The sequence below is a fragment of the Microbacterium sp. NPDC089189 genome (genome assembly GCF_040685095.1).
Lineage (GTDB): Bacteria > Actinomycetota > Actinomycetes > Actinomycetales > Microbacteriaceae > Microbacterium.
The window spans coordinates 1-107,671 of sequence record NZ_JBFBHG010000008.1 but is presented as its reverse complement, the minus strand read 5'-3'; the positions used below and the strand labels follow the sequence as shown (position 1 = coordinate 107,671).

At 69.6% G+C, this 107,671-nt stretch carries 109 protein-coding genes and 3 tRNA genes; 47 read left to right on the top strand and 65 right to left on the bottom strand.

What is annotated here, in order from left to right; genetic code table 11:
* Positions 1 to 981 (top strand): chaplin family protein (locus AB0N73_RS06660; RefSeq protein ID WP_363561635.1); only part of this gene is annotated, 981 nt, incomplete at its 5' end.
* A 141-nt stretch (positions 982 to 1,122) separates the two neighbouring features.
* Here AB0N73_RS06660 and rplI read toward each other — a convergent pair.
* Genes rplI through rpsF form a run of 4 tightly spaced genes read right to left on the bottom strand, consistent with a single transcriptional unit; the run spans position 1,123 to position 2,794 of the window.
* The gene (gene rplI, locus AB0N73_RS06655; protein ID WP_363561633.1) at positions 1,123 to 1,575 is read right to left on the bottom strand and encodes a 50S ribosomal protein L9; all 453 of its coding nucleotides are present in this window, start codon (positions 1,573 to 1,575) and stop codon (positions 1,123 to 1,125) included.
* Between the two features lie 11 nt (positions 1,576 to 1,586).
* On the bottom strand, positions 1,587 to 1,841 hold the full coding sequence (gene rpsR / locus AB0N73_RS06650; RefSeq protein WP_137418536.1) for a 30S ribosomal protein S18: 255 nt from the start codon (positions 1,839 to 1,841) through the stop codon (positions 1,587 to 1,589).
* Between the two features lie 60 nt (positions 1,842 to 1,901).
* Entirely contained in the window at positions 1,902 to 2,432 is a 531-nt protein-coding gene (locus AB0N73_RS06645) for a single-stranded DNA-binding protein (RefSeq protein WP_363561631.1), read from the bottom strand.
* 5 nt (positions 2,433 to 2,437) lie between these two features.
* Complete coding sequence (rpsF, locus tag AB0N73_RS06640; protein WP_363561692.1) at positions 2,438 to 2,794, bottom strand: 30S ribosomal protein S6; 357 nt, start codon at positions 2,792 to 2,794, stop codon at positions 2,438 to 2,440.
* Positions 2,795 to 3,005: 211 nt separating this feature from the next.
* Here rpsF and AB0N73_RS06635 point away from each other — a divergent pair, with 211 nt between their 5' ends.
* The 5 genes from AB0N73_RS06635 to AB0N73_RS06615 all read left to right on the top strand — a co-directional run bounded on the left by AB0N73_RS06635 (position 3,006) and on the right by AB0N73_RS06615 (position 7,255).
* A complete protein-coding gene (locus AB0N73_RS06635; RefSeq protein WP_363561629.1) occupies positions 3,006 to 4,007 on the top strand; it encodes a hypothetical protein in 1,002 nt (333 codons plus the stop codon).
* Entirely contained in the window at positions 4,004 to 5,152 is a 1,149-nt protein-coding gene (locus tag AB0N73_RS06630) for a hypothetical protein (RefSeq protein WP_363561627.1), read from the top strand. Before AB0N73_RS06635 ends, AB0N73_RS06630 begins: the two co-directional genes overlap by 4 nt.
* A gap of 124 nt (positions 5,153 to 5,276) precedes the next feature.
* Complete coding sequence (locus AB0N73_RS06625; protein ID WP_363561625.1) at positions 5,277 to 5,735, top strand: hypothetical protein; 459 nt, start codon at positions 5,277 to 5,279, stop codon at positions 5,733 to 5,735.
* Positions 5,736 to 5,931: 196 nt separating this feature from the next.
* Complete coding sequence (locus AB0N73_RS06620; RefSeq protein WP_363561623.1) at positions 5,932 to 6,543, top strand: hypothetical protein; 612 nt, start codon at positions 5,932 to 5,934, stop codon at positions 6,541 to 6,543.
* 85 nt (positions 6,544 to 6,628) lie between these two features.
* Complete coding sequence (locus tag AB0N73_RS06615) at positions 6,629 to 7,255, top strand: DUF4190 domain-containing protein (protein WP_363561621.1); 627 nt, start codon at positions 6,629 to 6,631, stop codon at positions 7,253 to 7,255.
* On the opposite strand, the gene AB0N73_RS06610 is transcribed toward AB0N73_RS06615, so the two are convergent.
* From AB0N73_RS06610 to AB0N73_RS06600, 3 genes are all read right to left on the bottom strand, one after another.
* Positions 7,248 to 7,658, bottom strand: a complete 411-nt coding sequence (locus tag AB0N73_RS06610; RefSeq protein ID WP_363561619.1) for a DUF779 domain-containing protein — start codon at positions 7,656 to 7,658, stop codon at positions 7,248 to 7,250. The genes AB0N73_RS06615 and AB0N73_RS06610 overlap by 8 nt on opposite strands.
* A gap of 1 nt (position 7,659) precedes the next feature.
* Entirely contained in the window at positions 7,660 to 9,207 is a 1,548-nt protein-coding gene (locus AB0N73_RS06605) for an aldehyde dehydrogenase family protein (RefSeq protein ID WP_363561617.1), read from the bottom strand.
* 106 nt (positions 9,208 to 9,313) lie between these two features.
* Complete coding sequence (locus AB0N73_RS06600) at positions 9,314 to 10,633, bottom strand: GAF domain-containing protein (RefSeq protein WP_363561615.1); 1,320 nt, start codon at positions 10,631 to 10,633, stop codon at positions 9,314 to 9,316.
* Positions 10,634 to 10,780: 147 nt separating this feature from the next.
* On the opposite strand from AB0N73_RS06600, the gene AB0N73_RS06595 reads away from it, so the two are divergent.
* Genes AB0N73_RS06595 through AB0N73_RS06585 form a run of 3 tightly spaced genes read left to right on the top strand, consistent with a single transcriptional unit; the run spans position 10,781 to position 12,395 of the window.
* Complete coding sequence (locus AB0N73_RS06595; protein WP_363561613.1) at positions 10,781 to 11,137, top strand: PadR family transcriptional regulator; 357 nt, start codon at positions 10,781 to 10,783, stop codon at positions 11,135 to 11,137.
* Entirely contained in the window at positions 11,134 to 12,255 is a 1,122-nt protein-coding gene (locus AB0N73_RS06590) for a hypothetical protein (RefSeq protein ID WP_363561611.1), read from the top strand. Before AB0N73_RS06595 ends, AB0N73_RS06590 begins: the two co-directional genes overlap by 4 nt.
* Positions 12,252 to 12,395: a hypothetical protein gene (locus AB0N73_RS06585; RefSeq protein ID WP_363561609.1), complete on the top strand. Its 144-nt coding sequence runs from the start codon at positions 12,252 to 12,254 to the stop codon at positions 12,393 to 12,395. Before AB0N73_RS06590 ends, AB0N73_RS06585 begins: the two co-directional genes overlap by 4 nt.
* Before the next feature lie 397 nt (positions 12,396 to 12,792).
* On the opposite strand, the gene AB0N73_RS06580 is transcribed toward AB0N73_RS06585, so the two are convergent.
* Positions 12,793 to 14,220 carry a CCA tRNA nucleotidyltransferase gene (locus AB0N73_RS06580; protein ID WP_363561607.1) on the bottom strand — a complete coding sequence of 476 codons (1,428 nt, stop codon included), beginning with the start codon at positions 14,218 to 14,220 and terminating at the stop codon, positions 12,793 to 12,795.
* A gap of 10 nt (positions 14,221 to 14,230) precedes the next feature.
* Entirely contained in the window at positions 14,231 to 15,724 is a 1,494-nt protein-coding gene (locus tag AB0N73_RS06575) for a methyltransferase (RefSeq protein WP_363561605.1), read from the bottom strand.
* Positions 15,725 to 15,825: 101 nt separating this feature from the next.
* Here AB0N73_RS06575 and AB0N73_RS06570 point away from each other — a divergent pair, with 101 nt between their 5' ends.
* The 4 genes from AB0N73_RS06570 (at position 15,826) to trxA (ending at position 20,981) form a co-directional block, all read left to right on the top strand.
* Positions 15,826 to 17,943 carry a DUF6049 family protein gene (locus tag AB0N73_RS06570; RefSeq protein WP_363561603.1) on the top strand — a complete coding sequence of 706 codons (2,118 nt, stop codon included), beginning with the start codon at positions 15,826 to 15,828 and terminating at the stop codon, positions 17,941 to 17,943.
* Positions 17,940 to 19,541, top strand: a complete 1,602-nt coding sequence (gene murJ, locus AB0N73_RS06565) for a murein biosynthesis integral membrane protein MurJ (RefSeq protein ID WP_363561601.1) — start codon at positions 17,940 to 17,942, stop codon at positions 19,539 to 19,541. Before AB0N73_RS06570 ends, murJ begins: the two co-directional genes overlap by 4 nt.
* A gap of 74 nt (positions 19,542 to 19,615) precedes the next feature.
* Entirely contained in the window at positions 19,616 to 20,593 is a 978-nt protein-coding gene (gene trxB / locus AB0N73_RS06560; protein WP_363561599.1) for a thioredoxin-disulfide reductase, read from the top strand.
* Positions 20,594 to 20,657: 64 nt separating this feature from the next.
* A complete protein-coding gene (gene trxA / locus AB0N73_RS06555) occupies positions 20,658 to 20,981 on the top strand; it encodes a thioredoxin (RefSeq protein ID WP_047544065.1) in 324 nt (107 codons plus the stop codon).
* A 71-nt stretch (positions 20,982 to 21,052) separates the two neighbouring features.
* Here trxA and AB0N73_RS06550 read toward each other — a convergent pair whose 3' ends face one another.
* The 9 genes from AB0N73_RS06550 to rpmH form a co-directional block, all read right to left on the bottom strand.
* Entirely contained in the window at positions 21,053 to 21,394 is a 342-nt protein-coding gene (locus AB0N73_RS06550; RefSeq protein ID WP_363561597.1) for a tryptophan synthase subunit alpha, read from the bottom strand.
* A 67-nt stretch (positions 21,395 to 21,461) separates the two neighbouring features.
* Positions 21,462 to 22,418 (bottom strand): ParB/RepB/Spo0J family partition protein, encoded by a 957-nt coding sequence (locus tag AB0N73_RS06545; protein WP_363561595.1) that lies wholly within the window; start codon positions 22,416 to 22,418, stop codon positions 21,462 to 21,464.
* Entirely contained in the window at positions 22,418 to 23,371 is a 954-nt protein-coding gene (locus AB0N73_RS06540; RefSeq protein WP_363561593.1) for a ParA family protein, read from the bottom strand. The genes AB0N73_RS06545 and AB0N73_RS06540 overlap by 1 nt, the downstream gene beginning before the upstream one ends.
* 90 nt (positions 23,372 to 23,461) lie before the next feature.
* Complete coding sequence (rsmG, locus tag AB0N73_RS06535) at positions 23,462 to 24,094, bottom strand: 16S rRNA (guanine(527)-N(7))-methyltransferase RsmG (RefSeq protein WP_363561591.1); 633 nt, start codon at positions 24,092 to 24,094, stop codon at positions 23,462 to 23,464.
* A 20-nt stretch (positions 24,095 to 24,114) separates the two neighbouring features.
* A complete protein-coding gene (locus AB0N73_RS06530; RefSeq protein ID WP_363561589.1) occupies positions 24,115 to 24,609 on the bottom strand; it encodes a R3H domain-containing nucleic acid-binding protein in 495 nt (164 codons plus the stop codon).
* 19 nt (positions 24,610 to 24,628) lie between these two features.
* Entirely contained in the window at positions 24,629 to 25,735 is a 1,107-nt protein-coding gene (gene yidC, locus AB0N73_RS06525; RefSeq protein ID WP_363561587.1) for a membrane protein insertase YidC, read from the bottom strand.
* Positions 25,736 to 25,740: 5 nt separating this feature from the next.
* The gene (gene yidD, locus AB0N73_RS06520; protein ID WP_363561690.1) at positions 25,741 to 26,076 is read right to left on the bottom strand and encodes a membrane protein insertion efficiency factor YidD; all 336 of its coding nucleotides are present in this window, start codon (positions 26,074 to 26,076) and stop codon (positions 25,741 to 25,743) included.
* Between the two features lie 17 nt (positions 26,077 to 26,093).
* Positions 26,094 to 26,366 (bottom strand): ribonuclease P protein component, encoded by a 273-nt coding sequence (gene rnpA, locus AB0N73_RS06515; protein WP_363561688.1) that lies wholly within the window; start codon positions 26,364 to 26,366, stop codon positions 26,094 to 26,096.
* A gap of 72 nt (positions 26,367 to 26,438) precedes the next feature.
* On the bottom strand, positions 26,439 to 26,576 hold the full coding sequence (rpmH, locus tag AB0N73_RS06510) for a 50S ribosomal protein L34 (RefSeq protein ID WP_036304730.1): 138 nt from the start codon (positions 26,574 to 26,576) through the stop codon (positions 26,439 to 26,441).
* A 300-nt stretch (positions 26,577 to 26,876) separates the two neighbouring features.
* Here rpmH and dnaA point away from each other — a divergent pair, with 300 nt between their 5' ends.
* The 9 genes from dnaA (at position 26,877) to AB0N73_RS06465 (ending at position 36,925) form a co-directional block, all read left to right on the top strand.
* Positions 26,877 to 28,292: a chromosomal replication initiator protein DnaA gene (gene dnaA, locus AB0N73_RS06505; RefSeq protein ID WP_363561584.1), complete on the top strand. Its 1,416-nt coding sequence runs from the start codon at positions 26,877 to 26,879 to the stop codon at positions 28,290 to 28,292.
* A 431-nt stretch (positions 28,293 to 28,723) separates the two neighbouring features.
* A complete protein-coding gene (gene dnaN / locus AB0N73_RS06500) occupies positions 28,724 to 29,869 on the top strand; it encodes a DNA polymerase III subunit beta (RefSeq protein ID WP_363561582.1) in 1,146 nt (381 codons plus the stop codon).
* A 40-nt stretch (positions 29,870 to 29,909) separates the two neighbouring features.
* Entirely contained in the window at positions 29,910 to 31,061 is a 1,152-nt protein-coding gene (recF, locus tag AB0N73_RS06495) for a DNA replication/repair protein RecF (protein WP_363561580.1), read from the top strand.
* The gene (locus AB0N73_RS06490) at positions 31,054 to 31,545 is read left to right on the top strand and encodes a DciA family protein (protein ID WP_363561578.1); all 492 of its coding nucleotides are present in this window, start codon (positions 31,054 to 31,056) and stop codon (positions 31,543 to 31,545) included. Before recF ends, AB0N73_RS06490 begins: the two co-directional genes overlap by 8 nt.
* 122 nt (positions 31,546 to 31,667) lie before the next feature.
* The gene (gyrB, locus tag AB0N73_RS06485; RefSeq protein WP_363561576.1) at positions 31,668 to 33,704 is read left to right on the top strand and encodes a DNA topoisomerase (ATP-hydrolyzing) subunit B; all 2,037 of its coding nucleotides are present in this window, start codon (positions 31,668 to 31,670) and stop codon (positions 33,702 to 33,704) included.
* A 38-nt stretch (positions 33,705 to 33,742) separates the two neighbouring features.
* Positions 33,743 to 36,295 (top strand): DNA gyrase subunit A, encoded by a 2,553-nt coding sequence (gene gyrA / locus AB0N73_RS06480; protein ID WP_363561574.1) that lies wholly within the window; start codon positions 33,743 to 33,745, stop codon positions 36,293 to 36,295.
* Positions 36,292 to 36,696 carry a DUF3566 domain-containing protein gene (locus AB0N73_RS06475; RefSeq protein ID WP_363561572.1) on the top strand — a complete coding sequence of 135 codons (405 nt, stop codon included), beginning with the start codon at positions 36,292 to 36,294 and terminating at the stop codon, positions 36,694 to 36,696. Before gyrA ends, AB0N73_RS06475 begins: the two co-directional genes overlap by 4 nt.
* A 71-nt stretch (positions 36,697 to 36,767) precedes the next feature.
* Positions 36,768 to 36,844, top strand: a tRNA-Ile gene (locus AB0N73_RS06470).
* A gap of 8 nt (positions 36,845 to 36,852) precedes the next feature.
* Positions 36,853 to 36,925 (top strand) — tRNA-Ala (locus AB0N73_RS06465).
* A 60-nt stretch (positions 36,926 to 36,985) separates the two neighbouring features.
* On the opposite strand, the gene AB0N73_RS06460 is transcribed toward AB0N73_RS06465, so the two are convergent.
* The 4 genes from AB0N73_RS06460 to AB0N73_RS06445 all read right to left on the bottom strand — a co-directional run bounded on the left by AB0N73_RS06460 (position 36,986) and on the right by AB0N73_RS06445 (position 40,041).
* Complete coding sequence (locus AB0N73_RS06460) at positions 36,986 to 37,930, bottom strand: alpha/beta hydrolase (RefSeq protein WP_363561570.1); 945 nt, start codon at positions 37,928 to 37,930, stop codon at positions 36,986 to 36,988.
* A gap of 145 nt (positions 37,931 to 38,075) precedes the next feature.
* Positions 38,076 to 39,350 carry a hypothetical protein gene (locus tag AB0N73_RS06455; RefSeq protein ID WP_363561568.1) on the bottom strand — a complete coding sequence of 425 codons (1,275 nt, stop codon included), beginning with the start codon at positions 39,348 to 39,350 and terminating at the stop codon, positions 38,076 to 38,078.
* Positions 39,350 to 39,670 carry a type VII secretion target gene (locus tag AB0N73_RS06450; protein ID WP_363561566.1) on the bottom strand — a complete coding sequence of 107 codons (321 nt, stop codon included), beginning with the start codon at positions 39,668 to 39,670 and terminating at the stop codon, positions 39,350 to 39,352. The genes AB0N73_RS06455 and AB0N73_RS06450 overlap by 1 nt, the downstream gene beginning before the upstream one ends.
* Positions 39,671 to 39,687: 17 nt before the next feature.
* Positions 39,688 to 40,041 (bottom strand): YbaB/EbfC family nucleoid-associated protein, encoded by a 354-nt coding sequence (locus tag AB0N73_RS06445; protein WP_363561564.1) that lies wholly within the window; start codon positions 40,039 to 40,041, stop codon positions 39,688 to 39,690.
* A gap of 64 nt (positions 40,042 to 40,105) precedes the next feature.
* Between AB0N73_RS06445 and AB0N73_RS06440 the strand changes: the two genes are divergently transcribed.
* Positions 40,106 to 40,531: an NUDIX hydrolase gene (locus AB0N73_RS06440; RefSeq protein WP_363561562.1), complete on the top strand. Its 426-nt coding sequence runs from the start codon at positions 40,106 to 40,108 to the stop codon at positions 40,529 to 40,531.
* Here AB0N73_RS06440 and AB0N73_RS06435 read toward each other — a convergent pair.
* Together AB0N73_RS06435 and AB0N73_RS06430 are read right to left on the bottom strand one after the other, a co-directional pair.
* Positions 40,528 to 41,007 carry a YbaK/EbsC family protein gene (locus AB0N73_RS06435; protein WP_363561560.1) on the bottom strand — a complete coding sequence of 160 codons (480 nt, stop codon included), beginning with the start codon at positions 41,005 to 41,007 and terminating at the stop codon, positions 40,528 to 40,530. The genes AB0N73_RS06440 and AB0N73_RS06435 overlap by 4 nt on opposite strands.
* Positions 41,004 to 41,585: a DNA helicase gene (locus AB0N73_RS06430; protein WP_363561558.1), complete on the bottom strand. Its 582-nt coding sequence runs from the start codon at positions 41,583 to 41,585 to the stop codon at positions 41,004 to 41,006. Before AB0N73_RS06430 ends, AB0N73_RS06435 begins: the two co-directional genes overlap by 4 nt.
* Before the next feature lie 98 nt (positions 41,586 to 41,683).
* On the opposite strand from AB0N73_RS06430, the gene AB0N73_RS06425 reads away from it, so the two are divergent.
* Both AB0N73_RS06425 and AB0N73_RS06420 read left to right on the top strand, forming a co-directional pair.
* Entirely contained in the window at positions 41,684 to 42,241 is a 558-nt protein-coding gene (locus AB0N73_RS06425) for a peptidylprolyl isomerase (RefSeq protein WP_363561556.1), read from the top strand.
* 13 nt (positions 42,242 to 42,254) lie between these two features.
* Positions 42,255 to 43,127, top strand: coding sequence for a rhomboid family intramembrane serine protease (locus tag AB0N73_RS06420; RefSeq protein ID WP_363561554.1), 873 nt, complete (start codon positions 42,255 to 42,257; stop codon positions 43,125 to 43,127).
* Positions 43,128 to 43,193: 66 nt separating this feature from the next.
* Here AB0N73_RS06420 and AB0N73_RS06415 read toward each other — a convergent pair whose 3' ends face one another.
* Positions 43,194 to 43,430 carry a cell division protein CrgA gene (locus AB0N73_RS06415; protein WP_363561552.1) on the bottom strand — a complete coding sequence of 79 codons (237 nt, stop codon included), beginning with the start codon at positions 43,428 to 43,430 and terminating at the stop codon, positions 43,194 to 43,196.
* Between the two features lie 54 nt (positions 43,431 to 43,484).
* Here AB0N73_RS06415 and AB0N73_RS06410 point away from each other — a divergent pair, with 54 nt between their 5' ends.
* From AB0N73_RS06410 to AB0N73_RS06400, 3 genes are read left to right on the top strand one after another with little or no spacing between them, the layout of a single operon-like run.
* Positions 43,485 to 44,276, top strand: a complete 792-nt coding sequence (locus AB0N73_RS06410) for a class E sortase (protein ID WP_363561550.1) — start codon at positions 43,485 to 43,487, stop codon at positions 44,274 to 44,276.
* On the top strand, positions 44,276 to 44,431 hold the full coding sequence (locus AB0N73_RS06405; RefSeq protein WP_363561548.1) for a hypothetical protein: 156 nt from the start codon (positions 44,276 to 44,278) through the stop codon (positions 44,429 to 44,431). Before AB0N73_RS06410 ends, AB0N73_RS06405 begins: the two co-directional genes overlap by 1 nt.
* Positions 44,428 to 45,096 (top strand): gamma-glutamyl-gamma-aminobutyrate hydrolase family protein, encoded by a 669-nt coding sequence (locus AB0N73_RS06400; protein ID WP_363561546.1) that lies wholly within the window; start codon positions 44,428 to 44,430, stop codon positions 45,094 to 45,096. The genes AB0N73_RS06405 and AB0N73_RS06400 overlap by 4 nt, the downstream gene beginning before the upstream one ends.
* Here the strand turns inward: AB0N73_RS06400 and pknB are convergent.
* The 7 genes from pknB to AB0N73_RS06365 form a co-directional block, all read right to left on the bottom strand.
* Entirely contained in the window at positions 45,081 to 46,787 is a 1,707-nt protein-coding gene (gene pknB, locus AB0N73_RS06395) for a Stk1 family PASTA domain-containing Ser/Thr kinase (RefSeq protein WP_363561544.1), read from the bottom strand. The genes AB0N73_RS06400 and pknB overlap by 16 nt on opposite strands.
* 84 nt (positions 46,788 to 46,871) lie before the next feature.
* A complete protein-coding gene (locus AB0N73_RS06390) occupies positions 46,872 to 48,626 on the bottom strand; it encodes a serine/threonine protein kinase (RefSeq protein ID WP_363561542.1) in 1,755 nt (584 codons plus the stop codon).
* The gene (locus AB0N73_RS06385) at positions 48,623 to 50,080 is read right to left on the bottom strand and encodes a penicillin-binding transpeptidase domain-containing protein (protein WP_363561540.1); all 1,458 of its coding nucleotides are present in this window, start codon (positions 50,078 to 50,080) and stop codon (positions 48,623 to 48,625) included. The genes AB0N73_RS06390 and AB0N73_RS06385 overlap by 4 nt, the downstream gene beginning before the upstream one ends.
* Positions 50,080 to 51,465 carry an FtsW/RodA/SpoVE family cell cycle protein gene (locus AB0N73_RS06380; protein ID WP_363561538.1) on the bottom strand — a complete coding sequence of 462 codons (1,386 nt, stop codon included), beginning with the start codon at positions 51,463 to 51,465 and terminating at the stop codon, positions 50,080 to 50,082. The genes AB0N73_RS06385 and AB0N73_RS06380 overlap by 1 nt, the downstream gene beginning before the upstream one ends.
* The gene (locus tag AB0N73_RS06375; protein ID WP_363561536.1) at positions 51,465 to 52,697 is read right to left on the bottom strand and encodes a PP2C family serine/threonine-protein phosphatase; all 1,233 of its coding nucleotides are present in this window, start codon (positions 52,695 to 52,697) and stop codon (positions 51,465 to 51,467) included. Before AB0N73_RS06375 ends, AB0N73_RS06380 begins: the two co-directional genes overlap by 1 nt.
* A gap of 9 nt (positions 52,698 to 52,706) precedes the next feature.
* Positions 52,707 to 53,234: an FHA domain-containing protein gene (locus AB0N73_RS06370; RefSeq protein WP_363561534.1), complete on the bottom strand. Its 528-nt coding sequence runs from the start codon at positions 53,232 to 53,234 to the stop codon at positions 52,707 to 52,709.
* The gene (locus AB0N73_RS06365) at positions 53,231 to 53,983 is read right to left on the bottom strand and encodes a DUF3662 and FHA domain-containing protein (protein ID WP_363561532.1); all 753 of its coding nucleotides are present in this window, start codon (positions 53,981 to 53,983) and stop codon (positions 53,231 to 53,233) included. Before AB0N73_RS06365 ends, AB0N73_RS06370 begins: the two co-directional genes overlap by 4 nt.
* A 174-nt stretch (positions 53,984 to 54,157) precedes the next feature.
* On the opposite strand from AB0N73_RS06365, the gene AB0N73_RS06360 reads away from it, so the two are divergent.
* Positions 54,158 to 54,241, top strand: a tRNA-Leu gene (locus tag AB0N73_RS06360).
* Between the two features lie 141 nt (positions 54,242 to 54,382).
* Here the strand turns inward: AB0N73_RS06360 and AB0N73_RS06355 are convergent.
* On the bottom strand, positions 54,383 to 54,808 hold the full coding sequence (locus tag AB0N73_RS06355) for a nuclear transport factor 2 family protein (protein ID WP_363561530.1): 426 nt from the start codon (positions 54,806 to 54,808) through the stop codon (positions 54,383 to 54,385).
* A gap of 293 nt (positions 54,809 to 55,101) precedes the next feature.
* Positions 55,102 to 55,698: a GntR family transcriptional regulator gene (locus tag AB0N73_RS06350; RefSeq protein ID WP_363561528.1), complete on the bottom strand. Its 597-nt coding sequence runs from the start codon at positions 55,696 to 55,698 to the stop codon at positions 55,102 to 55,104.
* 361 nt (positions 55,699 to 56,059) lie between these two features.
* Here AB0N73_RS06350 and AB0N73_RS06345 point away from each other — a divergent pair, with 361 nt between their 5' ends.
* Positions 56,060 to 56,266: a cold-shock protein gene (locus AB0N73_RS06345; RefSeq protein ID WP_363561526.1), complete on the top strand. Its 207-nt coding sequence runs from the start codon at positions 56,060 to 56,062 to the stop codon at positions 56,264 to 56,266.
* Between the two features lie 69 nt (positions 56,267 to 56,335).
* On the opposite strand, the gene AB0N73_RS06340 is transcribed toward AB0N73_RS06345, so the two are convergent.
* From AB0N73_RS06340 to AB0N73_RS06315, 6 genes are all read right to left on the bottom strand, one after another.
* Positions 56,336 to 58,414, bottom strand: a complete 2,079-nt coding sequence (locus AB0N73_RS06340) for a DUF2156 domain-containing protein (RefSeq protein WP_363561524.1) — start codon at positions 58,412 to 58,414, stop codon at positions 56,336 to 56,338.
* Positions 58,415 to 58,446: 32 nt separating this feature from the next.
* Positions 58,447 to 59,130: an HAD hydrolase-like protein gene (locus AB0N73_RS06335; protein WP_363561522.1), complete on the bottom strand. Its 684-nt coding sequence runs from the start codon at positions 59,128 to 59,130 to the stop codon at positions 58,447 to 58,449.
* 37 nt (positions 59,131 to 59,167) lie between these two features.
* On the bottom strand, positions 59,168 to 59,860 hold the full coding sequence (gene nucS, locus AB0N73_RS06330) for an endonuclease NucS (RefSeq protein WP_363561520.1): 693 nt from the start codon (positions 59,858 to 59,860) through the stop codon (positions 59,168 to 59,170).
* A 60-nt stretch (positions 59,861 to 59,920) separates the two neighbouring features.
* Positions 59,921 to 60,757: an SDR family oxidoreductase gene (locus AB0N73_RS06325; RefSeq protein WP_363561518.1), complete on the bottom strand. Its 837-nt coding sequence runs from the start codon at positions 60,755 to 60,757 to the stop codon at positions 59,921 to 59,923.
* A 126-nt stretch (positions 60,758 to 60,883) separates the two neighbouring features.
* Complete coding sequence (locus AB0N73_RS06320; protein ID WP_363561516.1) at positions 60,884 to 62,065, bottom strand: MFS transporter; 1,182 nt, start codon at positions 62,063 to 62,065, stop codon at positions 60,884 to 60,886.
* 233 nt (positions 62,066 to 62,298) lie between these two features.
* The gene (locus AB0N73_RS06315) at positions 62,299 to 62,910 is read right to left on the bottom strand and encodes a TetR/AcrR family transcriptional regulator (RefSeq protein ID WP_363561514.1); all 612 of its coding nucleotides are present in this window, start codon (positions 62,908 to 62,910) and stop codon (positions 62,299 to 62,301) included.
* Between the two features lie 150 nt (positions 62,911 to 63,060).
* On the opposite strand from AB0N73_RS06315, the gene AB0N73_RS06310 reads away from it, so the two are divergent.
* Genes AB0N73_RS06310 through AB0N73_RS06300 form a run of 3 tightly spaced genes read left to right on the top strand, consistent with a single transcriptional unit; the run spans position 63,061 to position 66,902 of the window.
* Entirely contained in the window at positions 63,061 to 64,755 is a 1,695-nt protein-coding gene (locus AB0N73_RS06310) for a glycoside hydrolase family 13 protein (protein WP_363561512.1), read from the top strand.
* 24 nt (positions 64,756 to 64,779) lie between these two features.
* Positions 64,780 to 66,150, top strand: coding sequence for an NAD(P)-binding domain-containing protein (locus AB0N73_RS06305; RefSeq protein ID WP_363561510.1), 1,371 nt, complete (start codon positions 64,780 to 64,782; stop codon positions 66,148 to 66,150).
* Positions 66,147 to 66,902, top strand: a complete 756-nt coding sequence (locus AB0N73_RS06300; RefSeq protein ID WP_363561508.1) for a GAP family protein — start codon at positions 66,147 to 66,149, stop codon at positions 66,900 to 66,902. Before AB0N73_RS06305 ends, AB0N73_RS06300 begins: the two co-directional genes overlap by 4 nt.
* Positions 66,903 to 66,923: 21 nt before the next feature.
* Here the strand turns inward: AB0N73_RS06300 and AB0N73_RS06295 are convergent, their stop codons facing one another.
* A complete protein-coding gene (locus tag AB0N73_RS06295) occupies positions 66,924 to 68,153 on the bottom strand; it encodes an MFS transporter (protein WP_363561506.1) in 1,230 nt (409 codons plus the stop codon).
* Between the two features lie 61 nt (positions 68,154 to 68,214).
* On the opposite strand from AB0N73_RS06295, the gene AB0N73_RS06290 reads away from it, so the two are divergent.
* The 7 genes from AB0N73_RS06290 (at position 68,215) to mnhG (ending at position 75,737) form a co-directional block, all read left to right on the top strand.
* Positions 68,215 to 69,294, top strand: a complete 1,080-nt coding sequence (locus AB0N73_RS06290) for a substrate-binding domain-containing protein (protein ID WP_363561504.1) — start codon at positions 68,215 to 68,217, stop codon at positions 69,292 to 69,294.
* A gap of 73 nt (positions 69,295 to 69,367) precedes the next feature.
* Complete coding sequence (locus AB0N73_RS06285; protein WP_363561502.1) at positions 69,368 to 72,271, top strand: Na+/H+ antiporter subunit A; 2,904 nt, start codon at positions 69,368 to 69,370, stop codon at positions 72,269 to 72,271.
* Positions 72,268 to 72,822 (top strand): Na(+)/H(+) antiporter subunit C, encoded by a 555-nt coding sequence (locus AB0N73_RS06280; RefSeq protein ID WP_363561500.1) that lies wholly within the window; start codon positions 72,268 to 72,270, stop codon positions 72,820 to 72,822. The genes AB0N73_RS06285 and AB0N73_RS06280 overlap by 4 nt, the downstream gene beginning before the upstream one ends.
* Positions 72,819 to 74,390: a Na+/H+ antiporter subunit D gene (locus AB0N73_RS06275; protein WP_363561498.1), complete on the top strand. Its 1,572-nt coding sequence runs from the start codon at positions 72,819 to 72,821 to the stop codon at positions 74,388 to 74,390. Before AB0N73_RS06280 ends, AB0N73_RS06275 begins: the two co-directional genes overlap by 4 nt.
* Positions 74,387 to 75,091 carry a Na+/H+ antiporter subunit E gene (locus tag AB0N73_RS06270; RefSeq protein ID WP_363561496.1) on the top strand — a complete coding sequence of 235 codons (705 nt, stop codon included), beginning with the start codon at positions 74,387 to 74,389 and terminating at the stop codon, positions 75,089 to 75,091. The genes AB0N73_RS06275 and AB0N73_RS06270 overlap by 4 nt, the downstream gene beginning before the upstream one ends.
* On the top strand, positions 75,088 to 75,354 hold the full coding sequence (locus AB0N73_RS06265) for a monovalent cation/H+ antiporter complex subunit F (protein ID WP_363561494.1): 267 nt from the start codon (positions 75,088 to 75,090) through the stop codon (positions 75,352 to 75,354). Before AB0N73_RS06270 ends, AB0N73_RS06265 begins: the two co-directional genes overlap by 4 nt.
* Positions 75,351 to 75,737 carry a monovalent cation/H(+) antiporter subunit G gene (gene mnhG / locus AB0N73_RS06260; RefSeq protein ID WP_363561492.1) on the top strand — a complete coding sequence of 129 codons (387 nt, stop codon included), beginning with the start codon at positions 75,351 to 75,353 and terminating at the stop codon, positions 75,735 to 75,737. Before AB0N73_RS06265 ends, mnhG begins: the two co-directional genes overlap by 4 nt.
* A gap of 69 nt (positions 75,738 to 75,806) precedes the next feature.
* On the opposite strand, the gene AB0N73_RS06255 is transcribed toward mnhG, so the two are convergent.
* Positions 75,807 to 76,193 (bottom strand): helix-turn-helix domain-containing protein, encoded by a 387-nt coding sequence (locus tag AB0N73_RS06255; protein ID WP_363561686.1) that lies wholly within the window; start codon positions 76,191 to 76,193, stop codon positions 75,807 to 75,809.
* Positions 76,194 to 76,290: 97 nt separating this feature from the next.
* On the opposite strand from AB0N73_RS06255, the gene AB0N73_RS06250 reads away from it, so the two are divergent.
* A complete protein-coding gene (locus AB0N73_RS06250) occupies positions 76,291 to 77,145 on the top strand; it encodes an NAD(P)H-binding protein (RefSeq protein ID WP_363561490.1) in 855 nt (284 codons plus the stop codon).
* Between the two features lie 186 nt (positions 77,146 to 77,331).
* On the opposite strand, the gene AB0N73_RS06245 is transcribed toward AB0N73_RS06250, so the two are convergent.
* The 14 genes from AB0N73_RS06245 to AB0N73_RS06180 all read right to left on the bottom strand — a co-directional run bounded on the left by AB0N73_RS06245 (position 77,332) and on the right by AB0N73_RS06180 (position 92,084).
* Complete coding sequence (locus AB0N73_RS06245; protein ID WP_363561488.1) at positions 77,332 to 78,051, bottom strand: hypothetical protein; 720 nt, start codon at positions 78,049 to 78,051, stop codon at positions 77,332 to 77,334.
* A gap of 418 nt (positions 78,052 to 78,469) precedes the next feature.
* Entirely contained in the window at positions 78,470 to 80,338 is a 1,869-nt protein-coding gene (locus AB0N73_RS06240) for a YhgE/Pip family protein (RefSeq protein WP_363561486.1), read from the bottom strand.
* On the bottom strand, positions 80,335 to 80,955 hold the full coding sequence (locus AB0N73_RS06235; protein WP_363561484.1) for a hypothetical protein: 621 nt from the start codon (positions 80,953 to 80,955) through the stop codon (positions 80,335 to 80,337). Before AB0N73_RS06235 ends, AB0N73_RS06240 begins: the two co-directional genes overlap by 4 nt.
* A gap of 71 nt (positions 80,956 to 81,026) precedes the next feature.
* A complete protein-coding gene (locus AB0N73_RS06230) occupies positions 81,027 to 81,641 on the bottom strand; it encodes a TetR family transcriptional regulator (protein WP_363561482.1) in 615 nt (204 codons plus the stop codon).
* A gap of 362 nt (positions 81,642 to 82,003) precedes the next feature.
* The gene (argG, locus tag AB0N73_RS06225) at positions 82,004 to 83,446 is read right to left on the bottom strand and encodes an argininosuccinate synthase (protein WP_363561480.1); all 1,443 of its coding nucleotides are present in this window, start codon (positions 83,444 to 83,446) and stop codon (positions 82,004 to 82,006) included.
* A 165-nt stretch (positions 83,447 to 83,611) separates the two neighbouring features.
* Complete coding sequence (gene aqpZ / locus AB0N73_RS06220; protein WP_363561478.1) at positions 83,612 to 84,412, bottom strand: aquaporin Z; 801 nt, start codon at positions 84,410 to 84,412, stop codon at positions 83,612 to 83,614.
* A 339-nt stretch (positions 84,413 to 84,751) separates the two neighbouring features.
* Positions 84,752 to 85,420: a peptidylprolyl isomerase gene (locus AB0N73_RS06215; protein ID WP_363561476.1), complete on the bottom strand. Its 669-nt coding sequence runs from the start codon at positions 85,418 to 85,420 to the stop codon at positions 84,752 to 84,754.
* 44 nt (positions 85,421 to 85,464) lie between these two features.
* Entirely contained in the window at positions 85,465 to 86,130 is a 666-nt protein-coding gene (locus AB0N73_RS06210; protein ID WP_363561474.1) for an SDR family oxidoreductase, read from the bottom strand.
* 221 nt (positions 86,131 to 86,351) lie between these two features.
* Complete coding sequence (locus AB0N73_RS06205; protein ID WP_363561472.1) at positions 86,352 to 87,107, bottom strand: ATP-binding cassette domain-containing protein; 756 nt, start codon at positions 87,105 to 87,107, stop codon at positions 86,352 to 86,354.
* Complete coding sequence (locus AB0N73_RS06200; RefSeq protein ID WP_363561470.1) at positions 87,104 to 87,970, bottom strand: ABC transporter ATP-binding protein; 867 nt, start codon at positions 87,968 to 87,970, stop codon at positions 87,104 to 87,106. The genes AB0N73_RS06205 and AB0N73_RS06200 overlap by 4 nt, the downstream gene beginning before the upstream one ends.
* The gene (locus AB0N73_RS06195) at positions 87,967 to 88,830 is read right to left on the bottom strand and encodes an ABC transporter permease (RefSeq protein WP_363561468.1); all 864 of its coding nucleotides are present in this window, start codon (positions 88,828 to 88,830) and stop codon (positions 87,967 to 87,969) included. Before AB0N73_RS06195 ends, AB0N73_RS06200 begins: the two co-directional genes overlap by 4 nt.
* The gene (locus tag AB0N73_RS06190; RefSeq protein WP_363561466.1) at positions 88,827 to 89,789 is read right to left on the bottom strand and encodes an ABC transporter permease; all 963 of its coding nucleotides are present in this window, start codon (positions 89,787 to 89,789) and stop codon (positions 88,827 to 88,829) included. The genes AB0N73_RS06195 and AB0N73_RS06190 overlap by 4 nt, the downstream gene beginning before the upstream one ends.
* A 66-nt stretch (positions 89,790 to 89,855) precedes the next feature.
* Positions 89,856 to 91,355 (bottom strand): ABC transporter substrate-binding protein, encoded by a 1,500-nt coding sequence (locus AB0N73_RS06185; RefSeq protein ID WP_363561464.1) that lies wholly within the window; start codon positions 91,353 to 91,355, stop codon positions 89,856 to 89,858.
* A gap of 30 nt (positions 91,356 to 91,385) precedes the next feature.
* Entirely contained in the window at positions 91,386 to 92,084 is a 699-nt protein-coding gene (locus AB0N73_RS06180; RefSeq protein ID WP_363561462.1) for a DUF1684 domain-containing protein, read from the bottom strand.
* 210 nt (positions 92,085 to 92,294) lie between these two features.
* Here AB0N73_RS06180 and AB0N73_RS06175 point away from each other — a divergent pair, with 210 nt between their 5' ends.
* Both AB0N73_RS06175 and AB0N73_RS06170 read left to right on the top strand, forming a co-directional pair.
* Complete coding sequence (locus AB0N73_RS06175) at positions 92,295 to 93,581, top strand: adenylosuccinate synthase (RefSeq protein WP_363561460.1); 1,287 nt, start codon at positions 92,295 to 92,297, stop codon at positions 93,579 to 93,581.
* Between the two features lies 1 nt (position 93,582).
* Positions 93,583 to 94,782: a beta-propeller fold lactonase family protein gene (locus tag AB0N73_RS06170; RefSeq protein WP_363561458.1), complete on the top strand. Its 1,200-nt coding sequence runs from the start codon at positions 93,583 to 93,585 to the stop codon at positions 94,780 to 94,782.
* A gap of 13 nt (positions 94,783 to 94,795) precedes the next feature.
* Here the strand turns inward: AB0N73_RS06170 and AB0N73_RS06165 are convergent, their stop codons facing one another.
* On the bottom strand, positions 94,796 to 95,926 hold the full coding sequence (locus AB0N73_RS06165) for an AI-2E family transporter (RefSeq protein WP_363561456.1): 1,131 nt from the start codon (positions 95,924 to 95,926) through the stop codon (positions 94,796 to 94,798).
* A 54-nt stretch (positions 95,927 to 95,980) separates the two neighbouring features.
* Between AB0N73_RS06165 and AB0N73_RS06160 the strand changes: the two genes are divergently transcribed.
* Positions 95,981 to 96,283 carry a chorismate mutase gene (locus AB0N73_RS06160; RefSeq protein ID WP_363561454.1) on the top strand — a complete coding sequence of 101 codons (303 nt, stop codon included), beginning with the start codon at positions 95,981 to 95,983 and terminating at the stop codon, positions 96,281 to 96,283.
* Positions 96,284 to 96,404: 121 nt separating this feature from the next.
* On the opposite strand, the gene AB0N73_RS06155 is transcribed toward AB0N73_RS06160, so the two are convergent.
* From AB0N73_RS06155 to AB0N73_RS06145, 3 genes are read right to left on the bottom strand one after another with little or no spacing between them, the layout of a single operon-like run.
* Positions 96,405 to 97,103, bottom strand: coding sequence for a hypothetical protein (locus AB0N73_RS06155; RefSeq protein ID WP_363561452.1), 699 nt, complete (start codon positions 97,101 to 97,103; stop codon positions 96,405 to 96,407).
* The gene (locus tag AB0N73_RS06150) at positions 97,100 to 98,017 is read right to left on the bottom strand and encodes an ABC transporter ATP-binding protein (protein ID WP_363561450.1); all 918 of its coding nucleotides are present in this window, start codon (positions 98,015 to 98,017) and stop codon (positions 97,100 to 97,102) included. Before AB0N73_RS06150 ends, AB0N73_RS06155 begins: the two co-directional genes overlap by 4 nt.
* The gene (locus AB0N73_RS06145) at positions 98,014 to 98,406 is read right to left on the bottom strand and encodes a GntR family transcriptional regulator (protein WP_363561448.1); all 393 of its coding nucleotides are present in this window, start codon (positions 98,404 to 98,406) and stop codon (positions 98,014 to 98,016) included. Before AB0N73_RS06145 ends, AB0N73_RS06150 begins: the two co-directional genes overlap by 4 nt.
* A gap of 425 nt (positions 98,407 to 98,831) precedes the next feature.
* Between AB0N73_RS06145 and AB0N73_RS06140 the strand changes: the two genes are divergently transcribed.
* The 3 genes from AB0N73_RS06140 to AB0N73_RS06130 all read left to right on the top strand — a co-directional run bounded on the left by AB0N73_RS06140 (position 98,832) and on the right by AB0N73_RS06130 (position 102,086).
* Positions 98,832 to 100,130, top strand: coding sequence for a glycine betaine/L-proline ABC transporter ATP-binding protein (locus tag AB0N73_RS06140; protein ID WP_363561446.1), 1,299 nt, complete (start codon positions 98,832 to 98,834; stop codon positions 100,128 to 100,130).
* Positions 100,130 to 101,101, top strand: coding sequence for an ABC transporter permease subunit (locus AB0N73_RS06135; RefSeq protein ID WP_363561444.1), 972 nt, complete (start codon positions 100,130 to 100,132; stop codon positions 101,099 to 101,101). Before AB0N73_RS06140 ends, AB0N73_RS06135 begins: the two co-directional genes overlap by 1 nt.
* Before the next feature lie 88 nt (positions 101,102 to 101,189).
* The gene (locus AB0N73_RS06130; RefSeq protein ID WP_363561442.1) at positions 101,190 to 102,086 is read left to right on the top strand and encodes a glycine betaine ABC transporter substrate-binding protein; all 897 of its coding nucleotides are present in this window, start codon (positions 101,190 to 101,192) and stop codon (positions 102,084 to 102,086) included.
* Between the two features lie 109 nt (positions 102,087 to 102,195).
* Here AB0N73_RS06130 and AB0N73_RS06125 read toward each other — a convergent pair whose 3' ends face one another.
* From AB0N73_RS06125 to purL, 5 genes are all read right to left on the bottom strand, one after another.
* On the bottom strand, positions 102,196 to 102,828 hold the full coding sequence (locus AB0N73_RS06125) for a TetR family transcriptional regulator (RefSeq protein ID WP_363561440.1): 633 nt from the start codon (positions 102,826 to 102,828) through the stop codon (positions 102,196 to 102,198).
* A gap of 269 nt (positions 102,829 to 103,097) precedes the next feature.
* Positions 103,098 to 103,817, bottom strand: coding sequence for a hypothetical protein (locus tag AB0N73_RS06120; RefSeq protein ID WP_363561439.1), 720 nt, complete (start codon positions 103,815 to 103,817; stop codon positions 103,098 to 103,100).
* A gap of 40 nt (positions 103,818 to 103,857) precedes the next feature.
* Positions 103,858 to 104,850 carry a hypothetical protein gene (locus AB0N73_RS06115; RefSeq protein ID WP_363561437.1) on the bottom strand — a complete coding sequence of 331 codons (993 nt, stop codon included), beginning with the start codon at positions 104,848 to 104,850 and terminating at the stop codon, positions 103,858 to 103,860.
* Positions 104,851 to 104,981: 131 nt separating this feature from the next.
* Positions 104,982 to 105,116, bottom strand: coding sequence for a hypothetical protein (locus tag AB0N73_RS06110; protein ID WP_363561435.1), 135 nt, complete (start codon positions 105,114 to 105,116; stop codon positions 104,982 to 104,984).
* Positions 105,116 to 107,458: a phosphoribosylformylglycinamidine synthase subunit PurL gene (gene purL, locus AB0N73_RS06105; RefSeq protein WP_363561433.1), complete on the bottom strand. Its 2,343-nt coding sequence runs from the start codon at positions 107,456 to 107,458 to the stop codon at positions 105,116 to 105,118. Before purL ends, AB0N73_RS06110 begins: the two co-directional genes overlap by 1 nt.
* Positions 107,459 to 107,671: the final 213 nt, after the last annotated feature.

Genomic DNA, 107,671 nt, shown 5'->3' with positions numbered 1-107,671 from the left:
GGCACCGGCACCGGGACCACCGAGGGCGCCACGACCGACGGAACCGACGGCATCGCCAGCGGCACCCAGGTCACCGCACCCATCGGCATCCCCGTAACAGTCGGCGGCAACGCCATCTCCCTCACCGGAGACAGCACCACCACCGACACCGCCACCACCGCACCGAGCGGCACCGGCACCGGGACCACCGAGGGCGCCACGACCGACGGAACCGACGGCATCGCCAGCGGCACCCAGGTCACCGCACCCATCGGCATCCCCGTCACGATCGGCGGCAACGCCATCTCCCTCACCGGAGACAGCACCACCACCGACACCGCCACCACCGCACCGAGCGGCACCGGCACCGGCACCGGGACCACCGAGGGCGCCACGACCGACGGAACCGACGGCATCGCCAGCGGCACCCAGGTCACCGCACCCATCGGCATCCCCGTGACGATCGGCGGGAACGCCATCTCCCTCACCGGAGACAGCACCACCACCGACACCGCCACCACCGCACCGAGCGGCACCGGCACCCCGGTCTCGACCGGCGGGGAGGACGGCATCCTCGGCGGCACCCAGCTGGCACTGCCGGTCGCCGTGCCGATCACCATCGGGGGGAACGCGATCTCGGTCACGGGTGACACGACGACGGAGGGATCGGTGACCGAGCCGATCCCCACGACGCCGGTCATTCCGACCATCCCGGTCGACCCCACCGAGCCGGTGAACCCCACCAATCCGGTCGACCCCTCGTTCCCGGTGGACCCGGGCACACCGGTCACCCCCGGAACGCCGTCTGACGGCGGTGCGGTCATCACGCCGGGCGCACCCGCTGTGGCTAACGCCGGCTCGGCGACCGTCGCAGACGCGACGTCGGCCCTCGCCGCCACGGGCGGCACGGATCCGGGCGGCCTCGCTGCCGTCGCCGTGCTGCTGAGCCTGGCCGGTCTGCTGCTGCTGACCGGTCGGCGGCGGAGCGCCAGCCGAGTCTGACGCACGCGCCCGGATGGCGCGGAGCCCCTGCGGCTTCGCGCCATCCGGCGTGCCCGCGCGCAGCAACGACGACGCGGGATGTCACGGACCCGAAGGCCCGCGGCATCCCGCGTCGATCGAGCTCCCGGAGGAGCCGAGGAATTACTTGGCAGCAACCACCTGGAGGGTGATCACGGCGGTCACGTCGTCGCGCAGACGAACCGTGGCCTCGTGCAGGCCCACCGACTTGATCGGCGAGGTGAACTGCACCTTGCGCTTGTCGATCTCGCCGATGCCGGCGGTCTTGACAGCGTTGGCGACGTCCTCGGTCTTGACCGAGCCGAAGAGGCGTCCCTCGGCTCCGGCCTTGACCGTGAGCTTGACCTTGTCGGCCTCGAGAGCGTTCTTCAGCGCCACAGCGTCTTCGTGGGCGTGGATCGCGCGCGCCTCGCGAGCGGCACGGATCGAAGCAACCTGCTTCTCGCCACCGCGCGTCCACGCGACAGCGAAGCCCTGGGGGATGAGGTAGTTGCGGGCGTACCCGTTCTTGACCTCGATCACGTCACCGGCGCTACCGAGCCCGGTGACCTCATTCGTGAGAATCAGCTTTGCCATGGTGTATCCCCTTACCGGCCTGCGCCAGCGTAGGGCAGGAGCGCCATTTCGCGAGCGTTCTTGATCGCACGTGCGATCAGGCGCTGCTCCTGCACCGAGACACCGGTGATACGACGGGCGCGGATCTTCCCGCGCTCCGAGATGAACTTGCGAAGCGTGGCGACGTCCTTGTAATCAATGACGCCAACGCGGATCGCCTTCGCGGGAGCGGCGTTCTTCGCGCCCTTCCGCGGCTTGCGGCGGTCGCCGCTCGACTTTCCAGCCATGTTGTTTCCTTAAACGGGTGTGTGTCGGATGCAGCGGCCCGCCGCATCCGCAATCTCAGATCAGAAGGGAGTGTCGTCGCCGTAGGTGCCAGGAGCACCCCAGGCGTCGGCACCGCCGCTGTTGCCGCCAGCGTTCGGGGTGCTGTTCGCAGAACCGGGGGTCGCCCACGGCTCTTCGGCAGCGACCTGCTGCGGGCGCGACTGGCCCCCGCCACCACCGCTGCCACCTGCTGCGCGCGTCACCTGTGCGGTGGCGTAACGCAGGCTCGGGCCGATTTCGTCGACTTCGAGCTCGATGGAGGTGCGGTTGGCGCCTTCGCGGTCCTGGTAGGAACGCTGCTTCAGGCGACCGGTGGCGATGACGCGGCTTCCCTTGGTGAGGGATCCGGCGACATGTTCGGCGAACTCCCGCCACACCGAGGCGCGGAGGAACAGCGCGTCGCCGTCCTTCCACTCACCCGACGCGCGATCGAAATTGCGCGGCGTCGATGCGATGGTGAAGTTCGCGACGGGAAGCCCGTTCTGCGTGTACCGCAGTTCGGGGTCGGCCGTGAGGTTTCCCACGACGGTGATGACAGTTTCGCCGGCCATGAGCCTTACGCCTTTGCGACCTTCGCGGGAGCGGCAGCCTTGCGAGCAGCCTTCTCCTCGGAACGCTTCGCCTCGGCGGCGACCAGCGCGATGGCCTCTTCGGCACGGAGGACCTTGGTACGCAGGATCGACTCGTTCAGCTTGAGCTGACGGTCGAGCTCCTGCGTGGCCTCGCTCGTGGCGGTGAAGTTGACGACGGCGTAGAGGCCCTCGGTCTTCTTCTGAATCTCGTACGCGAACCGGCGACGACCCCAAACATCGACCTTCTCGATCGAGCCACCATCATTCGTGATGACCTTCAAGAACTTGTCGAGGTTCGGCGCGACCTGGCGCTCGTCGATCTCGGGGTCGAAAATGACCATGAGTTCGTACTGGTGCGAGTGCGTCACTAACCCACCTCCTTCGGACTAGAACGGCTACCGGGCATTTCCCGGCAGCAGGAGGGTGCAATGCACGTTGTCCGGACTGATACCGACATGGCGGTGGCCAGACAACCTCGACAGTCTAGCGGATGCAGCATGGTGCCGCATCCGCCGCCTTCGCGGCGTCATCGGGGCCCGGTAGCGTGGCCGCATGGAGTGGACGGCGGACGTCTCGGTCGGAGAATGGCTGCGCGAGCGGATCGACCCGTGGCGCGGAACGATGCACGACGTGGTGCCGCGCGGGTTCGCCGCGTACGCCCGGGTGCTGCATCCGACCACACGGTCGCGGCCCGTCGGGCGCGACTGGCCGCCCATCCCTCAGGACAGGCACCGCCGGGAGTGGGAGCGCTTCGCCGACGACGGGGTGCAGATCGAGACGGAGCCCGCACTGTGGCGTGATGCCGCGGCGTCGTTCGGCACGACCCTGCATCCCCTCGCGCAGTGGGGCGCCCTGGTGAAATCGCGCGGCGACGAGTGGTCGCCGTCCGACTGGCAGCAGGCGCAGTCCGCGGACGGCTGGCAGTACGACGCCCCCCGGGAGGGCGAGCTGGATGCGGCCGTGACCGCCGCCCTCGCCCAGCACCTGGTCGCGCGGGCGGGAGCCCAGGCGGGGTACGCCGCCGTCTGGTCGGGATGGGGCGGGTTGCTCGGTCACATGGGCGTCACCCCGTCACGCGGGTTCCTCACCCTCACCGCCGGCGAGGACGACGACGCCGACCTCGCCCGCCACCGCGAGATGCTGGCGCTGAGCCGGTCGGATCCGTTCAACCGCCCCTACGCCACCGAGACCTGGCAGCGCGGGATCCTGGCGGACGACGTGTCGCGGGGGCCGCTGCTGGAGTTGCCCGGCCGCGAGCACGTGCTCTTCGCCGGGGCGCTCGAGGTCTTCGCCGACCCGCTGTGGCAGCGCCGCGTGCCGTGGCACGACGTCGAGCTCGAGAACGCGGGCTTCGCGAGCACGGCGGCGTCGCCGAGTCTGCTCTGGCCGGACGACAGGTCGTGGGTGCTCACCACCGACGTGGACTGGGACTCGACGATCGTCGGCGGGGATGCGGATCTCATCGCCGCCATCTGCGCCGACCCGGCGCTGGAGGCACTGCCCATCGCCGCGGACTCGTCGTTGCAGTGGGACGCGGACGAGGTCAACCGATGACGCCGCGGTTCGACCCGTCGGCCCTCACCGCTCCGGTCGACCGGCAGGAGGTCCGCGCCTTCCGACGCTCGCGGAAGACGGCCGGCTCGACCAGCGCCGCCAGCGTCGCCATCGCGATCGTCGTCTCGATCATCGGCGCGCTCGTTCTCATCCCCACCTTCGTGGGCACCCTGATCTCGGTGTTCGCGGCGTTCGGCACGGGCGGTCTTTCCCTGATCGCCCTGGTGCCGCTGCTGGCTCTGATCGCTGTCGTCGGCCTCGGGGTGTTCTTCGGCATCCGGGCCTTCCTCGGCGCCGGGGTGCGCGCATACCGGCTCTCGCGCTTCGCGCAGGCCAACGGCATGGCCTACGTGGGTTCCATCAACAACCCGCCCCTGCCGGGCATGATCTTCTCGCACGGGTCGAGTCGCGCCGCGAACGACGCCGTGCGCGGCGAGAAGCCGCGCTTCGTCGAGTTCGCGAACTACCGCTACACGACGGGGTCCGGCAAGAACCGCACCACCCACCGGTGGGGATACGTGGCCATCAAGCTCGACGTGCCGCTGCCGCACATCGTGCTCGACGCACTCGGCAACAACGGCCTGTTCGGGGCGTCCAACCTGCCGATGGCGTTCCGCACCGAGCAGCGGCTCAGCCTCGAGGGGGACTTCGACCGGTACTTCTCGCTCTACTGCCCCGAGGGGTACGAACGCGATGCGCTCTATCTGTTCACCCCCGACGTGATGGCGCGCTTCATCGACAACGCCGCCGCGCTGGACGTCGAGATCGTCGACGACTGGCTCTTCCTCTATACGAAGCGCGATGTCAGCACTCTCGACCCGGCGACGTGGGCCTGGCTGTTCGGCACCGTCGGCGCGATCCTCGACAAGCTCGCGCAGTGGTCGCGGTGGCGCGACGACCGCCTGGCGGCGGAGGCGTCCGGGGCCGCACCGGCCCCGATCGCCGGAGCACCCGTCGCCGACCCGGCCGATCCGGTGCCGTTCGCCCCGCCCGCGGGCATGCTCAGGCCGCCTCCCGGTGTCGCCGCGGGCGGCCGCCGTCTCCGTGGGCGCGTGCCGTGGGCGGCGTTGATCGTGGTCGGAGCGTTCGTGTTGCTCTGGATCGTCTCGCAGATGGGAATCCTGGGCGCGTTGTTCCTGCACTGACCGGGTCGGTCATTGTGGCGTGAGAACAATCTCATGTCCAGAGGTGCGGTGGTCGCTGTGCTGCGCCTCTAGCGTGGAAGCGGGCGCAGCTGCGTCCCCACACAGCACACGAAGGAACCCGCCCATGCGCAAGCTCGCTCCCCTCGCCCTCTCCGCGATCGCCCTGCTCGCCCTTGCCGGCTGTGCCGGCGGCGGCTCGAACGCGGGCGGTGGCGACAGCAACCAGTCCGTCGCCGACGCCTGCGCCATCGCCGAAGACAAGCTCACCGCCGCCCAGAGCGAGCTGAACGAGTCGATGTCGGCCGCCACGTCGGGCGACTACAGCGCCGCCTCCGACGTCATCAGCTCCTTCTCCGCCAGCTTCGACGAGGCGCTGGACGAGATCTCGAACCCCGAGGTCGAGGCCGCGCTCAGCGGCGTCGCCGCCGACTACGAGAAGATCGGCGCCGCCCTCGAGCAGCTCTCCGACATCGGCACCGACCCGGAGAAGGTCGACGAGATGACGGCACTGTCGAACGAGATGACCGAGGTCTCCTCGAGCCTGCAGACCAGCGCCACCGAGCTCGCCGAGCTCTGCAGCTGAGATCAGCACGAGAAAGGGCCGGCCGCATCGCGGTCGGCCCTTTCTCGTGCTCTCCGGCGACCGTTCATGCGGGAGAACCGACAGATTCCACGATCCCGGCCGGGCCGACGCGGTCGGAGTGATGGACTCGTCCGGGCTTCGCCGCGGCGCCCCTGAGGATGCACGTCGCGGCGGAGTCCCTCGAGAAGGAGACCCGATGGTGACACGAATCCGCCAGCGCTGGGCGCTGTTCGCCGCGACCAGGCCGACGCTCGCGCAGCTCGTCGTGTTCGTCGTGCTGAACGTGGGCGTCACGGTGCTGCAGCTCGTGCTGATGCCCGTGTCGAAGGCCCTGTTCGGGCTCACTCCGCTCGTGGACACCGGCTTCCAGGCGCTGCCCATCGGCTCGTTCTTCATCTTCGACTACGCGGCCGGCCCGCTTCCCGAGGGCGGCGGCGGACTCGCCTACTTCCTCGCCGTGCAACTGACCCTCGCGATCGCGCAGGTCGTCAACTTCTTCGCCCAGCGCAACATCACCTTCAAGTCCAACACCAACGTGTGGTGGGCCGCTCTCTGGTACGCGGTGGCGTACGTGGTGATCACGTTCGGCGCCGCGGCCCTCCAGAGCGTCTACAAGGGCCCCGTGTACGACCTGTTCATCACCGTGTGGGGCATGGGGGCGACGGGCGAGACGATCGCCGACGTCATCACGATGCTCATCAACGCGTTGATCTCGTGCGCGGTGTTCTTCCCGATCTTCAAGATCATCTTCCGGCGCGAGCCCGAGGACGAGACGGTGCCCGAGGACCGGGTGCCCGTCGGCGCCTGATCCCCGCTAAGAGGAAGGCCCCGCCGCAGTCGACAGCGGCACCCACTTCTCCCTACGATGAGCGCACGACCTGGGGGGTATGGCGATGTCTACGGTTCACGAGGATCCATCGAGACGAACGACAGAGCGCGCGGATGCGACCGGGCTCGACATCACGGCCATCATCTGCGCCTTTGTCGTCGCCCCCGTCGGAATCATCTTGGGAGCGGTGTCCCGGGCCCAGGCCACGAAACGAGGTGTGGGCGCGAACACACTCTCGACGCTAGCGATCGTGCTCGGCTCCGTTTTCACCGCGTTGGGGATTCTTGCTGTTGTCGTGCCGATCGTCGTCTTCGGGACGATGGCCGGGAACGCTGTCTCGGAAAGGGACCGTCAAGAGGCCTGCGCCGACCTGTCCCCCCACGTCGCTGCGCTTACGACGTACGGCCTCCTCACCCCGATCACCGGAGAAACACCACCGGACGACGCTGCGGAGTTCGAGGCACAGACACGAGCCGTCAACGAGATTGCTGAGATCGTGCTCGCCCGCCCACGGGAGGACACCATCGCGGAGTCTGCGGAAAGCGTTCGGAGCTATTCACTCGACGTCCTCAATGGGTTCGGCTTCGACGGTCCGACCCAACTCGCTCGGGCGGCCCTGTCGGCGGAGGCGTCTGTCGGCTCCGCACGCGGACTCGCGAGCGCGATCGAGGGCTACTGCGGGGTCAACTAGGCAGCGAGCCGTCCCCCGCGGCGGGTGCCAGGTCGAAGGCCACGAGCTCGTCGTCGGTCAGCATGCGCGACCGGATGAGGAACCGCATGCCCGTCGGTCCCTCGACGCTGAAGCCCGCCCCGCGGCCCGGCACGACGTCGATCGTCAGGTGCGTGTACTTCCAGTACTCGAACTGCGAGACCGACATGTACACCTCGATCGGGTCGTCCACGCCCGCATCGATCGCGCCCAACAGCACGTCACCGGGACCGGTGAGGAACATCCCCACCGGGTAGCACATGGGCGAGCTGCCGTCGCAGCATCCCCCCGACTGATGGAACATGAGCGGGCCGTGCTGGATCGTGAGATCCCGCAACAGCGCCGCGGCCGCATCCGTCACGGCCACCCGGTGGTAGGCGTCCATGTCAGAAGAAGCCCATCGGGCCCTCGGCGTAGGACACCAGCAGGTTCTTCGTCTGCTGGTAGTGATCGAGCATCTTGAGGTGGTTCTCGCGTCCGATGCCGGACTGCTTGTAGCCGCCGAAGGCCGCGTGCGCCGGGTACTGGTGGTACGTGTTCGTCCACACCCGGCCCGCCTCGATGCCGCGCCCCGCCCGGTACGCGGTGTCGCCCGACCGGCTCCACACGCCGGCACCCAGGCCGTACAGGGTGTCGTTGGCGATGCTGATCGCGTCGTCGAAGTCGCTGAACGCGGTGACCGAGACGACCGGACCGAAGATCTCCTCCTGGAAGATGCGCATGTCGTTCGTCCCCTCGAACACGGTCGGCGCCACGTAGTAGCCCCCGCTCAGTTCGCCGCCGAGGTCGACGCGCTCCCCACCGGTGAGCAGCTTGGCGCCGCCCTCCTTGCCGATGTCGATGTAGGACAGGATCTTCTCGAGCTGATCGTTGGACGCCTGCGCACCGATCATCGTGGCGGGATCCAGCGGGTTGCCCTGCACGATCCTGCCCACGCGATCGAGCCCGTCGCCCAGGAACTCGTCGTAGATCGAGCGCTGGATAAGCGCCCGCGACGGGCACGTGCAGACCTCGCCCTGATTGAGCGCGAAGAACGTGAAACCTTCGAGAGCCTTGTCGTAGTAGTCGTCGCGCTGGCGCGCCACATCCTCGAAGAAGACGTTGGCGCTCTTCCCGCCCAGCTCCAGCGTCACGGGGATGAGGTTCTGCGACGCGTACTGCATGATGAGCCGGCCCGTGGTGGTCTCGCCGGTGAAGGCGACCTTGCGGATGCGGCGATGCTGCGCCAGGGGTGCGCCCGCCTCGATCCCGAACCCGTTGACGATGTTGACCACGCCCGGCGGCAGCAGATCGCCGATGAGATCGAACAGCAGCAGGATCGACGCCGGGGTCTGCTCGGCGGGCTTCAGCACGACGCAGTTGCCGGCGGCGAGCGCCGGAGCGAGCTTCCACGTCGCCATGAGGATGGGGAAGTTCCACGGGATGATCTGACCCACCACACCGAGCGGCTCGTGGAAGTGGTAGGCCACGGTGTCTTCGTCGATCTGGCTGAGCGAGCCCTCCTGCGCACGCAGCACGCCCGCGAAGTAGCGGAAGTGATCGACGACCAGCGGGATGTCGGCACCCAGCGTCTCGCGGACGGGCTTGCCGTTCTCCCACGTCTCGGCGACGGCGATCATCTCGAGGTTCTGCTCGACGCGGTCGGCGATCTTGTTGAGGATGTTGGCCCGTTCTGCGGGGGTCGTCTTCTTCCACGAGGCGAATGCCTGCCATGCCACATCCACGGCGCGGTCGATGTCTTCGCTAGTGCCGCGACCGACCTCGCAGAACGGCTTGCCGGTGATCGGGGTGATGTTCTCGAAGTACTGGCCCTTGACCGGCTCGACGAACTCGCCGCCGATGTAGTGGCCGTAGCGGGAGCGGTACTGGGCGATGGATCCCTTCGTGCCCGGGGCGGCGTAGACGCTCGACACGCCTTCTTCGACGATCGTCATGGTGTCTCCTTCGACGGTGATGACGACGCGACCTCGTCGTCGCGTTCCCTCGGAGGCTACGGCGGGCGAGGTTGCATCCGGTTGCGCCGCAGGCGACCGGGCGCGGTCAGTCGTCCAGGGACTCCAGCCGCGCGACGAGTCCCGCGCGCTTGGGGGATCTCGCCGGGAGCATCTCGAGGCAGAGCCGGAGGATCTCGGAGTCGGTGGCGGCCGCATCCGTCTCGGCGAAGGCGAGGAGCACGTCGAGCGACGCCTCGGCGAGCAGCGCTTCGCGCAGGGCCAGCCGCACCGACGCGCGGAACTGCTCGACGCCGGGAGCGACCGACTCGGGGAGGACGTCGCCGCGGTAGGCGGCGAGCGCCACCCGGTGCGCGCCGCGGTCGAGCAGCGACAGCACGCGGTGCGCATCGGTCTCGACGTCCGTGTCCACCCGGTACGGACGCGACTCCAGCGTCATCGCCGGCGCGATGCGGGCGAGCACCTTGCGCAGCCGCACGATCTCGGCCCGCAGGGTGACCGCGGTGTCGCCATCGCCGTAGACGAGCTCGCCCAGGCGCTCCGCCGAGAGTCCCTGCCGGTGCGTCGCGAGCATCAGGAGGATCTCGGCGTGCCGTGCGCTCACCTCCGCGATCCGTGCGTCCTGGTCGCCGGTGACCTCGAGCTGGGCGCGGTCGCGACCCAGCACCCGCAGGGCGACCTGCACGTGCTGGGGCTCCCGGGAGCGCCGCACGGGGGCGCGGCGGCGTCCGCTCTCCGCCCGCATCCGGCTGAGCAGCAGCTCGCCCTCGACCGCGCGTGCGGTCGCGTCGACGAGGAGCCGGGCCTGCGAGGTCACGACCTGCTCGCCGCCGGTGATGTCGATGACCCCCAGCACCTCGCGCGTCTGCGGATCATGGACGGGAGCCGCCGTGCACGACCACGGTTGCACCAGCCTGTTGAAGTGCTCCGCTCCGCGGATCTGCACCGAGCGGCCCAGTGCGAGCGCCGTCCCCGGCGCTGAGGTGCCGACGGCCTCCTCCGACCAGTTCGCGCCTGGGACGAAGCCCATGTCGGCGGTCAGCAGTCGCACGCGCCGGTCGCCCTCGACCCACAGCAGGCGCCCGGCCGCATCCCCCACCGCGATCGCGACGCCGGAGTCGTCGGGGTCGCCCGGGATCAGCAGTTCGCGGATCATGTCCATGACCCCGGCCAGCGGATGCGCGGTGCGATGCCGCAGCAGAAGGTCGGCGCTCAGCGCGAGCGGCGGCAGCGCCTCGACCCCGACGAGGCCGTCGATCGAACGACGCCAGCTGTCGCGAACGACCCCGCGCACGTCGCGCAGCCGCGCGTCATCCGCATTGCCGCTGACGAATTCGTCGTGGGCGCGCTCGATGATCGAACGCGACGCGTCCGCGGTGGGACGCGGGGGCGACCACGGCGAGGACATCCGGGACCTCCGATCGACGGTGACGGCGGTGGCCCCAGTGTAGGTCGGTCGCCGCCGGCGCGGCAGGGCCACATCCGACATGCACTAACGCGCTGATCGCACTACTGTGCATCGCGTGGTACTGTCCATCACGGAAGGGGAGGTCGCATGGACACCACGCAACTGTTAAAGGGGGTGCTGGACGCCGCCGTGCTCGCCGTCGTGCAGCACGAGGACGCCTACGGGTACGACATCGTGCGCCGGCTGCGGGACGCCGGGCTCGGCGACGTCGGCGACGCATCCGTCTACGGCACGCTGCGCCGGCTCTACAGCGCGGGCGCGCTCTCGAGCTACGTCGTGCCGTCGGATGGCGGCCCGCACCGCAAGTACTACGCGATCAACCCGCAGGGGCGGGAGACGCTCGACGCCCAGCGCCGTGACTGGGCGTCGTTCTCGCGCGCGATGACCGACCTGCTCGACACCAGCCGCACTCCCTCCCTGCGCACGATCGGAGAAGCACGATGACCCTCACCGTGACCACGCCGCACGACATCGCGGCCTTCGCGCGCGCCGTGCGCACGCACCTCGACGATCTGCCCGCCGACGAGGTCGACGACCTGCTCGACGGCCTCGAGGCGGATCTGGCGGAGCAGGCGTCCGACAGCGGTGCTGAGTTCACCCTCCCCGACGCCGCGGCGTACGCCACCGAGCTGCGCACCGCCGCGGGACTGCCCGACCGCGCCGAAGGACCGGCGCCGCGGGTGCCGCTGCGCGAACGTGCGGAACGTCTCCGAGCGGATGCCGCCCGCCGCATCCGCTCGTCGCGCACCGGCGATGCCGTGCTCGATCTGCTGGTCTCGCTGCGCCCGCTGTGGTGGGTCGTCCGCGGTGTCGCCCTGTACGTGACGCTGACGCTGCTGACCGTGCCGCTGCTCGGTCGCGTCGACATCGTTCCCGGCGACGCGCTCGCGTGGGCGGTGCTGTTCGGGTCTCTCGTGCTGAGCGTGCAGTGGGGACGCGGGATGTGGCTTCCGACGCGCTGGCTGCGGGTCGTGCGGGTCGGCGTCAACGCGGTGACGAGCGTCGTCGCGGTCATCATGCTGCTCGCGGCCCCCACCGTCCTGCCGCAGATCTTCGCTCCGCAGGCCGCGATGTCGTACGAGTACATCGACAACAGCCAGCCGGGTCTCGTGCTCGACGGTCAGCGCGTGCGCAACGTCTTCGCCTACGACGCGGAGGGCCGGCCCCTCACCGACGTGCAGCTGTTCACCGAGCAGGGTGAACCGCTGACGACGATCGGCACCGGAGGCACGTCCGAGAACTGGTTGTGGGACCAGTACTTCGCCGGGGGCGGCGGGCCGGTGCCCTCGCCCGTCGCCGGCACCGGCACCGCGGCGCTGTGGAACGTGTTCCCGCTGCGCGAGACGCTCGATGCCGACGAGTACGGCAACCCGGCCGTGGACTCGGCGACCACGCCGGCGCCGCCCCGTGCGTCCGTACCGGCCATCGTGCCCCTGGTCCCGCCCGCGGGTGCGACGCCCGCCGCGACCCCGCTCCCCGAGGCCACATCGGCGCCCGGGTCGACACCGTCGGCCGATCCTTCTGCCGCACCGACCGCCGAGCCGATGACGGTGACGCCGTGAGCGGGGCCGTCGCCACCGGTCTGCCGGCCGACGGCACGCCGCAGCCCCCGCCCGCGCCCCCGGCATCCGCCCCGCGGATCGTCAGCGTCGATCTGACCCACCTGGTGCGCGCGGCCCTGGACGCCGACCCCACCGACTGACCCCCCGGGTGAGGCGATCCCGGGGCCAGGGGTGGGGGGTGGCCCCGGGGCCAGGGGTGGGGGGTAGTCCCGGGACCGGGGTGGGGATGCCCCTGCCTCGCGCCGACGGCATCCCCATCCGAGGACGATCGGTTGAGCCGAGGACTCCTGCGCCCCGAACATCCTCGCCTCGGCCGATCCTCCTCGGCCCGCCCGCGCCCCGCCACGCTCAGCCCTCACGCTCGGCCCGACCCCACTCCGCCCAGCCCCACAAAACCCGCACGCGCGTGAGCGGAGGAGATCGAGCGAAGGGAGGAGCGGATGCGGCGGATCGGTCCTCCGCTCGGTGGATCTCCTCCGCCGGCGGGCGAACAACGCGAACAACGGGAGCAACGAGCACCGCGCCGCACCCGTGAGGTCAGCCGCGCTCGGCCCACCAGGCGAGGAGGCGCCGCTCGGTCTCGTCGGGGCCCAGCACGCCCTCGTCGAGGCGCAGGTTGAGCAGGAAGCGGTAGGCCTCGCCCACCTCGCGACCCGGTCCGATGCCGAGCAGTCGCTGGATGTCGTTGCCGTCGAGCTCGGGGCGGATCGCGTCGAGCTCCTCCTGCTCGCGCAGGGCGGCGATGCGGTCCTCGATGTCGTCGTACGCGGTGCGCAGGCGCGCGGCCTTGCGCTTGTTGCGCGTGGTGACGTCGGCGCGGGTGAGGATGTGGAGACGTTCGAGCTCGGGGCCGGCGTCGCGCACGTAGCGGCGCACCGCGGCGTCGGTCCAGGCGCCCTCGGCGTACCCGAAGAAACGCAGGTGCAGCTCGACCAGCAGAGCGACGCTGTCGATCGTCGCGGCATCGAAGCGCAGGTCGCGCAGGCGCTTGCGCGCCATCCGCGCACCCTTGATGTCGTGGTGGTGGAACGTGACACCGCCCCCGGGCTCCAGGCGTCGGGTCGCCGGCTTGCCGATGTCGTGCAGAAGGGCCGCGAGCCGCAGCGGCACATCCGGTGGGCTGCCCGGATGACGCGCCTTCTCGAGATCGATGGCCTGGCGCAGCACCGTCAGCGAGTGCTCGTAGACGTCCTTGTGGTGGTGGTGCTCGTCGACCTCGAGCTGCAGGGCGGGCACCTCGGGCAGGAACTCGCCGATGAGCCCGGTCTCGACCAGCAGCCGGATGCCGCGCACCGGGTCGTCGCTCTGCAACAGCCGCACGAGCTCGGCCTGGATGCGCTCGGGGCTGACGATCGCGATCGTGTCGCGCAGCTGCTCGATCGCCGCGAGGGTATCGGCCTCGACCTCGAACGACAGCTGCGCGCTGAAGCGCGCGGCGCGCAGCATCCGCAACGGGTCGTCTCCGAAGCTCACCCGCGGATCCGCAGGCGTGCGCAGGACCCCGCGCACCAGGTCCTCGACACCACCGTTCGGATCGACGAGCGACGGACCCGGCACCCGCAGCGCCATCGCGTTGACCGTGAAGTCCCGACGCACGAGATCGTCGGCGAGGGTGTCGCCGAACGCCACCTCGGGCTTGCGCGTCACCCCGTCGTAGCTGTCGGCGCGGTAGGTGGTGATCTCGACCTGCTCGCCCCGCACGCGGGCACCGATCGTGCCGAAGGCGCGGCCGATGTCCCACTGCGCGGTCGAGATGGGGGTGACGATGCGCAGGATGTCGTCGGGCCGGGCGTTCGTGGTGAAGTCGAGGTCGTGCGTGGGACGCCCCAGCAGGGCGTCACGGACGGGACCGCCCACGACCGCCAGCTCGAAGCCGGCGGCATCGAAGGCACGGGCGAGCTCCGCGACCACGGGTGAGTCGGCCAGCTCGCCCAGGCGCGCGAGACCGTCGGCCATGTTCAGCATGTTGTCGAGCCTATCCGCGCGGCCCGTCCGCGATCGCGAGCTGCCCGGTGAACAGCAGCTCGCGCACACGCGGGCGCAGGTCGTCGGAGAGAGCGTCCGCATCCACCTCCAGGAGTCCCGCGATGGCGCCGATCAGCACGCCCACCGGCAGGTCGCCGTCCGAGGCGCCGACGAGCGCCGCCAGCGCGGGATCGACCTCGAGCACCCGGGCGAGCCCGCCGCCCTGGCGCAGCTCGATGACGCTCGGCGACTCGGCACCGGGAAGGTGGTGGCGCGCCTCAGTGACGTCGGCCGCGACCTGCATCACGGCCGCGTCGAGGGCGTCGTCGTCGAGGCCGGCCAGCACACGGTCGGTCTCCCACGCGGCGTCGAGGTGCGCGGCGAGCGGCCCGTGGTCGACGGCCTGCGCGACCCGCTCGAACCGCGCCAGCGCAGAGCCCTCCGTCAGCTGCACCCACCCCATCCCGATGCCCGTCACGCCGCGCGCCTCGAAGTCGTCGAGCCACGCCGTCAGCAGGGCGTCGTGCGCCGGGGTGCCCGGCCGCATCCCGCCGTCGCGCACCCAGAGCTCGGCGTACCGCACGGGGTCGAGGTGCTCGCGCTCGATGACCCAGGCTCCGATGCCCTGGGTCCAGGACCGCACCCGGTCGAGGCCGGCGAGGCCGTCGCGGTCCTCCCAGTTGCCCAGCAGCGCCGCGCGGCCGCCGGACTCGAGGTGCGCTCGGAGGGAGGTGACGACGTCGGCCATCAGCGCGTCGCCCGCACGCCCGCCGTCGCGGTACTCGTAGGCCGGCACATCGGCGCTCCGCGGCGTGATGACGAAGGGCGGGTTCGACGCGATGAACGCGAACCGCTCGTCGTGCACAGGGGCGAAGAGGTCGCCCACCCGCACGTCGATGCGGTCGAGGCCGTTCAGCTCCGCGCCCAGCCGCGTGAAGGCCGCTGCTCGCTCCGAGATGTCGGTGGCAACGACCGAGAACCCCCGGCGTCGCAGCTCGAACGCGATGAGTCCGCACCCGCATCCCAGATCCAGCGCCGCGCCCGTCCCGCTCTCGGGCAGCATGGCCACGAGCGTGCGCCCTGCCCCGCCCACCCCGAGCACATGGTCCGGCCGCAGCGGGAACACGCCCGCGAGCTCGTCGAGGTCGCTCACGATCCACCCGTCCGCGCCGTCCGAGAACACGTGCGGGCGGATGGCGAGAGCTGCCCGCACCGTCTCGCCGTCACGGACGAGCACCCCGGCCCGCTCGGCCCCCTCGAGGCCCGTGCTCGAGAGGGCTGCGGCGACGGATGCGGCCGGCACCGCATCACCGCAGACGAAGAGCCGAGCCAGAACCGCCACCGGATCGTCGCCCCGGCGCTCCAGCATCCGCCGCGCGGGTACGGCGTCGGCGCGAGTGAGCGCCGCGAACGCGGCATCGCCGCAACGGGCCTTCAGTGCGGCGTCGGTGAAGGGGGCCGCGGCGAGATCCGTCGCCAGGGCGCGGGCGGGGGTGAGATCCATGAGTCCATTCAAGCGGGCGCGGGTGCCGGGGTTTACACCGACACCACCCGTAGAATCATGTGCGACCACGCGGGACGTGTCCGCGCAGGAGCCCCTTCCGAATGATCCCGATTCCGGCCCACGCGGGCAGCACCGCGACGCAACGGCGCTCGCGCCTTCTCTCGGTGATCCTCGCGGTGATCGTGCTGCTGGGCCTGTCGACACCCGCGCACGCCTCGACCCCGACGCCCTCACCGACGCTCAGCGGCGACGCGGAGCTCTCGCTCGCCGCCGCCGACAACGGCCTGATGACGCCCGGCGACCCCCTCTCGGTGCTGGTCTCGCTCGCCAACGGCACGCCCGCGCGCATCCCCGGCACCGCCGCCACGGTCTACATCGGCGACGAGCCGATCCCCGATCGCGCCGGCCTCACCGCATGGTCGTCGGCCTCCGACGTCCCGTCCGGGCGCGCCATCGGCGCGCTCACGATCGACGAGACCGCCTCCGGCCAGACCACGACGGCCAGCATCGTTCTTCCGGGTGACGACGAAGCGATCGCCACGCGCGCCGCCGGCATCTACCCCCTCTGGGTGGATGCGGGCGCCTTCTCGGCGCGGTCGACGATCGCCGTGGGCGTGCAGGGCGCAGGAAGCGTCGGCGTGATCGTGCCGATCGTCGCCGGGACGAGCGAACGGGGCCTGCTCACCGCGGCGCGCCTGGAGTCGCTGACCGCACCGGACGGGGCCCTGACGGCCCGACTCGATGCGGTCGAGGGGACCTCCGCCATCCTCGCCATCGACCCCGCGGTCGTCGCCGCGGTGCGCGTGCTCGGCTCGTCGGCGCCCGAGAGCGCGCGCGAGTGGCTCACCCGGCTCACCGCCCTTCCCAACCAGCGCTTCGCCCTGCAGTTCGGCGACGCCGATGTCGCCGCGCAGATCGCCGCCGGGCTCGCCGCTCCCCTCCAGCCGACGGCACTGACCGCCTACCTCGACGACTCGGCCGCTGTCGCGCCGACGCCGAGCCCCAGTGCCACCGCCGCGCCGGCCGAGCCGGTCGCGCCATCGCTGGACGAGCTTCTCGATGTCGGCGCGACGATCGAGCCGCCGGTGTACTGGCCGCTCCAGGGAACGGCCGGCCCGCAGCTGGCCTCTGCGCTGCACACCGCCACCCCCGGCGCGCTCACCCTCGTCTCCTCCCTCGATACGACGGCCCCCGAGGGCAGCACGGTCGTCGCTCGCGGTGCGGTCGGCGACGCCGGCGTGCTGGTGACCGACAGCATCGCGTCCGACGCGCTGCGCACCGCGGCGAGCAGCGGCGACGCCGTCGCGCGCGATGCCGCGCTGGCATCCGCATCCGCCCAGCTCGTTCTGGCCTCGATCGAGGCCGGCGGCGCTCCCCTGCTCGTCACGGTGGGACGCGAGTCGTCGGTCGACGCCGCCGGTCTCCGTGCCGCTGTCACCGCCGTCGCGGGGCTCCCTGGGGTGTCCCCGGTGGCGCTGACGGGTGTCGCGGCCTCCCCGGCGAGTCCCGTCGGTCTGGCCGAGGGCACGGTGGATGCGGCCCGCTCCGACGCCGTCACGTCGCTCCTCGCGGGAGCCGAGCAGATCGAGCTCTTCGCCACGGTGCTCGACGATCCGTCGCTGCTGACCGGCACCGAGCGGGCATCGAGCCTTCAGATGCTCGGAGCGGCATGGGTCGTCGACGGCGCGGACTGGACCACGGCGATGGCCGATCACCGGATCGCCACGACAGCCACTCTGAACTCCGTCGACATCGTTCCCTCGAGCTCGCTCAACCTGCTGACGGCCGGCACGAACCTGCGCTTCTGGATCCGGAACGACCTCCCCTACCCCGTCAACGTGGTGCTGATCGCCGCCCCCGACGACCTGCGCGTCGACATCGATCGCGAGACGGCCGTGACCGCCGGCCCCGCCGCGAACACCGCCGTCGAGGTGCCCGTGCACGCCCGCATCGGCAACGGCGACGTGCGCATCGATCTGAGCCTTCGCAGCCCCGCCATGGTCCCGGTGGGATCCACCCAGACGGTCGACGTCAACGTGCGGGCCGACTGGGAGGGCATCGGGCTCGTGACACTCGGCGTCCTGGCCGCGGGCTTCCTGATCATCGGGGTGATCCGCACGGTGCGTCGCCGCCGCCGTCTCGCCGCCCGCGGTGAACGAGGCGACGACACGGACGACACCGGATCCCCCACCGACACCGAACGGAACGACCTGTCATGAGCGGTCTCGGACGCGCCAGCGTGCTGCTGGGCGCGGGAACCATGGTGTCCCGCGTCACGGGGCTCGTCCGGACGATCGTGCTGGTCGCCGTCCTCGGCTCGGTGGCGTCGCGCGCGGGCGACGCGTTCGCCCTGGCCAACCAGCTCCCGAACAACGTCTACGCGATCATCTCCGCCGGAGTGCTCACCGCGGTCATCGTGCCGCAGATCGTGCGCGAGAGCGCCAAGAAGGACGGCGGGCAGCGGTTCATCTCGGCCCTGTTCACGGCGGGCATCGTGCTCCTGCTGGCGGTGACGGCGGTGGTGACCCTGCTCGCCCCGCTGCTGATCACCCTCTACGCACCCAACTACACGCCCGAGCAGCACGCCCTGGCGACGGCCTTCGCGTACTGGTGCCTGCCGCAGATCTTCTTCTACGGTCTGTACTCGCTGCTCGGCGAGACCCTCAACGCGCGCCGTGTGTTCGGTCCGTTCACGTGGGCACCCGTGCTTAACAACGTCATCTCCATCGCCGGCTTCCTCGTGCTCATGGCGCTGTTCGGCTCCGATCTGACCGCCGTCTCGGACTGGACGCCCGCGATGATCGCCGCCCTCGGTGGCACGGCCACGTTCGGCATCGCGGTGCAGGCGATCGTCCTGCTCGCCTTCTGGCGGGGAACGGGGCTGCACCTGCGCCCCAACTTCCGCTGGCGCGGGCTGGGCTTTCGCAACATGGGGCGTCTGGCGGGATGGACCGCGGCCATGGTCATCGTCGGCCAGGTGGCGGGCATCGTGCAGACCCGGGTGATCTCGGAGGCCTCGGGCGAGGACGCATCCGTCTTCGCCATACAGAACGCCTGGCTCATCTTCATGCTGCCGTACTCGATCATCGTGCTGTCGATCGGAACCCCGTACTTCACCCAGATCAGCGAGCACGCCGCCGCCGATCGGCTCGACGACGTCCGTGCGGATGTGGGGCGCAGCATCCGCATCATCAGCCTCTTCATCGTCGTGGCCACCGCCGCCCTCGCCGTCGCCGCCGTCCCCGCCTCGCGGATCATCGTGAACGGGGCCGATGACGCCGTCGCCCTGGCCCCGGTGCTGCTCTGCTACCTGGTCAGCCTGCTGCCGCTCTCGGTCCTCTTCGTCATCCAGCGCACGTTCTACGCCTTCGATGACACGCGCACCCCCTTCATCTTCACCACACTCCAGGGCGTGCTCGTGGTCGTCACCGCCCTCATCGCCGCCGCGACGCTGCCCAACGTGTGGCTCGCCGCCGGTGTCGCCCTGGGCCAGTCGGTCGCCATCACCGTGCAGGCGATCGTCGCGACGGTTCTGCTGCGTCGACGCCTCGGGCACCTCGGCATCCGGTCCTGGATCACGGCCATCCTCCGCTTCGCCCTCGCGGCCATCCCCGCTGCCGCAGCCGGATGGGGCGTGTTCCTGCTGCTCGGCGGTGCGTCCGGGTGGACCACCTCCGACAAGCTCTTCGGCGCGCTCGGCACCGGCATCGTCGGCGCCGCCAGCCTGATCGTCTACCTCGTCGTCCTCGCCGCGCTGCGGACCCCCGAACTCGCCCCCGCGATGGGCATGTTCCGGCGACTGCTTCCGCGTCGGTGACGCCCCCGTCCCCGCCAGGAATGCCACGCGATTAGCATGTGTTGAGCACTCCGAACCCCTCAAGGAGAACCCCCGTGCGTCAGCTCATCATCATCGGTTCCGGCCCCGCCGGATACACCGCCGCCATCTACGCCGCCCGGGCCAACCTGGCGCCGCTGGTGATCGCCAGCTCGGTCGAGGCCGGCGGTGAACTCATGAACACCACCGAGGTGGAGAACTTCCCGGGCTTCCCCGAGGCGATCCAGGGTCCGGACCTCATGACGAAGATGCAGGAGCAGGCCGAGAAGTTCGGCGCCGAGGTGCTCTACGACGACGTCACCGAACTGGATCTGTCGGGTCCCGTCAAGCGCGTGTCGCTCGGCAGCGGTCGCACCGAGGAGGCCGCGGCGGTCATCTTCGCCACCGGCTCCGCCTACCGCCGCATCGGTCTGGCCGGCGAGGACCACCTGTCCGGCCGTGGCGTGTCCTGGTGCGCCACCTGCGACGGCTTCTTCTTCCGCGAGCGCACGATCGCCGTCGTCGGCGGCGGCGACTCCGCGATGGAGGAGGCGACCTTCCTCACCCGCTTCGCCTCCAAGGTCTACGTGATCCACCGTCGCGGCGAGCTCCGCGCGTCGAAGATCATGCAGGAGCGCGCATTCGCCAACGAGAAGATCGAGTTCATCTGGAACGCCGCGGTCGTCGACATCCTCGGCGACGAGGCGGTCACCGCGGTCGTGCTCGAGGACACGGTCGACGGGTCGCGCCGCGAGCTGCCGCTGCAGGGCGTGTTCGTGGCCATCGGCAACGACCCGCGCACCAAGCTCGTCCACGGACAGCTCGAGCTCACCCCCGAGGGCACCATCTGGGTGGACGGGCGCTCGTCGCGCACCTCGATCCCCGGTGTCTTCGCGGCAGGCGACGTGATCGACCCCACCTACCGCCAGGCCGTGACCGCGGCCGCGAGCGGAACGGTCGCCGCTCTCGACGCCGAGCACTTCCTCGCCGCCCTCGATGAGGCCGGCGCCCCGCAGCCCGACGGCGACCAGATCGAGGGCCTCCCGGTCGCCTGAGGGAACAACTCCGCACGTCCCGGCGTTCTCGTCGGGTGAAGGCTTACATCGAAGGGAAATGACAATGACTGCGAAGGCGACGAGCTCGAGCACGTGGACCCAGGACGTTCTCGAGGCTGACGGCCCGGTTCTGGTCGACTTCTGGGCCGCCTGGTGCGGTCCGTGTCGCATGGTGGCCCCGGTTCTCGATGAGATCCAGGCCGAGAACCCGGAGAAGATCACGGTTCTCAAGCTCAATGTGGACGAGAACCCGGATCTGGCCATGAAGTACCAGATCACCTCCATCCCCGCGATGAAGGTGTTCCAGGGCGGAGAGGTCAAGACGACGATCATCGGCGCCAAGCCGAAGTTCGCTCTGGAGCAGGATCTGGCCGCGTTCATCGGCTGACATCCCGCTGCAACGAGAGAAGCCCCCGACCGCTTGGTCGGGGGCTTCTCTCGTTCGGTTCGGTCGGGCGGTCACGACATGTCGGAGCGCACCGTGGCGTCCCACCGACGCGGGGTGTTGGTCTCGCCCAGCAAGCGCCACACCGCCTGTGTGAGCGGCGGGTACTCGAGAGCGATCTGGCGCAGGACGCGGTAGTGGCGAGCGGCATTGGGCTTGCCGCCGCCGTTCTCGGCGATATTCTCGGCGCGCAGGGTGAAGACGACGAGCTCGTCGACGGTCGGCAGCTCCTCCATGAAATCCCAGGGGTCTTCACCGGAGCGCAGGCGCTCGTGCACCAGCACGGACAACTCGTCGGACGCCTCGGCACGCAGCAGTTCGAGGCTCGCTCGACGTCGCGGACTATCGGGTGTCATACCTCAAGCCTACGATCCCGACGCGGGGTGACGGGTCGATTCATCGACCCTGACGGCGCTCCCCGACTCAGGCTCCGAGGCTGTCCTCACCGAGTTCGGCGAGGATGCGATTCAGATCCTGGATGGTTGCGAAATCAATGATGACCTGGCCTTTTCGTGCCGACAGGGCGATCTTGACACGCGTGTTCAGTCGATCACCCAGGCGCTCCGCGACCTCATCGAGGTGGGCGCGTCGGGCTCCCGCCTTGGGTGCCGGGCGCGCGGCGCCGACTGTGCCCTTGGCTGCGGCCTCGGCCGCACGGACCGACAGATCCTCGTTGACGATCTTGTCGGCGAGACGGCGCATACCGTCCGCGTCGTCGAGAGAGAGGATCGCCCGCGCGTGACCGGCGGTGAGCACACCGGCGGCCACCCGCTGCTGCACGGGCATGGGCAGACGCAGCAACCGGATGGTGTTCGAGATCTGCGGACGCGAGCGCCCGATGCGGGTCGCCAGCTCCTCCTGCGTGATTCCGAAGTCCTCGAGAAGCTGCTGATACGCCGAGGCCTCTTCCAGGGGATTCAGCTGCGAGCGGTGCAGGTTCTCGAGCAGAGCGTCGCGCAGCAGATCTTCGTCCGCTGTCTCGCGGAGGATCGCCGGAATCATCTCGAGGCCGGCCTCGCGCGCGGCGCGCGTGCGCCGCTCCCCCATGATCAGCTCATAGGTGCCATCCCCGGTATCGCGCACGACGACGGGCTGCAGCACACCGAACTCCCGCACCGAGTGCACGAGCTCCGCCAGATCATCCGCATCGAAATGCGTCCGCGGCTGCCGCGGGTTCGGGACGATCGAGTGAGGATCGATCTGGATGAGGCGTGCACCCGGCACGCTGACCAGATCGTCCGCCACGACCTCCTCGGGAGCAGCCGTCGCGGCCGCCGAGGACGCGCCGGGGAAGAACACGTCGACAGGACGCGCCTCCGACGGCTCCGACGTCGGGATGAGTGCCCCGATCCCGCGGCCCAGTCCGGTTCGCTTCGCCATCAGCGCTTCCCTTCGTTCATCGAGGGCGCATCGCCCTCGGAGTCTGTGGATCCTCGACCGAGCAGCTCGACCGCGGCTTCGCGGTAGGCCACGGCGCCGGCGGACTGCCCGTCGTAGGCGATCACCGTCTGCCCGAAACTCGGCGCTTCCGATACCCGCACCGATCGAGGGATGACCGTCGCCATGACTTCGCGCGGGAAGTGCGTCCGCACCTCTTCGGCGACCTGCTGAGCGAGCCTCGTCCGCCCGTCGTACATCGTCAACAGGATCGTGGAGACATGCAGCGGTGGATTGAGGTGCTTCTGGATCATTTGGACGCTTCCCAGCAGCTGGCTCAGCCCCTCGAGCGCGTAGTACTCGCACTGGATGGGGATCAGAACCTCGTCTGCCGCCGTGAAAGCGTTGATGGTGAGGAGACCGAGCGACGGCGGGCAGTCGATCAGCACGACATGCGGCGGCTCGGCCGTGTTGGCCAGGTAGTCGTCAAGAGCCCGGCGAAGGCGGTGCTCACGGGCGACCTGCGAGACGAGCTCGATCTCGGCGCCGGCCAGGTGGATGGTGGAGGGCGCGCACGTCAACAACGGCGACTCCGGGCTCGTCTGCACGATGTCAGCGAGGGGGAACTCGTCGATGAGGACGTCGTACACACTGGGGATGTCGGCGGTGTGCGGCACACCGAGGGCCGTGGAGGCATTTCCCTGCGGATCCAGGTCGATGACGAGGACACGAGCGCCGGCACTCGCGAGTGCCGCAGCGAGGTTGACGGTGGTGGTGGTCTTACCCACGCCGCCCTTCTGGTTCGACACCGTCAGGGTGCGCGTGCGAACCGGCAACGAGACGGTGGCGTCCGCCAAGGCACGACGACGAGCACGGAGATCCGCGAGTTCGCGGGCCAGGGGAGTGTCGTCACCGAAGTCAACGGCTGCGGTATCGGGATGTTTCACGTGAAACACGTCACCTTTCCCAGAGAACGGACACGGACAACTCTATGCGGGGCCGGGGACACCCCGGGACAGGATGTTTCACGTGAAACATCCCGCGGATCACGCGCGGCGGACCCACCCGCGCACGACGCGCGTCGGAACATCGAGCACGTCCGCACCGACGGCCTCGACACGAAGGTCGGTGACCTTGTGGGCGCGGATCTGCTTCGCCGCCTTCTCGATCTCCGCGTCCGCCGAGATTCCCTTGAGCAGGATCAGTTCGCCGCCGTCCCGGACGAGGGGCGCCGTCAGAGGAAGCAAGGTTCGCAGAGCGCTGACGGCCCGAGCGGTCACCGCATCCAAGACAGCGCCTTCCGACCAGTCCTCGGATCGGCCGCGGTGCACTTCCACGTTCGAGAGGCCCAACTCGTCAGCCTGCTCCTGCAGCCACTGGGTGCGCCGCTCCATGGGCTCGATGAGGACCCACGTGATGTCGGGTCGTGCGATCGCGCCGACGAGACCCGGCAGCCCTGCACCCGAGCCCACGTCACCGACGCGCCCTGTGGGGAACAGTGGTGCGGTGATCGCGCTGTTGAGGATGTGACGGGTCCAGAGGCGCGGAAGCTCGAGCGGGCCGATCAGTCCGCGGATCTCGCCCTGCTCCGCCAGGTTGCGCGTGAACCGGCGGGCGTTCTCGATGTGATCGCCGAAGATCTGCGCCGCGACGGCGGGTTCCGGCTCCAGCGCGTCCATCAATGTTTCACGTGAAACAGTCACGCCCGACGCAGCACGGTGTGACGCTGCGGGCCCTCGCCGTAGGACTCGGAGACTAGGCCCCGGTCGGCGGCGATGTCGTGGATGAGCTTGCGCTCGTAGCTCGACATGGCGGGCAGGGACGCCTGCGATGCGCCATCGTCCAGTCGCTCGTTCGCACGCTCGACGAGGGACTCGAGTTCGCGGCGACGTGCGTCGCGCGAGCCACTCACATCGAGGATCAGGCGCGAGAAGCGGTCCGTGCGGTTCTGTACGGCCAGGCGCGTCAGCTCCTGGAGCGCGCTGACGGTCTCGGGATCCGCGAGGAGCTTGAGTGAGTCATCCCCGTCCGACTCGATCGACACGTACGCACGACCGTTGCGCACATCCATCGCCAGGTCACCGCCGATGTCGGCGATGTCGAGCAGGCCCTCGAGGAAGTCGGCGGCGACGTCGCCTTCCTGCTCCAGCTGCTCGTCCGAGATGACGTCGGGAGAAGAGGTGTCGGATGTCATGGCAATGCTCCTCTGAGGATTACGCGGTCGGCGGCGTCGTCGACGGGGGCGTTCCGCCGCCGTTCGTCGGGGACTGCTTGCCGGACTGCTTCTTGGCCCGCTGCTTGCCGACCGGCTGCTGACGCTTCGGAACGGCGGCGCGCTTGCGCTCCGCCTCCTCGAGGAGTCGCTGCTGCTCGGCCTGGAACTGCTCCATCGAGATGACGCGACCCTTGGCGTCGAGCGCCTTGCCGCGGCGTGCCAGACGCTCTTCGCGCGCCTTCGCCGCGTCCGAGCCCGGCGTCGGCATGTTCCGGATGACGAGGAACTGCTGCACCATCGTCCAGATGTTGCTGACGAACCAGTAGACGACAACGCCGAGCGGGAAGAAGACACCCGAGAAGATGAAGGCCAGCGGCAGGATGTAGAGCATGATGCGCTGCATCTGGTACGCCTGGCCGGTCTTGGCCTCGGGGGAGAGGTTCTTCGAGATGATCTGCAGCTGCGTGAAGAACTGCGACGCGATCATCAGCACCACGAGGATGAGCAGGATGATGACGGTGACCGTGCCGTCGGGCTTGCCCCATGCGCCCACGAGGGTGTCGTGCAGCGACGCCACTCCGAAGAGCTTGGCGTTGTAGAACTCGGCCGTCAGGTTGGCGTCGAGAAGACCGACACCGCCGGTGCCCGCGGTCGCATGCTTCGTGACGTCATTGAGCACGCTGTAGAGCGAGAAGAAGATCGGCATCTGCACCAGCAGGGGCAGGCAGCCCGAGATGGGCGTCGTGCCGTGCTTCTTGTACAGCGCCATGGTCTCGCGGCTCATGGCCTCGCGAGAGAGCTGATCCTTCTTGCCGCGGTACTTCTCCTGCACCTTGCGCAGTTCCGGAGCGATCTCCATCATCTTGCGCTGGCTCTTGATCTGCTTGACGAAGAGCGGGATGAGGGCCGCGCGGACCACGATCACCAGGCCCACGATCGACAGGACCCACGCGAAGCCCGAGTCGGCGGAGAGGCCGATCGAGGTCCACACGAAGTGCCACGCGACGAGGACGAGCTCCACCAGCCACTTGAGGGGCCAGAGGATCGTGCCGAGAAGGTCGAAACCGCCCGACGCGGGTGCGGCGGCGGCGAGTACCAGATCCACGGGGATCAGTCCTTTCTCAGTGGCACGACGAATCCGTGCCGGGTCAAAGCGTGCGAGAACTGCGCGTGCGGGGGCGGGTCGTCGATGCCGCCCTGAGCCCAGGGATGACACCGTGCGATCCGAGCAGCGGCCATCGCCGAGCCCTTGACGGCTCCGTGCTGCTGCACTGCCCCCACCGCATACGCGGAGCACGAGGGGTAGTACTTGCAGACATCGCCGTACGTGTGGGAAATCGTCGCACGATAAGCATGGAGAAGGCCGAGCGCGGCATTGCGCGGCAGCAGCGGGATCGCACGGATCCATCCGGAACTGGGGAAGCTCGCCTCTCCCACCGATGCCATCGGAAGCGTGGACGTGCTCACGACGCGCGCCGTTCGAGGCATCGCGACACCTCTGCGTCGAGCTCGTCGAACGTCGCGTCCGCGCCGCCGGGCAGCACACGCACGACAACGTCCGCACCCCGACGAACCGTCGGAAGTGCGGACGCGCAGATGGCCTTGAGGCGGCGGCGGAGCGTATTGCGAACGACCGCGTTGCCCACCTTCTTGCTCACAATGAAACCGAACCTCGCTGCGCGATCGTCACCGGTCGCCACCACATACGTGACGGTGTGGGGACCGGAACACCGCACGCCACGACGGACGACAGCCTTGTACTCGGCGCCGTCTGTCAATCGGTTCGGCCGCGAGAGCACCGCGAAGGGTCAGGCCGAAAGCTCGGTGCGGCCCTTGCCGCGGCGCGCCGAAAGGATGGCGCGGCCGGCGCGGGTGCGCATGCGAGCGCGGAAGCCGTGCTTCTTGGCGCGGCGGCGGTTGTTGGGCTGGAACGTGCGCTTGCTCATGGGATCACTCCGGAACGGTTCTTCACCAGAAGGCGGGAACCTTCAGACGTAGTACGGGACTGCCTCGAGGGCATAAGTCAACCGACTAAGACTAAGTCGACACGCCCCAGAACACAAACCCAGATCCGAGAACCTGTCATTATCCACAGGACGTGGAAAAGCCGCCCACACGACACGCCCCCGGAATCATCATGGAGTTTGCTCTCCGACACCACCGTGACTAGCGTGGCACCGGCAGTTATCCACAGGCTCGTCCTCACGCGACACGCCGCTGCCGACGACCTCAGCGAGAAAGGCACCATGACAGCGCACGAAACCCCCGACGTGCCCGTCTGGTCCGCCGCCGTCGCGATCCTCGAAGCCGACGATCGGGTCTCGCCCCAGATGCACGGGTTCTTGAGCCTCGCCGTCCCGCAGGGCGTCATGACCGGGACCCTCTATCTGGACGTGCCGAACGATCTGACCGCGGCACAGCTCAACAAGCGCCTGCGGCCGGTGATCCTCGAGGCCCTCGCCCAGGCGTCGGGTGAGGATGTCTCCGCATTCCGCGTGGTCGTGAACCCCGAGCTCGTGGACGCGCATCTCTCCACCCCCCTCACCGTGCAGACCGCTCCCATCGAGACCGCGCCGCCCGCCGCGCCCGCGGCGGAGGAACGCACGGAGTCCGCCTCGTCCGGTCGCGCCGACACCCGCCTCAATCCGAAGTACACGTTCGACCGCTTCGTCATCGGGCAGTCCAACCGTTTCGCACACGCGGCGGCGGTGGCCGTCGCCGAGGCGCCGGCCAAGGCCTACAACCCGCTCTTCATCTACGGCGACTCGGGGCTCGGGAAGACGCACCTCCTCCACGCCATCGGCGACTACGCGCTCAGCATGTACCCCGGCATCCGCGTGCGCTACGTGTCGAGCGAGGAGTTCACGAACGACTTCATCAACTCGATCGCGAACAACCGCGGCTCCGCGTTCCAGGCGCGGTACCGCGAGGTCGACATCCTGTTGATCGACGACATCCAGTTCCTGCAGGGCCGCGCCGAGACGCAGGAAGCGTTCTTCCACACCTTCAACACGCTGCACGACCACGACAAGCAGGTCGTGATCACCAGCGATGTGCCCCCCAAGCACCTCACGGGCTTCGAGGACCGGATGCGGAGCCGCTTCGAGTGGGGACTCATCACCGATGTGCAGGCGCCCGACCTCGAGACCCGCATCGCCATCCTCCGCAAAAAGGCGCAGAACGAGCGACTGCAGATCCCCGACGAGGTCCTCGAGTACATCGCCACCGTCGTGTCGTCGAACATCCGCGAGCTCGAGGGCGCCCTCATCCGGGTGTCGGCGTTCGCGAGCCTCAACCGATCGACCCTCGACATGTCGCTGGCGCAGCAGGTCCTGCGCGACATCGTCGACCAGGACGACGCGAACGTCATCTCGCCGACCGACATCATCACCGCGACGGCTCAGTACTTCAAACTCTCGGTCGACGACCTGTACGGGTCGAGCCGATCGCAGGGGATCGCCACGGCGCGACAGATCGCGATGTACCTGTGCCGCGAGCGCACCAACCTCTCGCTGCCCAAGATCGGGCAGCTCTTCGGCAACCGCGATCACACCACCGTGATGTACGCGTACAAGAAGATCAGCGACCTCATGAAGGAGCGTCGCTCGATCTACAACCAGGTCTCCGAGATCACCACGCAGCTCGGCCGCGTCGGCCGCTGACCTCGCACGACCCGCACCCCCGCGCCCACCGGAGCTCGGGGGTGTTCGTCGCGCTTGACAGCACCCCGGTCCGAGCCGCACAATCCGCTTCTTCACAGTGTGGACAAGCTGTGGATAACTGTGAGCCACGCCGACACGAATGTGAACTTCGACGACCATGCCTGTGGACAACCGCGGTGAGGCCTCATGAGGACGGATGCCGATTCGACAGCGGAATCCTCAGTGTCTCCACAACTCACACGCGTGTAGTTCCCGCTCGCCGACAGTCATCCACCGACTTATCCACAGTCTCCACAGTTGTTAACAAGATGAATGTCATTTCTCCTCTTCTCCTCGTGCGATCACCTTTGTTCGCCGAATCACACGGTCTTCGCGCCGTTGTCGTGCAGCACTAGCATGGGTAAGCCCAGCCCTCCGGAAAGGGAGCCCCCGTGAAGTTCCACGTCAACCGCGATGTGTTCAGCGAAGCCGTGTCGTTCGTCGTCAAGCTCCTGCCGCAGCGCAACCCCCAGCCGATCTTGGCCGGCGTGCTCATCGAAGCGGGGTCCGAAGGCCTGTCGCTCTCGGCTTTCGACTACGAGGCATCCGCTCGCACGACGATCGATGCCACCGTCGACGAGCCCGGCACGATCCTCGTGCACGGCCGACTGCTCTCCGACATCGCCAGCCGTCTTCCCAACGCCCCTATCCAGATCACCGTCGACGACGACGGCATCCTCCTCACCTGCGGATCGGCACGCTTCACCCTCGCCGCCATGCCGGTGCAGGAATATCCCGCCATCCCCGAGGTGAGCGGCGAGTCCGGGCTCGTTCCGGCGGATGACTTCGCCACCGCCATCGCGCAGGTCGCCTTCGCCGCGTCGCGCGACGACGTCACCCCCGTGCTCACCGGCGTGCAGCTCGAGGTGAGCGGCACTCAGCTGAGCCTGGTCGCCACCGACCGTTACCGCGTCGCCCTGCGGGAGATCCCCTGGGACGGACCGGCCGGCGCCGATGAGACGAGCACCGCGCTCGTTCCCGCTCGCACGCTGCAGGAGGTCGGTAAGACGTTCTCGCACGGCGAGAACATCTCGATCGCGTTCTCCGGCTCCGGCGACCGCGAGATCATCGCCTTCACCTCGGGCAACAAGACGGTCACGTCGCTGCTGATCAAGGGCAATTTCCCGCCGGTCCGGCGACTCTTCCCCGCGCAGACCGAGCACCACGCCGTGGTCAACACCGCGGAGCTGGCCGAGGCCGTCCGCCGCGTGTCGCTCGTGCTCGATCGATCCGCCCCGCTCCGTTTCACGTTCTCGGCCGAGGGCGTGGGCATGGAAGCATCCGGTACCGAGCAGGCACGCGCATCCGAGTCCGTCGACGCGACGCTCACCGGCGAGGAGGTGACGCTGGGTCTCAACCCGCAGTACCTCCTCGAGTCCCTCGCAGCCGTCCGCAGCGAGTTCACGCGCATCACGTTCACCTCCAGCGACAACGCGAACAAGCTGAGCCCCATCCTCGTCACGCCGCAGACCTCGGTCGAGCGTGCCGGAGAGGGCGAGTTCAAGTACCTGCTGCAGCCGAACCTGCTGCTTCGCTGACCCCTGCGGTCGGGTCGGACCCGACGAATAAGGTGATCCGGTGATCGTGGAACAGCTGAGTCTCGTCGACTTCCGCAACTACGAGCACGCCGATCTGGCGTTCGTCCCGGGCCCCAACCTGCTCGTCGGGCGCAACGGGCAGGGAAAGACGAACCTCGCCGAGGCGATCAGCTACCTCGCAACCCTCGGGTCCCACCGCGTCTCGGCCGACGCCCCGATGGTGCGTGCCGGGGCGGACGCCGCATTCGTCCGTGCGCGTCTCGGGCACGGCGAACGGCACGTGCGTCTCGAGATCCAGATCAACAAGCAGGGCTCGAACAAGGCCCGCGTGGGCGGCGCGCCGGTACGGACGGCCGAGTTGCCGCGGTACGCCCAGGTGGTGCTCTTCGCACCGGAGGATCTGCAGATCGTCCGCGGCGACCCCTCATCCCGTCGACGCTTCGCCGATCAGCTGCTCGTGCAACGGGTGCCGCGCATGGCCGGCGTCATCGCCGACTACGACCGGGTCCTCAAGCAGCGCACCGCGCTGCTGAAGTCGGCACGCGCACGCGGGCTCAAGCAGGCAGCCCTCCCCACCTTGGATGTGTGGGACGACAAGCTCGTCGCGCTCGGCACCGAGATCATCGAAGCCCGGATGAGGCTCGCGAGCGACCTGCATCCGCCGCTCGTGGCGGCGTACTCCGCGATCGCCGGCGCGGACCACTCCCCGGAGATCACGTGGGCGACCTCCGTCTCGGGCGGAGACCCCGAGGACGGCGAAGAATCCGGCACCGCGGAGGTCTCCGGAACGGCCGACGCGTTCCGTGCGGCCCTCGCCGCGAAGCGGAGCGCAGAACTCGAGCGCGGCGTGACGCTGGTCGGACCCCACCGCGACGATCTGATCCTCAAGATCCGCTCTCTCCCCGTGAAGGGCTACGCCTCCCACGGCGAGTCGTGGTCGGTGGCTCTCGCGCTGCGACTCGCGTCGGCGGAGCTGTTGCGCGCCGACTCGGCCCTGGGCGACCCGATCGTGATCCTCGACGACGTCTTCGCCGAGCTCGACGCCGACCGTCGCGCGCGGCTCGCGGTGCTGGTGGCCGATTACGAACAGGTGATCGTGACCGCGGCGGTCGAGGGCGATGTCCCGAATGCGCTTCGCGGGCGGACGGTCCGCATCGAGGCCGGACGCATCCAGGACGGCGACGATGTCTGACGAGCCCGACATCCCCGAGACGATCGCGACCTACCTGAGGTTGCGCGGACTGGAGCCCACCGGGCGCTATCGCTCGTCGCGCCGGAAGCGGCGCGACGCGGACGACGACAACGCTCCCTTCACCCCGGGGCGAGACCCCCGCGGCGTGGGCGATGTCCTGGCCCACTGGACGAAGCAGGCCGGATGGGATCCGGCCCTGGCCCGGGTGGACCTCGTGCAGCAGTGGGAGGTCGTCGCCGGCGCCGAGACCGCCCAGCACACCCGCCCCGTGGGTCTGGACGCGGGCGTCCTCACCGTGCAGTGCGACTCCACCGCGTGGGCGAAGCAGCTGCGCATGATGCGTACCGAGATCGTCACCGGCATCACTCAGCGCTTTCCCGACGCGGGAGTGCAGAACGTCCGTTTCGTGGGACCGGACGTCCCCTCATGGAAATGGGGTCCCAGAGCCGTTCCAGGGCGCGGTCCTCGTGATACCTACGGGTGAGCCACGTACGGACGTGCCCAGAATGATTCCGTCACGCCACACGGGCGTACACGCCCCGCGATCGAAGCGAACTTGATAGAATCGGATGATCCCGTCTACTGAACCGGAGCGCTCGAAAACCTATGACGTCATCCACTCCCCCCAGCGTTCCCGAAGACGACGGCAAGAACTCACCCGCACCGGTCGGAAACGACTACGGAGCCGACGCCATCCAGGTGCTCGAAGGGCTCGAGGCGGTGCGCAAGCGCCCCGGCATGTACATCGGGTCCACGGGTCCGCGCGGTCTGCACCACCTGGTCTACGAGATCGTCGACAACTCCGTCGACGAGGCGCTGGCCGGCTACTGCGACCGCATCGAGGTCACGATCCTCGCCGACGGTGCCGTCCGCGTGGTCGACAACGGCCGGGGCATCCCGGTCGACATCCACAAGACCGAGGGCAAGTCCACGGTCGAGGTCGTCCTCACCGTGCTGCACGCCGGCGGCAAGTTCGGCGGTGGCGGCTACGCCGTCTCCGGTGGTCTCCACGGTGTCGGCTCGTCGGTCGTCAACGCACTGTCCACGCGCCTCGAGGTCGAGGTCAAGCGTCAGGGATCCGTGTGGCGCCAGTCGTACCGCGGCGGCGGTGTGCCTCAGGCTCCGCTCACGCAGGGCGAGGAGAGCGCGCTGACCGGGACGACCATCACGTTCTGGCCGGACGACACGATCTTCGAGTCGGTCGAGTTCGATTACGACACGCTGCGAACGCGCTTCCAGCAGATGGCGTTCCTCAACAAGGGACTCACCATCACGGTCAAGGACGAGCGTGTCGAGCGGGCGATCGACGAGGAGGTCGACGGGCAGCTCGTGGCCGTGCAGCCGCACGACGAGTTCCTCTACGAGCGCGGTCTCGTCGACTACGTCGAGTACCTCAACCGGGTGCGCAAGGCCGAGACGGTCAACGACGACATCATCGACTTCGAGACCGAGGATACCGAGCGCAAGATCGCGCTCGAGCTGGCGATGCAGTGGACGACCTCGTACACCGAGAACGTCTTCACCTACGCGAACACGATCAACACGCACGAGGGCGGAACGCACGAAGAGGGATTCCGTGCGGCGCTCACGACGCTGGTCAACAAGTACGCCCGCGCGCAGAACATGCTCAAGGAGAAGGACGACAACCTCTCCGGCGACGACGTGCGCGAGGGACTGACCGCGGTCATCTCGGTCAAGCTGTCCGAGCCGCAGTTCGAGGGTCAGACCAAGACCAAGCTCGGCAACACCGAGGCGAAGGCGTTCGTGCAGAAGGTCGTCGGCGATCAGCTCGGCGACTGGTTCGACCGCAACCCGCAGCAGGCGAAGAACATCGTCCGCAAGGCGATCGACGCGGCGACCGCACGTCTCGCCGCGCGTAAGGCCCGAGAGACGGCACGGCGCAAGAGCGTGTTCGAGTCGGCGTCCATGCCCGACAAGCTCAAGGACTGCACGAGCAAGAACCCCGCGATCAGCGAGATCTTCCTGGTGGAGGGCGACTCGGCCGGCGGATCGGCGGTGCAGGGACGCGACCCGCACACGCAGGCGATCCTCGCTCTCCGAGGCAAGATCCTCAACGTCGAGCGGGCCCGTCTCGACCGGGCCCTCGGTAACAACGAGGTCCAGGCCATGATCCAGGCCTTCGGCACCGGGATCGGCGAGGACTTCTCGATCGAGAAGGCCCGCTACCACAAGATCGTCCTGATGGCCGATGCCGACGTCGACGGTCAGCACATCACGACGCTGCTGCTCACCCTGCTGTTCCGCTACATGCGCGGCCTGATCGAGGCGGGGTACGTGTACCTCGCGCAGCCGCCGCTGTACCGCCTGAAGTGGTCGAACTCGGCGCACGAGTACGTGTACAGCGACGCCGAACGTGACGCGCTGCTGGCCGAGGGCATCGCCGCCGGCCGCCGCATCCCGAAGGACAACGGCATCCAGCGCTACAAGGGTCTGGGCGAGATGAACGCCAAGGAACTGTGGGAGACCACGATGGATCCCTCGACCCGCACCCTGCTGCAGGTCACGATCGATGACGCGGCCGCGGCCGACGAGATCTTCTCCACGCTGATGGGCGAGGACGTCGAGTCCCGTCGCCACTTCATCCAGCGCAACGCGAAGGACGTCCGCTTCCTCGATATCTGAGAGCACCGGACCCGCCTGAGACATCGAAGAAGAGACGAATGACTGACGAAGAGCGCCCCACCGGCGAACCCGAGCACGACCACGGCCGTATCGACCAGGTCGACCTGCAGTCCGAGATGCAGCGGAGCTACCTCGACTACGCGATGAGCGTCATCGTGGGGCGCGCCCTCCCCCGCGTCGAGGACGGCCTCAAGCCCGTGCACCGTCGCGTGATCTACGGCATGTACGACGGCGGGTTCCGGCCCGACAAGTCGTTCTCCAAGTGCGCCCGTGTGGTCGGCGAGGTCATGGGTCAGTACCACCCCCATGGCGACGCTCCGATCTACGACGCCCTGGTGCGTCTCGTGCAGCCGTGGTCGCTGCGGTACCCGCTGGCGCTCGGGCAGGGCAACTTCGGCTCCCCGGGCAACCAGGGCGCGGCCGCCCCGCGGTACACCGAGACGAAGATGGCTCCGCTCGCGCTCGAGATGGTGCGCGACATCGAAGAGGAGACCGTCGACTTCCAGGACAACTACGACGGTCAGACCCAGGAGCCGGTCGTCCTGCCGGCGCGGTTCCCGAACCTGCTGGTCAACGGCTCGGTGGGTATCGCCGTCGGCATGGCCACCAACATCCCCCCGCACAACCTGCGGGAGGTGGCGGACGGCGTGCTGTGGGCGCTCGATCACCCCGAGGCCACGCACGAGGAGCTGCTCGAAGCCCTCATCCAGCGCATCAAGGGACCGGACTTCCCGACCCGCGCGCAGATCCTCGGCACCCGCGGCATCATCGAGGCGTACCGCACCGGTCGCGGCTCGATCACGATGCGCGCCGTGGTGAACATCGAGGAGATCCAGGGCCGCACGTGCCTGGTCATCACCGAACTGCCGTACCAGGTGAACCCCGACAACGTGGCGGTGAAGATCCGCGACCTCGCACGGGACGGCAAGATCACCGGCATCGCCGACATCCGCGACGAGTCGAGCGACCGCACCGGCCAGCGCCTGGTCGTCGTGCTCAAGCGCGACGCCGTCGCCAAGGTCGTGCTCAACAACCTGTACAAGCACACGCAGCTGCAGGACAACTTCGGCGCGAACATGCTTGCCATCGTCGACGGTGTGCCCCGCACGCTGTCGCTCGACGGTTTCGTCTCGCACTGGGTCACGCACCAGATCAACGTCATCGTGCGCCGCACCACCTATCGGCTCCGCAAGGCCGAAGAGCGCATGCACATCCTGCGCGGGTACCTCAAGGCGCTCGACGCGCTCGACGAGGTCATCGCTCTCATCCGGGCGTCCCCGACGGTCGACGACGCGCGCGGCGGCCTGAAGACGCTGCTCGAGATCGACGACGTGCAGGCCGACGCGATCCTCGCGATGCAGCTGCGTCGCCTGGCCGCTCTGGAGCGCCAGAAGATCATCGACGAGGCCGAGGACCTGCTCGCGCAGATCACCGACTTCCAGGACATCCTGGCCACGCCGCAGCGCCAGCGCACCATCGTGCGCGAGGAGCTGAGCGAGATCGTCGCCAAGTACGGCGACGAGCGCCGCACGCAGATCCTCTACGGATTCGACGGCGACATGTCGGTCGAGGACCTCATCCCCGAAGAAGAGATGGTGCTCACCATCACCCGGGCGGGGTACATCAAGCGCACCCGCAGCGACAACTACCGTTCGCAGCACCGCGGCGGGAAGGGCGTCAAGGGCGCTCAGCTGCGCGCGGACGACGTCGTCGAGCACTTCTTCGTGACAACCACCCATCACTGGCTCCTGTTCTTCACCACCAAGGGCCGGGTCTACCGGGCCAAGGCGTACGAGGTGCCCGAGGCCGGCCGGGACGCCAAGGGACAGCACGTCGCGAACCTGCTCGCTCTGCAGCCGGGTGAGGAGATCGCGCAGATCCTCGACATCCGCGACTACGCGGTCGCCACCTACCTGGTGCTCGCCACGCGCAGCGGTCTGGTCAAGAAGACGCGTCTCACCGAGTACGACACCAACCGTCAGGGCGGCGTCATCGCCATCAAGCTCCGCGAGGACGACGAGCTCGTCAGCGCGCTGCTGGTCGACGAGACCGACGACATCCTGCTGGTGAGTCGTCACGGCATGTCGCTGCGCTTCACCGCCACCGACTCGTCGCTGCGTCCGATGGGCCGATCGACCGAGGGCGTGAAGGGCATGTCGTTCCGCGGCGTCGACAGCCTGCTGTCGGCATCCGTCGCGTCGGTCGACGGCGATGTGTTCGTCGTGACCGAGGGCGGGTACGCGAAGCGCACGGATGTGGACCAGTACCGCGTGCAGAGCCGCGGCGGTCTGGGCATCAAGGTCGCCAAACTCAACGACGATCGCGGGGTGCTCGCGGGCGCTCTGATCGTCGGTGACGACGACGAGGTCCTGGTGGTTCTTGCCAGCGGCAAGGTGGTACGCTCTGCCGTGGCCGAGGTGCCCGCCAAGGGTCGCGACACCATGGGTGTCGTGTTCGCCCGGCCCGACGACGACGACCGCATCATTGCGATCGCCCGCAACTCGGAGCGGCGCTTGGCAGAGGAATCCGAGGAAGCCCCCGACGCCACGGATGCGTCCGCCCCCGCCCCCGAGGAGAGTACTGAGGCATGAGCACGGTAGCCGACAAGCTCGCCAAGAAGTCGAGCAGCAAGACCAGCGCGAAGCAGGTCCGCCTGCGTCTCGTCTACGTGGACTTCTGGTCCGCCGTGAAGCTGTCGTTCCTGGCAGCGGTGGCGCTGGCCATCGTCACGGTGGTCTCGTTCTTCCTGGTCTACATGGTCGTGCAGACGACGGGACTCATCGGTCAGGCCGACGAGTTCTTCGCGTCGTTCTCGGACGGCTCGCTCTCGCTCAGCCAGTTCATCGGGCTCCCGCAGGTCATGGCCTTCGCGGCCGTCGTAGCGATCCTCAACCTCATCGTCGTCACCGTCCTGGGTGCCGTCGTGGCCGGGATCTACAACCTCGCGGTCAAGGTGACCGGCGGCCTGCTGGTCGGGTTCACCTCCAACTGACGGCGATTCGTGAAATCTCTCCGAGTCCGGTAAAGTCTTGGAGGTTGGCGGCGCAAGCAGCCGACAAAATCGGGGCTATAGCTCAGTTGGTTAGAGCGCTTCACTGATAATGAAGAGGTCCCAGGTTCAAATCCTGGTAGCCCCACCATCAGCCCCGGGGCCTTAGCTCAGTTGGTAGAGCGCCTGCTTTGCAAGCAGGATGTCAGGAGTTCGAATCTCCTAGGCTCCACAAATGTGAAGAGGACCGACCCGTCAGGGTCGGTCCTCTTCTTTTCCCGCAGGCGCCCGATCAGGGCGTAGGCAGGTCCGCCAGGAACGCCGTGGTGTCGTGCGTGATCCGCTCGGCGAGCGTGTGATGCAGATAGTGGTCGCCCTCGAGGGTCACGACCTCGCCGTGCACGACGCTCGCCGCCTGCGCCTCGTGCAGGGCGACCCACCCCTCGACGTCCGTGTCGTTCGACCGGACGAACAAGAGCACCGGCAGCTCGGCGGGGAACGATCGCCCGCTGACCGAGGCGAAGTTCTCGCCCGCGCGATCCATCTCGTCGACCATGGTCGACGCCGTGGTGTTGCGCGTCGTCAGCAGCGACATCTGGCGCACGGTGCCCGGGTCGTAGTCCAGCCCGTCGTACGGGTCCTCCGCCAGCGCACCCAGCGCCCGCGTGATGCCGAGGTTCGCGAGGACCACCATCAGCTCGGTCGGGATCGGGTCCCCCGCCCCGGGCTGATCGGGCACGCTGCTGTCGATGCCGACGAACGCGATGAGCTCGTCGGCGTAGGCCTCGCTGTACGCCAGCGCATAGATCCCGGCGATCGAGTGGCCCATCAGCACGAAGCGATCCACATCCAGGAATCGCAGCGCCTCGTGCAGCTCACGGACGATGTTGGCCGCAGTGCGCGCGGTCGCGGTCTGATCGCTCAGCCCGGTGCCGAACGGTTCGAGGGCAATCACCCGATGGGTGCGGCTCAGGTCGTCGATGAGCGGGCCGAAGTCGAGCCCCGGCGCCGCCGTTCCGAGCCCCGGCAGGAGAACGATGGTCTCGGCGCCATCCCCGGCCTCGACGACGTTCATCCTCTTCCCGTCGACGGGGATGAGGCGTCCGTACGGCTCGATGTCGGAGGCCTCGACGTGGGTCGCGACGGCGTTCGCCACCGTCGAGGTCGCGACGAGGAGCGCAGGGATCGCGAGGATCACTCCGACGGTCACCAGCGCGCGCTTCAGGGGTCGTTTCATGATGCTTCTCTTCTCGGATGGATGCGCACGACACAGACGTGTGCATCCATCCAGCGAAGCAAAGCGCGCCGGGTGTGAGGAGTGTCGCGCTGTCACCGGTGCGGGTGACAGATGTCAGGAGACCGGTGACAGCGCGACGCGGGAGTCAGCGGTCGTCGTCGAGCGACTCGATGACGATCTCTCTCGCCACCCGTCGCATACCCATGCCGCGGCTGCGGTTGTCGTCGCGACTCGCGGCACCGCTCATCGGACCGGCGGTCATCATGCGGGATCCGCCGGCATTGCTCGCGGCGGCGGCCGTGGTGGCGGCGGCCGCGCCCGCGGCGCCCGCCCCCGTGCCCGTGATGCCCGCCGTGCCGCCGTGACCACCGGTCGATCCGCTGGATCCGGCGTCGTAGGCCGAGAAGCCGCCTCCGCTTCCGATACCGATACCGCCCCCGCCTCCGATGCCACCCATCGACACGGAGCCCGCGAGGGCACCGTCGGCGGTGAGTGTCGGCGTGACCGTCGCGGGGATGTCGACGAGCTCAGTGCGCTCGAACGACCACGCGTTCGCTTCGCGCCCGGCGTCCGCCAGGTTGCTCGAGCCGGTGCTGCCCACCCGGACGGCTTCGGACGCATCCACGACACTGCCCGCATTGACGGTGATGGCCTGCGCCCCACCGCCGAGCAGCGTCGAGCTGAGGGTGGCCGTGCTGCTGAAGAGCGACTTCATCTGCTGCACGAGCCCGACGAGCGACTTGACCGACTTCAGCACCTGCGTGAGCGGCCGCACGACCTGGTTGACGACCTGGTTGACCTTGGTGACGACGCGGGCGATCGCGTAGCCCATGCCGAGTCCCATGGATGCCGCGACGACGGCCATCGCCTCGATGGCGACCGAGATGACCTGCGAGATCCCCTTCTTGACGACGCTCTGCATCCTGCCGACGAGGGAGGAGGCGCTCATCAGACCGCCGGCCGCGGCATCGGCCCAGTCGCCGGATGCCGAGAGGTGCTGCGCGGTGTCGTGGGCGAAGCGCACGTAGGTGCGTACCGTGTCGCCCTCGAGGCCGTCCAGGTCGCTCAGACGCGCAGCCAGGGTGTTCCCTGTCTCGCGCAGAGCCCCGCCCGCGCTGCTCCACTTCTGTGCCACCGATGCGACATTCGACTCGCTGCCGGCCAGCTGCTCCAGCCAGGTGCTGAGCGGCTTGATGTAGTTCATGACCCAGCCCAGACCCGCGCTCACGATCGTACCGATCGGATCGGCGAGAGCGGCGCCGGCGTTGCCGAGCGTGTCGAGGAACGCGATGCCGCCGTCGAGCCAGTTGCCCTCCCGCACCGCGTGCGACAGAGACTGGCCGGACGCGATCAGCTGCGAGCCCGAGTAGGGAGAGGCGAACGACGAACCGGATGCGGCGAGAACAGCAGGAGTGGTCATCACAGGCCCATCGCCGTCTCGAGGTTGCGCAGGGTGTTGATCGTGTCGTCCTCGTACTGCTCCCACTGGTCTGCCGTCTGACGCAGCTCGCCGGCGGTGCGCATGAGCAGCGACTGGTCGGCGCCGAACAGGCCGGTGGCCGCGGCGGACATCGCCATGCTCGGCGGCACCAGGAACGCGCAGAGGAGGCCGAACGCGTTGGAGGCGAGATCACCGCCCCGCAGGGTCGAGATGACGCTCGTCACGTCATCGGCCAGGGAGGTGACCAGAGCGGCGTGCTGCCGCAGGCGGTCGAGGTCTACCGAGATGTCCTGGGTCATGCGGGTGTCCTTCGGGGTCAGCGTGCGTCGGGGGTTCGCAGTTGTTCGAGGATGGGGTCGGTGGGACCGAGGAGCTCGGTCACGGCGTCGAGTGTCGCGGTCTGCGCGTCCTTCTCCGCGGCCACGATGACCGCGATGATGTCGGAGGCGAGTCGTTGGGCGCCCCGCGCGAGTGCCGTCTCGCCGAGACGGAGGCTCTGCACGCGGCCTTGACCGTCGACCTGGACGTACACGTCTCGGGCGGGCGAGGACGCCGAGCCGCGGACGGCGGCGATCGCCGCCTCGAACGCGGGCATCTGCGCAGCGCGCTCATTGCTGCGGCGGACGTCTTCTTCGATCTGGGCGAGCGACTCATCGGGATCCAGGGACACGCGGTCACGGTAGCGAAGCCGCGAAATCGGCGTCGTGAGTTATCCACAGCGCTACAGTTCCGGAATGGACCTGCGCGTCGCCGCCTACGCGGTCATCACCGATGACGCCGGACGACTGCTGCTCGCGCACTGGAACGCGAAAAGTCGCGGCGGATGGACTCTGCCCGGCGGTGGGTTGGAGCCGGGCGAGGATCCCGAGTCCGCCGCACGACGGGAGGTCACCGAGGAGACCGGGTACGAGGTGCAGCTGGAGGGTTTACTCGGAATTAACTCGCGGGTCATCCCCGCCGCGCGTCGGCTCAGCGACATCGACGCTCCCCTGCACACGCTCCGCATCGTCTACCGGGCGCGCATCGTCGGCGGGCGGCTGCGCCACGAGGTGGGCGGGACGACCGATCGCGCCGCGTGGTTCGCCGCCGACGAGCTCGCCCACATCCACAGGGTGAAGCTCGTGGACGTCGGGATGCGGATGGCGGGGCTGCTCCCCTAGTCTCCGGCGGGTTTGGTGATGTCGCCGACGGTGGCCGACAGGGCCTCCAGCAGGGCGTCGGCGTCGACGAACATGCTGAATCCGTGGGCACCGGCGCCCATCGCGATGCGCTGACCGCGGATCGACTCGTCGGCGAAGACGGGCCACGCGGTCGTGCTTCCGAGGGGAACGATCGTCCCCCGCTCGTAGCCGGTGGCCGCCAGAGCGCGGTCGGGGTCGGGGAGCTGCAGCTTGTTCACGCCGACGAGAGCGCGCAGCTTCGGCCAGGAGATGACCCGGTCGCCGGGCACGAGGGCGAACAGGTACTCATCACCGCTGCGTTTGACCACGAGCGTCTTGACGATGTCCTGCGGCTCGATGCCGAGCAGCGCCGCGGCCTCGTCGAGGCTCCGCGCCGCGGGACGCTCGCGGAATTCGACGGAAAGACCGAGGGCGGATGCGGCACGCCGCACCCGCCCCGTCGGTTCTTCACTCACGCGTCGGGCGCGCGCAGCGGGTCGTCCGCAACCCAGAGCTCGTCGTCGGCGCGCAGCGTCTGCCACGCGGCGTACAGGACGCCGGCCGCAGCCGCGACACCGAGGATCAGGGCGATGACGCCGCCGGCGCCGATGCCCTTCTTCTGCGGCTCCGCGAAGGCCAGCTTCTGCGAGATCTTCTTCGTGGCCTTCTTGCCGTACTTGGCGGCCTTCTTCTGGTACACCGAGGCGTCGAGGTCGATGCCACGGCCCGAGGCGATGCGACCGCGAGTGTCGTTCGCCGCGTCCCAGACCGAGAGTGCGCCACCGACGAGCGCGCCCGCCGTGGGAACGACCTTGTCGCTCAGCACGTGCTTCGACAGCTTGACGCCGCGATCCACGTACGGCGCGGCATACCGCTCGTATCCTGTCTGGACCGCGGGCACGACGTGCTCGCGGTTGTAGTGGCCGAGCTGGCGGCCGGCTTCGCGTGCGATACTCGCCGCTTCGCCGACGATGACCTGCTGCGATTCCCACACCTTGTTGGCGTGGTTCTGGAGCTTCCGGAGCTCCTTCTTCCGCTTGCGGCTGAGGCTCATGCGAGATCCCCCTATCCGTGGGTTGTCGTGTGCTCATCTTGCCAGACGACGCGCCCCGATACGGCGGGGCTTGCAGCGAACTCTGAGACAATATATCCATGGCTCAGCACACCGCCGTCGCGACTGTTCACACCAACCACGGCGACATCGTCGTCAACCTGTTCGGGGATCACGCCCCGCGCACCGTCCAGAACTTCGTCGGGCTCTCCGACGGCACCGGTTCCTGGACCGATCCCGCCACCGGGGCTCCCGGTGAAGGACCCCTCTACAAGGGTGTCATCTTCCACCGCATCATCCCCGGCTTCATGATCCAGGGCGGCGACCCGCTCGGTCAGGGCGTGGGCGGTCCCGGTTACACCTTCAACGACGAGATCCACCCGGAGCTCGCCTTCGACAAGCCGTACATCCTCGCCATGGCCAACGCCGGCTCGCGCCGCAACGCCATCACCGGCGCGGTCGAGGGCACCAACGGCTCGCAGTTCTTCATCACGACCGACCCCACCCCCTGGCTGCAGGGCAAGCACACCATCTTCGGCGAGGTCGCCGATGACGCCTCGCGCGCCGTCGTCGACGCGATCGGCAAGGTTCCGACCGCCGCCGGCGACCGTCCGATCGAGCCGGTCGTCATCGAGTCGATCGACATCGCACAGGCCTGATCGCTCCGCATCCGTGACGAACGACGCGTTCGCGGGCAACCGCGACAACTTCTGCTACCGACACCCCGACCGGCAGAGCTTCGTGCTCTGCCAGCGGTGCCTGCGCACCATCTGTCCCGAGTGTCAGACGCAGGCAGCGGTGGGCGTCGTGTGTCCGGAATGCATGGCCGAGCAGCGGAAGTCGCAGACTCCCGCGCAGAAGAAGGCGCAGCGCCGCTGGCGGTCGGGGACTCCGGTCGTCGCCGTCAGCGGCGGTCGCCCGACCGTGACGTACACGATCATCGCCATCTGCGCCGCGGTGTACGTGCTCTCGCTGGGGCTCCCCGCCATTCAGGGATGGTTGGGATTCTCGGCCGGCTACCTTTATCCCCAGCTGACCGGTGCGTTCGAGCCCTGGCGTCTGCTGACGGGCACGCTCGTGCACTCGTCGTTGTGGCACGTCGGGCTCAACATGCTCGCGCTCTGGATGCTGGGGCGCGGACTCGAGCCGCTCCTCGGTCATATGCGCTTCCTCGCGCTCTACCTGATCGGCGCCCTGGGCGGTTCGGTGGCGGTGGCGCTGCTGGCACCCAACAGTTTCGTGGTGGGAGCATCCGGCGCGATCTTCGGCCTGTTCGGCGCCCTGGTGGTGATCGGGCGCCACATCGGCGCCGAGATCACGGGCATCCTCATCATCCTGGCGATCAACTTCGCCATCGGGTTCCTGCCGGGAATGACCATCTCGTGGCAGGCGCACCTGGGTGGTCTCGTCGCGGGCGCCGTGGCGGGGCTCATCTTCGCGCGCACGCGCAGGCCGCAGCAGCGGCGACTGCAGATCGGCATGCTCAGCGGGTGGAGCGTGGTGCTTCTGCTGTTGCTGCTCGTGCCGCCGGTGCTCTACGGCTGAGAGTTATCCACAGGTTCATCCACAGATGGGGATGAATCACACCGGTGTCATTCGACGCTCGAGGCGTCAGCGCCACCGTGTGGTCATGAGGAATCCCACGAAGGCGATCCCGAACCCGATGACCAGGTTCCAGGCGTCGATGCCCGGGATCGGGAACTGCATGCCGCTGAGGTAGAACACGAGAACCCAGACGAGTCCCACCAGCATCAGCCCCAGCATGATGGGCTTGAACCAGACGGGGTTCGGTGCGGGCTCACCGGCCTGTGCGGGCGTGAGGTCCTCGTCGTTCTCCGAGCGTGCCATGCTCACATCCTACCCGTCGGGGTAATCGGAACCTGCGCCCGTTAGAATCCCGATGTGACCGACTCTCCGACCGCCGTGACGACGCGTCGTGACAACCGATCGCGTCGCCGGCGTCCGCGTCGGCGCGTCAGCGTCATCGGGGTGATCGGCGAGCTGCTCATCACGGTCGGCGTCGTCGCCCTGCTCTACGTCGCGTGGCAGATGTGGATCGGCGACCTGATCTTCGAGCAGGAGCGCTTCTCCGAGGCCAGCGAGATCTCCCAGCAATGGCAGGAGGAGTACGAGGCGCAGCAGGATGCCGAGCCCACTCCCGATCCCACCCAGCAGCCGGCCGTCGTCGAACCGGTCGTGCGGCCCGAAGCCGCCGATGCCGAGGTCTTCGGCAACATGTACGTGCCCCGTTGGGGCGCCGAGTACAAGGTGCCGATCGCGGGCGGTGTCACTCGAGCCCGCACCCTCGACCCCATCGGGATCGGCCACTACCCCGGCACGCCGATGCCGGGCGGCATCGGCAACGTGGCTCTCGCCGCCCACCGCACCACGTTCGGAAAGCCGTTCAACCGGATGGCGGACCTGCGACTGGGCGACGCGGTCGTGATCGAGACGCAGGACGGCTGGTACACCTACCGCTTCCGCACCCTCGAGTACGTGCAGCCGGACGAGACCGAGGTGCTGTTGCCCGTGCCGCAGAACGAGATGCTCCAGGCCAACGGTCGCTACCTCACGCTCACGAGCTGCAGCCCGATGTACTCGCTGGCCGAGCGCATCGTGGGCTACAACGTGTTCGAATCCTTCACGCCGCGATCCGATGGACCGCCGGCGTCGCTCACCGAGGCGGTCGTCTGATGTACGGAGCACTCTGGCGGATCCTGCCCGGCCCCTGGTGGGTGCGGCTCTTCGTTCTGCTCGTCCTGATCGCGGCGATCCTGTACGGGCTGTTCTTCTACGTGTTCCCGTGGGTGAGCCCGCTCATCAACCCGCAAGAGGTCACCGTCGAGTGACCGGCGGTGCCGCGTCGCCGCGGATCCTCGTCGTCGACAACCACGACAGCTTCGTGCACACGCTCGTGGGCTACGTCGCCGAGCTCGGCGGCGATCCGGTGCTCCGCGAGGCCGACACGCTGAGCGCCGCCACGGCCGAGGAGGCGATCGCGGGATACGACGGCGTCATGGTCTCGCCCGGACCCGGCACGCCGGAGGACGCGGGGGGATCGATCGACGTCATCCTGGCGGCGGCACGCACGCGCACCCCGCTGCTCGGCGTGTGCCTCGGGCACCAGGCGCTCGCGGTGGCCTTCGGCGGCCGGGTCTCCCGTGCACCCGAGTTGATGCACGGCATGACCTCGGAGGTGCACCACGACGGCACCGGCATCTTCGCTCGTCTGCCCTCGCCGTTCACGGCCACCCGCTACCACTCGCTCACCGTGGAACCCGCGAGCGTTCCCGCCGAGCTCCGTGCCGTGGCCCGCACCGCCGACGGCACGGTGATGGCGCTCGCGCATCCCGACCTTCCCCTCGTCGGGGTGCAGTTCCATCCCGAGAGCGTGCTCACCGAGCACGGCTATCTGCTGCTGGGCTCGTGGCTCGAGACGCTGGGATACCCGGATGCGGCGACGCGGGCCTCGGCCCTCACCCCGCACCGGGGCGGGAATCACCCCGCGCAGTAGGTGAGGGTGATCTCCGACCGGATGGGCACCTCGCCCGGGGCGAGCGACATGACCCGCACGGTGGGCGGCGTGCTGGCGGCGCAGCCCGGGTCGGGAGCGCTCAGCACCGTCAGTCCGAGGCCCTCGAGGTCGCGGGTGGCGGCGTCGAGGGTGTAGCCCGTCACGTCGTTGAGCACGACGCGGCCGCTGGCCACGCGCAGGTTGATCGTCGTTCCGACCGGGAGTTCGGTGTCGGCGGCGATCTCGCCGTCGACGGTGCTGGCCGAGAGCACCGTTCCGCCCGCTGTTCCCGGGTCGTTGACCGGGGTCACCGTGCCGACGGACAGGCCGGCCGCCTCGAGCGCGGCGCGGACATCCGGCTCGGCGACGCCGACGACGACGGGCATGGCCACGGTCTGCTTGCCGGTCGACACGTAGACGGTGATGGCCTGACCCTGCGCGACGGAGGTGCCGGCGCCGGGATCGGTGCGCACCACATCCCCGGCGGGGACGGTGTCGTCGGCGACGGGGCGCCGGTCGGCGAGCAGATCGTTCTGCTCGAGCACGTCGATCGCCTGCTCGTAGCTCATCGTCGTGACGTCGGGCACGATACGGGCCGAGTCGGGCAGGTTCTCGGACGGCTTGATCGTCAGCACCCAGAACAGCACCGACACCAGGAGCACCGCCAGGATCGCCACTCCCGACCAGATCCACGCGACCGGGGGCCCGGCCTGGGTGCGACGCATTGTGGTGTCGGTGGAGAGCTGCCGCAGCGAGCGGGCCGTCTCCGCGGCCTGGCGCGGGTTGGCTCCGTACAGCTCGCTCGTGAGGGCACCGAGCTGGCGCTTGGAGGGCACCTTGCCGGTGAGGCTGTCGTCGAGGGTCGCGCGGAACGAGGCCGAATCCTGGAACCGCTGGTACGGGTCCTTGGCGAGGGCGCGCATCACCACCGCGTCGAGCGCACGCGGCAGGTCGTCGACGAGCTCGGTGGGCGGGACGGGCGTCTCGCTGACGTGCTGGTAGGCCACCGCGACGGGGGTCTCGCCGCGGAAGGGCGGGCGGCCCGTGAGCATCTCGTAGAGCACCACGCCCGTGGAGTAGAGGTCGGCGCGGGCGTCGACGGGCTCTCCCTTGGCCTGCTCGGGTGAGAAGTAGGCGGCGGTCCCCAGGATGGCGGTGGTCTCGGCCACGGTGGACGACGAGTCCGACACCGCGCGGGCGATGCCGAAGTCCATCACCTTGATGCGGCCGGACTCGGTGACCATGACGTTGCCGGGCTTGATGTCGCGGTGCACCACGCCGGCGCGGTGGGAGTACTCGAGCGCTTCCAGGATGCCGTCGGCGTAGCGCACGGCGTCTTCGGGAGAGACGGGGCCCTCGGCGATGACGTCCTTCAGCAGCTCACCGTGCACGAGCTCCATGACGATGAAGGGCACGGGGTGGGCGACACCGTCGGGTGTCGTCTCGGCATCCTCGCCGGCGTCGAAGACGCGCACGATCGCGGGGTGCGCCATACGGGAGGCGGCCTGCGCCTCGAGGCGGAAGCGCGTGCGGAACGCGGCGTCGTCGGCCAGGTCGCGTCGCAGCACCTTGAGGGCGACCTCACGACTGAGGGTCAGGTCGTAGCCGCGGTAGACACTGGCCATGCCTCCACGCCCGATGAGCTCGTCGACGCGGTAGCGGCCTGCGAGCACACGAGGATCATCTGTCACGGCGACTCCCTGGGTGCAACGTCTTCCAGACTAACCGACCCGCCTCCGGGTCACCGGAGACGGGTCGGTCGAGGTGGATCGGGCTTACTCTCCGTCGGACGGTGCCGATGTGGAGGGATTGGGCGCCGGCGCCTGCTGGACGTTGGCCTGCGTCTGCGGCGAGCTCTCGGAGTCACGCGTGGTGCCACCGCCCGAGCCCGAGCAGGTCACCGTGTAGCTGACGATGAGCGCCTGACCCGTGTTGGTGCCCACGGTCAGATCGATCGGCCGCTCGTTGGGGCCGGCCTTGGCCGTGGACTGCCCGGTCGAGCCGAAGATGCCGTTGACGGCGGTCAGGTTGTAGCTGACGACCGAACCGGTGCCCGAGGGGCAGCTGAAGCCGTCCCAGTTGATCCGCACGGTGGAACCGGGAGCGACGGTCGACGCCGGAGCGCCGTTGACCTCGATGCGCGGGGCGCCGGGGGCGCCGATCGCGGTCTGGTCGCCGTACACGCGCAGGGTCACGGGCTGGGTCTTGGGCACGTTGCCGGACGGGCTGACCTCGTAGACGAGGCCCACCTGGTCGGGCGAGGACGCCGCGTTGCCGGTGGCGCAGGTCACGTTCTCGAGACCGGCATCCAGAGCGATGGCCGTCGCGGCGTCGCAGGACTGGCCCACGAGATCGAGCGCGTTGACGTTGACCGCTTCGGTCGTCGGCGTGGGCGTCGACGACTGGGTGGGCGTGTTCGACGCGCGCGTCTCGGTGCTGGTCGGCGCGGGGTCGGAGCCCTGGTTGCCGAACACGGCCCACACCGTGCCGCCGAGCACGATCAGCAGGAGCACGATGAGGGCGACCAGCGGCCACGTCCAGCGGCTGCGCTTCGACTTCTCGGGCTCCTCGGCGACCGTGCCGACCGCGGTGGGCGTGGGCATGAGCTGTGTCGCCGCGGAGGTGTCCCCGAGTCCGAGCAGCTGCGTGGCGTCATCGGCGGCGACGAGTCCCGTCGCGACCGCGGGCACCGCTGCCGTCGCGGCGGCGACGTCTCCGCGGCGCAGTGCGCTGGCGGCCCGGGCGACGGCGGCGGCCGAGGCCGGACGCTCCTCGGGCTTCTTGGCGATCATCGCCATGACCAGGTTCTGCACCGGGGCGGCGATGGTCGGCGGGAGCGCCGGGGGCTGCTCGTTGATCTGCGCCATCGCGATCGCGACCTGCGACTCGCCCGTGAACGGACGCTTGCCGGTGAGGCACTCGTACGCCACGATGCCGAGCGAGTAGATGTCGGTCGCGGGGGATGCGGGGTGGCCCGACGCCTGCTCGGGCGAGAGATACTGCACCGTTCCCATGACCTGGCCGGTCGCGGTCAGCGGCACCTGGTCGGCGATGCGGGCGATGCCGAAGTCGGTGATCTTGACACGGCCGTCGGGGGTGATCAGCAGGTTTCCCGGCTTGATGTCGCGGTGCACCAGCCCCGCGGCGTGGGCCGCCTGCAGGGCGGATGCGGTCTGCGCCACGATGTCGAGCGTCTTGTCGGTCGAGAGCGAGCCCTCGCGCTCGAGCACGGTCGAGAGCGCTTCGCCGGGGACGAGCTCCATGACGAGGAAGGCGGAGCCGTTCTCCTCGCCGTAGTCGAAGACGCTCGCGATGCCCTCGTGGTTGACGAGGGCCGCGTGCCGCGCTTCGGCGCGGAAGCGCTCGAGGAACCCGGGGTCCCCCATGTACTCGTCCTTGAGGATCTTGATCGCCACGGTGCGACCGATCACGTGGTCGGTGGCCTCCCAGACCTCGCCCATACCGCCAATGGCGATCCGCGAGTCCAGCTCGTAGCGTCCACCGAATGTCGCACCCTGTGTCGGCCTCATCGTCCCAGCACCGCCTCCATGACCTTCTTCGCAATGGGCGCCGCGATGGAATTACCGCTGCCCGACTGGCCTTGCCCGCCGCCGTTCTCGACCACGACCGCGATGGCGACCCGGGGGTCGTCAGCGGGGGCGTAACCCGTGAACCAGAGCGAATACGGCCGGGTGCCGCCGTTCTCGGCGGTACCGGTCTTACCGGCCACTTCGACCCCGTCTATTCTTGCATTCGACGCCACGCCCTCACTGACATTGGCGACCATCATGCTGGCCATCTCGGCCGCGAGGTCCTCGTCCAGCGCGCGGCCGAACTCGGTGGGATCGAACGTCTGCTGCACCGACAGATCCGGGCCGATCACCTGATCGACCATCTGCGGATTCATCACGATCCCGGCGTTGGCGATCGCCGCCGACACCATCGCGATCTGCAGCGGCGTGGCTCGCACGTCGCCCTGCCCGAACCCGCTGAGGGCTGCACGGTCGTCGCTGAGCGCGCGGGGGTAGGTCGACGCCGTCGACTCGAGCGGCATCGAGAACGCCGTGTTGAAGCCGTACTTCTCGGCCTCCTGGCGCATCGTCTCGCCGCCCAGCTGCGCGGCGAGCTCGGCCATCGGGATGTTGCAGCTCAGGCGCAGGGCGTCGGCGATGGTGACCGTCTCGCCCGGTCCGCACGTGCCGCCGCCGGCGTTGCTGATCGTGGTCGAGGTGCCGGGCAGCGTGTAGCTCGCCGGGTTGGGCAGCGTCGACTCGGGCGTCCACTCGCCGGTCGCGAGGGCGGCCGACACGGTGACGAGCTTGAACGTCGACCCCGGGGGGTTGAGCGTGCCCGCGATGGCGCGGTTGGACAGCGGCTGCTGCGCGTTGGCGAGGAGCTCGTTGTAGCTGGCCTGCACCGCGTCGGTGTCGTGCACCGCGAGGAGGTTCGTGTCGTACCCGGGGCTCGAGACCATGGCCAGGATGCGTCCGGTCGACGGCTCGATCGCGACGATGCCGCCCTCGAGGTCGCCGAGGGCGTCGTACGCGGCCTTCTGCACGGTCGCATCGAGCGAGAGCACGACGTTGGATCCCTGCGGTGCCTGCCCGGTGAAGATCTGCTCGACGCGCGAGAAGAACTGGGCACCGCCGGTGCCGCTCAGCTCCTGGTTCATCGCGCGCTCGATCCCGGTGGCCGAGCCGAGGGCGGCGTTGATGTAGCCGGTCACCGGCGACCACATGTCGGCGTCGGTGTAGACCCGCTGCCAGCTGAAGACGTCGTCGGAGGGGACGGAGGAGGCGATGGCGGTGCCGCTCGCGATGATCGATCCCCGCTGCACCTCGTAGGAGTCGTACAGCGCGCGCTTGTTGTAGCCGTTCTCGGCGAGGGCATCGGCCTGGAAGACCTGGATGAAGCTCGTCGAGCCGAACAGCACCAGGAACATCGCGAGCATGACGAAACTCAGTCGTCGCAGTTCTTTGCTCATCAGCCGATCACCACCCGGGGCTGGTTGCGTACCGCATCCGAGATGCGCAGGATGATCGCCACGATGATCCAGTTCGCCACGAGCGAGGATCCGCCCGCGGCGAGGAACGGCGTCGTGAGGCCCGTCAGCGGGATGACGCGCGTGACGCCGCCGACCATGATGAACACCTGCAGGGCGATCGTGAACGACAGGCCGGTGGCGAGCAGCTTGCCGAAGTCGTCTTGCCCCGCGAAGCCGACCCGCAGACCGCGGCTCGTGAACACCATGTAGAGGCAGAGGATCGCGAAGACGCCGATGAGGCCCAGTTCCTCGCCGAGGCTCGGGAAGATGTAGTCGCTCTGCGCCACGGGCGTGATCGAGGGGCGTCCCTGGCCCAGACCGGTGCCGAGCAGCCCGCCGTGCGCCAGGCCGAAGATGCCCTGCACCAGCTGGAAGCTGCCGCCGGTGCGGTCGATGATCTCGGGGTTGAAGGCGTCCAGCCAGTTGGCGAAGCGCCATCCGACGTAGGTGAGCACCTGCGATGCGGCGACGGCGCCGGCCACGGCCAGGCCCACGCCGAGCAGAACCCAGCCTGTCTTGCCGGTCGCCACGTAGAGCATGGCCACGAACATCCCGAAGATCAGCAGGCCCGTGCCGAGGTCGCGCTGCATGACGATGATGCCGAGCGAGACCAACCAGACGACCAGGATGGGGCCGAGGTCGCGGGCGCGCGGCCAGGTGATGCCGAGGAACCGCGTGCCGACCGAGGTGAGGCTCTCACGCGTGCGCACGAGGTAGCCGGCGAAGAAGATGCCGAGGGCGATCTTGGCGAGCTCGCCGGGCTGGAACGAGAAGAAGCCGAGCGACACCCAGACGTTCGCGTTCTGATTGGTTCCCAGCCCCGGCACGAACGGCAGCAGCAGCAGCACGACGCCGATGAAGCCCGACACGTAGGTGAAGCGGAACAGCACGCGGTAGTTGCGCAGCAGCAGGACGACGGCCACGGCGCCGGCGATCGCGATGCCCGCCCAGGCGAGTTGCTTGGTGGATGCGGCATCCCAGCCGGACTGGCCGATCTCGATGTCGATCCGGTAGATCATGGCGATCCCGAGACCGGTGAGCACCGTGCCGATCGGCACCACGAACGGGTCGGCCCCCGGCGCCGCGAAACGCAGCACGATGTGCAGCACGAGCGCCAGCGCCGCGAGGGCGCCCACGTAGAAGAGGAAGCTCGTGTCGATGGCGCCGAGCGCGCCCAGCTGCACGAGCGCGACGCTGGCGCCGTTGATCAGGAACGCGAAGAGCAGCAGCCCGAGTTCGCGGTTGCGCTGCTTCTGCGGCGAGCGGATGCGCTTGAGGGCGCGGACGACGGCGGTGTCGGCGGGGACCTGGGTGTCGGCGCTCATCACTCCCCCTCTGTCGGGGTCAGGCGGTCGACGATCTGGCGGGCGTCCGCCAGAGACCGCGCCGAGATCGTCGACTCGACGGTCTGCCGGTCGAAGGGGCTGAGGTCGGCCAGCACGATGTCGGTGTCCTCGTAGACGCTCGACAACGAGATCGGCCCGAGACTCTGTTGCACGCCGCGGTAGATGACGACGGAGTCGTCGTCGGCACCGACGTAGTACCGCGTCTGGGTCCAGTTGTAGCCCGCGAAGAGGGCGCCGGCGAAGGCCAGCAGGACCAGCACGAAACCGACGAGCCATCCGACACGGCGCCGGCGCGCACGGCGGCGGTCCTCCTCGATGAGCTCCTCGAGGAACTCGGGAGCGGGCTCGAAGTGCGTCGGTTCGTTGGCCGCCTGGCGGTTCGGGTGCAGCCAGGACGAGCGCCCGGGGCGTGCCGCCGGCACCACGATGCCGCTGGGGTTCGAGGCCGAACCCACGATGGCGGGCGTGCCCGAGAAGAGCGGGTGGTGGCCGCCGATGTCGACGATGACGATGGTGACGTTGTCGGGCGCACCCGCATCCAGCGTGTACTTGAGCAGGATGTCGGCCGTCCGGGCGGGGGCGAGTCCCGCCGCGAGCGCCTTCTGGGTGTGCGCGTCGTCGACGACGCCCGCGAGTCCGTCGGAGCACAGCAGCCACCGGTCGCCGGGGCGGGTGGGCATGATGAACGTGTCGACCTCGGGGTCGGGGTCCATGTCGCCGAGCACCCGCATGAGCACCGAACGCCGCGGGTGGTACCGGGCTTCCTCGGGCGTGATGCGGCCGGAGTCGACGAGGCGCTGCACGAAGGTGTGGTCGGTCGTGATCTGCGTGAGGGCGCCGTCGCGGTAGAGGTAGATGCGCGAATCGCCGATGTGGGCGATGACGGCGTAGTCCTCGACCATGAGCAGCGCGCTGACGGTCGTTCCCATGCCGGCGAGCTCGGGGCGCACCCGCACGGTGTCGATGATGTCGGCCGCGGTGTCGGTGACCGACTGCTGCAGCGCGCGCTCGGCGTCGGCGGTCGTGGCGAAGGGCCGGTCCAGCGGTGCGATCCGCGCGACGGCGAGACTCGACGCGACGTCACCGCCGGCGTGACCGCCCATGCCGTCGGCGACCACGAAGAGATTGGACCCGGCGTAACCGGAGTCCTGGTTGTTCGAGCGGACCTTCCCGGTGTGGGAGATCGCCGTGCTCGAGCCCTGGAAGACCATGCCGAGGGGTCAGCCCTGCAGCTCGAAGGTCGTCGCGCCGACCTTGATCGGAGCGCCGATGAGGATCGGCACCGGCGTCGAGACCCGCTCGCCGTCGTGCCACGTGCCGTTGGTCGAATCGAGGTCCTGCACCATCCACTGATCTCCCCAGAGCATGAGGCGGGCGTGGTGGCTGGACGTGTAGTCGTCGCGGATGACCAGGCCCGACTCGCTGGAGCGGCCGATCGTCAGCGGCTCGGTGCCCAGGGGCAGCTCGAGCCCGGCCTTCGGGCCGCTCGTGATGACGATGCGCGAGACGGCGTCGGTCGTGGCCTTGCCGCCCTTGGAGGACTTCTTGGATGCGGGGCGGGGCGGGGCGACGGGGGATGTCGCTGCGGCAGCCGGTGCGGCCGGCGCCGCTGCGGCGGCGTTCTCGGGGAGCTTGCGCACCCGCACGCCGAAGAGGTCGGCGCGCAGCGAGTAGACGACGGCGAACACGAAGAACCACAGCAGGATCAGGAATCCGATCTGCAGCAGCAGCAGGGGAAGCTCGTTCACTGGCCCTGGCCTCCCCATCGTTCGACGTCGTCGAGCGAGAACGCTCGTGTGGCGTCGTCCTGCGCGGGAGCGCTGCGCGGACCGGCGGCCTGCGCGACGACGCGGAACACGATATCGGTGCGACCGATCGTGACGGTGCCGTCGGGAGGCAGAGGGGCCTCGCCGACCTTGCGGCCGTTGAGCTTGGTGCCGTTGGTCGAGCCGAGGTCGCGCACCATCGCGCGCTCGCCGTCCCACAGGATCTCGACGTGCTTACGGCTGGTTCCCGCATCCGCGATCGTGATGTCGGCGTCGCTGCCGCGGCCGATCACGGTGCGGGCGGCGGTGAGCGGGTGTCGCTTGCCCTCGACGTCGACCACCGCGCTCCACGACACGCGCCCGGCGGCGGTGCTGGATTCGACGCGCAGCTGGCCGGTCGACAGGCGCTCGTCACGCGAGAGCGTGATGCTCAGCGGGCCGGCGAAAGAGTAGCCCTGCGCGCGCGCGTGCTTGGTGACGAGGGTCGTGAGCTCGTCCTGCAGCGCGGAGCCGAGCGCGCGCATCTTCTCGGCGTCGCCGGACGAGAGCTGCACCGTGAGCGTGTTCGGCACGAGGATGCGTTCGCGCGAGACGACGGCGGCCTTGGTGTCGAGCTCGCTGCGCAGCGCCGAAGCGATATCCACGGGCTGGATGCCGCTGCGGAAGGTCTTGGCAAACGCACCGTTGACGGCACGCTCCAGACCTCTCTCGAAGCTGTCTAGTAGTCCCACACGACTCCTCAGGCAGTCAGACCGGGTGGGACCATCGTAGTTGTCCCGCCTGGAGAGGCTATGCAGAAGAGCTGCACGCATGCCTCGCATCGGCAAGAACGACCGCGTAGGGCCGCCCACCGACCGTGATACGATCGGCAGGTTGAGTTTCGCATGCCGTCAGGCGTGCGGCACGCGCAAGTGGCGGAATAGGTAGACGCGCTGGCTTCAGGTGCCAGTGCCCGCAAGGGCGTGGGGGTTCAAGTCCCCCCTTGCGCACAGCGGGATCGGTTCGAAAGAACAGACCCAGAGTGCGTCGGAGAAGAGCCGGTCAGGGTGAGAACCCCGACCGGCTCTTCTGCTGTGGCGCCGTCCCAGGTGCGGGCGGAGACGGGCCCTCCTTTAGAGGAAGCTCGCCGTTCAGTCGGTTGCCGCGTGCACGACGGCCCAGGTGTCGGTGAACTGCTCGAAGCGCACGATCAGCCCGCCCCTCACGACGAAGTAGTGGGCCACCCGCGCGTTCAGCTCCTTGCCCGTCGTGCGGTGCGTGGCGGTGTAGCGGCCGAGCATGACGACGTTCTCGCCGTCGACGACGTAGACGTCATCGTGAGTGGTCCAGTCCGCCCAGTCGCGGCCGAGCACCTCCATCACTCCGGAGGTCACCCCGCCGGGCGTGCGGTAGGTGCCACCGAGGGGGAAGCCCGCCATCTCGGTCCACTCCACATCCGGAGCCATGGTCGAGCGGAGCGCATCGAGATCCCCGGTCGCTGCCGCGAGGTACTGGCGTCGCACGACGTCGCGCGGTGCGGGGGATGCCGTCGGGTCCTGGTGATCGCGTGCCGTCATGAGTCCGAGGGTACGAGCAGCGGACCGCGGCGAGGGCGATGGGCGCGATATCGACATGACATCCTGCCGCAAGTCACCGCGGTTCGGCCGTGAGCCCGGGATCAAGCTGAGTGTTCTTTATGCGTCGGGCGGATGGGGATCCGTCGACGCCCGCACAGGCGTACCGTCATACGTGACGCATCCCTCAGTTCCCCCAATTCGAGGGATGCTCGGCCCCCTCCGCTCCCCCCAGCTGGAGGGGGCCACTTCTTTGTCGGGGCTCCGCCGCCCGTTCGCCCCCGACGGGCGCGAGCTCAGTCCTGACGGTGATAGGCCCGGAGGACGGCATCGGCACGCGCGGCGTTGCGCGCGAGCATCGCGTCGCGCAGCTGCCGCCGGGCAGCGAGCCCGCGCTCCGACGAGTCGATGAACTCGCCGTCCTGGAGATTGCGCTCGAGCGTGAGCGCCGCCTCGCGGATGAACCGCCCCAGCACCACGTTGCCCGTCGCGATCGACAGCGTGCGGAAGAACGCACTCGAGGCCTCGGTGTGCGCGGCGCGGTCGGTCTGCAGCGACACCGCGTTCATGCGGTCGAAGGCCTCGACCAGGTCGGCGAGCTGTTGATCGGAGCAGGAGGGCAGCGCCAGGCGCAGCGCCTCGACGGTGAAGCCGACGATGAAATCGCGGGTGTCGGCGATGATCCGCTCGGTGCGCACCGTCACCCGGGTGAAGCGGTTGGCCGAGATCTCGACGAGGCCGATGCGTTCCAGGCGCTGCAGCGCCTCCCGCACGGGCGTGCGGGAGATTCCGAAGCGCGCCGCGAGATCGACGTCGCGGAGGGGCTGACCGGGATCCAAGCGCCCATCGCGGATGGCGCGACCGAGCAGCTCGAAGACTTCGTCTCCGAGCACAGGGCGTCGACCTGACGGCCGTGCGGTTCGGGTTTCGCGGGCCATGGCCGCACCAGTGTATGCCGCTCGTTCACCGGTTTCGGCGGTCGAATCCGTGCATTCACGCAAAGAAATCTGTGTCGGCGCGCGGCCCTCAGACAGTAGAGTGATCGCTGTCGCGTTCCGCGCGACATATCCGGGGGGATCCGTCGACGCCCGGGCCTGTGAGCACTGCTCGGCCCGGGCGTCAATGGTTAACGGGGTGAGTCAGCGGCGCAACGATTGCGTCACCATCCGCAATATGCTCGCTTCCTGGACTTTTCGCAGGTACGGTGGAAGTTCACTGGCGCAGAGAGTGCCGGCTGACACAGTAAGGCAAGGCATGAGCACGACAGGTATCGTCAAGTGGTTCAACTCCGAAAAGGGCTTCGGCTTCATCGCTCCCGATGAGGGGGGCGCCGACGTGTTCGCGCACTTCAGCGCGATCGAAGGCAACGGCTACCGCTCGCTGGAAGAAAACCAGCGCGTGGAGTTCGATGTGGAGCAGGGCCCCAAGGGTCTGCAGGCGGCGAGCATCCGCCCGCTCTGAGAGCAACGAGCGAAGGGGCGGGGTGCACATGCACCCCGCCCCTTCGTCGTCTCCGCGCGACGTCCGGCGTTATGACGGCTTACGGATGAGCTCGAGCCCGGCGCCGGCGAACTGCCGCAGCGTGGCGGTGGGCAGGAACGCCCGCGTGAGCCCCAGACCGACGCGGGTGAGGTCGCTCTCGTCGCGGAACAAGAGGTACATGGTCTCGTAGCGCGGGTGGAACTTCTCTTTGAAGCGGTGCAGCGACTGGAACCCGTAGACCGGCTCGAGCGCTTCGGCGAGGCCGGTGCTGAGGTCGGCGATGATCCCGGCGTCCGGCGGATAGTCGTGAGCCAGCGGGGCTCCCGAGAGCGACATGATCTGCGCGCCCTCTTCGGAGAAGGCCTTGGCGGAGGAGCCGATGAGGAACTCCATGACCGGGCCGAACCCGCCGTCGCGGCGGCGCATCAGATCCAGCGTCCAGCCGCGGATCGTGCCGCCCTCGCCGTAGACGGGCAGCCACGACAGGAACCCGTCGATGTCGCCGCGCGGTGAGACCGCGAGGGCGAGCCGCACCTCCGGGTCCTCCGCCTCGCCGAGCGTTCCCAGCGTGAAGCTCATCTCGGGCAGACCCTTGTCGCCCACCCAGCTCTCCGAGATCGCCCGCAGCTGCTGGCGCACGCCCCACGATTCGTCGCCGAGGCGCGTCATGCGGAAGGTCATCTCCTCGCGGCCGGCGCGGTTGATCGAGGTGCGCACCGCGCCCCACGCCTTGCCGGTGAACTCGAGCCCGGGCAGATCGACGATCGTGTCGTCGGCGACGACCAGTGCGCGCCAGGACGACGGCACCGCATCCCGCGTCTCGTCGCCCGCGCTGAAGAAGCAGGGCACGTGGCCGGCGTGCTCGGCCGCGGTGATGAACGAGCGGATGGCCGCGGTGCGTCCTTCGGCGGGGCCGATCGGGTCGGCGAGCACGATCGCCACGCCCGCGCGGATCTGGTAGGCGAAGATGTGGTCGCCGAAGCGGGCGTAGCGGTTGCCCTCCCACGTCGACATCCACGAGAGCGTGCCGCCGCCGAAGGTGTGCAGCTGCTCCTTCACATCGGCGAGCGAGACCGGCTGCTCGCCGATGCGCGAGCGCCGTCGCGCGCGGAACGCGCCGCGCACCCACAGCAGATAGCCGAGCATGAGCAGCCAGGTGACGTTGATGGCGAGCGAGAGGGATGGGTCGCCGGCCAGCGCGTCCTCCGCCTCGGTCCAACCGACCAGGGCGATGACGGCGAGCGTCGCGACGAGGGTCAGGACGTTGATGGCGGTGAGGATGATGCCGAGCACCCACGCCCAGCGCCGCCCACGGCGCAGCCCGTTGGCGATGAACACGATGACGACGAGGTCGATTGCGACGTCGATGAACGACCCCGAGGCGGGCGAGGTCGGACCGAACGGGCCGTCGGTGGGCACAACCAGCACGATCATCTCGAAGATGCCGAACATGCAGAGACCGAGGAAGGCGATGAGCCGCTGCTCGCGCACGGTCGTCTTCTGGATGCGCAGGCTGCGGTCGACGAACAGCACCAGCACGACGGCCATCAGGTGCTCGATGTCATCGAGCGTGCCCCAGAACAGCATCGTGACGAACACGTACGCGAGCAGCACCAACCACGCTCGCACGCGCCAGGGCACGCGGAACAGGCTGATCGCTGCGGCGATGCAGGCGAACGTGCCGCCCGAGGGTCCGACGTCGAGAGCCTGGCCCTGCGTGATCGCCCACTCCCATCCGGTGAGGCCGAGGGCCCACAGCAGGCCGGCCGCCGACAGCACCGCGAACAGCTGACCGCCGGCGAAGTACGCGAGCGCGACGCGGGTGCCGCGGCGGAACTCGAGGTAGCCCATCCCCGCGAAACTCACCAGGGCCAGCGGGTACACCCACGGGTGCCCGACGAGGAACGTGCCCGTGACGGGCGTCCACCATCGCCCGGCCTCGAGGGCGGGCAGGCCGTATCCGAACACCTGCAGCCCGGGGTTGTCGGCGAACGCCGAGAGGAAGGACCCCGTGGCGATGCCGATCGCGATGATCGCGACGACGAGTGTGAGGGTGGCCGGGATGCGGCGCGGGATGCGCACAAGCTGCGCCGTGCGCTGTCGGTCGGGTGCCTCGGCCGTCGTCATGCGATCACCCTATCGACGCGCCCCGCACCGGGTCAGTCTCCCTCGGGGCCCACGAGCAGGAGTGCCCGCAAGGCGGCGGCATCGTCGACGACGGCCTGCGCCCCGTCGGCCTCGTGCGGCCAGCTGAAGCCCCACCGCACGAAGATCACCGGCACGCCGTTGGCCATGCCGCCGTCGACGTCGTGATGGCGGTCGCCGATGAGGACGGGGCGGGAGATGTCGGCGCCGGCCGCCTGCATCCGCCGGAGGGCCTCGGCGACGATGTCGGCCTTGGTCGCGAGCGTCTTCTCGTCGAGCGTCGCGCCCGTGATCGCGGTCATGTGCTCGGTGAGTCCGAAGTGCTCCATGAGCGCGACGACCTGCACCTCGGGCTTGGAGCTGGCCGTGCCCTGCGGGATGCCGGCGGCCGCCAGATCGGCGACGAGGCCGGCCACGCCCGGGTACAGCTTGGCGCCGGTCGTGTAGCCGTCGGCGCGCCCGAGGGTGCGGTAGAACGTCACGGCCTCGGTCGCGCCCGCGGGCGTCATGCCCGCGTGGTGCTGGAAGGATTCGTACAGCGGCGGGCCGATCCAGTGCACGAGCTCCGCGCGGGTGGGTGCGGGGAGCCCGAAGTGGGTGAGCGTGATGCTCAGGCGGCGCAGGATCCCGTCGGATGCGTCGACGAGCGTGCCGTCGACGTCCCAGAGGATGCAGGAGAACGGGGATCCGGTGGGCATGCCTCTACGGTATCCGAGCGCGCGCGGCCCGCCGCGCTCAGAACAGGCGCGGAACGCCCGACTCGATGCCCTTCATGCCCTCGTAGTCGAGGGTCACACAGCGGATGCCGCGGTCGGTCGCGAGCACGCGTGCCTGGGGCTTGATCTCCTGCGCGGCGAAGACGCCGCGCACCGGGGCGAGGTGCGGATCGCGGCCGAGGAGCTCGAGGTAGCGGGTGAGCTGCTCGACGCCGTCGATGTCGCCGCGGCGCTTCACCTCGACCGCGACGGTGCCGCCCGCGGGGTCGCGCAGCAGCAGGTCCACCGGGCCGATCGCCGTGGGGAACTCGCGGCGGACGAGGGTCAGATCGTCGCCGATGACCTCGACCTGTTCGGCGAGCAGGCGCTGCAGGTCGGCCTCCACGCCGTCCTTCTGCAGACCCGGGTCGACACCCAGTTCGTGCGAGGAGTCGTGCAGGATCTCGTAGACGCGCACGAGCAGCGCGTCACCGGTCTTGGTGTGCGTCACCCGCCACTGCTCGATGACACCGGCGCCCGCCGCATCCTCATCCGGCTCCTCGACGCGCAGCGTGCACGGCGGGCTCATCCAGTTGAGGGGCGCGTGTTGTACGTCTCGATGGAACGCGACCGTGCCGTCGGCCTTGACCATGATCAGCCGGGTCGCGAGCGGGAGATGTGTCTTGAGGCGACCGGTGTAGTCGACGGAGCAACGGGCTATGACGAGGCGCACCTATCCATTGTCCCAAGACCTGCGGTCGGTCGCTGACAGCGGCCGACCCGAGCGTCGGGTTCAGGTGAGTCCGCTTGCCGCTCCGCCGTGCACCGTCAGAATCTCGCCGTTGGTGAATGCTGCGCCGAGGGCCAGCCACTGCACGGCATCCGCGACATCATCCGCGGCGCCCAACCGGCGCTGCGGGATGGTCTCGAGCATCCCGTGGGTCGCTTCATCCACAGTGATTCCGTGTGCCTGCGCGATGCTCTCGAGTTCCGCCTGCCCCATGTCGGTGTGGATGAAGCCGGGCGCTACGGCGTTGACGCGCACGCCCAGAGGGCCGAGTTCCGCTGCGAGCAGTCGCGTCAGTCCCGTCACGCCGTGCTTCGTGACCACGTAGGCGCCGTAGTACGCGGAGCCACCCAACCCGAGAGTCGAGGTGGTGTTGACGACTGCTCCTCGATTCTTACTGAGTTCGGGGAGCGCCGCTCGAATCATCCGAACGGCGCCCATGACGTTGACGTTCCATGAGAGGTTCCACAGATCCTCGTCGAACTCCGCGAACGCGCCGGCACCTGCGCTCGTCCCCGCGTTGTTGACCAGGACGTCGATCCTGCCGAACCGGGCCATGGCGATGCTCACGGTGCGAGCGACATCGGTTCCGCTCGTGCTGTCGCACGCGACGGCGATGCTGTCGGCTCCGAGCTCGCGCGCAAGGTGCGCCGTCTCCTCCAGCTCGGCGCTGGTCTCGGGGGTGGGGGCGCCGGTCGGGCTGGTGCGGCCGAGGTCGGTCACCACGGTCTTCACACCGGCGGCGGCGAAGCGCAGAGCGATCGCCCGACCCATGCCTCGTGCTCGCCCAGCGCCCGTGATGATCGCGACCTTGTCGGTCGTGGGGGTCTCATCCAGTGTCATCGCATCCTCATCCATGATTGCTCGCTCGTTGCCGTGATCGTGTCGGACCGGCTGCCGGTCGAGTCGACTTCTTGCGTCGGCGGGCCCGGCGTCGACGCTAGCATAAAAATAACCGCATGGATATTTTCATCGCACGCCGCGGATGAAGGCGAGCAGGGAAGCGCCGCCCAGGGTCGCCGCGATCGCGAAGGGCAGGAGCGCGCCGTAGCCGCCGAAGCCGGCGATCACAATGCTCCCGAGAACGGCACCGAGGGTCTGCGGCAGGGTCGTGGTGATGTTGATGATGCCCAGATCCTTCCCGGCCTGATCGGGCGCGGGGAGCACGAGGGTGATGAGGACGAGGTCCACGGAGAGGAAGATGCCGAGTCCGAGGCCGGAGAACAGGGAGCAGACGATCATGGATTCGAGGGTCGGTGAGATCAGAGGGGCGAGCATGCCGAGGGATATCAGCCCCGCAGCCATGTAGATGAGGGGTCGCGTTCGCTGCAGCTTCTGCACCAGGATGCCCGCAGCGACGGTGCCGGTGAGCACCCCGACGAGATCGAAGAGACTCAGAACCGGCACGACCGCAAGGGCGCCGTCTTCGAGGCCGATGTAGTCCTGGAGGATGAAGAGCAGATAGATCTGCACGGGGTAAGCGCCCGTGAAGAGGAGGAACCGTCCTGCGAAGGCGAGGGCGAAGTTCGGATGGCGGACGGGGTTGACCCAGAACGTCTCGAGGATCGAGCGCACCCGAACGGGCAGGCGCGGCACATCGGCATTCGACTGGGAGTTCGTCAGAGCGAACGTGATCACAAGGGCTGCGAGGACGATGCTCACGACCATGTAGCCGAAGAACACCGCGCCGCCGAACTGGGCTCCGACGATCTGGCCTATCACTGTGCCCATCAGCTGCGCCGCCCCGTAGGCCGCAGAGAACGCCCCCCGCCGAGCGATGGGCACGCGGTCCGGGATGTAGGCGCTCACCGGGGTGAGGATGAAGTTGGTGCTCACCTGCAGAGCCACGATCCACAGCAGGAGGCTCGAGATCGAGGCGGCGGAACCTGCGAGCACGGAGAAGACCACCGTGGCCAGCGCAGCCGCAATAAGCCACGGCTCTCGACCTCCCATCCGGGTTCGCGTGCGATCGGTCACGGCGCCCGCGATCGGCGCCGAGACCATCGATGCGACGGCGCCGACGCCCACGACGAGAGCGAGCGCACTGTCCTGGTGTGCCGGATCGAGTGCCTGAACCTGGATGGGGAGCATGATGAACTGCGCCGCACCCCAGAAGAGGGAGAAACTGAAGATCGCGAACGGGAGCGTCACCAAGAGGCGTCGCAGTCCGGGCGCCTGCGTGTGAGGACCTGGGCGGCTGTTCCCGCGGACTGTTTCCCGAGATGCGCCATCGCGCTGATCTGCATTCGCCGGCATCGCTTGCTCCCTCATGAGACACGGGCGCTCTCGACGCGAGAAGCGCAACCGACCCCGGGTCGGGTATGGGGATGCTAGCTCAAAATATCCACTTGGATGTCCGAGTGGATATTTTCACGGCGCCGAGATCACGCGTCGCGAGGCGGCGGGGGAGCCAGGAGCTGATCCACCAGACGCATGGCTTCCGAGAAATCGACCTCCGGGTCGATGAGCCACTGCGTCGACAGGCCGTCGCTGATGGCCACGATGACGGCCGCGGCGGATTCGACGGCGATGTCGTCGCGGACCAGGCCAGACGCTTGTCCTTCCCGCAGGATCGCCACGACCTCGCTTCTCATGTCGCGGAAGCGCTCGGCGAAGAACGGACGCGAATCGGCATTCTCCCGCTCGAGCGCACGCGCGATCATCGTCACGTACAGCGGCATCAGCCCGGGTTGACCCATGACGACGTGAGCGATGGCTGCAGCAAAGCCCGCCGCGCTCCTCTCGCCTTCGCCTTCGCCGGCGAGCCTCTCGCGTCCGCGAGCGTCCGCCTGTCGGAGCACCTCGAGAAAGAGTCGCTCGCGCGAGCCGAAGTGGTGGCGCAGGACCGGGTGGGTGACCCCGAGTGCATCGGCGATCGATCGCAACGACGTCCGATCGGAGCCGAGCTCGTTGAAGACATCCAGCGCCTGATCGATGATCTGCTGACGTCGCAGCGCGCTCTTCGCGTACGGACCGCGTGGGGAACCGCCGACCACTCCAGACTCCTGATCTCTTGCGCGAACGATGCTCGCCGTTCAGCTCTACCTTAGCCCTCGCGGCGAATGAAAATAACCGGCCGGATAATTTCATGCTAGCCTCACGTTCGAGGGTGAACGACGCCTCTCCCGTTCGTCGACAGGAATCCCATGCCAGACACATCAGAGTTCCCACCCGGTCACGCTCGACGTCGCACGACGGGTCCCGACTGGTGGCGGCAGGCGGCCGTGTACCAGATCTATCCGAGGAGTTTCGCCGATGCGAACGGCGACGGAGTCGGAGACCTGCGCGGAGCGCTCTCTCGCGTCGAGTACCTGGGCACCCTCGGAGTGGATGCGGTGTGGCTCAGCCCGTTCTATCCGTCGCAGCTCAACGATGGCGGGTACGACGTCGACGACTATCGGGACATCGATCCCGTCATCGGGACGCTCGATGACTTCGATGCGCTCGTCGAGGCACTCCATGAGCGGGGCATCAAGGTCATCGTCGACATCGTTCCGAACCACAGCTCCGATCGGCACGAGTGGTTCCAAGAAGCACTCGAGGCGGGGCGCGGCTCGGATGCGCGTGACCGATACATCTTCCGTGAGGGGCGCGGAGAGGGCGGTGAGCTTCCGCCGACGGACTGGCTTGCTCTCTTCGGAGGGCCCGCGTGGACTCGCGTGGACGACGGGCAGTGGTATCTGCATCTGTTCACGTCCCACCAGCCGGATTGGAACTGGGACCGCGAGGACGTCCGCGAGGACTTCCTGCGCACGCTCCGGTTCTGGGGTGATCGGGGCGTCGACGGCTTCCGGGTGGATGTGGCCATGGGCATGGCGAAGGACCTCAGCGAGCCGCTCCCCCCGTGGAGCCAGATCGCGCCAGGGCTCGCGATCCTGAAGGGCTCGATCTTCGACGACCCTTTCGCGGAGGGGGCGCATCCGCTCTTCGACCGCGACGAGGTGCACGACATCTACGCAGGATGGCGGGAGGTGTTCGACCGGTACGACCCCCCGCTGTTCGGCGTTGCGGAAGCGTGGGTGCGGCCTCATCGTCGCGTTCGGTACGCGAGCCCGGAGGGCCTGGGGCAGGCGTTCAACTTCGACCTGCTGACGGCACCCTGGAACGCGAAAGCGGTACGCAGCATCGTGCAGCACAATCTCGATCTCGCTGCGCAGTCCGGCAGTTCGAGCACCTGGGTCTTCTCCAACCATGACGTGGTCCGCCACGCGACGCGGCTCGCTCTCCCGGAGGGTGCTGACCCTCGACGCATCCCCCCTCTCGAGAGCGCCGCCGTTGCGCTCGGCCTGCAGCGTGCAACCGCCGCGACGATGCTCTCCTTCGCCCTGCCCGGCAGTGCCTATCTGTACCAGGGTGAAGAGCTCGGTCTCCCCGAAGTGACCGAACTGCCCGCGGAGCACTGGCAGGATCCGATGGCTCGCCTCGACGACGGCATCGCGATCACGCGAGATGGCTGCCGGGTGCCCCTGCCGTGGACCTCGGATGGGCCGTCCTTCGGCTTCGGCGACCATGCGCCACATCTTCCTCAGCCGGAGTGGTTCGGTTCGCTCTCCGCCCACGACCAGTCGACCGACGCCGCCTCGACTCTGTCCCTCTACCGCTCCGCGTTGCAGCTTCGCCGCCAGCTGCAGTGCGAGGAAACCGCCGTCTGGCTGGACCTCGGTGGCGATGTCCTCGCCTTCTCGCGCGCGAACGGCTGGACGTCCATCACCAATTTCGGTACACCTCCCGTGGCCCTGCCGCCCGGACGTGTCCTCCTCTCTTCGCTCCCCCTCACTCCCGAGGGGCTCCTGCCAGGCAACTCCACCGTCTGGCTCGACGCGAGCACAACGATCCGGTAGTCAACGACCCTCGAAGGACCCTCCATGAACATTCCGACCTCGGCCCCTTCGGTCGATCGTCCCGCTGTCATCATCGGCGCAGGCCCGGCAGGCCTGGCTGCGGCCAGGGCTCTGCGTGCGCGCAGCATCCCTTACGTGCAGCTCGAACGTCATTCGGACGTCGGCGGAATCTGGGATCTCGACAATCCCGGGACGCCAATGTACAGATCGGCGCACTTCATCTCCTCGCGCGACAAGTCCGGCTTCTTCGACGAGCCGATGCCGTCCCGCTTCGGCGACTATCCGAACAGGGGTGAGATCCTCGAGTACACGAGGAGCTTCGCCGACGCGTACGGATTGCGCGACAGCATCCGATTCAACACGAGCGTGAGCGCTGTCGCTCAGGACGACGGCACCGGCGAATGGACGGTCACGACGTCCGACGGCACGATCCAGGCAAGCGCAGTCATCTCCTGCACCGGGGTCACGTGGGACCCGAAGATGCCCGATGTCGAGGGCGCCGCCGAGTTCGGCGGAGAGATCCGACACTCCGTCAGCTATGTCGATCCGAAGGAGTTCGAGGGAAAGCGAGTGCTCATCGTCGGCCTGGGCAACTCCGGCGCAGACATCGCCTGCGATGCCGCGGCACACGCGGAGAAGGCTTTCATCAGCACTCGACGCGGATACCACTTCATCCCCAAGCACATCATGGGGAACCCGTCCGACTCGTCCGAGAGTCTTCCCATCTGGGCAGAGCGCGCGCTCTACCGTTTCGTATCGCCGATCATCATCGGAGACATACGCAAATGGGGACTTCCCCGGCCCGATCACAAGCTGTTCGAATCCCACCCGCTCATCAACACGCAGCTCCTGCACTATCTGCAGCACGGTGACATCACGGCACGGCCCGGAATCGCGAGGCTGGATGCGTCCGGGGTGGTTTTCACGGACGGAACACGCGAAGAGGTGGACCTCATCCTCTTCGCGACCGGATACAACATGTCCATCCCGTATCTTCCCCGGGACTACGTCGAGTGGGTGGGTGGCCGCCCCAAGCTGTACCTCAACGCCTTCGCACAGCGTCCAGGGCTCTTCGGAGTCAGCTACATCGAGGTCAATTCCAGCGCGTACACACTCTTCGATCGCATCGCGCACCTGATCGCAGAGCACCTGTCGGACACCCGGTCGAACACTCCGCGTGCCGCACGATTCCGTCAGGTCGTCAAGACCCACAACCCGGATCTGTCGGGCGGCATCTCATTCGTCGGGAGCGACCGTCACGCCACCTATGTGGAGGTCCGTGCGTACAAGCGCGAACTGCGTCGCGTGGCTCGGAGGATGGGATGGCCTGATCTCGAACCGCGCTTTTTCTCCTCCTTGCGCAGGACGCGGACCGCGGCGAAGCAGGAGGCGTGAGCGTCGACCTCGTCGGCGCACTCGCTGCGCTCGCGCTGGCGGACAGCATCAGCCTCGGGACGCTGCTGATCCCCGTCCTCTTCCTCGTCGCGCCCCGCGTGCGTCCGAGCCGGATCCTCATCTACCTCGCCACCATCGGCAGCTTCTACTTCGTCGTCGGAGGCGTGGCCGCCTGGGGCGTCGCCCAGGTGCCTTCCTCGAAAGCGGGCCTGTTCACCACCCCCGCTGTGTCCGCGATCCAACTCGTGCTCGGCGGCGCGATCGTCGGCGGCGCGATCGTCGCGCTGCGCAGGGTCGGGCTCGAGCGGGCACGGAGCTCGGAGAGCGCGACAGCGGGGCGTCTGGCCCCCTCCCGTCGCCTGGCCCGTTGGCGGCACGCAGCCGTGGCCGACCCGTCGGGGAAGCAAGTCGTGCTGATCGCGCTCGGGGCCGGACTGATCGAACTCGCGACCATGGTGCCGTACCTCGCCGCGATCGGGATGGTTTCCTCGTCGGGCGCAGCGACCGGAACCCGCGTTGCTTTGCTCGCTGGATACTGCGCCCTCATGGTGACCCCCGCCCTCCTTCTGCTCGCGCTTCGACTGACTCTGCGATCGAAGGTCGAAACGCATCTTCAGCGCCTCGCCTCCTGGATGGAACGCACCGGCGCGGAGAACACCGCATGGATCCTCATCGTCGTGGGCGGACTCCTCGTGCGAGACGCTCTGCAGCGTCTGCAAATCCTCGAGTGGCTCGGGGGCCTGTTCGAGTAGGCGGGGTCGGCCGGCGGCCGCTCAGACGTCGACGCGCTCGGGGCGACGCTCCGCGAGCGGCTTCGCGGCGCCCGAGAACAGCCCCGACGCGATGATCAGCCCGACGATGACGAAGAGCGTGTTCAGGAGTCCGATGTGCTCGCTGATGAAGCCGAGGATGGGCGGGCCGCAGAGGAACGCGACGTAGCCGATCGTGGCGGTCGCGCTCACGCGTGCCGCGGCTCCCACGGGGTCGTCGCCCGCCGCCGACATGCCCAGGGGGAATCCGAGCGAGGCGCCGACGCCCCAGAGGGCCGCCCCGACGAAGACGAGCGGCACGTTCGGGGCGAGGATGAACAGCAGGAGCCCGGCGGCCGCCGTGGCGGCGAGGACCCGCAGCACCATCACGCGCCCGAAGCGGTCGACGAGCGGACCGCCGAACACGCGCACCACCGTCATCGCGATCGAGAAGACGGTCAGTGCCGCGGCGCCCATCGCCTCGGGTGCGCCGTGCCCTTCGACGACGGCCAGGGGCAACCAGTCGTTGGCGCCGCCTTCGGCGAACGCCATCCCGAGCATGATGACGCCCAGGGCGTAGGTGCGCGGCTCCTTCCAGGCGCTCAACGCGGTGCTGAGCCGGTTGCGCCAGCCCGTGGGGGTCGGAGCGGTCTCCTCATCCATGCTCATGTCGCGCACGGGCACGTTCGCGACGCTCACGACGGCGAGCAGCAGGATGACGCCGGCGACGACGCCGGTGTGCACCATGACGCTGGTCTGCCAGGCGGCGGCCAGCACGCCCAGGCTCGCTCCGATCACGGTGCCGAAACTGAAGAACGCGTGGAACAGGGGGAGGATCGTGCGCCCGGTGGTCTTCTCGATGGCGGCGCCCTCGACGTTCATCATCACGTCGAGCGAGCCGTTGCCCACGCCGAAGAGCGCGAGGCCCAGCATCACGACGCCGTACGAGTGGACGACATCGGTGCCGAAGCCGATGACGCCGAGACCGGCGGTGACGGCCAGCAGTGCGCCCAGCATCCCCTTGCGGGCGCCGAGTCGCGCGAGCACGAGGGGGCTCAGCGACAGGCCGATGATGGAGGCCACCCCCATGCCGAGCAGGAGCATGCCGACCTGGATGTTGTCGATCTCGAGCGACGACTTGATCGCCGGAACCCGCGACGCCCACGTCGCGATGCTGAGACCGCTCGCCAGGAAGATCGCGAAGATCGCCGTCCGCCACCGGACGAGCTGAGAACGGGACAACGCTGTTTCCATGGTGCTCAGCGTACCGAATCGATTCGATGGCGAACAACGGAGGGGTTACCATCGGAACACCATGAACGCGCGCCGTGCCACCATCAGCGATGTCGCCCGCGCCGCGGGCGTCGCCGCGTCGACCGCGTCGGTCGTGTTCAGCGGCAAGACGCCCGTCTCGGATGCGACGCGCGAGCGGGTGATGGCCGCGGCCAAGGAGCTGGGCTACACCGGCCCCGATCCCCGTGCCGCGTCGCTCCGCCGCGGGCGCTCGGGCATCGTCGGGGTGGTCATCGGCGACCGCCTGCGCGCGGCCTTCCGTGACCCGGTGACCACCGTCATGCTCGACGGTCTCGCCGAGGGAGTGGCCGCCCAGGGGGCGAGCCTGCTGCTGCTGCGCGACGACGACACGTCGGAGGAGCCCCAGCTGCAGTCGGCACCCGCCGATGCCTTCGTGCTGGTCGGGTGCAGCACCCGGCTGCGTGAGGCCCTCGAGACCATCCGCGGTCGCGGCGTTCCCGTCGTGGTCGTCGAAGGCGATGCCGGCGAGGGCGTTCCCCAGATCAGGCTCGACAACCGCGACGCCCAGGCCGTCATCGCACGCCACGTGGCCTCGCTCGGCCACGACGACGTCGTGCTCGTGACCCTTCCCGTCGCCGAGGGGCGCGCGGCCGGATGGATCGAGACCGCGCCGCTGCCGGCGATCGCCGTCGACGTCACCCGCGATCGCCTCCACGGTGCGCTCGACGTCTTCCCCGACGCCCGCGTGTACGCCTCGGGCGGCAGCTTCATCGATCAGGGGTACGCGGCCGGTCAGGCGATCCTCGCCGCGCCCGGCCCCCGCCCGACCGCCATCCTGGCGCAGAGCGACATGATCGCCGCGGGCATCATTCGCGCGGTCCAGGACGCCGGTCTGCACGTGCCCGACGACGTGAGCGTGACCGGGTTCGACGGGGTGCAGATCGACGGGGTCGCGCCCCTCACCCTGACCACGATGGTGCAGCCGGCGGCCGAGAAGGGCCGGGCCGCGGGGGTGGCGGTCTCGCAGATGCTGGCCGGCGACGAACCCGCCGACATGCTGCTCACCTCTGTGTTCCGCCCGGGTGATACCACAGGTCCCGCGCCCCGTCCCGGCGCATCCGGACCCGATCCGTCCGCATAGAATAGGGAAAGACACCCCGATCGCCTGAGCGCTCCGCCCTGCACGGAGCCCGACGACCCCGAGGAGGCCGCACATGCTGGTACTCCTGGCTGCGTTCGCCCTGGTTCCCCTTCTGCTGCCGTGGCTCGTGGCTCGGATCGGGGCTCGCGCCTTCACGGTGGCCGCCGTTCTCCCGGCGATCGCCTTCGGCTACACCGCGTGGCTCGGCCCGCAGGTGCTCGCCGGAGACATTCCTTTCGAGTCATACGACTGGATTCCCAGCCTCGGTCTCGCGCTCTCGATGCGCATGGACATGCTCGGGTGGGTGATGGCGCTGATCGTCACCGGCGTCGGCGCCCTCGTGATGCTCTACTGCCGCTGGTACTTCGCGGGCAAGAGCGCCGGCCTCGGGCAGTTCTCGGCCGTGCTGCTGGCCTTCTCAGGAGCCATGTACGGGCTCGTGCTGACCGACGACATCGTCGTGCTGGTCATGTTCTGGGAGATCACCAGCGTCCTGTCGTACCTGCTGATCGGCTACTACCACGCCCGCGGCGTCAGCCGCCGCGCGGCCCTCCAGGCGCTGCTCGTCACGACCCTCGGCGGACTCGTGATGCTGATCGGCGTCGTGCTGCTGGTCGTCGAAGCGGGCACGACGAGCCTGTCGTCGATCCTCGCCCAGGCGCCCTCCGGCGCGGTCGTGAACGCGGCGCTCGTCATGATCCTCGTCGGCGCGCTCAGCAAGTCGGCGATCTTCCCCTTCCACTTCTGGCTGCCCGGCGCGATGGCCGCCCCCACCCCGGTCAGCGCCTACCTGCACGCGGCCGCCATGGTGAAGGCCGGCATCTACCTCATCGCCCGCCTCGCCCCGGTCTTCGCGATCGCCGAGCCGTGGCGACCGATCGTGGTGAGCCTCGGCGTCTTCACGATGCTGCTCGGCGGCATCCAGGCGCTGCGCGAGAGCGACCTCAAGCGTCTGCTGGCCTTCGGCACGGTGAGCCAGCTGGGTCTGCTGACCGTGGTCATCGGCTTCGGCACGCGGGAGGCGGCGCTCGCCGGTCTCGCCCTGCTCCTCAGCCACGCGCTGTTCAAGTCGTCGCTCTTCCTGGTGGTCGGCGTCATCGACCGTCAGCTGTCCACGCGCAACATCGGCGAGCTCTCGGGTGTCGGACGCCAAGCGCCCACCCTGGCGGTGTTCAGCATCATCGCCGTGTGCTCGATGGCGGGCGTCATCCCCACGATCGGCTTCGTCGCGAAGGAGTCCGCGCTCGCCGCGTTCCTGGACGACGGATCGCCCTGGGCGCTCGCCGCGCTCATCGGCGTGCTGGCGGGCTCCGTGCTCACCGCGGCCTACGGCATCCGCTTCATCTGGGGCGCGTTCTGGACCAAGAAGGATGCGGCGGGCGCTCCGCTCGACCGCACCGAGTGGCCCGACCCGCCCGTGGGCTTCCTGCTGGCGCCCATCGTGCTCTCGGGTCTGACGCTCCTCTCGGGACTCGCGGCACCCTGGATCGACACCGCCTTCACCCTCTACGCCGAGACGGCGCCCGCGGCCACCGACCACGTGACGCACCTGGCGCTCTGGCACGGCTGGGAGCCCGCGCTCTTCCTGTCGATCGGCACGCTCGTGCTCGGCGCCTTCGTCTTCTGGTTGGCGCTGCGCGTGCGGTGGGCCTCGCGTCGCCGAGTGCTGCCCTTCACCGCGACCGAGGCGTACAACGCGGTGCTGCGCATCATCGCGCGCGTCTCGGTGTGGACCACGAGCCTGACCCAGCGCGGGTCGCTGCCCGTATACGTCGGCACGATCTTCCTCGTCTTCGTCGTCTCGCAGGGCACCGTGCTGCTCTCGACGCCGGAGTGGCGTCTGCAGCTCGAGGCCTGGCAGTCGCCGACGCAGGTGTTCATCGCGCCGCTCATGATCATCGCCGGCATCATGGCCGTGCAGGCGCGCAAGCGCTACACGGGCGTCGTGCTGGTCTCGGTCACCGGGCTCGGCATGGTGCTGCTGTTCGCCACGAGCGGGGCGCCCGACCTCGCGCTCACCCAAGTCCTGGTCGAGACGGTCACCCTGGTCGCCTTCGCGCTGGTGCTGCGCCGCATCCCGGCCCAGATGGGCGATCACAACGCCTCGGTCGCCCCGGTGGCCCGCGCGGTGCTCGCGGCGGGCGTGGGCCTCACGATGGCCCTGGTCGCGGTGGTCGCCACGAGCGCCCGGGTGGCGCAGCCGGTGTCGCTGTCGTTCCCCGAACTCGCCTACGAACTGGGCCACGGCCGCAACGTCGTCAACGTCGCGCTGGTCGATCTTCGCGGCTGGGACACGATGGGCGAGCTCTCGGTGCTCATCCTCGCGGCGACCGGTGTGGCATCGCTCGTCTTCGTCACCCACCGCTCCGACACGCTGTCGGACTTCACGCGTCCGCTGCCCCGCATCCCGAACCGACGCCCGCTGCTCGAGACCGCCGAGGGTGTGCGCCCGCAGGGTCAGGGTGAGAGCGGCCGGCGCGCCTGGCTGGTCGGCGGAGCCCGCGTCCGGCCCGAGAACCGATCGCTGCTGCTCGAGGTCGTGGTGCGGATCCTGTTCCACTCGATCATCATCGTGTCGCTCTACGTGCTCTTCGCCGGCCACAACCTGCCCGGCGGCGGGTTCGCGGGCGGGCTCATCGCGGGCATGGCGCTGGTCATGCGCTACGTCGCCGGGGGACGCTACGAGCTCGGCGCCGCCGCCCCGACGGATGCCGGACGGCTGCTCGGCATCGGCATGCTGCTCGCCGTCGGCACGGCGATCGTGCCGCTGTTCTTCGGCGTCGACCCGCTCACCAGCACCTTCTTCGAAGCCGAGATCCCGGTGCTCGGCCACGTCGAGTTCGTCACGTCGACGATCTTCGACATCGGCGTGTACCTGGTCGTCATCGGACTCGTCCTCGACGTGCTCCGCAGCCTCGGTGCCGAGGTCGACCGTCAGACGCAGGAGCTCGCCGAGCGAGGGGTGAAGACATCATGACCGTCTCCGCCGTCCTCGTCATCGTCATGGCCGTGCTCTTCGCGTGCGGCGTCTACGCCATGCTCGAGCGCAGCCTCACGCGCGTTCTCATCGGATTCCTGCTGCTCGGCAACGCGGCGAACCTGCTGCTGCTGATCGTCATGGGACAGCCCGGGACGGGAGCGTTCTTCGAGGAGGGCGTCGATCCCGAGACCTACTCCGACCCGCTGCCGCAGGCGCTCACCCTCACCGCGATCGTCATCACGTTCGCCGTCTCGGCATTCCTCCTGGCCCTGATCTACCGCTCCTGGCAGCTGGGTCAGGCCGACACCGTCGAGGACGACGCCGAGGATGTCGCTCTGCGCGGCCGCGGTGCCGAGACCGACGAGGCCCTCGACGTGGAGATCACCGAGGAGGACGACGACGCCACCACGGACTTCCTCGACGCCGCCAGCATCCCCATCACCGTCCTCGGCAACCGGGACTTCTCGGGCATCCGGGATGACGCCCCCACCGACCGCCCCGCCCCGCGCGACTCATCGGACGACCAGACGGAAGGAGGAGAACGATGACAGCCCTCGTCCCCCTCCTTGTGACCCTGCCGCTGATCGGTGCTGCCCTGAACCTCGTCTTCGCCCGGCGACGCCGCGTGCAGGTCGGCGTCTCGCTCACGACCCTGACCGCGGTCATGGTCATCGCCGCGGTGCTGCTGTACGTCGTCGACAACGGCACACCGCTGGCCGTCTCCGTCGGCGGGTGGCCCATCCCGTTCGGCATCGTGCTGTACGTCGACCGCCTGGCCGCGCTCCTCGTGCTCGTCTCGAGCGTCGTGCTGCTCGCGGTCCTGCTCTTCTCCGTCGGACAGGGCGCGGCGGACGGCGACGAAGAGACGCCGGTCTCGATCTTCCACCCGTCGTACCTCATCCTGTCGGCCGGTATCTTCAACGCGTTCATCGCGGGCGACCTGTTCAACCTGTACGTCGGATTCGAGATCCTCCTCGTCGCCTCGTACGTGCTGATCACCCTGGGCGGCACCGAGTCGCGCATCCGTGCGGGCATCGTCTACATCGTCGTCTCGCTCGTCTCGTCGATCCTGTTCCTGGCCTCGATCGCGGTGATCTACGGCGCGCTCGGCACCGTGAACATGGCGCAGATCGCCGAACGGATGGGGGAGCTGCCGCAAGAGGTGCAGCTCACCCTGCACCTGATGCTGCTCCTGGCGTTCGCCATCAAGGCCGCCGTCTTCCCGCTGTCGTTCTGGCTGCCCGACTCGTACCCGACCGCACCGGCGCCCGTCACGGCCGTCTTCGCGGGTCTTCTGACCAAGGTGGGTGTCTACGCGCTCATCCGCACCGAGACGCAGCTCTTCCCCGACAACGACGTCAACACCCTGCTGATGATCGTGGCGCTCGCGACGATGATCGTGGGAGTGCTGGGCGCCGTGGCGCAGGCGGAGCTCAAACGCATCCTGTCGTTCACGCTCGTCAGCCACATCGGCTACATGGTGTTCGGCCTGGCGATCGCGACGCCCGCGGCCATCGGCGCGACGATCTACTACATGGTCCACCACATCGTGGTGCAGACCACCCTGTTCCTCGCGGTCGGCCTCATCGAGCGCCGGGCGGGCAGCACCTCGATCCTCAAGCTCAAGGGACTCATGCGTGCGGCGCCCGTCATCGCGGTGCTGTACTTCATCCCCGCGGTGAACCTCGGCGGACTTCCGCCGTTCTCCGGCTTCATCGGCAAGTACGCCCTGTTCGACGCCGCCGCCGAGGTGGGAACACCCCTCATGATCGTGCTGATCGTCGGCGGTGTCGTCACGTCGCTCCTCACGCTCTACGCCCTCATGCGCGCCTGGAACCTCGGATTCTGGCGTGAGGACGAGGCGGAGGAGCCCGAGGTCGAGGCACGCGTGTCGTACCTGGGCGACGCGCCGGCCGCCGGCATCCAGACCGAGCGCCGCGCCATCCCGCGCGTCATGACGGCGGCGACCGCCGGCATGGTGGGCGTCACGGTGGCCCTCACGGTGTTCGCCGGACCGCTCTACGACATCTGCGCGCGCATCGGCGATGCTCTTCTCGACCCGGTGCACATCGTGCAGCTGGACGAAGACCAGGCCGTCCTGGAGGTCGACGGATGAAGCGCCACCTGATGGGGAAGAAGGGCCTGCTCGCGCAGACGTGGCGCCAGCTGCCCTTCTTCGTCTGGCTCATCGCCCTGTGGATGCTGCTCTGGGGCCAGTTCACGGTCGTGGCCTTCCTCACCGGGCTCATCGCCGCGATCATCGTCACCCGCGTGTACCGGCTTCCTCCCGTCGAGCTGTCGGGCCGCGTGAACCCCTGGTACGGCGCGATCTTCCTGCTCACCTTCCTCGGGGCCCTCGTCAAGGGCTCGCTGACGGTGGCCTGGCAGGTGCTGAACCCCTGGCATTACCCCGGCGTGGCCGTCATCGCCGTGCCGCTCGACCTCGACGACGAGCTGATCCTGGCCCACACCGCCGTCACTGCGTCGCTCATCCCGGGATCGCTCGTGGTCGACATCGACCGGGATCGCCGCGTGCTCTACCTGCACGTGATCGGTGTGCGCTCGGATGCGGACGTCGAATCGCAGCGGCGCAGCGTCCTGCGGTGGGAACGTCGCATCGTGCGTGCCGTCGGCTCCCGTGCGCAGGTGGCGCATCTGCGCACCCTCGCCCCCATCCCGCGATCGAGTGACCCGTCATCCGGCGATGCGGTGCCGAGCACGGGGTCGGGGTCGGGGTCTTCGAGCGTCGGGTCTTCGGGCTCGGGCGCCGGCCCGTCGTCGGGCGCGAACTCGCCCTCGAACGGAGGCGGTCGATGAACCCCCTGCTCATCGCGATCTACATCGTCTTCGCCGTCGCGGCCCTGCTGACCCTCTGGCGGATCATCGTCGGTCCCTCGATCCTCGACCGCGCGGTGGCGTCCGACGTGCTGCTGACCGAGCTGATGTGCGTGCTGGGGGCCGAGATGGCCATCAACCACCACACCCGGACGCTCCCGGTGCTCCTCATCATCGCCGCCGTCGGCGTCTTCGGATCGATCTCGATCGCACGATTCGTCGCTCGAAAGGACGCGAACCGATGATCGCGACCGTCGTGACCGAACCCACCGTCTGGGACACCGTGCTCGACAGCGCGGCGCTCGTGCTGATCCTGCTGGGCGCGCTGCTGTGCCTCACCGCGGCCATCGGTCTGCTGCGCTTCCACGATGTGCCGACGAGACTCCACGCGGCCACCAAGCCGCAGGTGCTCGGACTCATCCTCATCTGCCTGGCCGTCGCGCTGTCGCTGCGCAGCTGGGCGGCGGTCGCCTTCCTCGTGCCGATCGTGCTGATCCAGCTCGCCACGGCACCGCTCTCGGCGCACATGGTCGGGCGTCAGGCGTACCGCAACCGCACGATCGACGAGAAGGCGCTGTACGTCGACGAGCTCGCCCGCGACCGCGAGAACCCGCCCGACGCACGCTGAGCGCGCCGGAGTTCTCGCCGGGTGCCGTGCGGGCCCGGGGATGCGTCAGCGGCGGAGCCTGGGGCTGCGTCAGCGGGCGGCGGGCACCGCGTGGTCGTCGGCGGCGACGATGTCGTCCGCGTTGTCGGCGATCCACGACAGCAGCGGCAGCATCCGCTCCATGAGCTCCCAGCCGCGGGGCGTCAGCCGGTACTCGACGTGCGGGGGCACGGTCGGGAACGACTCCCGGGCGACGATGCCGTCGGCGGTGAGCGTGCGAAGGGTCGTCGCCAGCATCTTCTCGCTGATGCCCTCGACACTGCGCCGGAGCTCACCCCAGCGCCGGGTGCCCTCGGACAGCTCCGACAGCACGAGCACGCCCCAACGGCTCATGACGTGATCGAGCACGGTGCGTGTGGGGCACGCGGCGGCGAAGACGCCAGGATGCTCTTCCCGGATTCCCGCAAGACTAACCATCACGTTGGTACCTTACGCGAAAGTGGGTACCCAAGGGCGGGAATGCTCGGAACCGGCGCATCGCTGCAGCAGGGGACCCTCTAGGGAAGGAACCCTCATGACCATTCTCGTCTCCGCCGCCAGCGGTCAGCTCGGCCGCCTCATCGTCGACAGCCTGCTCGCTCGCGGCGTCTCCGCATCCGACATCGTCGCGGGTGTGCGCACGCCCGCGAAGGCGACCGACCTCGCCGAGCGCGGAGTTCGCGTCGTCGCCTTCGACTACGACGCACCGGCCACGCTCGAGGCCGGACTGGTCGGCATCGACCGCCTCGTGCTCGTCTCGGGCTCCGAGGTCGGCAAGCGCACCGAGCAGCACAAGGCCGTCATCGACGCCGCAGCCGCCGCGGGCGTGACGGGCATCGCGTACACGAGCGTCTACGGCGCCACCGAGAGCACGCTGCCGCTCGCGCCCGAGCACGTGGCGACCGAGCAGGCGCTGGCCGCATCCGGAGTGCCCTTCGTGCTGCTGCGCAACAACTGGTACATCGAGAACTACGCGGGCGACGTGGCGCGCGCGGCCGAGACCGGTGTGATCGCGGCAGCGGTGGGTGACGGCCGGGTCGCCGGTGCATCGCGCCTCGACTACGCCGAGGCGGCGGCCGCCGCGATCCTCGACGACGCGCGCCTCGGCCAGGTGCTCGAGCTGGCGGGCGACGAGTCGTTCGGCTACGCGGAGCTCGCCGCCGCCGCGGCCGAGGTCACCGGCCGCGAGGTCGTGTACCAGCCGCTGAGCGAGGACGACCTGCGCACGGGCCTCACCGCCGCGGGCCTCGACGAGGGCACGATCGGTTTCGTCGCCGCTCTCGACGCGGGCATCGCCGCCGGTGCGCTCGACTCCTCCGACCGCACCCTCTCCGGCCTCATCGGCCGCCCGACGACCTCCCTCGTCGCCGCCCTCCGCCCCCTCGTCTGACGGTCGGGGTCGGGGTCGGGCGGGGTCGGGGGCGCCCGGCCCGCCCCGGCCCGGCCCGGTCGCCCGGGCCCGCCCCGGCCCGGCCCGGACGCCCGATCGCCGAGACAGCACTTTCGCGCCGAGACTGCGGGTTAAACCCACGGTTTCGGCGCGAAAGTGCTGTCTCGCGGTTCTGGGAAGGGTGGTTCAGTACCAGTTGGTGGACTGGGAGTGACCCCACGCGGCGCAGGGAGTGCCGTAGGCGCGGGAGATGTAGTCGAGGCCCCAGGCGACCTGCGTGGCGGCGTTCGTCTGCCAGTCGGCGCCGGCCGACGCCATCTTCGAGCCGGGCAGCGACTGCGGGATGCCGGTGGCACCGCTGCCGGCGTTGTACGCCTCGAAGTTCCAGCCGGACTCCTTCTGCCACAGCGAGTCGAGGCACGAGAACTGATCGTCGCCCCATCCGTACTGCGATGCCGCGAGCGAGCGAGCGCTCGCGCGGGCCCCGTCGGGGGTGTTTGCCTGTGCCAGGGCCTCGGCTGCGGCCTGGGCCGCGGCGGCTGCTGCCGCCTGCTCGGCGGCGACCTGCGCGTCGTACGCGTCGCGCGCCGAGGCCGTGCGGGTGGTCGCGCTGCGAAGCACGCCGATGGATGCCTCGGCGACAGCATCCGAGAGCTCCTCGGAGTCCGCGAGCCGGTCGATCTCCTTCTGCAGCTCGGCGGTGTCGACCTTGCCGGCCGACGAGCTCGCGGTGGCCCGCGCGATCGTCAGGTAGAACTGCGCGTCGAGGTCGACGGCGCGGGTCTCGGTGGCGGCGGAGGACGAGGACGGCACGGGTCCGGGAGTGGCCGCGAGAGCGGGACTGGCGCTCAGGATGGATGCGGCGAGCACCGCGGCGACAGTGAGGGAACGGGTGAAAGCGGGCAATGGGTCTCCCAGATCGGGCGGATCCTGCACGAGCGCGCGATGGCGCGCAGGCACGACGCCGATCCGGGCGACGCGGCGCGCGGGCGGTGTCAGCGGGAGGCAGGCTGGCGGCCCCGTCGATGGGGCGGGCCTCGCGGTCGGGTGGCGGCGAGGACCCGGCCACGCTAGGCGTCGATTCTGGACGGTTCGTGCCATTGACCTGGGCAAACCCTGGACGCGCACCCTGTCCGTCCCGTCGCGGGCGCTCCCGGTGCCCCATCCGCGAGACGGCACTTTCGCGCCGAGACAGCGGATTAAACCCACCGTCTCGGCGCGAAAGTGCTGTCTCGCGGGTCCGGCTAGGCGGGCCTGGCCGAGCCGCCCGGCCGAGCCGGACCGACCGAGCCGGACCGGCCGAGCCGGACCAGCCCGCCGGGGGTCAGCCGATGAGGCTGGGGGCCAGGTCGCGGAGGGTGCGACGGTGGGTCATGCGGGTGACGCCGATCGCCGCGAAGCCCAGGGCCACCAGCATCCACACGAGGAGGATCGCGATGTCGCCGCCGATCCGCGCGATGTCGCCGCCGTACATGAGCTGGCGCATGGCATCGACGACGTATCCCATCGGCAGCACATGATGCAGCCCGGCCAGCGGCGCGGGGAGCGTCTGCCAGGGGAAGGTGCCGCCCGCGGTCACGAGCTGCAGCACCATGAGCACCAAGCCCAGGAATTGACCGACCGACCCCAGCCACACGTTGAGCGCCAGGATGATCGCGGCGTACGTCAGCGAGGCGAGCACCAGGATGCCGAGTGTCGCGAGAGGATTCGCGAAGGTGAACCCGAGGGCGAGCGACAGCACGCCGAACAGCGCGACCATCTGGATGCCGCCGAGCAGCCCGGGCGTCAGCCATCCGGCGACGGTGATGCGCAGCGGCGAATGCAGCGCCGTGATCGCGCGACGCGAGATCGGCTTGACGATCAGGAACAGCGCGTAGATGCCGATCCACCCCGCGAGGGCGGCGAAGAACGGGGCGAGCCCCGCGCCGTAATCGGCCGCCGAGGCCACCTTGCTCGATTCGATCTGCACCGGATCGGCGATCGTGTCGGCCTGCTGCTGCCGCAGGTCGGCATCGGACTCGGGGATCTGCGCGACGCCCGACGTCAGTCCGTCGCGGAGCTGCGCCGCGCCCGACTCGAGGGTGCCGAGACCCGAGGCGAGGGTGCCGGTGCCGTCGCGCAGCTGGGCGGCGCCGGATGCGGCCTGAGCCGCCCCATCCGCCAGAGTCGCCGCACCCGCCGCGAGATCGGACGCGCCCTGCGAGACCTGACCCGCGCCGGCGGCCAGGCGGTCGACCTGGCCCACCGCCGACTGCACGGTGGCGTTGGCCGAGGAGATGTCGCCCGCGAGCGGATCCAGCCGCGCCAGGACCGCGTCGATCTCGGCGGGGGTGAGGCCGCGGGCGGCCAGGTCGTCGGCGATCGCGGTGCGGATGGCGGGGAGGTCGTCGACCAGGCTCTGCGCGGCCGCTCCCGCGCGATCGGCGTAGCCGTCGAGCGTAGCCGTGCCCGCGGCGACCTGCTGTGCCCCGGCCACGAGCTGCGAGGCGCCCCCGGAGAGCCGCGATGCGCCGTCCGAGAGCGCCGCGGTGCCGTCCGCGAGCTGCGAGGCACCGCCCGAGAGCTCCGTCGCGCCCGACAGCGCGGTGCCCGTGCCGTCGGTGAGCTGCGAGGCGCCGTCGGCGGCCGTCACCAGGTTGCCGCGGATGTCGGAGATCGCGGTCAGCAGCCGGCCCGCTGCCTGGGCGCCCACCATCTCGGCCACCGAGGTGCGGATCTTCTCGATCGCCTGCGAGCCGATCGTGGATGCCAGGTAGTTGTTCGCGTCGTTCGTGGCGAGTGCGAGCGTCGCCTGCTGAGGATCGCTGCCGGCCGCCGACAGCAGCGCCGACGAGAAGTCCGCGGGGATGGTGACGGTGAAGTCGACGGCGCCGTGCGCGAGGGCGTCGGCGGCTCCGTCGGCCGACATCCGCTGCCAGTCGAACGTGCCGTCCGACACCAGGTTGTCGGCCACCTCGTCGCCGAAGTTCGTCGTCGAGCCGTCGCCGCCCGAACCCGTGTCGCTCGCGCCGGTGTCCTCGACCACGAGCCCGACGGGCACCTGGTCGAGCCGTCCGTACGGATCCTGGTTCGCCCAGAGGTAGAGCCCGCCGTAGAGGACCGGCACGCACATCAGCGCGATGAGCGCGATGACGGACATGCGCGTGGATGTGAGCCGCCGCAGCTCGGCGACGATCATCGCGGGGATCTTCATCGGATGCTGCTCTCGTCGGATGTCGCGTCGGTCGCCGTCTCGGCGGTACGCGATGAGTCGGGGGAGGAGGTGTCGAGGTCGGGGGACTCGGCGCGTCGGGCTCGACCCGCCAGCACCGCGCCCGCCGCGGCACCGGCGATCACGAGCACCGCGAGGTCGCGCGCGGCGAAGTCCTCGGCGAGCGACCACCACACGTGGGGATCGCCGCCGTGTCGGTCGGGGGAGACCAGCACGACGCCCTCGACGCCCGGGCGCAGGACGCTGAGCTCCAGCAGCAGGCGGATGCGGTCCGCCGGGGCGATGTCGGCGATCGGGGTGCGGAGGTCGGCGAGAAGGCCGGCATCGCCGAGCCAGGCGCGGGTGGCGAGGGGATGCGACGCGCGACCGGCGAACATGAGCTCCTCGGCGACGACCGTGCCGACCGTGACGTTGGACGCGGGATCGGAGACCTCGGGCGCATCGATGAGCGCGACGCGGCGGCGCAGCGCGGATGCGTTCTCGTCGCCGTCGATGAGGACGATGCCGGAATCGGGCCGCATCCGCCCCGTGGCGATGAGCCCGAGGACGGTCGGACGCTGTTCGGTCTCGGCGGTGGCGAGATGTGCCTCTCCGCGCATATACGTGAGCGTCGTGCGAGGGAGGGCCTGGCCGCCGCGCCCCTTGGAGACCCCGAGCACCTCGACGCGGTTCACTCGGACACCAGCTCGGGGTGCGCCTCGAGCAGCTCGACCGACTCACGCCAGGACAGACCCGCGATGCTGAGGACGGTACGGACCGCCAGCGACCGGGCGAGCACCGATGTCGCGTCGAGGCGCGTGATGACGGTGCGGGCGGCTTCCTCGATCAGCCGGGCGAGCGTCGGCGGGGCGATGTCGGTGCGCAGCTCACCCGCATCCTGCCCCGCGCGGACGATGGTCATGACGCGGCGGCGCAGCGGGGCGAGGGACGCGGCGGTGTGTGCGACGTGGGCATCGTCGAGGGCGAGCGCTGCGGCCACCTGCACCTCGGCCGCCTCATCCCAGAGCCGGGCGGTGAGGCGTGCGAGGGCGAGCGGGGCGGACGTGTCGGCGGATGTCTCGGCGGCGAGCACGTTGAAGCGCTCGGCCCCGGAGAGGATCAGCTCGTGGATGAGGGCCTCGCGGTCGGCGAAGTGCCCGTAGACGGCGCGACGACTGAGGCCCGCCGAGCGCGCGATGGCGTCGATCGAGGCGTGCGGATCACGGGCGAGCACGGCTTGTGCGGCCGCGACGAGCGCGGAGCGATTGCGCTGCGCATCACGGCGTGCGGGGGCGGCGACGGTCATGACGGGGAGTCTACTCCCAATGTGCACACATGTGTGCAAGTTGTCGATGGGGGCGGGGCGGGTGAGGAGGTGCTGGCTCGGGTGCTGGGCTGTGGGCTGCCGGCGGTCGGTGCACAACGGCGGACGTCGCGCCGCGACACCCCGCATCCGGCGTGCGATCGGAGGCGTGTCGGCCTGCCGATCCGCCGTTGTGCAGGCCAGCGGCGCGCAGACCGGGCGTGCAGGGCCGGCGGCGCGCGTACCGGGCGGACCGGGCGGCGGCCGAGGCCGGGCGGGGCGGCCCCGAGAGCCGGCGCCACAAGGAGAAGCGGCCCGCCTCATCCGCAGGGGATGGAGCGGGCCGCTTCGCGTCGGGAGGGGCGTCAGTCGGTGCCGGAGTCGAACGCGGCGGACTCGCTGGCGGCGTCCGTCGCCTCGGCGAGGTCCTCGCGCGCGCTGTCGAACGGCGACGCGTGCTCGGTGATCTCCGCACCTTCGCCGCGGCGCAGTTCGCCGACGAGCGCGCCGGTGGCGCCGCCGATGAGGCCGAGGCCCGCGTACTGCTCCAGGCGCGTGCGCGAGTCAGCGATGTCGAGGTTGCGCATCGTGAGCTGGCCGATGCGGTCGATGGGGCCGAAGGCGGCGTCGCCGACCCGCTCCATCGACAGCTTCTCAGGGCCGTAGGACATGGTCGGTGCCGTCGTGTCGAGCACCGAGTAGTCCTCGCCGCGGCGCAGGCGCAGGGTGACCTCGCCCGTGATGGTGGAGCCGACCCACTTCTGGATGGACTCGCGGAGCATGAGCGACTGCGGCTCGAGCCAGCGGCCCTCGTACATGAGGCGCCCGAGTCGGCGGCCCTGCTCGTGGTACGTCGCGAGGGTGTCCTCGTTGAGGATCGCGTTGACGAGTCGCTCGTACGCGATGAACAGCAGAGCCATGCCGGGCGCTTCGTAGATGCCGCGCGACTTGGCCTCGATGATGCGGTTCTCGATCTGGTCGCTCATGCCGAGGCCGTGGCGTCCGCCGATGCGGTTGGCATCGAAGACCAGTGCCACCGGGTCGGTGTACTCGACGCCGTTGAGGGCCACCGGGCGACCGCCCTCGAAGCGGACCGTGACGTCCTCGGTGGCGATCTCGACGGCCGGGTCCCAGAACCGCACGCCCATGATCGGTTCGACGGTTTCGAGCGAGACGTCGAGGTGCTCGAGCGTCTTGGCCTCGTGCGTGGCGCCCCAGATGTTGGCGTCCGTCGAGTACGCCTTCTCCACGCTGTCGCGGTAGGGGAAGCCGTGCTCGACGAGCCACTCGCTCATCTCCTTGCGGCCGCCGAGCTCGGTGACGAAGTCCGCATCGAGCCACGGCTTGTAGATGCGCAGCGCGGGGTTGGCGAGCAGGCCGTAGCGGTAGAACCGCTCGATGTCGTTGCCCTTGTAGGTCGAGCCGTCGCCCCAGATGTCGACGCCGTCGTCCTTCATCGCGCGCACGAGCAGCGTGCCGGTGACGGCGCGGCCGAGCGGCGTGGTGTTGAAGTAGGTGCGACCGCCCGAGCGGATGTGGAACGCACCGCACGCGAGGGCGACGAAGCCCTCTTCGACCAGCGCGGTCTTGCAGTCGACGAGTCGGGACACCTCGGCCCCGTACTGCAGGGCGCGGCCCGGGATCGACTCGATGTCATCCTCATCCGGCTGGCCGAGATCGCCCGTGTACGTGCAGGGCACGGCGCCCTTGTCGCGCATCCAGGCGACCGCCACGGAGGTGTCGAGCCCTCCCGAGAACGCGATGCCGACGCGCTCGCCGACGGGGAGGGACTGCAGGACCTTGGACATGGCTCCAATCCTACTGAGCGCGCGCCCTCCCTCGTGCTCGCTGCCATCCCGACCGCCGAGCGAGCACCCGTTCGCCGAGTGAGCATCCGATCGGGTGCTCAGTGGCTGATTAGGTGCTCACTCGGCGGCGGCGGCGTGGGGGTGGGGATGGGGATGGGGATGGGGTCAGTCGCGGCCCTCGAGGAGGAACCGGTGGACGACGCCGGCGATGAGCGCCCCGACGATCGGGAACACGATGAAGACCCAGAGCTGCGCGAACGGATCCGAGCCGCCGTAGATCGCGGCGGCGATCGAGCGCGCCGGGTTGACCGACGTGTTGTCGATCGGGATCGAGACGAGGTGGATGAGGGTGAGCGTGAGCCCGATCGCGAGGCCCGCGAATCCGGTGCCGCGGGTGCGGTGCGTGACCCCCAGGATGACGAGGACGAACAGAGCCGTCAGGATCACCTCGGCGATGATCGCCGCACCGATGCCGAAGCCGCCCGGCGAGAGCTCGCCGTAGCCGTTGCTCGCGAACCCGCCCTCGGTCGCCGCGCGGAGCCAGTCGGCGTTTCCCGACGCGCCGATGGCGACGATGGTGGAGGTGGCCAGCACGCCGCCGAGCAGCTGCGAGGCGATGTAGCTCGGCGTCGATGCCCAGGTCACGCGTCCCGCGGCGGCGAGGCCGAGCGTGACGGCGGGGTTGAAGTGGCCGCCCGAGATCGGCCCCCACGCGTAGGCGCCGGCGACCACCGTCAGACCGAAGGCGAGCGAGACGCCCACGAACCCGATGCCGAGAGACGTTCCGTTCTCGCTCGCACCGAAGTCCGCCGCGAACAGGGCGGCGCCCACCCCACCGAGAACGAGCACGTAGGTGCCGAGGAGCTCGGCCAACCAGGTGGCCGCTCTCGAGGGCCCGGCCGGCGCCGGCGAATGGTCGAGGCGCGTCGAGGCGACGGCCGGTTCGGGATGCGGATCATTGCTCATCGGACACTCCTTCGTGTCGGTCAACGTCCTTGCTCACTCGCGCAACGGCGTCGTTGCTGCCCGAACGATAGCGCGCGGACCGTGCTCCCCGACAGGGGCGGGCGGCATCCGGCATCCGGCGTGCGGGGGCCGGTGTGCGGAGGCGGTGCCGGTGTGTGGAGCCGGGTGCGCCTGCCGGCGTGCGGAGGATCGGCCGAGACGAGGATGAATGCGCGGCCCGCGTCCTCGTGTGGGCCGATCATCCTCGGCTCGCGGGATGGGGTGGGCGCTGGCGAGATGGAGGGGGCGCTCGCGGGATGGGGTGGGCGCTGCGGGGGACCGGGCGAGCCCCGCGCGGGGTCAGCCGATCGTGATGCCGGTGATGGTGACGGGCGTCGCCGGTGCGCCGTCGCCGGCGCCGCTGTCGGTGCCGGCCGCGGCGATCTGCTGCACGACCGCGAGACCGGCCTCATCCATCTGCCCGAAGACCGTGTAGGCCGGCGGCAACTGGCTGTCCTCGTACACGAGGAAGAACTGCGAACCGTTGGTGCCCGGGCCCGCGTTGGCCATGGCCACGGTGCCCGCGGGGTAGGTCTCGGTGCCGTCGAGCTCGTCGTCGTAGGAGTAGCCCGGACCGCCGCGACCGGTGCCGCTCGGGTCGCCGCACTGCAGCACATAGATGCCGGAGGTGGTGAGGCGGTGGCAGACGGTGTCGTCGTAGTAGCTCTGCTCCGTGAGCGAGACGAAGCTGCCGACCGTGCACGGCGTGCGCTCGGCGTCGAGAGTGAGGGGGATGTCGCCGGCCGAGGTCTCGAGCGTCGCGGCGATCGTGCCGACGGCGGTGGGCTCGGGTCCCGGCGCCGCGACGTCGCGCGCGGCAGAGCCACCCGGGGTGTAGACGCAGCCGAGCGACGCGTCGCCGCCGCCGGTCGTGGCATCGGGCGTCGTCTGCGGGGCCGTGGTGGCGCATCCCGCGAGCAGGACGAGGGCGAGGGCGGCCAGCGGAGCGGCGGCGAGACGGAGGCGCATGCGATCAGCGTATCGAGGCCGGGTGAACACCCGTGGCGGGGTGGTCAGTAGCGAGCCGAGAAGCCACCGTCGGCGTGCAGCAGCTGGCCGGAGACCCAGCGGCCCTCGTCCGACAGCAGGAACGAGGTGAGGGCGCCGATGTCGCGCGGAGTGCCGAGGCGACCGAGCGGCTGCGCGGGCAGCAGGGCGTCGCGGATGTCGGGCGTCATCCATCCGGTGTCGATCGGGCCGGGGTTCACCACGGTCGCCGAGATGCCCCGCGGGCCCAGCTCGCGCGCCGCGGAGATGACGATGCGATCGAGCGCGGCCTTGGATGCGCCGTACGGCATATTGCCGGTCGTGTGATCGCTCGTGAACGCCACGATGGCCCCGCCGGTAGTCGGTGCCTGCCGCGCGAAGGCCGCGATGAGCAGCATGCTGGCGCGGGCGTTGACGGCCATATGCCGGTCGAAGCTCTCGACGGACGTGTCGAGCGCGCCGGACTCGACGTCATGCGCGTGACTGAGGACGAGCGCGTCGAGCGGGCCGCGCTGCCGCCGCACGGTCGCGATCAGCTCCTCCGGCGCGTCGGGTGCGGCGAGATCGCAGGGGAAGTCGGCGTCGGCCAGGTCGCTCGTCGCGACATCCCAGCCGTCGGCACGCAGGCGCGCGACGACGCCCGCGGCGATGCTGTCGGCGCGCGCCGCTCCGGTCACGAGAGCAAGGGGCATCGCTCCAGCATGTCATCCCCATCCCCATCCCCGCCCGCGCCTGCCGCGGCTCTCGCTCGGGGTGGGCGTGGCGGGGCCTCGCTCCTCATCTCTCGCCGAGCGAGCACCCGTTTCGTGAGTGCGCATCCGATCGGGTGCTCATTCGCCGATCGGATGCTCACTCGGCGAGGGGGATGGGGGATGTCGGCGCACACGGCGGGGCGGCGGGGCGGATTAGCGGGCTAACGGGGGAGGCGGGGGACGGCGGCGACGAGGCGGCGGGCGTAGTCGGTGCGGGCATCGGTGAGGATGCGGGAGGTCGGGGCCTCCTCCACCACGCGTCCGTGTTGCAGCACGACCGTGCGGTCGCACACCGCGGCGACGGCGCTCAGATCGTGCGACACCATGACGAGCGTGAGCCCGTTCTCGTGGCGCAGCTGCGCGAGCAGGTCGATGACCTGCACGCGGGTCGTCACGTCGAGGGCGCTGACCGGTTCGTCCGCGAGGAGGACGCGCGGGCGGGAGACGATCGCCCGCGCGATCGCGATGCGCTGCCGCTGGCCGCCGGAGAACTCGTGCGGGTACCGGCCGAGGGTGTCGGCGTCGAGCCCCACGGCGGAGACGGCCTCGGCCACGCGCTGCGCGGCGTCATCCCCCCGCGCGAGGCCGAGCGAGCGCAGCGGCTCGCCGACGATCCGGTCGACGCGCTGGCGCGGGTCGAGCGACGAGTACGGGTCTTGGAACACCGGCTGCACGCTCGCCCGGAAGCGACGCATGAGGGCGCGGTCGCGGAGGTCGAGCGGAGCGTCGTCGAAGAGGACGGCGCCCTCGCGCGGGGCGGACAGCCCCAGGAGCAGCCGCAGGATCGTGGACTTGCCCGCGCCCGACTCGCCCACCAGGCCCACCGAGTCGCCCTCGCCGACGCGCAGTGACACGTCGTCGAGCACGCGGTGGGAGCCGTAGGCGTAGCCGGCGCCGCGCAGCTCGAGGATGCTCATGCGCGCCCCTCCTCGCCGGATGCGGAGGCCTCGCCGGATGCGGCACCCGCGCCACCCGCGGCCTCGCCGGATGCGGGCACCCCGGCGTCGAGGGCGTCGTCGAGGGCACGCGCGCTCGCGACCAGCGCGGCCGTGTACGGATGCTGCGGCGCGCGCAGGACGCGGTCGACCGGCCCCTCCTCCACCGCGACGCCGTGACGCAGCACGACGATGCGCTCGGTCATACGGGCGACGACCGCCAGGTCGTGGCTGATGAACAGGAGCGCCATGTCGCGTTCGGCGACGAGCCGTTCGAGCAGTGACAGCACGCCGTCCTGCACGGTGACATCGAGCGCGGTTGTCGGCTCGTCCGCGATCAGCAGGCGCGGGTGGGCCGCGAGGGCGATCGCGATCGCCACGCGCTGGCGCTGGCCGCCCGAGAGCTCGTGCGGATAGGAGCGCGCGATCCGCGGCTCGGGCAGCGCGACCTCGTCGAGCGCGGCGGCGACGGCATCCGACAGGGCGCGGCCGCGCAGACCCCGGTGCCGGCGGATCGGCTCGGCGATCTGCGCGCCCACCCGCATGAGCGGGTCGAGGGCGGTGAGCGGTTCCTGGAAGACCAGCTGGGCGACGGGACCGCGCAGGGGGCGGAGCGCCGCATCCGAGGCGCCGACGACCTCGCGGCCGTCGAGCCGGATCGAACCGGAGGGGGTGAGTCCGCCGGGAAGCAGACCGACGGCAGCGAGCGAGGTCACCGACTTGCCCGATCCGGACTCGCCGATCAGCCCCAGGCGCTCGCCGGGGGCGAGGGCGAACGACACGTCGTCGACGACGGCGGTGGCGCCCGCGCGCACCGTGAGTCCCGAGATCTCGAGCAGGCTCATCGGGCCCTCCGCCTCGTGGGGTCGGTGACGTCGCGCAGGCCGTCGGCGAGGAAGTTGACGCCGAGGACGAGGGCGACGATCGCGATGCCGGGGGCGATCGCGCCGACCGGTGCGCTCAGCACGGTGCCCTGCGCCTCCTGCAGCATGCGTCCCCAGGAGGCGTTGGGCGGCGGGGCGCCGAGGCCGAGGTACGACAGGCTGGCCTCGGCCAGCACGGCGACCCCGAACTGCAGGGCGAGGCTCACGACGAGCGTGGGCGCGATGTTGGGCAGCACGTGGCGTCCCACGATGCCGAGCAGGCCGGTGCCGCTCGTGCGCGCGGCGGTCACGTACTGCTCCTGCAGCACGCGCCGGGCGAGGATGCGGGTGAGTCGGGCGATCACCGCCGACATCGCGAGCCCGATCGCGAGGATCGCCGACCACAGCGACGCGCCCTGTACGGCGACCACCAGCATGGCGAGCAGCAGCACCGGGAAAGCGATCACCACGTCGAGCGCGGCCGACAGGGTGTCGTCGAGCCAGGGGCGGGCGAGCGCCGTGGCGAGTCCGATCAGCGTGCCGAGCACGCCCGCGAGCAGCACCGCTCCGGCGCCGACCGTCAGCGCGATGCGGGCTCCGACCATGAGCTGCGAGAGCAGGTCGCGTCCGAGCCGGTCGGTGCCGAGCGGATGCGTGAGGCTCGGTGCGTCGAGGCGTCCGCCGCTGATGTCGCTGAGCGGATAGGGCAGCCAGACCAGCGAGACGATGGCGGTGACGACGACGAGCCCGGTGAGCACGATGCCCACCACGAGGGTCAGTGAGGTGCGTCGGCGGGATGCGGTGGGGGGCGCATCCACGATCTGCTGCACGGCGCCGCTCATCGGTTGCCCGAGACGCTCGTGCGCAGGCGCGGGTCGATGAGGCGCTGCACGATGTCGGCGGCGAAGCCGACGAGCAGCACGAAGAGGGTGCTGACCACGAGCACGCCCTGAATGTTGGCGTAGTCGTGTTGCTGGATGCCGGTGAGCAGCATGCTGCCCAGGCCCGGCAGGGTGAACACGCTCTCGACGACGACCGCGCCGAGGAGCGTCGTGGACAGCTCGATGCCGAGCACCGCGACGACGGGTACGGCGCCGTTGCGCACTCCGTGGCGCAGCAGCGCCTCGGTCATGCCCGCGCCGCCCGCGCGGGCCGTGCGCAGGTAGTCGCTGCCGAGCACGTCGAGCGTCGCGGAACGGACGTAGCGGCTGAGGGACGCGCTCATGACGATGGCGATCGTGATGATCGGCAGGGTGAGCGAGCGCAGGGTGTCGGCCGGATCCTCCCAGTCGTCGCGCGGGAACCCGCCCGAGGGCAGCAGGCCCAGCTGGAGGGCGAAGATCCAGACGAGGATCACGCCGACCCAGAAGACGGGAACGGCGACACCGAGCTGCGAGAAGCCGCTCAGCACGGTGCCGTACCAGCGGTCGGCCTTCACGGCGGCGGTGATGCCGACGACGAGCGAGACGACGAGAGCCAGCGCGAAGGCGAGCAGGGTGAGCGGCAGCGTGACGCCCAGGCGCGCGGTGATCTCGGGGCCGACCGGGCGGGAGCTGATGTAGGACTCGCCGAGGTCGAACGACAGCAGGTGCCCCGCCCAGGTGGCGAACTGCTGCAGCAGCGGCTGGTCCGATCCGACCTGCGCCCGCGCGGCCGCGATCTGCTCGGGCGTCGCATCCACCGACAGCAGGGCGTTCGCCGGGTCTCCCGGCAGCAGCCGCAGCAGCACGAAGATCACCACGAGGGCGACGATCAGCGACACCACGAGGAACGCGGAGCGGCGGAGGAGGTAGGGGAGCATCGGATCTCGGGGGAAAAGAAGAAGGATGCCGGAAGCCGCGAACGGCCTCCGGCATCCTCCGTCGGATCAGGACTTGACGATGTCGTAGGCGAAGAACTGCGAGTTTAGGCCGTTGACCGGGTAGCCGCTGAGGTCGCTGGCGGCGACCACGATCTGCGGGTACAGGTACAGCCACACGCTAGCCGCATCCGCCGCGATCTGCTCGTTGACCTGGGTGAGCAGCTCAGTCTGCTGCTCGGCGCTCTCGGCCTGCTCGGCCTCGGACACCCACTGCTGCACATCGGCGTTGTCGTAGCCCCAGTAGAAGTCGGGGTTCCCGTACCAGACCACGTCGCGGTCGTTGACGTGCTCCTGGAGGGTCGCCTCGAAGTCGCGCTCCTGGAAGACCTTGGTGTACCACTCGTCGGCGCTGATCGTGTTGATCTCGACCGTGATGCCCACCTCGGCCAGCTGCGACTGCAGGAACTCGGCGACGGCCGGGTGCGGGTCGTAGCTGGGGGTGTCGAGCGTGAACGTGAAGCCGTCCGGGTAGCCCGCCTCGGTGAGCAGCTGCTCGGAGAGCGCCGGGTCGTAGGGGTTCACGTCGGTCAGGTCGACGTACCAGGGGTCGGTCGGGGGGACCATCGAGCCGATGAGCGTTCCGTAGTCGCCCCAGATCGAGGTCAGCAGCTTCTCGGTGTCGACCGCCGAGTACACGGCCTTGCGCACGAGGGTGTTGTCGAAGGGCGCGACGCGGTCGTTGAAGGCCAGCAGCTCCTTGGTGGTAGAGGTGCCTTCGCTCACGACGAAGTCGTCGTTGCCCTCGAACTGCGTCAGCGAGTCGGGGCTCTGGATGCTGGTGATGAGGTCGATCTCACCGGTCAGCAGCGCGTTGTTCTCGGCCGTGGCGTCGGTGAAGTACGTGAAGACGACCTCGCCGTTCTTCGCGGGCTCGCCCCAGTAGTCGTCGAAGCGGTCGAGGGTCAGCGTGCTGCCCTGACGCCACTCGTCCAGCGTGTAGGGGCCGGTGCCGTCCTCGGTCTCGGTGAGATCGCCCGCCTCGGCGTTCACGATCCACACGTAGCTGAGGTTGTAGAGGAACGAGATCGAGCGCTGTTCGAGCGTGAAGACGACGGTCTTCTCGTCGGGCGTCGCGATGTCGGCGATCGGGCCGAAGCTCGACTTGCGCGCGGACTTGGAGTCCTCGGCCGTGACGGCCTCGACGCTCGCCTTCACGTCGGCGGAGGTCAGCTCCTTGCCGGAGTGGAACGTCACACCGTCGCGCAGCGTGATCGTGTAGGTCAGGCCGTCCTCGCTGATCTCGGCGTTCTCGGCGAGCAGCGGCTCGACCTCGCCGTCGTCGGTGAGCTTGTAGAGCCCCTCGTAGACGTTGCCGTTGAAGGCCTCGGTCACGCCCTGTCCGCCGCCCTGCGTGTTGCTGAGGTTCTGCGGCTCGTAGAGCGATCCGATGTAGATCGTGGCGTCGTCGGACGAGGCATCCGCCGCGTCGTCGCCACCGGAGGCGCAGCCGGCGAGCAGAAGGGCTGCCGCGGCGGCCGCGGACACGGCGATGAGGGGTCTTCTCATGGGTACTCCAGGTGCTGTGGATGCGGCGGGTCAGGCCGCGTAGATGTCGAAGCCGTCGCGGAACACGACGGTCTTCTCCCCGGCACGCACCGGCAAGGGGAACCGGTTCGAGGCGGGAGGCAGGGGGCAGTTGTACTGCGCGGAGAAGCCGCAGGGCGGCACGAAGGCGCGGTTGAAGTCGAGGATGACGCGCTCGGGGTCGCCCTCGACGTGCGTGACGAACAGGAAGCGGCCCGACCCGTAGGTCTCGGAGCCGTTGGTCTGGTCGCCGAACACGAGCAGGAGCTTCCCGCCGTCGTCGAAGGCGGCGAGCGTGTACTCCTGGCCGTCGAGCGTCAGCGCGATGTCGCCGGGCACCACGAGATCGCGCGTGCCGCCGTTGTCGCGGATGTGCTCGAACGGGACCGTGCGGCCCTCGGCGACCGGGGTGAAGCGTCCTTCGAGCACCCAGGCGGGGTCGTACGCGTACGTGTCGATGCGCTCGAACGCGCGGATGGCGGGCGCCACGGCATCCCAGAACCGCAGACCGTGCTCGGGCAGCCCGCTCTCGATGCCGGTGCGCTCGATGGGCGTCACCTGGATCGTGGGACCCGCCGCGGCGCGGGCCGCGTCGAGGTCGGGGCGGTCGCCGGTCCACCGGGTCTCGATGAGCGAGAGGTTGCCGGTCGGCGCGGTCACCTGGCGTTCGCGCGCGTCGTGCCAGCGGGCGTGGTCGTCGGATGCGGACATGGTGAACCCATTCTCGATCGGGTGGGGGAGGAGGCCGAATCGGCCGTCACGAGAGGCAATGCATCGCCGGCCCGTGATATTCCCGCGGTGCGCCCGCTCCCGGCCGATTCGCCCCGGTCGATAGAATGGATGCGGACGGCCCGCCCCGCGGGTTCTGCTCCCGCCGGAGCCGCACGGCCCGGCCATCTGCCACCGATACAGGGGGAACCCATGCCAGGCATCGTGATCGTCGGCGTCCAGTGGGGCGACGAGGGCAAGGGCAAGGCCACCGACCTGCTCGGGGACCGCACCGACTGGGTCGTCAAGTTCAACGGCGGCAACAACGCCGGGCACACCGTCGTCATCGGCAACGAGAAGTACGCCCTGCACCTGCTGCCCAGCGGCATCCTGTCGCCCGGTGTGAACGCCGTGATCGGCAACGGCGTGGTCGTCGACCTCGAGGTGCTGTTCTACGAGCTCGAGGCGCTCGCCGCCCGCGGCGTCGACATCTCGCGACTGCGGGTCAGCGCCAACGCGCACGTCATCACGCAGTACCACCGCACCCTCGACAAGGTCACCGAGCGCTTCCTCGGCAAGCGTCAGATCGGCACGACCGGCCGCGGCATCGGTCCCGCCTACGCCGACAAGATCAACCGCGTCGGCATCCGCATCCAGGACCTGTTCGACGAGAACATCCTGCGTCAGAAGGTGGAGGGCGCCCTCGACGGCAAGAACCACCTGCTGGTCAAGGTCTTCAACCGGCGGGCGATCACCGTCGACGAGATCGTCGAGGATCTGCTGTCGTACGCCGACCGCCTGCGCCCGCTCGTGTGCGACACCGGTCTGCTGCTGAGCGAGGCGCTCGACGCCGGCGACGTGGTGGTCTTCGAGGGCGGCCAGGCCACGATGCTCGACGTCGACCACGGCACCTACCCCTTCGTCACGTCGTCGTCGGCCACAGCCGGCGGCGCGGCCACGGGATCGGGGGTCGGGCCCAACCGCCTCGACCGCATCGTGGGCATCGTGAAGGCGTACACGACCCGTGTGGGATCGGGCCCGTTCCCCACCGAGCTCTTCGACGAGCAGGGCGAGTGGCTGCGCTCGCGCGGATTCGAGTTCGGCACGACGACCGGCCGCCCGCGCCGCGTCGGCTGGTACGACGCGCCGATCACGCGCTACGCCACCCGCATCAACGGCATCACCGACCTGGTGCTCACCAAGCTCGACATCCTCACCGGGCTCGACGAGATCCCGGTCTGCGTGGCGTACGACGTCGACGGCACGCGCTTCGACGAGGTGCCGGTCAACCAGACCGACTTCCACCACGCGACGCCCATCCTGGAGTACTACCCGGGGTGGGCCGAGGACATCTCGACCGCGCGCACGTTCGAGGATCTGCCGCAGGCCGCGCGCGACTACGTGCTCGCCCTCGAGCGGATGAGCGGTACGCGCATCTCGGTGATCGGCGTGGGCCCGGCCCGCGACGCGGTCATCGTGCGCCACGACCTCGTCGACTGACGTGCGGTTCTGGGTCGGCGGCTACACGGCGGAGATGGACGGCGCCGCCGACGGCATCGGCGAGATCGTCGCCGGTGGGGCCGACGAGCCGCTGGCCGGCGGGCAGTTGTCGTTCGGCGGGACGGTGGCGGCAACGACCGGCTCGCCGTCGTGGCTGACGGCGCATCCGACTGTGGACGTCGTGTACGCGGCCCTCGAGTCCGAGGGGGCGGTGCAGGCGTTCCGTCGGACGGCCGACCGCGGATTCCAGCGCCTCGGCGCTCCCGTCGTTGCGGGCGCCCTCGTCTGCCACATCGCCGTCGAGCCGGACGGGCGCTTCCTGCTCGCGTCCTGCTGGGGCGACGGTCGTCTCGTGCGGATGCGCCTGGATGCGGCGGGTCGCCCCTCCGCGCCCTCGGTCGCGCCCGCGGCAGCCGACCCGTATGCCGAGGGCAGCATGTCGGCGACGTCGTCGGAGCTGCCGGACGCCGACGGCGACCTCGCGGCCGCCGCCCGGGCGCTGCGGGACGCGGCGGGTGAGGAGTTCGCGCACCTCGTTCCGCACCACGACGAGCCTGCGCCGGTGCGCGTGCTCGCCGCCGCGCCGCAGGATGCCGAGGAGCGCGTCTCACGCGCGCACCAGTCGCTGTTCCTCCCCGGCGGTCTCGTCGCGACGACCGACATGGGCTTCGACCTGGTGCGGTTCTGGCGCCCGGCCGGTGACGGTCTGCGCCGCGCCGGCGAGGTCGTGCTGCCGCGGGGCAGCGGCCCCCGCCACATGGTCTGGCATCCGAGCGGGCACCTGTACGTCCTCACCGAGCTCTCGTGCGAGGTCTTCGTCCTCGCCCCGGATGCGTCCGGGCGGTGGCGACTCGTCGGCGGTGCGCCGCTGTCGCCGCAGATCCGACCGGAGGTCGACCGCGCGGCGGAGCTGGCCGCATCCGCCGACGACGCCTTCGTCTACGCCGGTGTGCGCGGCAGCGACACGATCGCCGCGCTGCGGGTGACGGGCGACGGCGCGTCACTCCGCTCCGTCGCCCTCGCCGAGGCGGGAGTCGTCTGGCCGCGGCACCACATCATCGCCCGCGACACCCTGGTGGTGGCGGGGCAGAGGTCGAACGAGATCGCCTCGATCACGCTCGACACGCGGTCGGGTGTTCCGGCCCGGGCCCGCGCGCGGGTGGCGGTGCCGTCACCGTCGTGCCTGCTGCCGGCGCGGTGAGCTCCGCGACGGGTCAGGCGTCGGGCTCGGTCTTGGCGTCCTGACGCGGGATCAGCACCTGCTTGATGATGAGCAGCACCGAGGCCGTCACGGGGATCGCCACGAGGGCACCGAGCAGGCCGAGCAGGGTTCCGCCCACGAGCGCGCCGATCACGACCAGCGCGCCGGGGATCGAGATCGTCCGGTTCATCACGCGGGGCGTGAGTAGGTATGCCTCGAGCTGCATGTAGACCAGGTAGGCGATCGCGAAGACGAGCGCGCCGGTCGGGTCGGCGAAGAGCGCGAACACCGATCCGATCACCCAGAACAGCACGGTTCCGATGAGCGGGATGAGCGTGATGCAGAAGGCGGCCACGGCGAAGAGCTGCGGGAACGGCAGGCCCAGGATGAGGAACATGATGAGCACGAACATCGCGTTGCAGAACGCCAGGATCACCATCCCCATCAGGTAACCGCCGATCGAGTCGGTGATCTTCTCGGTGAGGTCGGCGACGCGCGGCCGCGAGTAGGCGGGCGCCAGCTGGAAGAACGACTTCTTCATCGTGGGCAGCGTTGCGGTGAAGTAGAGGCTGAGCACCACGACGATGATCGCGCCCGAGATGCCGGTGACGATCGTCACGCCGACCTGCAGCACGCCGCCGCCGATCGCGGCGAGGTTGCTGGGCGTGGTCAGGAAGTCCTGCAGCTGGGTGAGCAGGTCGGTCAGCGCCGTGCCGAAGGTGTCGTGGAGGTAGTGGTAGACGTCGGTGCGCTGGAAGTCGGCGAAGAAGGTCGGCACGCTCTTGACGAACTCGACGATCTGCCGCACGACGGTCGGGATGATGAGCAGCAGCACGGCGGCGACCGCGAGGGCGAAACCCACGTAGACGATGACGATGCCCCAGACCCTCGGCACCCGGCGACGCTCGAGGAGCCGGACGATCGGGTCGAGCCCGAGCGCGGCGAACAGCGCGAAGACCACGTAGATGATGACCGTGGACAGGTTCGAGACCGCGAGACCCAGCACGAACGCCACGAGCGCGCCGAGGGTGACGAAGAACCCGAGCGCGAACGGATGATGCACCGCGCGCCACCGGATGCCGTTCGGCAACGACCCGCCGGGGACGGGCGTCGAGGGGCTGTCGGGCGCGGGCGCGTCGGTCATGCTCACACTCTAGGGGTGGGGGCCCGCGCTACCCTCGAACCAAAGGAGGCCGCCATGACCGAGCCCATCGACCCGAACGCCCTTCTCGGGGGCCTGCGCGCGAGCATCGACAACATCGACGCCGCCCTGATCTTCATGCTCGCCGAGCGCTTCCGCTGCACGAAGGCCGTGGGCGCGCTCAAGGCCGAGCACGGCATGCCCGCCTCCGACCCGAGCCGTGAGGAACGTCAGATCGCACGCCTGCGCAGCCTCGCCGAGCAGGCGGATCTGGATCCCGAGTTCGCCGAGAAGTGGTTCAACTTCGTGGTGGGCGAGGTCATCCGCCACCACACCGCGGCGGCGCAGGGCACCGCCTGACCCGCGGCATCCACGGAAGAGGCCCCTCCCGAGATCGGGAGGGGCCTCTTCCGTGTGCGGCTGCGAGGGGTGGTGCGCCGCAGTACCGGGGCGGCGAGGGCCGCGCTCATGCGTGCAGGGGCTACGGGGTGGCCCGCCGCAACGCGGGGAACGCGATGGCGGCGAACACCAGGGCGACGGCGGCCATGAGGCCGGTCAGGCCCACGGCGCCGATCGTCGCGAACCATCCGAACAGCTCGGTCCAGGCGTCGGTGCGGGCCACCACGAAGAGGCCGAGCACGAGCAGTGCAGCGATCCCGATGAGCACGATCGTCAGCCACATCGCGCCGAACCGCTTGAAGATGGTCGCCGCCCAGAAGCCGGCGATGAAGAACAGCATCGCGGTCACGAAGTAGAACGCGAAGGCGACGAGGGGTCCCGCGGTCCAGAGCCAGTCGAGGGCGAAGAAGTACCCGTCCATGCCCCATCCGTTGGTCGCGACCTCGAACGCTCCGCCCGCGACGAAGATCGCGGCCAGGAGGGCGGAGGTGATGACCGCGGTGAGGAGCGTGCCGAGGAAGAACTCTCGACGCGTGACGCTCATCGCCTGCGAGAACGGGAAGGTGAGCGTGAGCGACGAGACCCCGACGTAGAGGAAGTACCAGAGCGGGGCCTGGGCGCCGCCGCCGTAGAGGTTGATGGTCACCCCGCCGGTGCCACGGAGGATGCCGTAGATGGCGAGCGTGATCACGAGGGATCCCGCGAGGACGATGAGCGGGATCCAGATGAACGTCTGCCGGTTGATCAGCTGCATCCGGACGACGCTGAGGGTGCGGTTCATCGCAGTGCTCCGTTCTCGGGTGCGACCGCCTCGGCGGATGCGGGCGCGGCGTGCTGGGTGGTGCGGACGATGAGCTGCTGCAGCGACACCGGGACGATGTCGAGCTCGGACGCGGCGAGGCGTCGTCGATCCTCGTCGGTGAGGGCGCCGAGGACGGTGACCGATGCGACCCGCCCGAGCGACTCGCGGTGGATCACCTCGCGGCCTGCGACGAAGGCGTCGACGGCCGCGCTGTCGCCCACGATGGTGGCGGCGCGGTCCCGGACCGAATCGGTGTCCTCGTCCATGATGATGCGGCCCCGGTCGATCACGAGGACCTTCTCGATCAGGTTCGACACCTCGTCGATCAAGTGACTCGAGAGGATCACCGTGCGCGGGTGCTCGGTGTAGTCCTCGAGCAGCCGGTCGTAGAAGATCTGCCGGGCCACGGCGTCGAGCCCGAGGTAGGGCTCGTCGAAGAACGTGACCTCGGCGCGGGACGCCAAGCCGATGACCACGCCGACGGCCGACAGCTGGCCGCGCGAGAGCTTCTTGATGCGGGTCTTCAGCGGCACCTGGAAGTCGGCGATCAGGCGATCGGCGAGCTCCTGATCCCAGTTCGGGAAGAACAGCCGCGCCGTACGGAAGGCATGGGTGGGGAGGGCGTCGTCGGGGTACTTCTGGCTCTCGCGGACGAAGCACAGGCGCGAGAGCACCCGGGCGTTCTCGTACGGGTCCTCGCCGAACACGCGGACGGTGCCGGCGGAGGCGAAGTTCTGCGCGGTGAGGATCGACATGACGGTCGTCTTGCCCGCGCCGTTGCGCCCGAGCAGGCCGTAGATCGCGTCCTTCTCGATCGTGAAGCTGACGTCGTCGACGGCCACAGTGCTGCCGTAGCGCTTGGTGAGGCCGGTCACCTCGATCACGTGGGTCACGGTGTAGTCCCTTCTGTCGGAGCCGACGCGTCCCGTGCGGCGCGGTCGGAGATCAGACGGGCGAGGTCGTCGGGACCCAGCCCCAGCTTTCGGGCCTCGGCGAGCAGCGGCTCGACGAAGCGGTCGGCGAACGCCGTGCGGCGCTCGGACAGCAGCAGCTCACGCGCACCCGGGGAGACGAACATCCCGATCCCTCGGCGCTTGTGGATCACACCCTTTTCGACGAGCACGTTGACTCCTTTGGCGGCGGTCGCGGGATTGATGCGGTGGAAGGCGGCGAGCTCGTTGGTCGACGGCGCCTGGCCCTCTTCGGGCAGGCTGCCGTCGACGATCGCGTCCTCGACGCTCTCCGCGATCTGCAGGAAGAGCGGTCTGCCCTCTTCGATCACGGTGGCCTCGTTCCTTGGTTACTTACTTGACTGATTAACCATGCAACGGTGCGCATGAGGTTGTCAAGCGTCGCGAGGAAATGCCCGGTCGGATGCGGGAAGCGCACGAATTTGCGAGGGTCGGACGGCGGTGATATCACGTGCGCGATTAGCGACGGCGCCTCACCGCGTCAACGGCCGCCGCCGATTTGCGCCACTTGCACACGCATGAAACGTTGGGAAAGGCCCGTCGCTGGGCCCACGACCAGTCCGCGGTCGCCGCCGCATCCACCCGAGGATGCCGAGCAGGTGAGCGTACGGTCGGCGGCCTTGCCCGAGTCCTATGCCCGGTGCCTGCGCGCGTCACGCCCCGACGTGACCCGCCTGCGGTCGTCACCCGGGCGTGACCGTCGCAGCCCTGCCCCGGGCTGCCGAGGTGCAACACAGTGACCAGCGCGTATGCGATCGAAGCGAAGAACCTGTACAAGGTCTTCGGCAAGAACCCCCAGGCCGTCATCGACGGTCTGAAGGCGGGCAAGAGCCGTGACGAGCTCGCCGGTACGGCCGCCGTCATCGACGCCAGCTTCACCGTGGCTCCCGGCGAGATCTTCGTCGTGATGGGTCTGTCCGGATCGGGCAAGTCCACGCTCATCCGGATGCTGAACGGACTGCACGACGCCACGAGCGGCAGCATCACCGTGAACGGCGACCCCGTCACCGACATCTCGCCGACGGCGCTGCGCGCGCTGCGCCGCGACCGCATCTCGATGGTCTTCCAGCACTTCGCGCTCCTGCCGCACCGCACGGTGGCCGCCAACGTCGCCTACTCGCTCGAGCTCAAGGGCGTCGCCAAGGCCGAACGCCTGGCCAAGGCCGAAGAGGTGCTGTCGCTGGTGGGCCTGGCCGGATGGGGCGACAAGCTGCCTTCCGAGCTCTCGGGCGGCATGCAGCAGCGCGTGGGGATCGCGCGCGCGCTCGCCGCCGACAGCGACATCCTGCTGATGGACGAGGCGTTCAGCGCCCTCGACCCGCTGATCCGGCGCGAGATGCAGGAGCAGCTGCTGGAGCTCCAGCAGAAGCTGCAGAAGACGATCGTCTTCATCACCCACGACCTGAACGAGGCGATGTTCCTCGGCGACCGGATCGCTGTCATGCGCGACGGACGCATCGTGCAGATCGGCACCCCGGAGGACATCCTCACCGACCCGGCCAACGACTACGTCGAGCAGTTCGTGCAGGACGTCGACCGTGCCCGTGTGCTGACGGCATCCAACGTCATGGAGCGTCCGCGCCCCGTCGTCGCCGAGTCGGCCGGACCGCGTACGGCGCTGCGCCAGATGCGCGACGCCTACATGTCGGCGGTCTACGTGACCGGCCGCGACCGCACCCTGCTGGGCGTCGTGAGCGACCGCGATGCCGTGAAGCTCATCCGCAAGGGCGAGACGTCGCTGCGTTCGGTGCTGAAGCCCGTGCCGCAGAGCGTCCGCGAGGACGAAGTGCTCATGAACCTGTTCGTTCCTGCCGTCGAGTCGCTTCTGCCGCTCGCGGTGACCGACGCCGAGGGCCGGCTCGTGGGCGTCATCCCGCGCATCACGCTGCTCGCCGCGCTCGGCCCCGGCCCCAACGCGACCGAGGAGATCACTCTGCCGCCGCAGCCGGTGTCGCAGGCCGTGATCGATGAGGTCCTCGCGGAGGCAGGCGATGCCGTCGCCGGCGCCGCCAACGACAACGAGGGGGTGCGCTGATGGATGACTTCCGTATTCCGATCGGTGCGTGGGCCAAGGTCGGCGTCGACTGGATCAAGGAGAACCTCGACGGTCTGCTCGACGTGATCGCGATGGTCGCGCGCTGGCTCGTCTCGTCGCTGACCGACGTCCTCGTCGCCACCCCCATCCCCGTCGCGATCGCGATCGCCGCGCTCATCGGCCTGCTGGTGCGCTCGTGGCAGCTGGCGCTCGGCACAGTCGTGACGTTCGTGCTCGTGGTGGGCATGGGGCAGTGGGAGAGCGCCATGCAGACGCTCGCCCTGGTCATCGTCGCCACGGTCGTGGCCGTGGTCATCGCGGTGCCGTTGGGCATCTGGTCGGCCCGCAGCGATCGCGTGCGCGCCGTGCTGAAGCCCGTGCTCGACTTCATGCAGACGATGCCCGCCTTCGTCTACCTCATCCCCGCGATCGTGTTCTTCAGCATCGGTGTCGTGCCCGGCCTCGTGGCGACGGTCATCTTCGCGCTGCCTCCGGGTGTGCGCTTCACCGAGCTCGGCATCCGCGGCGTCGACCCCGAGACCGTCGAGGCCGGCCAGGCGTTCGGCGCCAAGCCGGGGCAGATCCTCCGCGGCATCCAGCTCCCGCTCGCGATGCCCACGATCATGGCCGGCATCAACCAGGTCATCATGCTGGCGCTGTCGATGGCCGTCATCGCGGGTATGGCGGGAGCCGACGGCCTCGGCAAGCAGGTCGTCGAGGCGATCTCGACCATCAACCTCCCCAAGGGCGTCGAGGCGGGGCTGAGCGTGGTCATCATCGCCGTCTACCTCGACCGCGTCACCGCCGCGCTCGGAAACCCGGGCGAGTACCGCTCGTCGCTGCTGGGCGTGCTCAGCCGGCGTCGCGCCGCCCGCCGCAACGCCGCCGCCGAGGAGGCGATGGCCGCCGCCCGCAGCATCCCCGCCGTGGCCGGGGCGCCGTTCGCCCCCGAATCGGCCTCCGTCTCTTGACCCCGCGGGATGCCGCCGGGACAGCGACCGGCGGCATCCCGGCACCAGATCCATACGGAACGCACGACGTCATACGAAAGGAAGCACCATGAAGAACCGCATCACAGCACTCATCGCCCTCGGGGCGGCAGCATCCCTCACCCTGGTCGGCTGCGCCGGCGGCGCAGGCGAGTCCGGAGGCGACAACGCCTCGGACGACAAGGGCACCATCACCCTCGGCTACCTGCCCTCGTGGACCGACGGGCTGAGCACCGCGTACCTCCTGCAGAACCAGCTGGAGAAGATCGGCTACACGGTCGAGATGCAGACGCTCACCGAGGCGGGCCCGCTCTACACCGGCCTCGCCCAGGGCGACATCGACATCTACCCCTCGGCCTGGCCCGAGCTGACGCACAAGTCCTACATGGACGAGTACGGCGACTCGATCGAGGACCTCGGCGCGTACTACGACAACGCCAAGCTCACCATCGCGGTGCCCAGCTACGTCGACATCGACTCGATCGAGGACCTGGCCGGACAGGCCGACCGCTTCGACGGCAAGATCTACGGCATCGAGCCGGGCGCGGGCCTGACCAAGCAGACCCAGGAGTCGATGCTGCCGGGCTACGAGCTGGACGGCGAGTACGAGCTCGTCACCTCGTCGACCGCGGCGATGCTCACCGAGCTCGACAACGCGATCGCCAGCCAGGAGGACATCGTCGTCACGCTCTGGCGTCCGTTCTGGGCCAACGACGCGTTCGACATCAAGGACCTCGAGGACCCGAAGGGCGCGATGGGCGACTCCGAGGCACTCCACTTCCTCGGCACGGCCGGCTTCGCCGAGAAGTACCCCGACGCCGCGGAGCTCATCGGGAACATCCGTCTGGACGACGAGCAGTACGGCGCGCTCGAGGACATGGTCGTGAACGAGTACGGCGAGGGCCGCGAGGCCGAGGCCATCGAGGCATGGCTCGAGCAGTACCCGGACGTGATCCCCTCCGCCTGAGCGGACGGTCCCGTACGACGCAGCGCGGGTTCGGCTTCGGCCGGGCCCGCGCTGTCGTTCGTGTCGGCGGGGCGCTCAGCGGCCGGCGTCGGGTCAGCGGGGCGTCGGGTCAGCGGCCGGCGTCGGCGATGAGGGCGAGCCTCTCGAGCGCCTCGTCGAACGCCTGCTCGGTCGTCTCGACGTCGCCCTCGCCCTGCAGGTCCGTGATCAGCGCCATGAACGCTCCCACCGCGAGCGACACGGTGAGGGAGGCCTCGCGGACCACCGGGATGTCGGTGACCGTGCGGCGGGACGGGTCGGCCTGCAGCGCCTCGGCCAGGAACGCCGTCAGCTCGGCGGTGAGCGAGAGGAACGGCGCCAGGATCATGGGCTGCGTGTCCGGCTGCTCCAGGATCAGCCGATTGCGTCCCGCGGCGACCTCGGCGTTGATGTGCGCGTTGCCGATCGAGGCGAGGATGAGGCGGCACACCGCTCGCACCAGCGGGATGTCGCGCGATGCCTCGAGAACGGCGGCGGCGACCGGTGTCGGGGCGAGGTGGATGGAGCGCCCGAACAGCGCGGCCTCGCGCGAGGGCATGTAGTTGAAGAACGTGCTTCGCGAGACATCCGCCCGCGTGCAGATCGCGGCGACCGTGACCGCCGCGTGCCCGTGGGCGAGGGCCAGATCGATCGCGGCGCGCTCGATCGCGTTCTCGGTGGCGCGCTTCTTCCGCTCGCGCAGCCCCGATCCGCTCCCATCCATATGCCCAGTGTAGGCGTTGGATATAGTCTAACTTTGGATGGTGTCCAGGTTGGGGATCGTCGGCCCGCATCCGCGTGACGGAACGTGAATGCGCTGGGGGGCGCCACGAGGATGCGGCACCGAGCGGGGTGAGGAGGGCGTCGGCGAACGGGACATCGCCGACGCCCTCTGTGATGCACGGGCGTGTGCGCGGGCGTGGGCGTGGCACCCACGCCGCGCGGGGCGGATGAGGGGCGGCGTCAGATGGTGCGGCGTCAGAGCGTGCGGCGTCAGAGCGTGCGGTCGTCGCGCGTGGACGGCAGTTCGAGCGCGACCTTCTTCTCGAGCGCGTCGACGGCCTCATCCGACAAGGAGATGAGTCCGTCGAGCTCTTCGCGCACGCGCTTGTAGGCCAGCTGCCGCTCCGCCGGGGTGGCCGCCTCGTCGACCGCCACCGAGAGCAGCTGCTGGGCCACATCCAGGCGCTTGCGCTCCGCCGGTGAGAAGGAGGAGTCCTTGAGGCGACGGGCGTCGCGCTCGGCCACCTCGAAGGCGACCTCGTAGTCCGTGACCGCGTCCTGGTAGGCGCGGAGCTGCTCGGCGTCGACGGGGCCGTCGGCCGAGGCGGGCCGCATCCGGTCGGCCACCTTTTTGGCGCGCAGGAACGCGGCGGTCAGCGGCTGGCGCCCGTCGCTCATCGCGGGGTAGGCGATCATCTTCGCGACGTCGAGCTCGTACTCCAGCCAGCGGGCGGTCACGGCGTCGTGCGCGGCGAGGGTCTGGGGGAGGGCCGTGGACGGCGATGCCGGCCGCGCTGCGGGGATCGCCTCGGTGACGGGAGCGGCCGGGACGAGCCCCTTCTTCACCTGCAGGATCTCGAGGCGGCGCTGGTGGCGCTCGCGCGCATTGCGCTCCCAGGTGGCGGAGATCCCCTTGATGGCAGCCGCAGCGGCGCCGCCCACGGGGAACACGAGCCACCAGTAGCTGCCGACGAACTGCCAGAAATCCACAGCCTCATGCTATCCGCGGCGCCCGGCGGATGCGGGTGGCTCATTCCGGGGGTCGACGGCGCTCGCGCGAGGGGACGGGCCACGTGCGGCGCAGCGGGATCTTCTCTGCGGGCCGCTCGGGGTCGGTGTCCGCGGGGGTGACGGGGGCCGACTCTGGTTGCGGCGCCGGTGCCGGTGCCGGTGCCGGCTCCGGGTGCGGGGTGCGGGCGGATGCGGCGGGTGCCGGTGCGGGGTCGGCGTCGGCGAGTGGTGCCGTGGGGCGTGATGCGGTGGGTGGCGCCGCGGGGCGCGAGGCGGTGGGCGGTGCCGCTCCCGGTCGGGTGGCGGGGCGGGTCCACACGGCGGCCCGCGCCGCGGTGCCGTCGGCGGTTGCGCGGAGGGCTGCATCCTCGGCCGAGGTGAAGGCCGCGTCGAGACGGTGCACGGCTTCGCGGTAGGCGACGAAGTCCTCGGGCGTGACGCGGGTGCTCCCCTCCGACGGCCGCAGGTGCTGCGCGCGCTGCAGCTCCACGAGGAACGCGGCGGTGGCCGGATGGTGGGGATCGCTCATCTGCGGGAACGCGAGCGAGGTCTCGAGGTCGGTCTCGTACTCCAGCCAGCGCGCGGCGATCGCGTCGTGCTCGTGCGTCAGCCGAGCGAGCGGGGTCTCGTCCTTCGTGCCGGCGGCGTGCAGGTGGGCACGCTCCGCACGCACCTGCAGGCGGGTGGCGCGCAGCGCGAGAGAGGCGGCGCGCTGCGCATCCTTCGCCTGCTGCAGGCGCCGGCGGGTCTCGGCGACGCTCGCCGCGCCGGCGGGTGCTCCCGCGCGCGCAGCTTTGGCGGCCTGCACCTGCGCCTGCGCTGACCGCGTGTCCGCGCGGGCGGTGAGCAGGGCGCGGACGGCGAGCTGCTCCTGATGGCGGGCCGCGTCGAGCGCCAGGCGCCGGGATCGTCGGCGTCCGGTCGTCAGGCCGGCGTAGCCGACCGCCCCCAGCCCTGCGGCAGTGGGTGCCGTCCACCACCACGCGGCGAGGAACTCGAGCAGAGGTTCCACCCCCTCATGCTACGCGTGACCCGCGAGACAGCACTTTCGCGCCGAGACTGTGGGGTAAACCCTCGGTCTCGGCGCGAAAGTGCTGCCTCGCGGGTGCGGAGGCAGGTGCGGGTGCGGGTGCAGGTGCGGGGTCAGCCGAAGAGGAGGGCGAGGACGGTCGAACCGCCGCCCACCAGCACGAGCGCGATGATCGCCACCCAGGCGACGACCTTCATGCGGTACTGGCGCTTGTCGGCGAAGCCTTCGTATTCCTGGTCGTCGCTCATCAGACGGGCTCCGCCACGGTGTGGCCGAACGCCGCCGGCAGGGTCGCGCGCGAGCGGGTGCGCAGCTCCGAGACGGGCGCGGTGAACACGCCCTGGACCTCGAGGACCGCCTCGTCGCCGTCGGCGGCCTCGTCGGTCACGCCGATGCGCAGCACGGGGTACCCGCGGCCGTCGCAGAGGCCACGGAACTTCACGTCCTCCTCGCGCGGCACCGACACGATCACGCGGCCGGTCGACTCGGAGAAGAGGGCGGATGCGGCATCCACCCCGTCGCGCTCCATGATCTCGGTGAGCCACACGCGGGCCCCGACGCCGAAGCGCATGACGCCCTCGGCGAGGGCCTGGCCCAATCCGCCCTCGGACAGATCGTGGGCGCTCGAGACGAGGCCCTGGTCGCCCGCCGCGCGCAGCAGCTGGGCGAGGCGCTTCTCGGCCGCGAGGTCGACCGCCGGCGGGCGTCCGCCCAGGTGGTCGTGCACGACATCCGCCCAGGCCGAACCGCTCAGCTCGTTGGCGGTCACGCCCAGCAGGTACAGGTTCTCGCCGGCGTCCTGCCATCCGCTCGGGATGCGGCGGGCCACGTCGTCGATGATGCCCATCACGCCGACGACCGGGGTCGGGTGGATGGGGGTGTCACCGGTCTGGTTGTAGAAGCTGACGTTGCCGCCGGTCACCGGGATGCCGAGCTCGAGGCAGCCGTCGGACAGGCCCTCGACGGCCTGCGCGAACTGCCACATGACCTCGGGGTTCTCGGGGCTGCCGAAGTTCAGGCAGTCGGTGACGGCGGTGGGCGTCGCGCCCGTGACGGCCACGTTGCGGTACGCCTCGGCCAGGGCGAGCTTGGCGCCCTGTGCCGGGTCGAGCTGGCAGAAGCGGCCGTTGCAGTCGGTGGCGATCGCGAAGCCGAGACCGCTCTTCTCGTCGACGCGGATCATGCCGGCGTCGTCGGGGAAGCTGAGCGCGGTGTTGCCGAGCACGTAGTAGTCGTACTGGTTCGTGATCCATGACGTGTCGGCCAGGTTCGGGCTGGCGAGGATCGAGAAGAACTGTTCGCGCAGGGTCTCGGGGTCGGTGGGGCGGGGGAGCGCCGCGGCCGAGTCCTCGCGGAGCGCGTCGATCCAGGTCGGGTAGGCGACCGGGCGCTCGTAGACCGGGCCGTCGACGGCCACGGTGGAGGGGTCCACATCCACGATCTGCTCGCCGTGCCAGAAGATCTGCAGGCGACCGTCGCCGGTCACCTCGCCGAGCACGCTGGTCTCGACCTCCCACTTGCCGACGACGGCGAGGAAGGCGTCGAGCTTCTCGGGAGCGACGATGGCCATCATGCGCTCCTGCGACTCCGACATGAGGATCTCTTCGGGCGTCAGCGTGGGGTCGCGCAGCAGCACCTTCTCGAGGTCGACGCGCATGCCGCTGCCGCCGTTGGCGGCCAGCTCGCTCGTGGCGCACGAGATGCCGGCGGCGCCGAGGTCCTGGATCGCCTCGACGAGCTCGCCCTGGTAGAGCTCCAGGCAGCACTCGATGAGCACCTTCTCGGCGAACGGGTCGCCGACCTGCACCGCGGGGCGCTTGGTGGGGCCGCCGTCGGCGAACGTGTCGGAGGCGAGGATCGACGCGCCGCCGATGCCGTCGCCGCCGGTGCGCGCGCCGAACAGCACGACCTTGTTGCCGGGGCCGGTGGCGTCGGCGAGCTTGAGGTCTTCGTGGCGCAGTACGCCCACCGCGAGGGCGTTGACCAGCGGGTTGCCCTGGTAGACCGCGTCGAAGACGGTCTCGCCGCCGATGTTCGGCAGACCCAGGCAGTTGCCGTAGAACGAGATGCCGCTGGTGACGCCGTGCACGACCCGCGCCGTGTCGGGGTGGTCGATGGCGCCGAAACGCAGCTGGTCCATGACGGCCACGGGGCGGGCGCCCATCGAGATGATGTCGCGCACGATGCCGCCGACGCCGGTGGCCGCGCCCTGGAAGGGCTCGATGTAGCTGGGGTGGTTGTGCGACTCGACCTTGAAGGTCACGGCCCATCCCTCGCCCACGTCCACGACGCCCGCGTTCTGGCCCATGCCGACCATGAGACGCTCGCGCATCTGGTCGGTGACCTTCTCGCCGAACTGGCGCAGGTAGATCTTGCTGGACTTGTACGAGCAGTGCTCGCTCCACATGACCGAGTACATGGCGAGCTCGCCGCTCGTGGGGCGACGGCCGAGGATCTCGCGGATGCGGTCGTACTCGTCGGGCTTGAGGCCGAGTGCCGCGTACGGCTGCTCGCGCTCGGGCGTCGACACGGCGTTCTCGACGGTGTCTGCGGCGGGACGCGAGGCGGTCGCGTTCGAAGAGGGGGTCATCACGCGGCTGAGCTCCAGGGATCACGGGTGCCGGACCCGCTCAGTCTAGTTGCGCGGCCCCATCCCCGCGCGTGTGCGCGTCGTTGCCCGCGCGTGCGCGGTTCCGCTGCCGGTGCGTGCGGTTCCGCTGCCGGCGCGTGCGGCTCCGCGTCGCTCCGCGCCCCCACCCCTGTTCATTCGTCGCGTATGCGGGGTGGCGCGCCGCAACACCCC

Coding starts and splice junctions, on each gene's coding strand:
- rplI (WP_363561633.1), bottom strand. CDS start 1,575: ATGGCAAAGCTGATTCTCACGAATGAGGTCACCGGGCTCGGTAGCGCC.
- rpsR (WP_137418536.1), bottom strand. CDS start 1,841: ATGGCTGGAAAGTCGAGCGGCGACCGCCGCAAGCCGCGGAAGGGCGCG.
- AB0N73_RS06645 (WP_363561631.1), bottom strand. CDS start 2,432: ATGGCCGGCGAAACTGTCATCACCGTCGTGGGAAACCTCACGGCCGAC.
- rpsF (WP_363561692.1), bottom strand. CDS start 2,794: ATGGTCATTTTCGACCCCGAGATCGACGAGCGCCAGGTCGCGCCGAAC.
- AB0N73_RS06635 (WP_363561629.1), top strand. CDS start 3,006: ATGGAGTGGACGGCGGACGTCTCGGTCGGAGAATGGCTGCGCGAGCGG.
- AB0N73_RS06630 (WP_363561627.1), top strand. CDS start 4,004: ATGACGCCGCGGTTCGACCCGTCGGCCCTCACCGCTCCGGTCGACCGG.
- AB0N73_RS06625 (WP_363561625.1), top strand. CDS start 5,277: ATGCGCAAGCTCGCTCCCCTCGCCCTCTCCGCGATCGCCCTGCTCGCC.
- AB0N73_RS06620 (WP_363561623.1), top strand. CDS start 5,932: ATGGTGACACGAATCCGCCAGCGCTGGGCGCTGTTCGCCGCGACCAGG.
- AB0N73_RS06615 (WP_363561621.1), top strand. CDS start 6,629: ATGTCTACGGTTCACGAGGATCCATCGAGACGAACGACAGAGCGCGCG.
- AB0N73_RS06610 (WP_363561619.1), bottom strand. CDS start 7,658: ATGGACGCCTACCACCGGGTGGCCGTGACGGATGCGGCCGCGGCGCTG.
- AB0N73_RS06605 (WP_363561617.1), bottom strand. CDS start 9,207: ATGACGATCGTCGAAGAAGGCGTGTCGAGCGTCTACGCCGCCCCGGGC.
- AB0N73_RS06600 (WP_363561615.1), bottom strand. CDS start 10,633: ATGTCCTCGCCGTGGTCGCCCCCGCGTCCCACCGCGGACGCGTCGCGT.
- AB0N73_RS06595 (WP_363561613.1), top strand. CDS start 10,781: ATGGACACCACGCAACTGTTAAAGGGGGTGCTGGACGCCGCCGTGCTC.
- AB0N73_RS06590 (WP_363561611.1), top strand. CDS start 11,134: ATGACCCTCACCGTGACCACGCCGCACGACATCGCGGCCTTCGCGCGC.
- AB0N73_RS06580 (WP_363561607.1), bottom strand. CDS start 14,220: ATGCTGAACATGGCCGACGGTCTCGCGCGCCTGGGCGAGCTGGCCGAC.
- AB0N73_RS06575 (WP_363561605.1), bottom strand. CDS start 15,724: ATGGATCTCACCCCCGCCCGCGCCCTGGCGACGGATCTCGCCGCGGCC.
- AB0N73_RS06570 (WP_363561603.1), top strand. CDS start 15,826: ATGATCCCGATTCCGGCCCACGCGGGCAGCACCGCGACGCAACGGCGC.
- murJ (WP_363561601.1), top strand. CDS start 17,940: ATGAGCGGTCTCGGACGCGCCAGCGTGCTGCTGGGCGCGGGAACCATG.
- trxA (WP_047544065.1), top strand. CDS start 20,658: ATGACTGCGAAGGCGACGAGCTCGAGCACGTGGACCCAGGACGTTCTC.
- AB0N73_RS06550 (WP_363561597.1), bottom strand. CDS start 21,394: ATGACACCCGATAGTCCGCGACGTCGAGCGAGCCTCGAACTGCTGCGT.
- AB0N73_RS06545 (WP_363561595.1), bottom strand. CDS start 22,418: ATGGCGAAGCGAACCGGACTGGGCCGCGGGATCGGGGCACTCATCCCG.
- rsmG (WP_363561591.1), bottom strand. CDS start 24,094: ATGGACGCGCTGGAGCCGGAACCCGCCGTCGCGGCGCAGATCTTCGGC.
- AB0N73_RS06530 (WP_363561589.1), bottom strand. CDS start 24,609: ATGACATCCGACACCTCTTCTCCCGACGTCATCTCGGACGAGCAGCTG.
- yidD (WP_363561690.1), bottom strand. CDS start 26,076: ATGGCATCGGTGGGAGAGGCGAGCTTCCCCAGTTCCGGATGGATCCGT.
- rpmH (WP_036304730.1), bottom strand. CDS start 26,576: ATGAGCAAGCGCACGTTCCAGCCCAACAACCGCCGCCGCGCCAAGAAG.
- dnaA (WP_363561584.1), top strand. CDS start 26,877: ATGACAGCGCACGAAACCCCCGACGTGCCCGTCTGGTCCGCCGCCGTC.
- AB0N73_RS06490 (WP_363561578.1), top strand. CDS start 31,054: ATGTCTGACGAGCCCGACATCCCCGAGACGATCGCGACCTACCTGAGG.
- gyrB (WP_363561576.1), top strand. CDS start 31,668: ATGACGTCATCCACTCCCCCCAGCGTTCCCGAAGACGACGGCAAGAAC.
- gyrA (WP_363561574.1), top strand. CDS start 33,743: ATGACTGACGAAGAGCGCCCCACCGGCGAACCCGAGCACGACCACGGC.
- AB0N73_RS06475 (WP_363561572.1), top strand. CDS start 36,292: ATGAGCACGGTAGCCGACAAGCTCGCCAAGAAGTCGAGCAGCAAGACC.
- AB0N73_RS06460 (WP_363561570.1), bottom strand. CDS start 37,930: ATGAAACGACCCCTGAAGCGCGCGCTGGTGACCGTCGGAGTGATCCTC.
- AB0N73_RS06455 (WP_363561568.1), bottom strand. CDS start 39,350: ATGACCACTCCTGCTGTTCTCGCCGCATCCGGTTCGTCGTTCGCCTCT.
- AB0N73_RS06450 (WP_363561566.1), bottom strand. CDS start 39,670: ATGACCCAGGACATCTCGGTAGACCTCGACCGCCTGCGGCAGCACGCC.
- AB0N73_RS06440 (WP_363561562.1), top strand. CDS start 40,106: ATGGACCTGCGCGTCGCCGCCTACGCGGTCATCACCGATGACGCCGGA.
- AB0N73_RS06430 (WP_363561558.1), bottom strand. CDS start 41,585: ATGAGCCTCAGCCGCAAGCGGAAGAAGGAGCTCCGGAAGCTCCAGAAC.
- AB0N73_RS06425 (WP_363561556.1), top strand. CDS start 41,684: ATGGCTCAGCACACCGCCGTCGCGACTGTTCACACCAACCACGGCGAC.
- AB0N73_RS06415 (WP_363561552.1), bottom strand. CDS start 43,430: ATGGCACGCTCGGAGAACGACGAGGACCTCACGCCCGCACAGGCCGGT.
- AB0N73_RS06405 (WP_363561548.1), top strand. CDS start 44,276: ATGTACGGAGCACTCTGGCGGATCCTGCCCGGCCCCTGGTGGGTGCGG.
- AB0N73_RS06390 (WP_363561542.1), bottom strand. CDS start 48,626: ATGAGGCCGACACAGGGTGCGACATTCGGTGGACGCTACGAGCTGGAC.
- AB0N73_RS06385 (WP_363561540.1), bottom strand. CDS start 50,080: ATGAGCAAAGAACTGCGACGACTGAGTTTCGTCATGCTCGCGATGTTC.
- AB0N73_RS06380 (WP_363561538.1), bottom strand. CDS start 51,465: ATGAGCGCCGACACCCAGGTCCCCGCCGACACCGCCGTCGTCCGCGCC.
- AB0N73_RS06375 (WP_363561536.1), bottom strand. CDS start 52,697: ATGGTCTTCCAGGGCTCGAGCACGGCGATCTCCCACACCGGGAAGGTC.
- AB0N73_RS06355 (WP_363561530.1), bottom strand. CDS start 54,808: ATGACGGCACGCGATCACCAGGACCCGACGGCATCCCCCGCACCGCGC.
- AB0N73_RS06345 (WP_363561526.1), top strand. CDS start 56,060: ATGAGCACGACAGGTATCGTCAAGTGGTTCAACTCCGAAAAGGGCTTC.
- AB0N73_RS06340 (WP_363561524.1), bottom strand. CDS start 58,414: ATGACGACGGCCGAGGCACCCGACCGACAGCGCACGGCGCAGCTTGTG.
- AB0N73_RS06335 (WP_363561522.1), bottom strand. CDS start 59,130: ATGCCCACCGGATCCCCGTTCTCCTGCATCCTCTGGGACGTCGACGGC.
- AB0N73_RS06325 (WP_363561518.1), bottom strand. CDS start 60,757: ATGACACTGGATGAGACCCCCACGACCGACAAGGTCGCGATCATCACG.
- AB0N73_RS06310 (WP_363561512.1), top strand. CDS start 63,061: ATGCCAGACACATCAGAGTTCCCACCCGGTCACGCTCGACGTCGCACG.
- AB0N73_RS06305 (WP_363561510.1), top strand. CDS start 64,780: ATGAACATTCCGACCTCGGCCCCTTCGGTCGATCGTCCCGCTGTCATC.
- AB0N73_RS06295 (WP_363561506.1), bottom strand. CDS start 68,153: ATGGAAACAGCGTTGTCCCGTTCTCAGCTCGTCCGGTGGCGGACGGCG.
- AB0N73_RS06290 (WP_363561504.1), top strand. CDS start 68,215: ATGAACGCGCGCCGTGCCACCATCAGCGATGTCGCCCGCGCCGCGGGC.
- AB0N73_RS06285 (WP_363561502.1), top strand. CDS start 69,368: ATGCTGGTACTCCTGGCTGCGTTCGCCCTGGTTCCCCTTCTGCTGCCG.
- AB0N73_RS06280 (WP_363561500.1), top strand. CDS start 72,268: ATGACCGTCTCCGCCGTCCTCGTCATCGTCATGGCCGTGCTCTTCGCG.
- AB0N73_RS06275 (WP_363561498.1), top strand. CDS start 72,819: ATGACAGCCCTCGTCCCCCTCCTTGTGACCCTGCCGCTGATCGGTGCT.
- AB0N73_RS06270 (WP_363561496.1), top strand. CDS start 74,387: ATGAAGCGCCACCTGATGGGGAAGAAGGGCCTGCTCGCGCAGACGTGG.
- AB0N73_RS06265 (WP_363561494.1), top strand. CDS start 75,088: ATGAACCCCCTGCTCATCGCGATCTACATCGTCTTCGCCGTCGCGGCC.
- mnhG (WP_363561492.1), top strand. CDS start 75,351: ATGATCGCGACCGTCGTGACCGAACCCACCGTCTGGGACACCGTGCTC.
- AB0N73_RS06255 (WP_363561686.1), bottom strand. CDS start 76,193: ATGGTTAGTCTTGCGGGAATCCGGGAAGAGCATCCTGGCGTCTTCGCC.
- AB0N73_RS06250 (WP_363561490.1), top strand. CDS start 76,291: ATGACCATTCTCGTCTCCGCCGCCAGCGGTCAGCTCGGCCGCCTCATC.
- AB0N73_RS06240 (WP_363561486.1), bottom strand. CDS start 80,338: ATGAAGATCCCCGCGATGATCGTCGCCGAGCTGCGGCGGCTCACATCC.
- AB0N73_RS06235 (WP_363561484.1), bottom strand. CDS start 80,955: ATGCGCGGAGAGGCACATCTCGCCACCGCCGAGACCGAACAGCGTCCG.
- AB0N73_RS06230 (WP_363561482.1), bottom strand. CDS start 81,641: ATGACCGTCGCCGCCCCCGCACGCCGTGATGCGCAGCGCAATCGCTCC.
- argG (WP_363561480.1), bottom strand. CDS start 83,446: ATGTCCAAGGTCCTGCAGTCCCTCCCCGTCGGCGAGCGCGTCGGCATC.
- aqpZ (WP_363561478.1), bottom strand. CDS start 84,412: ATGAGCAATGATCCGCATCCCGAACCGGCCGTCGCCTCGACGCGCCTC.
- AB0N73_RS06215 (WP_363561476.1), bottom strand. CDS start 85,420: ATGCGCCTCCGTCTCGCCGCCGCTCCGCTGGCCGCCCTCGCCCTCGTC.
- AB0N73_RS06210 (WP_363561474.1), bottom strand. CDS start 86,130: ATGCCCCTTGCTCTCGTGACCGGAGCGGCGCGCGCCGACAGCATCGCC.
- AB0N73_RS06205 (WP_363561472.1), bottom strand. CDS start 87,107: ATGAGCATCCTCGAGCTGCGCGGCGCCGGCTACGCCTACGGCTCCCAC.
- AB0N73_RS06200 (WP_363561470.1), bottom strand. CDS start 87,970: ATGAGCCTGCTCGAGATCTCGGGACTCACGGTGCGCGCGGGCGCCACC.
- AB0N73_RS06195 (WP_363561468.1), bottom strand. CDS start 88,830: ATGAGCGGCGCCGTGCAGCAGATCGTGGATGCGCCCCCCACCGCATCC.
- AB0N73_RS06190 (WP_363561466.1), bottom strand. CDS start 89,789: ATGCTCCCCTACCTCCTCCGCCGCTCCGCGTTCCTCGTGGTGTCGCTG.
- AB0N73_RS06185 (WP_363561464.1), bottom strand. CDS start 91,355: ATGAGAAGACCCCTCATCGCCGTGTCCGCGGCCGCCGCGGCAGCCCTT.
- AB0N73_RS06180 (WP_363561462.1), bottom strand. CDS start 92,084: ATGTCCGCATCCGACGACCACGCCCGCTGGCACGACGCGCGCGAACGC.
- AB0N73_RS06175 (WP_363561460.1), top strand. CDS start 92,295: ATGCCAGGCATCGTGATCGTCGGCGTCCAGTGGGGCGACGAGGGCAAG.
- AB0N73_RS06165 (WP_363561456.1), bottom strand. CDS start 95,926: ATGACCGACGCGCCCGCGCCCGACAGCCCCTCGACGCCCGTCCCCGGC.
- AB0N73_RS06160 (WP_363561454.1), top strand. CDS start 95,981: ATGACCGAGCCCATCGACCCGAACGCCCTTCTCGGGGGCCTGCGCGCG.
- AB0N73_RS06155 (WP_363561452.1), bottom strand. CDS start 97,103: ATGAACCGCACCCTCAGCGTCGTCCGGATGCAGCTGATCAACCGGCAG.
- AB0N73_RS06135 (WP_363561444.1), top strand. CDS start 100,130: ATGGATGACTTCCGTATTCCGATCGGTGCGTGGGCCAAGGTCGGCGTC.
- AB0N73_RS06130 (WP_363561442.1), top strand. CDS start 101,190: ATGAAGAACCGCATCACAGCACTCATCGCCCTCGGGGCGGCAGCATCC.
- AB0N73_RS06125 (WP_363561440.1), bottom strand. CDS start 102,828: ATGGATGGGAGCGGATCGGGGCTGCGCGAGCGGAAGAAGCGCGCCACC.
- AB0N73_RS06110 (WP_363561435.1), bottom strand. CDS start 105,116: ATGAGCGACGACCAGGAATACGAAGGCTTCGCCGACAAGCGCCAGTAC.
- purL (WP_363561433.1), bottom strand. CDS start 107,458: ATGACCCCCTCTTCGAACGCGACCGCCTCGCGTCCCGCCGCAGACACC.